This is a genomic window from Akkermansia muciniphila (assembly GCF_030848305.1).
Taxonomy (GTDB): domain Bacteria; phylum Verrucomicrobiota; class Verrucomicrobiia; order Verrucomicrobiales; family Akkermansiaceae; genus Akkermansia; species Akkermansia muciniphila_A.
Window position 1 is genome coordinate 230,686 of record NZ_CP114598.1, and the last position, 115,343, is coordinate 346,028.

102 protein-coding genes, 7 tRNA genes and 3 rRNA genes (2 of these 112 only partly in view) are annotated in these 115,343 nt (G+C 55.2%); 44 read left to right on the forward strand and 68 right to left on the reverse strand.

The annotated features are described in order from the left end of the window. The 3 genes from O4G22_RS00965 to O4G22_RS00975 form a co-directional block, all read left to right on the forward strand. A protein-coding gene (locus O4G22_RS00965; protein ID WP_306701949.1) for an RHS repeat domain-containing protein crosses the window boundary here: on the forward strand, positions 1-2,772 show its 3' portion. The gene continues 2,337 nt to the left of window position 1, outside the view; only the last 2,772 of its 5,109 coding nucleotides appear in the window; its start codon lies beyond the left edge, outside the window; its stop codon occupies positions 2,770-2,772. Between the two features lie 336 nt (positions 2,773-3,108). Next, entirely contained in the window at positions 3,109-3,606 is a 498-nt protein-coding gene (locus O4G22_RS00970) for a hypothetical protein (RefSeq protein ID WP_306701950.1), read from the forward strand. Between the two features lie 236 nt (positions 3,607-3,842). After that, entirely contained in the window at positions 3,843-4,016 is a 174-nt protein-coding gene (locus tag O4G22_RS00975) for a hypothetical protein (protein ID WP_306701951.1), read from the forward strand. 220 nt (positions 4,017-4,236) lie between these two features. Here the strand turns inward: O4G22_RS00975 and bla are convergent, their stop codons facing one another. After that, a complete protein-coding gene (gene bla / locus O4G22_RS00980; RefSeq protein WP_306701952.1) occupies positions 4,237-5,124 on the reverse strand; it encodes a class A beta-lactamase in 888 nt (295 codons plus the stop codon). Positions 5,125-5,289: 165 nt separating this feature from the next. Between bla and O4G22_RS00985 the strand changes: the two genes are divergently transcribed. From O4G22_RS00985 to O4G22_RS01050, 14 genes are all read left to right on the forward strand, one after another. Then, on the forward strand, positions 5,290-5,793 hold the full coding sequence (locus tag O4G22_RS00985; protein WP_306701953.1) for a DUF456 domain-containing protein: 504 nt from the start codon (positions 5,290-5,292) through the stop codon (positions 5,791-5,793). A 159-nt stretch (positions 5,794-5,952) separates the two neighbouring features. Then, a complete protein-coding gene (locus tag O4G22_RS00990; RefSeq protein ID WP_306701954.1) occupies positions 5,953-6,273 on the forward strand; it encodes a DUF3784 domain-containing protein in 321 nt (106 codons plus the stop codon). Between the two features lie 56 nt (positions 6,274-6,329). After that, on the forward strand, positions 6,330-8,696 hold the full coding sequence (locus tag O4G22_RS00995) for a glycosyl hydrolase family 95 catalytic domain-containing protein (RefSeq protein WP_306701955.1): 2,367 nt from the start codon (positions 6,330-6,332) through the stop codon (positions 8,694-8,696). Between the two features lie 14 nt (positions 8,697-8,710). Next, positions 8,711-9,217 (forward strand): hypothetical protein, encoded by a 507-nt coding sequence (locus O4G22_RS01000; RefSeq protein WP_306713900.1) that lies wholly within the window; start codon positions 8,711-8,713, stop codon positions 9,215-9,217. After that, positions 9,136-9,801 (forward strand): M28 family peptidase, encoded by a 666-nt coding sequence (locus O4G22_RS01005; protein WP_306713901.1) that lies wholly within the window; start codon positions 9,136-9,138, stop codon positions 9,799-9,801. Before O4G22_RS01000 ends, O4G22_RS01005 begins: the two co-directional genes overlap by 82 nt. Before the next feature lie 2 nt (positions 9,802-9,803). Continuing rightward, positions 9,804-10,832: an alpha/beta hydrolase gene (locus tag O4G22_RS01010; RefSeq protein ID WP_306701957.1), complete on the forward strand. Its 1,029-nt coding sequence runs from the start codon at positions 9,804-9,806 to the stop codon at positions 10,830-10,832. A gap of 72 nt (positions 10,833-10,904) precedes the next feature. Beyond that, on the forward strand, positions 10,905-13,634 hold the full coding sequence (gene ileS / locus O4G22_RS01015) for an isoleucine--tRNA ligase (RefSeq protein ID WP_306701958.1): 2,730 nt from the start codon (positions 10,905-10,907) through the stop codon (positions 13,632-13,634). Between the two features lie 30 nt (positions 13,635-13,664). Then, entirely contained in the window at positions 13,665-14,438 is a 774-nt protein-coding gene (locus tag O4G22_RS01020) for a signal peptidase II (protein WP_102747305.1), read from the forward strand. Between the two features lie 7 nt (positions 14,439-14,445). Next, positions 14,446-15,108: a DUF1573 domain-containing protein gene (locus tag O4G22_RS01025; protein WP_297407751.1), complete on the forward strand. Its 663-nt coding sequence runs from the start codon at positions 14,446-14,448 to the stop codon at positions 15,106-15,108. A 17-nt stretch (positions 15,109-15,125) separates the two neighbouring features. Then, positions 15,126-15,608 carry a rhodanese-like domain-containing protein gene (locus tag O4G22_RS01030; protein ID WP_102747307.1) on the forward strand — a complete coding sequence of 161 codons (483 nt, stop codon included), beginning with the start codon at positions 15,126-15,128 and terminating at the stop codon, positions 15,606-15,608. A gap of 2 nt (positions 15,609-15,610) precedes the next feature. Next, positions 15,611-16,837, forward strand: a complete 1,227-nt coding sequence (locus O4G22_RS01035) for an aminotransferase class V-fold PLP-dependent enzyme (RefSeq protein WP_306713902.1) — start codon at positions 15,611-15,613, stop codon at positions 16,835-16,837. Between the two features lie 37 nt (positions 16,838-16,874). Continuing rightward, a complete protein-coding gene (locus O4G22_RS01040) occupies positions 16,875-18,608 on the forward strand; it encodes an esterase/lipase family protein (RefSeq protein WP_306701961.1) in 1,734 nt (577 codons plus the stop codon). A gap of 25 nt (positions 18,609-18,633) precedes the next feature. Continuing rightward, a complete protein-coding gene (locus O4G22_RS01045) occupies positions 18,634-19,083 on the forward strand; it encodes a hypothetical protein (protein WP_306701962.1) in 450 nt (149 codons plus the stop codon). Positions 19,084-19,243: 160 nt separating this feature from the next. Then, the gene (locus tag O4G22_RS01050) at positions 19,244-20,887 is read left to right on the forward strand and encodes a protein kinase domain-containing protein (RefSeq protein WP_306701963.1); all 1,644 of its coding nucleotides are present in this window, start codon (positions 19,244-19,246) and stop codon (positions 20,885-20,887) included. A gap of 411 nt (positions 20,888-21,298) precedes the next feature. On the opposite strand, the gene rplS is transcribed toward O4G22_RS01050, so the two are convergent. Continuing rightward, entirely contained in the window at positions 21,299-21,646 is a 348-nt protein-coding gene (gene rplS / locus O4G22_RS01055) for a 50S ribosomal protein L19 (RefSeq protein ID WP_012419257.1), read from the reverse strand. Between the two features lie 109 nt (positions 21,647-21,755). Further along, positions 21,756-23,273 carry a TIGR03790 family protein gene (locus O4G22_RS01060; protein WP_306701964.1) on the reverse strand — a complete coding sequence of 506 codons (1,518 nt, stop codon included), beginning with the start codon at positions 23,271-23,273 and terminating at the stop codon, positions 21,756-21,758. A gap of 187 nt (positions 23,274-23,460) precedes the next feature. On the opposite strand from O4G22_RS01060, the gene mce reads away from it, so the two are divergent. The 8 genes from mce (at position 23,461) to O4G22_RS01100 (ending at position 31,361) form a co-directional block, all read left to right on the forward strand. Then, entirely contained in the window at positions 23,461-23,883 is a 423-nt protein-coding gene (gene mce / locus O4G22_RS01065) for a methylmalonyl-CoA epimerase (protein WP_022197871.1), read from the forward strand. Positions 23,884-23,914: 31 nt separating this feature from the next. Further along, positions 23,915-25,480: an acyl-CoA carboxylase subunit beta gene (locus O4G22_RS01070; RefSeq protein WP_022197872.1), complete on the forward strand. Its 1,566-nt coding sequence runs from the start codon at positions 23,915-23,917 to the stop codon at positions 25,478-25,480. Positions 25,481-25,500: 20 nt separating this feature from the next. Beyond that, a complete protein-coding gene (locus O4G22_RS01075) occupies positions 25,501-25,947 on the forward strand; it encodes an OadG family transporter subunit (RefSeq protein WP_306701965.1) in 447 nt (148 codons plus the stop codon). A gap of 74 nt (positions 25,948-26,021) precedes the next feature. Further along, positions 26,022-26,423, forward strand: coding sequence for a biotin/lipoyl-containing protein (locus O4G22_RS01080; protein WP_306701966.1), 402 nt, complete (start codon positions 26,022-26,024; stop codon positions 26,421-26,423). A gap of 153 nt (positions 26,424-26,576) precedes the next feature. Further along, on the forward strand, positions 26,577-28,166 hold the full coding sequence (locus tag O4G22_RS01085) for a sodium ion-translocating decarboxylase subunit beta (RefSeq protein ID WP_345784527.1): 1,590 nt from the start codon (positions 26,577-26,579) through the stop codon (positions 28,164-28,166). A gap of 36 nt (positions 28,167-28,202) precedes the next feature. Beyond that, positions 28,203-28,982 (forward strand): biotin--[acetyl-CoA-carboxylase] ligase, encoded by a 780-nt coding sequence (locus O4G22_RS01090; protein ID WP_295980517.1) that lies wholly within the window; start codon positions 28,203-28,205, stop codon positions 28,980-28,982. A 60-nt stretch (positions 28,983-29,042) separates the two neighbouring features. Further along, positions 29,043-30,539 (forward strand): acetyl-CoA hydrolase/transferase family protein, encoded by a 1,497-nt coding sequence (locus O4G22_RS01095; protein ID WP_295980515.1) that lies wholly within the window; start codon positions 29,043-29,045, stop codon positions 30,537-30,539. Positions 30,540-30,659: 120 nt separating this feature from the next. Next, positions 30,660-31,361 carry a hypothetical protein gene (locus O4G22_RS01100; RefSeq protein WP_297405569.1) on the forward strand — a complete coding sequence of 234 codons (702 nt, stop codon included), beginning with the start codon at positions 30,660-30,662 and terminating at the stop codon, positions 31,359-31,361. A gap of 244 nt (positions 31,362-31,605) precedes the next feature. On the opposite strand, the gene rfbA is transcribed toward O4G22_RS01100, so the two are convergent. The 3 genes from rfbA to O4G22_RS01115 all read right to left on the reverse strand — a co-directional run bounded on the left by rfbA (position 31,606) and on the right by O4G22_RS01115 (position 34,626). Then, positions 31,606-32,469, reverse strand: coding sequence for a glucose-1-phosphate thymidylyltransferase RfbA (gene rfbA / locus O4G22_RS01105; protein ID WP_102734813.1), 864 nt, complete (start codon positions 32,467-32,469; stop codon positions 31,606-31,608). Between the two features lie 9 nt (positions 32,470-32,478). Then, complete coding sequence (gene rfbB / locus O4G22_RS01110) at positions 32,479-33,531, reverse strand: dTDP-glucose 4,6-dehydratase (RefSeq protein WP_297405568.1); 1,053 nt, start codon at positions 33,529-33,531, stop codon at positions 32,479-32,481. Between the two features lie 132 nt (positions 33,532-33,663). Beyond that, positions 33,664-34,626 carry a 6-phosphofructokinase gene (locus O4G22_RS01115; RefSeq protein WP_046434818.1) on the reverse strand — a complete coding sequence of 321 codons (963 nt, stop codon included), beginning with the start codon at positions 34,624-34,626 and terminating at the stop codon, positions 33,664-33,666. Between the two features lie 109 nt (positions 34,627-34,735). Between O4G22_RS01115 and O4G22_RS01120 the strand changes: the two genes are divergently transcribed. Further along, positions 34,736-35,467 (forward strand): uracil-DNA glycosylase family protein, encoded by a 732-nt coding sequence (locus tag O4G22_RS01120; RefSeq protein WP_102734814.1) that lies wholly within the window; start codon positions 34,736-34,738, stop codon positions 35,465-35,467. A gap of 337 nt (positions 35,468-35,804) precedes the next feature. Next, positions 35,805-37,271: an Asp-tRNA(Asn)/Glu-tRNA(Gln) amidotransferase subunit GatB gene (gene gatB, locus O4G22_RS01125; protein ID WP_297405567.1), complete on the forward strand. Its 1,467-nt coding sequence runs from the start codon at positions 35,805-35,807 to the stop codon at positions 37,269-37,271. A gap of 54 nt (positions 37,272-37,325) precedes the next feature. Here gatB and O4G22_RS01130 read toward each other — a convergent pair whose 3' ends face one another. Then, on the reverse strand, positions 37,326-39,056 hold the full coding sequence (locus tag O4G22_RS01130; RefSeq protein WP_290488239.1) for a thiamine pyrophosphate-dependent enzyme: 1,731 nt from the start codon (positions 39,054-39,056) through the stop codon (positions 37,326-37,328). Positions 39,057-39,228: 172 nt separating this feature from the next. Beyond that, positions 39,229-39,867 carry a PEP-CTERM sorting domain-containing protein gene (locus tag O4G22_RS01135; protein ID WP_290492064.1) on the reverse strand — a complete coding sequence of 213 codons (639 nt, stop codon included), beginning with the start codon at positions 39,865-39,867 and terminating at the stop codon, positions 39,229-39,231. A 564-nt stretch (positions 39,868-40,431) separates the two neighbouring features. On the opposite strand from O4G22_RS01135, the gene O4G22_RS01140 reads away from it, so the two are divergent. Beyond that, on the forward strand, positions 40,432-42,969 hold the full coding sequence (locus tag O4G22_RS01140) for a hypothetical protein (protein WP_290488120.1): 2,538 nt from the start codon (positions 40,432-40,434) through the stop codon (positions 42,967-42,969). A 109-nt stretch (positions 42,970-43,078) separates the two neighbouring features. Here O4G22_RS01140 and O4G22_RS01145 read toward each other — a convergent pair whose 3' ends face one another. After that, positions 43,079-43,732 carry a hypothetical protein gene (locus O4G22_RS01145; RefSeq protein ID WP_290488121.1) on the reverse strand — a complete coding sequence of 218 codons (654 nt, stop codon included), beginning with the start codon at positions 43,730-43,732 and terminating at the stop codon, positions 43,079-43,081. A gap of 167 nt (positions 43,733-43,899) precedes the next feature. On the opposite strand from O4G22_RS01145, the gene O4G22_RS01150 reads away from it, so the two are divergent. The 3 genes from O4G22_RS01150 (at position 43,900) to O4G22_RS01160 (ending at position 51,094) form a co-directional block, all read left to right on the forward strand. Beyond that, positions 43,900-46,656, forward strand: coding sequence for a calcium-translocating P-type ATPase, PMCA-type (locus tag O4G22_RS01150; RefSeq protein WP_297405565.1), 2,757 nt, complete (start codon positions 43,900-43,902; stop codon positions 46,654-46,656). Between the two features lie 97 nt (positions 46,657-46,753). After that, positions 46,754-47,911 (forward strand): efflux RND transporter periplasmic adaptor subunit, encoded by a 1,158-nt coding sequence (locus O4G22_RS01155; RefSeq protein WP_306701968.1) that lies wholly within the window; start codon positions 46,754-46,756, stop codon positions 47,909-47,911. Between the two features lie 12 nt (positions 47,912-47,923). Continuing rightward, a complete protein-coding gene (locus tag O4G22_RS01160; protein ID WP_297405563.1) occupies positions 47,924-51,094 on the forward strand; it encodes an efflux RND transporter permease subunit in 3,171 nt (1,056 codons plus the stop codon). 46 nt (positions 51,095-51,140) lie between these two features. Here the strand turns inward: O4G22_RS01160 and O4G22_RS01165 are convergent, their stop codons facing one another. The 3 genes from O4G22_RS01165 to thiD form a co-directional block, all read right to left on the reverse strand. Next, positions 51,141-52,523, reverse strand: a complete 1,383-nt coding sequence (locus O4G22_RS01165) for an SLC13 family permease (protein ID WP_094136609.1) — start codon at positions 52,521-52,523, stop codon at positions 51,141-51,143. 286 nt (positions 52,524-52,809) lie between these two features. Further along, positions 52,810-53,082 carry a hypothetical protein gene (locus tag O4G22_RS01170; RefSeq protein ID WP_012419280.1) on the reverse strand — a complete coding sequence of 91 codons (273 nt, stop codon included), beginning with the start codon at positions 53,080-53,082 and terminating at the stop codon, positions 52,810-52,812. 185 nt (positions 53,083-53,267) lie between these two features. Beyond that, positions 53,268-54,056, reverse strand: a complete 789-nt coding sequence (thiD, locus tag O4G22_RS01175; protein ID WP_297407786.1) for a bifunctional hydroxymethylpyrimidine kinase/phosphomethylpyrimidine kinase — start codon at positions 54,054-54,056, stop codon at positions 53,268-53,270. Between the two features lie 112 nt (positions 54,057-54,168). On the opposite strand from thiD, the gene O4G22_RS01180 reads away from it, so the two are divergent. Continuing rightward, positions 54,169-54,636 (forward strand): hypothetical protein, encoded by a 468-nt coding sequence (locus O4G22_RS01180; RefSeq protein WP_143245642.1) that lies wholly within the window; start codon positions 54,169-54,171, stop codon positions 54,634-54,636. Here O4G22_RS01180 and O4G22_RS01185 read toward each other — a convergent pair. Beyond that, the gene (locus O4G22_RS01185; RefSeq protein ID WP_306701969.1) at positions 54,633-55,664 is read right to left on the reverse strand and encodes a tetratricopeptide repeat protein; all 1,032 of its coding nucleotides are present in this window, start codon (positions 55,662-55,664) and stop codon (positions 54,633-54,635) included. The genes O4G22_RS01180 and O4G22_RS01185 overlap by 4 nt on opposite strands. Before the next feature lie 160 nt (positions 55,665-55,824). On the opposite strand from O4G22_RS01185, the gene O4G22_RS01190 reads away from it, so the two are divergent. After that, the gene (locus tag O4G22_RS01190) at positions 55,825-56,562 is read left to right on the forward strand and encodes a hypothetical protein (RefSeq protein ID WP_306701970.1); all 738 of its coding nucleotides are present in this window, start codon (positions 55,825-55,827) and stop codon (positions 56,560-56,562) included. Between the two features lie 17 nt (positions 56,563-56,579). On the opposite strand, the gene O4G22_RS01195 is transcribed toward O4G22_RS01190, so the two are convergent. From O4G22_RS01195 to O4G22_RS01215, 5 genes are all read right to left on the reverse strand, one after another. Then, entirely contained in the window at positions 56,580-57,845 is a 1,266-nt protein-coding gene (locus O4G22_RS01195; RefSeq protein WP_306701971.1) for a hypothetical protein, read from the reverse strand. Between the two features lie 320 nt (positions 57,846-58,165). Then, positions 58,166-60,124, reverse strand: coding sequence for an Eco57I restriction-modification methylase domain-containing protein (locus O4G22_RS01200; protein ID WP_306713903.1), 1,959 nt, complete (start codon positions 60,122-60,124; stop codon positions 58,166-58,168). Between the two features lie 378 nt (positions 60,125-60,502). Further along, positions 60,503-60,578 (reverse strand) — tRNA-Lys (locus O4G22_RS01205). 36 nt (positions 60,579-60,614) lie between these two features. Then, a tRNA-Lys gene (locus O4G22_RS01210) sits at positions 60,615-60,690 on the reverse strand. Positions 60,691-60,732: 42 nt separating this feature from the next. After that, positions 60,733-60,807, reverse strand: a tRNA-Thr gene (locus tag O4G22_RS01215). A 194-nt stretch (positions 60,808-61,001) separates the two neighbouring features. On the opposite strand from O4G22_RS01215, the gene O4G22_RS01220 reads away from it, so the two are divergent. Next, positions 61,002-61,499, forward strand: coding sequence for a hypothetical protein (locus O4G22_RS01220; RefSeq protein WP_022197832.1), 498 nt, complete (start codon positions 61,002-61,004; stop codon positions 61,497-61,499). 175 nt (positions 61,500-61,674) lie between these two features. Here O4G22_RS01220 and O4G22_RS01225 read toward each other — a convergent pair whose 3' ends face one another. Both O4G22_RS01225 and O4G22_RS01230 read right to left on the reverse strand, forming a co-directional pair. Further along, positions 61,675-62,460 (reverse strand): SDR family oxidoreductase, encoded by a 786-nt coding sequence (locus O4G22_RS01225; protein WP_306701973.1) that lies wholly within the window; start codon positions 62,458-62,460, stop codon positions 61,675-61,677. Between the two features lie 59 nt (positions 62,461-62,519). Further along, positions 62,520-63,776 carry a hypothetical protein gene (locus O4G22_RS01230; RefSeq protein ID WP_306701974.1) on the reverse strand — a complete coding sequence of 419 codons (1,257 nt, stop codon included), beginning with the start codon at positions 63,774-63,776 and terminating at the stop codon, positions 62,520-62,522. A gap of 177 nt (positions 63,777-63,953) precedes the next feature. On the opposite strand from O4G22_RS01230, the gene def reads away from it, so the two are divergent. Continuing rightward, positions 63,954-64,634, forward strand: a complete 681-nt coding sequence (def, locus tag O4G22_RS01235; RefSeq protein WP_306701975.1) for a peptide deformylase — start codon at positions 63,954-63,956, stop codon at positions 64,632-64,634. Between the two features lie 188 nt (positions 64,635-64,822). Here the strand turns inward: def and tdh are convergent, their stop codons facing one another. After that, a complete protein-coding gene (gene tdh, locus O4G22_RS01240; protein ID WP_094136618.1) occupies positions 64,823-65,860 on the reverse strand; it encodes an L-threonine 3-dehydrogenase in 1,038 nt (345 codons plus the stop codon). A gap of 260 nt (positions 65,861-66,120) precedes the next feature. Between tdh and glgP the strand changes: the two genes are divergently transcribed. Beyond that, positions 66,121-67,785 carry an alpha-glucan family phosphorylase gene (glgP, locus tag O4G22_RS01245; protein ID WP_094136620.1) on the forward strand — a complete coding sequence of 555 codons (1,665 nt, stop codon included), beginning with the start codon at positions 66,121-66,123 and terminating at the stop codon, positions 67,783-67,785. Between the two features lie 102 nt (positions 67,786-67,887). Here glgP and O4G22_RS01250 read toward each other — a convergent pair whose 3' ends face one another. The 12 genes from O4G22_RS01250 to O4G22_RS01305 form a co-directional block, all read right to left on the reverse strand. Then, a complete protein-coding gene (locus O4G22_RS01250; RefSeq protein ID WP_290488333.1) occupies positions 67,888-68,661 on the reverse strand; it encodes an ion transporter in 774 nt (257 codons plus the stop codon). Positions 68,662-68,669: 8 nt separating this feature from the next. Then, the gene (locus O4G22_RS01255; protein ID WP_094136622.1) at positions 68,670-69,029 is read right to left on the reverse strand and encodes an arsenate reductase family protein; all 360 of its coding nucleotides are present in this window, start codon (positions 69,027-69,029) and stop codon (positions 68,670-68,672) included. Between the two features lie 167 nt (positions 69,030-69,196). Beyond that, positions 69,197-70,603: an MBL fold metallo-hydrolase RNA specificity domain-containing protein gene (locus O4G22_RS01260; protein ID WP_290488332.1), complete on the reverse strand. Its 1,407-nt coding sequence runs from the start codon at positions 70,601-70,603 to the stop codon at positions 69,197-69,199. 397 nt (positions 70,604-71,000) lie between these two features. Then, positions 71,001-71,291, reverse strand: coding sequence for a Sec-independent protein translocase subunit TatA/TatB (locus O4G22_RS01265; protein ID WP_300811319.1), 291 nt, complete (start codon positions 71,289-71,291; stop codon positions 71,001-71,003). A 66-nt stretch (positions 71,292-71,357) separates the two neighbouring features. Beyond that, a complete protein-coding gene (locus tag O4G22_RS01270) occupies positions 71,358-72,785 on the reverse strand; it encodes an SEL1-like repeat protein (protein WP_306701976.1) in 1,428 nt (475 codons plus the stop codon). A gap of 18 nt (positions 72,786-72,803) precedes the next feature. Then, entirely contained in the window at positions 72,804-74,231 is a 1,428-nt protein-coding gene (locus O4G22_RS01275) for a pseudouridine synthase (RefSeq protein ID WP_306701977.1), read from the reverse strand. Between the two features lie 203 nt (positions 74,232-74,434). Next, a complete protein-coding gene (locus tag O4G22_RS01280) occupies positions 74,435-74,590 on the reverse strand; it encodes a small basic protein (RefSeq protein WP_012419301.1) in 156 nt (51 codons plus the stop codon). A 121-nt stretch (positions 74,591-74,711) separates the two neighbouring features. Next, the gene (gene trmD / locus O4G22_RS01285) at positions 74,712-75,419 is read right to left on the reverse strand and encodes a tRNA (guanosine(37)-N1)-methyltransferase TrmD (RefSeq protein WP_430538346.1); all 708 of its coding nucleotides are present in this window, start codon (positions 75,417-75,419) and stop codon (positions 74,712-74,714) included. 24 nt (positions 75,420-75,443) lie between these two features. Continuing rightward, positions 75,444-76,563 (reverse strand): peptide chain release factor 2 gene (gene prfB / locus O4G22_RS01290; protein ID WP_197736719.1). Its coding sequence is split into 2 segments (ribosomal slippage): positions 75,444-76,478 and positions 76,480-76,563, totalling 1,119 coding nucleotides; the frame shifts between segments, so codons are not numbered across the junction. A gap of 341 nt (positions 76,564-76,904) precedes the next feature. Continuing rightward, the gene (locus O4G22_RS01295; RefSeq protein WP_012419304.1) at positions 76,905-77,306 is read right to left on the reverse strand and encodes a metal-dependent transcriptional regulator; all 402 of its coding nucleotides are present in this window, start codon (positions 77,304-77,306) and stop codon (positions 76,905-76,907) included. A gap of 136 nt (positions 77,307-77,442) precedes the next feature. After that, positions 77,443-79,131: a 30S ribosomal protein S1 gene (locus tag O4G22_RS01300; protein WP_012419305.1), complete on the reverse strand. Its 1,689-nt coding sequence runs from the start codon at positions 79,129-79,131 to the stop codon at positions 77,443-77,445. Between the two features lie 713 nt (positions 79,132-79,844). Then, positions 79,845-80,321 carry a GNAT family N-acetyltransferase gene (locus tag O4G22_RS01305; protein ID WP_094136629.1) on the reverse strand — a complete coding sequence of 159 codons (477 nt, stop codon included), beginning with the start codon at positions 80,319-80,321 and terminating at the stop codon, positions 79,845-79,847. Positions 80,322-80,416: 95 nt separating this feature from the next. Between O4G22_RS01305 and O4G22_RS01310 the strand changes: the two genes are divergently transcribed. Both O4G22_RS01310 and O4G22_RS01315 read left to right on the forward strand, forming a co-directional pair. Beyond that, a tRNA-Pro gene (locus O4G22_RS01310) sits at positions 80,417-80,493 on the forward strand. 116 nt (positions 80,494-80,609) lie between these two features. Further along, entirely contained in the window at positions 80,610-80,807 is a 198-nt protein-coding gene (locus tag O4G22_RS01315; protein WP_306701978.1) for a hypothetical protein, read from the forward strand. A gap of 81 nt (positions 80,808-80,888) precedes the next feature. Here O4G22_RS01315 and O4G22_RS01320 read toward each other — a convergent pair whose 3' ends face one another. Both O4G22_RS01320 and O4G22_RS01325 read right to left on the reverse strand, forming a co-directional pair. After that, positions 80,889-81,467, reverse strand: a complete 579-nt coding sequence (locus O4G22_RS01320; protein ID WP_297405546.1) for a hypothetical protein — start codon at positions 81,465-81,467, stop codon at positions 80,889-80,891. A gap of 100 nt (positions 81,468-81,567) precedes the next feature. After that, positions 81,568-82,473 carry a T6SS effector amidase Tae4 family protein gene (locus tag O4G22_RS01325; RefSeq protein ID WP_306701979.1) on the reverse strand — a complete coding sequence of 302 codons (906 nt, stop codon included), beginning with the start codon at positions 82,471-82,473 and terminating at the stop codon, positions 81,568-81,570. Positions 82,474-82,933: 460 nt separating this feature from the next. On the opposite strand from O4G22_RS01325, the gene O4G22_RS01330 reads away from it, so the two are divergent. Beyond that, a complete protein-coding gene (locus tag O4G22_RS01330; protein WP_306701980.1) occupies positions 82,934-83,779 on the forward strand; it encodes a GYF domain-containing protein in 846 nt (281 codons plus the stop codon). A 15-nt stretch (positions 83,780-83,794) separates the two neighbouring features. Here O4G22_RS01330 and O4G22_RS01335 read toward each other — a convergent pair whose 3' ends face one another. From O4G22_RS01335 to O4G22_RS01390, 12 genes are all read right to left on the reverse strand, one after another. Continuing rightward, the gene (locus O4G22_RS01335) at positions 83,795-84,664 is read right to left on the reverse strand and encodes a M23 family metallopeptidase (RefSeq protein ID WP_306701981.1); all 870 of its coding nucleotides are present in this window, start codon (positions 84,662-84,664) and stop codon (positions 83,795-83,797) included. 47 nt (positions 84,665-84,711) lie between these two features. Then, positions 84,712-85,647: a sugar phosphate isomerase/epimerase family protein gene (locus O4G22_RS01340; protein ID WP_290488196.1), complete on the reverse strand. Its 936-nt coding sequence runs from the start codon at positions 85,645-85,647 to the stop codon at positions 84,712-84,714. A gap of 13 nt (positions 85,648-85,660) precedes the next feature. Further along, positions 85,661-86,449 (reverse strand): 3-methyl-2-oxobutanoate hydroxymethyltransferase, encoded by a 789-nt coding sequence (gene panB, locus O4G22_RS01345; RefSeq protein WP_094136635.1) that lies wholly within the window; start codon positions 86,447-86,449, stop codon positions 85,661-85,663. A gap of 21 nt (positions 86,450-86,470) precedes the next feature. Next, the gene (folK, locus tag O4G22_RS01350) at positions 86,471-86,980 is read right to left on the reverse strand and encodes a 2-amino-4-hydroxy-6-hydroxymethyldihydropteridine diphosphokinase (protein ID WP_290488197.1); all 510 of its coding nucleotides are present in this window, start codon (positions 86,978-86,980) and stop codon (positions 86,471-86,473) included. Between the two features lie 56 nt (positions 86,981-87,036). Beyond that, positions 87,037-87,777 carry a 4-hydroxy-tetrahydrodipicolinate reductase gene (gene dapB, locus O4G22_RS01355; protein ID WP_094136637.1) on the reverse strand — a complete coding sequence of 247 codons (741 nt, stop codon included), beginning with the start codon at positions 87,775-87,777 and terminating at the stop codon, positions 87,037-87,039. A gap of 12 nt (positions 87,778-87,789) precedes the next feature. Further along, the gene (gene dapA, locus O4G22_RS01360) at positions 87,790-88,671 is read right to left on the reverse strand and encodes a 4-hydroxy-tetrahydrodipicolinate synthase (protein WP_297405538.1); all 882 of its coding nucleotides are present in this window, start codon (positions 88,669-88,671) and stop codon (positions 87,790-87,792) included. Positions 88,672-89,064: 393 nt separating this feature from the next. Then, a 5S ribosomal RNA gene (rrf, locus tag O4G22_RS01365) occupies positions 89,065-89,180 on the reverse strand. A 225-nt stretch (positions 89,181-89,405) separates the two neighbouring features. After that, positions 89,406-92,241 (reverse strand): 23S ribosomal RNA (locus O4G22_RS01370). A 209-nt stretch (positions 92,242-92,450) separates the two neighbouring features. Further along, positions 92,451-92,527 (reverse strand) — tRNA-Ile (locus O4G22_RS01375). A 24-nt stretch (positions 92,528-92,551) separates the two neighbouring features. Beyond that, positions 92,552-92,627, reverse strand: a tRNA-Ala gene (locus O4G22_RS01380). 168 nt (positions 92,628-92,795) lie between these two features. After that, positions 92,796-94,307, reverse strand: a 16S ribosomal RNA gene (locus tag O4G22_RS01385). The 16S, 23S and 5S rRNA genes sit together here with 2 tRNA genes alongside, the layout of an rRNA operon. 563 nt (positions 94,308-94,870) lie before the next feature. Next, entirely contained in the window at positions 94,871-97,042 is a 2,172-nt protein-coding gene (locus O4G22_RS01390) for a redoxin domain-containing protein (RefSeq protein ID WP_306701982.1), read from the reverse strand. Between O4G22_RS01390 and O4G22_RS01395 the strand changes: the two genes are divergently transcribed. From O4G22_RS01395 to O4G22_RS01405, 3 genes are all read left to right on the forward strand, one after another. Then, positions 96,942-97,172, forward strand: coding sequence for a hypothetical protein (locus O4G22_RS01395; protein WP_218824888.1), 231 nt, complete (start codon positions 96,942-96,944; stop codon positions 97,170-97,172). The genes O4G22_RS01390 and O4G22_RS01395 overlap by 101 nt on opposite strands. Positions 97,173-97,253: 81 nt before the next feature. Next, positions 97,254-97,700 carry a hypothetical protein gene (locus O4G22_RS01400; protein WP_094137517.1) on the forward strand — a complete coding sequence of 149 codons (447 nt, stop codon included), beginning with the start codon at positions 97,254-97,256 and terminating at the stop codon, positions 97,698-97,700. Between the two features lie 102 nt (positions 97,701-97,802). Next, the gene (locus O4G22_RS01405) at positions 97,803-98,429 is read left to right on the forward strand and encodes a hypothetical protein (RefSeq protein WP_218823936.1); all 627 of its coding nucleotides are present in this window, start codon (positions 97,803-97,805) and stop codon (positions 98,427-98,429) included. Positions 98,430-98,847: 418 nt separating this feature from the next. On the opposite strand, the gene O4G22_RS01410 is transcribed toward O4G22_RS01405, so the two are convergent. Then, positions 98,848-98,906: transfer RNA gene (locus O4G22_RS01410), tRNA-OTHER, on the reverse strand. Positions 98,907-99,157: 251 nt separating this feature from the next. Between O4G22_RS01410 and O4G22_RS01415 the strand changes: the two genes are divergently transcribed. Further along, positions 99,158-99,652, forward strand: a complete 495-nt coding sequence (locus O4G22_RS01415; RefSeq protein ID WP_155844479.1) for a DUF4339 domain-containing protein — start codon at positions 99,158-99,160, stop codon at positions 99,650-99,652. Between the two features lie 212 nt (positions 99,653-99,864). On the opposite strand, the gene O4G22_RS01420 is transcribed toward O4G22_RS01415, so the two are convergent. From O4G22_RS01420 to O4G22_RS01470, 11 genes are all read right to left on the reverse strand, one after another. Then, positions 99,865-102,360: a hypothetical protein gene (locus O4G22_RS01420; RefSeq protein ID WP_306701983.1), complete on the reverse strand. Its 2,496-nt coding sequence runs from the start codon at positions 102,358-102,360 to the stop codon at positions 99,865-99,867. Then, positions 102,342-103,115 carry a hypothetical protein gene (locus tag O4G22_RS01425; protein WP_306701984.1) on the reverse strand — a complete coding sequence of 258 codons (774 nt, stop codon included), beginning with the start codon at positions 103,113-103,115 and terminating at the stop codon, positions 102,342-102,344. The genes O4G22_RS01420 and O4G22_RS01425 overlap by 19 nt, the downstream gene beginning before the upstream one ends. Then, a complete protein-coding gene (locus tag O4G22_RS01430; RefSeq protein WP_306701985.1) occupies positions 103,112-105,313 on the reverse strand; it encodes a hypothetical protein in 2,202 nt (733 codons plus the stop codon). The genes O4G22_RS01425 and O4G22_RS01430 overlap by 4 nt, the downstream gene beginning before the upstream one ends. Beyond that, positions 105,310-105,717, reverse strand: a complete 408-nt coding sequence (locus O4G22_RS01435) for a hypothetical protein (protein WP_306701986.1) — start codon at positions 105,715-105,717, stop codon at positions 105,310-105,312. Before O4G22_RS01435 ends, O4G22_RS01430 begins: the two co-directional genes overlap by 4 nt. Before the next feature lie 67 nt (positions 105,718-105,784). Next, complete coding sequence (locus O4G22_RS01440) at positions 105,785-106,366, reverse strand: hypothetical protein (RefSeq protein ID WP_087393790.1); 582 nt, start codon at positions 106,364-106,366, stop codon at positions 105,785-105,787. A gap of 5 nt (positions 106,367-106,371) precedes the next feature. Continuing rightward, a complete protein-coding gene (locus O4G22_RS01445; RefSeq protein ID WP_022197306.1) occupies positions 106,372-106,578 on the reverse strand; it encodes a hypothetical protein in 207 nt (68 codons plus the stop codon). Beyond that, on the reverse strand, positions 106,568-107,038 hold the full coding sequence (locus tag O4G22_RS01450; protein WP_087393788.1) for a hypothetical protein: 471 nt from the start codon (positions 107,036-107,038) through the stop codon (positions 106,568-106,570). Before O4G22_RS01450 ends, O4G22_RS01445 begins: the two co-directional genes overlap by 11 nt. Continuing rightward, positions 107,035-107,448 (reverse strand): hypothetical protein, encoded by a 414-nt coding sequence (locus O4G22_RS01455; protein WP_102738834.1) that lies wholly within the window; start codon positions 107,446-107,448, stop codon positions 107,035-107,037. Before O4G22_RS01455 ends, O4G22_RS01450 begins: the two co-directional genes overlap by 4 nt. A 13-nt stretch (positions 107,449-107,461) precedes the next feature. Next, the gene (locus O4G22_RS01460; RefSeq protein WP_087393784.1) at positions 107,462-107,857 is read right to left on the reverse strand and encodes a hypothetical protein; all 396 of its coding nucleotides are present in this window, start codon (positions 107,855-107,857) and stop codon (positions 107,462-107,464) included. Between the two features lie 32 nt (positions 107,858-107,889). Continuing rightward, positions 107,890-108,930 carry a major capsid protein gene (locus O4G22_RS01465; protein WP_087393782.1) on the reverse strand — a complete coding sequence of 347 codons (1,041 nt, stop codon included), beginning with the start codon at positions 108,928-108,930 and terminating at the stop codon, positions 107,890-107,892. Between the two features lies 1 nt (position 108,931). Continuing rightward, on the reverse strand, positions 108,932-109,984 hold the full coding sequence (locus O4G22_RS01470; protein WP_102741340.1) for a phage protease: 1,053 nt from the start codon (positions 109,982-109,984) through the stop codon (positions 108,932-108,934). Between the two features lie 229 nt (positions 109,985-110,213). Between O4G22_RS01470 and O4G22_RS01475 the strand changes: the two genes are divergently transcribed. Next, entirely contained in the window at positions 110,214-110,651 is a 438-nt protein-coding gene (locus tag O4G22_RS01475) for a copper resistance protein NlpE (RefSeq protein ID WP_087393778.1), read from the forward strand. A gap of 93 nt (positions 110,652-110,744) precedes the next feature. Here O4G22_RS01475 and O4G22_RS01480 read toward each other — a convergent pair whose 3' ends face one another. The 9 genes from O4G22_RS01480 to O4G22_RS01520 form a co-directional block, all read right to left on the reverse strand. Further along, a complete protein-coding gene (locus O4G22_RS01480; protein ID WP_087393777.1) occupies positions 110,745-111,449 on the reverse strand; it encodes a hypothetical protein in 705 nt (234 codons plus the stop codon). Next, positions 111,446-111,709, reverse strand: a complete 264-nt coding sequence (locus O4G22_RS01485) for a hypothetical protein (protein WP_087393775.1) — start codon at positions 111,707-111,709, stop codon at positions 111,446-111,448. The genes O4G22_RS01480 and O4G22_RS01485 overlap by 4 nt, the downstream gene beginning before the upstream one ends. Before the next feature lie 23 nt (positions 111,710-111,732). Further along, complete coding sequence (locus O4G22_RS01490; protein ID WP_249852124.1) at positions 111,733-113,070, reverse strand: phage portal protein family protein; 1,338 nt, start codon at positions 113,068-113,070, stop codon at positions 111,733-111,735. 21 nt (positions 113,071-113,091) lie between these two features. Continuing rightward, positions 113,092-113,673, reverse strand: a complete 582-nt coding sequence (locus O4G22_RS01495) for a putative peptidoglycan-binding domain-containing protein (protein ID WP_249852125.1) — start codon at positions 113,671-113,673, stop codon at positions 113,092-113,094. Further along, entirely contained in the window at positions 113,670-113,858 is a 189-nt protein-coding gene (locus tag O4G22_RS01500; protein ID WP_022196876.1) for a hypothetical protein, read from the reverse strand. The genes O4G22_RS01495 and O4G22_RS01500 overlap by 4 nt, the downstream gene beginning before the upstream one ends. A 210-nt stretch (positions 113,859-114,068) precedes the next feature. Next, complete coding sequence (locus O4G22_RS01505; protein WP_022196844.1) at positions 114,069-114,320, reverse strand: hypothetical protein; 252 nt, start codon at positions 114,318-114,320, stop codon at positions 114,069-114,071. A 4-nt stretch (positions 114,321-114,324) separates the two neighbouring features. After that, complete coding sequence (locus tag O4G22_RS01510) at positions 114,325-114,792, reverse strand: hypothetical protein (protein WP_306701987.1); 468 nt, start codon at positions 114,790-114,792, stop codon at positions 114,325-114,327. 13 nt (positions 114,793-114,805) lie between these two features. Continuing rightward, positions 114,806-115,219, reverse strand: coding sequence for a hypothetical protein (locus O4G22_RS01515; RefSeq protein ID WP_306701988.1), 414 nt, complete (start codon positions 115,217-115,219; stop codon positions 114,806-114,808). Then, positions 115,216-115,343 carry the 3' portion of a hypothetical protein gene (locus O4G22_RS01520; RefSeq protein ID WP_306701989.1) on the reverse strand. 2,131 nt of this gene lie beyond the right edge of the window, so 128 of the gene's 2,259 nt are visible here — the last part of the coding sequence; its start codon lies beyond the right edge, outside the window — the gene reads right to left on this strand; its stop codon occupies positions 115,216-115,218. The genes O4G22_RS01515 and O4G22_RS01520 overlap by 4 nt, the downstream gene beginning before the upstream one ends.

A 115,343-nucleotide genomic window follows, 5' to 3' on the forward strand; every position in this document is an offset into this window, starting at 1 on the left:
GGCGTACGCACGGATTACGCTTATAACACCGCCCGGCAGCTCATTGAAACCACGCGCAGCGAAATAAACGACGGGACTGACGTCGTCACTCCGGAAACGATCACGGCGTATGAACGCGATGCGGCAGGGCAGATAATAAGCGCGACGACCCACATCGGGCCGATGCGGACAACCGAGGAAACTGCCTATGACCTGCTGGGCCGCGTGACCCGTAAAACCGATGTGCTGGGCCGTGTCACAACAACCAGTTACAGCGAAGACGGACTGACGGTTACGACAACCACGCCATCAGGGGCGACGCTCGTCAATACATACAACACAGACGGGAGCATCGCGCATGAATCCGGCACAGGGCAAAGGGAGCTCTACCACATTTATGATTTTATCAGAGGCCTGCGCCACACTACCCGGCTGGCGGACAACACAACCATCCTGAAACAGGACATTCGGGACGGCTTCGGACAAACCATTACGCTGACTTCTCCCACCACCCTGGAAAACACCTATCTCTATACCCGCAGTGTTTACAATGCGCTGGGCCAGCTCACCCGCCGCACGGAAGGGACCCAGGCTCCGGTGGAGTATGAGTATGACAGCATGGGAAATCTGGCCAGACAAACCGTTGTGCTCGACTCGGCGTCTCCGGCGGATGCGGCAAAAAACCGCATCCAGACTTTCCAGACAGCCTGGGAAGAACGTGAAGACGGCGTCTATCAAAACGTCGCCGCTGCCCGCAACAATACAGCGGGCAACATGTTAAGCAGCGCTGTCAAACGGCTGGTTACGGAATCCGCCGTTCTGCAAAACAGGCAAATCACCATCGACGAACGCGGCCATGAAAGCATCCGGTGGACCGAATATGGGCAGGGCGCGGTGCGCGTGGAAAAAAGCAGCGTGCCCACCTCCGACATCACAGCTTCCGCTACCGTCGTGGACGGCTTCACAACTTCAGAAACGGATAATCGGGGAATCGTCACCGCCTTCACCCGCCGCTACACGGAAACCGACCTCGTCCGGACGGTCACGGATGGCAGGGGGAACACATCCACCACTCATACGGACATTGCCGGCCGCCCGATTGCCGTAACTGATGCTGCCGGCAATACGACAACCACGACCTATTGCGCGACCAGCGACAATCCCTCTGCCGTCACAAATGCCCTGGGCAACACGGCCAACTATGCCTACGATGTCAGGAACCGTAAAACAGCGGAATACGGCACGGCCATCCAGCCGGCCCTGTTCGCCTGGGATGACGCAGACCGCCTTATCAGCCTCACCACCTTCCGCATAGACGAAGAAACGATCATTTCCGACCCATCCGATCTTTCCGGCGGAGACACTACCGTCTGGACTTACCATGACGCTACCGGGCTGGAATTGGGCAAAACTTACGCCAACGGTCGGGGAACCGTCCGGACCTACGATGCCAACAACCGCCTTGCCACGGAAACGGACGCGCGCGACATCGTCACCACCTGCGTATGGAACGCGGCGCAAGGCCTTCTCACAAGAATCGGCTTTTCCGACGGCACGCCGGAACAGGCCTTCTCCTACAACATCCTCGGCCAGCTCACGCAAGTGACGGACGCCTCAGGCATACGTACCTTCTCTTACAATGAATACAGCGAACCCGTACAGGACAGCGTCACGGTGAATGGCGCCGTCTTCCCTCTCGTGGAAACCCTGGACGGCTACGGTCGCAGCATCGGCTACGTCCTCAAACGCGGCGCCAGCGGCAATGCCCAAATCGCCTCCTGGGGCTACGCGCCGGACGGGCGCATCAACAGCGCGGGCTTCATGCACAGCGGACAGAACCGCATCTTTGAATATAACTATCTGGCAGGAAGCAATCTGCTGGAAACCTTGACGATGCCCAACGGCATGACGCTGGAACAAAGCTATGAAGCCAAACGTGACCTGCTGGCGGACATGGACTATAACCGCGGAACAACCCTCGTCTCCCGCCGCGCCTATGCCTATGACGCTCTGGGGCGGCCAACCGCCCGCACCCTCATCCGCCAGGGAACCACACGCCGCGACGTCTTCTCCTACAACGGGAGAAGCGAGCTTGCCGCGGCCACCCTCGGCACGGACGCTTACGCCTATGACTATGACAACATAGGCAACCGCAAGACAGCGCGGGAAATAGAGGAGGAATTCGCTTACACGGCCAACGAACTCAACCAGTACACAAGTATTGAGCAATCCATTCCCAACTCTTCCCTCTCCCCCCGGGAACAGCCTTTTGTCCCCACCTATGACGCTGACGGCAACCAGACGAAAATCAGAACCGCTACCGGCGTCTGGACGGCGGAATACAACGCGCTCAACCGTCCCGTGCGCTTCACCCGCACGGCGGAGGACGGCACGGTGACCACTGTCACCGGCGACTACGACTACATGGGACGCAGGATCTTCAAAAAAGTGGAAACCACCGTCGCCGACCCTGAAACGGGAGAAAGCACGACATCCGTCATCCTGAACCACCGCTACCTTTACCGGGGCTATCTGCAAATCGCGGCCCTCGATCTCACGCGAACGACGCTCAACGCCTTATGGTACATCCTGTGGGACCCGACGGAACCTGTCGCCACGCGCCCGCTGGCTATCCAGACGGCGGGCAGCTGGTTTGCCTACGGCTGGGACTTGACCAAAAACGTGATGGAACTCTACAAGAGCAACGGAACTATCGCGAATTCCTACTCCTACGTCCCCTTCGGCGAAGTCACGCAAAGGGGCAACATCCCCAATCAATCAAAGGATGTCTAGTTCCTGCTCTTAGAATTCTAGATTATATATCGGAAAATATGCAAAAATTCAATGTGGATCCTACTATATACGGTAATATTACTGTTAAATTGAGTAATATAATCAATCAAATTCGCTTACTGTAAATTCCAGACTGATGGCTTGGTTAGTTCAATCTGAATACAACGATGTCTTTCTATGTACTAAACAGGTTATGAGTCTCTATTCATCGTCATTTTAATTCATAATTGTTTACTCTTGTTTTTTCATCCGAGTAATATTATGAATATCAAAAACCAAAATATTTTGAGAATTTTACAGCGGGACTATCCCACATAATTTTGAATTTATTTAATCATGAAATTAATCATAATCATATTCTTATTTTTTTGCCTTACCTCAAAAAGAGGGACAGCAGATCAAGAATATCAACAAATCGATTTATATGCAGAAACATCTTTTCTTAAAGACGACAAAAAACATCGAGTTAAAAAATTAAATTTGGAACAAAAAAAAGAATTAGCAAGAATTATCAGCAAATACGATTTATTTCGGGATGGAAAAACGGAAACAGACGTTCCTTTTATAGGAACTCTGGGTATATTTCATATCGCAATAAATAAAAAACCTTATTTATTGTTCATGGCATATAACACCAAACACATTCATCTTTTTGACAAGAAAAAAATTGGAGATGAAGAATATACGAAGAAGCTCTTTTGGTTACAAGAAAGGGACAACAAGAGTGGTTTAGAAGTTCGAGTATTTGAATTAGAACCGCTGTATTTGGAATTGGAAAAGTTCTTGGAAAGGATTTCATCTCCTGTTATAGAAAAAGATAAACGACTTATGTAAGATATTCACACTTAGATCTTTACCACCGTTATGAAAAAAAATACCCCAAGGTTATTTCATATTACATAGAACTTTTCAAGGCTAAACGTTTAGACCGCTGGTATAGGAGAACTCTGCAAAAAAGATCATACACTACTTTTATTGAACAATGGGAAAAACAGAATGGAAAAGCAGATTATGATCTTCTGAAAAAATTTGCAAACATAATGGAATTGCCTAATTATTATATTTTCCCGATGGATAGAATGCATATTCTTTTTTGTTCCCCTTATTCCGATCTGAGAGAAGTAGAAGCAATTATTCTTTTAGAAGAAAATGGCATTAAAGATTTAACAGTTGAAACAATAAATACAAAATATAAATATGCTAAATATATTTTTGGCAAATGCCAAATGCAATCATCGCAATAGCAAAACGCTTTATTTTTTGTTATCTCTCCTCAAGCCCATATGAGAAGAAAGCTTCTATTGGCGTGGGACAGAGACACTCATTCTCATCATCATTTTACGGAATTTTTTACTTCAGTATTATTTCATCAATCTCCTCTGTTGCTCATCCAAGCAATGTGCTGAATATCAAAAGCCAGAATCTTTTGAAAATCTGACGCCAAAACTATTCTGCATTATTCCGTTATTCTTTTCCGGCGGCAGGCTTCCACTCCATGCACAGCCAGCGGGCCATGGAGGCGATCATCCGGTCACAAGCGGATTCAGAATCCTTTGAATCCCTGATGAACACGGAAACCGCCATTTTCCGGCCATTGGGAAGAACAATGATTCCGACGTCATTGCGGGCGGTAACGCCACCCCCCGGCAGCGAGAATCCAGATCCCGTTTTATGCGCCACCACGTAATCCCGCGGCAGCTGTCCTTTCAGACGTTCATGGCCTGTAGAGCAACCGGCCATGATGTCCCAAAGAACACGTTGTGTGCCTTTTTTCAGAATTTTACCTTCGTCAAATGCGCGGAGAAGAGAGTTCATGGCCGACGGGCGGCTTGAGTTGGCATACTGCAAGTCGCGGTTCCGGTGTATTTCATCTTCCGTAAACCGGACATTAATGCCGTCAATACCCCATTCCTTCAAATCCTTCTGCACGGCCTGCGGCCCTCCAATAAGGCCAAACAGGAGGTCGCAGGTATTGTTGTCGCTTTCCTGGACAGTCACCCTCAGCAGTTCCTTCAGAGAGAAATCGCCGCCTTGGGGAAAACGCTCCCGGAGGGGGCTCCAGGTATCTTTCACCAGTTGTTCCGGACGGATGCGGATAATCTGTTCCAGATTCATGACGCCCTGGTCCACCCGCTTCAACACGGACAAGGCCAGCACGAATTTGACGACGCTCTGCATGGGATAGTCCGCCTCATCCCCCACCGCGACGGTTTCCCCCGTATCCAGCATTTCCGCAGCCATGCCCACACGGGCTTTCAGGGAATGAGCCAGTTCTTGAACGGCGGAGGAATCCGCTGCGGAAACGGAAGCCGGAGAAGATATTACCCCCTGAGAAAAAACACTAAAGAGCATGATGCAACCGCATAGATAAGCACCGGTGGAAATCATGGACACCATTCCATACCACGCCCACAGCAAACGCAACAACAATCTATCCCCCCTTTTTTCCTTTCCACGTCATCCGCAAGCCGGGCACAAACCTTGCCTCCCGCCCGGCTTCCTGATAAGAAGGAAAGCATGCCCCATCTCCTTTCGGAAACCCTCGTCTGGTGCGTCACCCTGCTGTTATTCGGCATGGGGCTGATCGGCACGCTCATCCCCATGCTTCCCGGAATTATCATCATTGCGGTCGGGTGCGTCTGGCAGGGAGTCATGGGAAAAGAGAATCTGGCGTGGTGGAAATGGACTGTCCTGGCGCTGCTGGTGGCGGGAGGCATGGTCATTGACAAGCTTTCCGGAGGCATGGGCGCCAAAAAATTCGGCAGCACTGCCGCCGGAATCTGGGGAGCCATGATCGGCGCCGTGGCGGGGAGCCTCCTTTTCTCCCCCATCGTAGGCCTTTTGTTCATGCCGTTCCTGGGAGCGCTGCTGGCGGAACTTATCTTTGCCAGAAAGGATATCATGGACGCCTTCAGGGCCGGTTCCGGAGCGGCGCTTGGGATGCTTGCCGGCCTGCTGCTGGAATTTACCTGCGGCCTGCTCATCATCGCCTGGTTCTGTTCCTGCTGTTTCCTGTTTTAATGTCAAAAAGAAACCGTACCCTGCGGAAGCCTTCGGCAGGAACAACGGAGTTTCTCCGTTTCTGAAAGAAACACAGTTTCCCCAACGTATTCCGCAAAACGCCGCCTCTCCCGTCCGGTCGAACGGCCGGGTTCTCTCATTCCCCCATTTTGCCAGCTTATGGATGCACCTGTTCCGATACCCGTCGCCATGATGGCAGGTTTCATGATTCTTGGCGTCATTCTTTCCATGGGGAAATGTTCTTTCCTCATCACAGGCTGCAACATGATGAGCAGAGAGCAAAAAAGACAGTATGATGAACAGGCGCTGTGCCGGTTCATGGGGAAAATCATGTACTGCCTCGCCTTCGCCATGCTGCTCTGGCTCGCCAGCATCCTTCTCCAGAACTCCATGCTCCTGTCCGCATCCCTGTGCTTTCCGGCGGGAAGCATTGCGTTTGCGGTCATTTACGCCGGCACCGGAAGCCGATTAAAAAAATAACGCTTTTTACACCAGCTTTCTTTTACTTTTATCATACGCAATATTTATCTTCTCTCATGAACATCCCTGCAACCTTGAAACATTCCTTCCTCCTCTGCCTTTTCGCCGCAGCCGTCCCCCTCCGGGCCATTCCGGCCCCCATGCAGGTCACCGCCTCCACCTCCGCCCGGGTATGGACGGAAGGATACGGCACGGGCAACGGAAGGCTGGGCATCCTCTCTTTCGGCGTTTTCCCGAAGGAAACCGTCGTCCTTAATGAAGGAAGCATTTTCGCAAAGAAAAATTTCCAAATGAGGGAAGGCGCCGCGGAAGCTCTGGACAAGGCTCGCGAACTTTGCAAGGAAGGAAAATACCGCAGTGCGGACCAGCTATTCCGGAAGAACATCCTTCCCCCCGGCAACATTGCGGGGGATTACCAGCAGGGGGGGCGTCTCCAGGTGGAATTCCAGGGGCTCCCCTCACCTTCCTCCTATCAGCGTACGCTGGATATGCGGCGGGGCAAGGCAACCACCCGCGCCCAATTCGGCACAGGGGAATTGACCACAGAAATCCTGGCGGCTCCGTCCAGCGACTGCGCCGCCTACCACATTGCCTGCACAATGCCGTCCGGATGCCGCGTTTCCCTGAATCTGGAACACCCGGATCCGGCTTCCCGAATTGTTGCGCAGCCGAATGGGTGGACGCTGGAAGGACAGGGAAGCAACGGAGGCACCCGGTTTGAAAACACGGTGACCATCCTGGCTCCCGGAGCCTCCATTACCCGCAAAGGCTCAACAATTATTCTTGATTCCGCCCGGGAAGTGCTGGTGCTTTCATCCATTTCCACAGATTACAATATCCGGAAACCGGAAGCTCCCCTGACGCATTCCCTGGCGGCTAAAAACGCGCGAATCCTGGCAAAAGCGCAAAAGGCGGGGTGGAAAAAACTGGCGGCGGAAACGGAAGATTATTTTTCCCGGCTCATGACGCGCTGCCAGGTGGATCTGGGGGATTCCCCGGCCGGGGTCTCCGCCATGACCACCGCCCAAAGACTGGAGCGGGTCAAACAGGGAAAGAAGGATCCGGATCTTCTGGAACAGCTTTTCCAGTTCGGCCGCTTCTGCACGATTGTCCACACCAGGCCGGGGCAGCTTCCCTGCGGTTTGCAGGGATTATGGAATCCGGAGCTGAGGGCAGCGTGGATGGGCTGCTATTTCCTGAACATCAACAGCCAGATGAACCAGTGGCCCTCCCATGTCACCGGGCTGGGAGAATTCCAGAACTCCTATCTTGATTTTGTCCGCAGCCTGCGCCCCCACGGAGAGGAATTCGCGCGCTTCATCAAACGGGACGGCTTCTGCTTCGGTCACTATACGGATTGCTGGAAACGCACCTATTTTTCAGGCAACAATCCGGAATGGGGGGCCAGCCTCATGAATGGGGCGTGGGCATGCGCCCACCTGGTGGACAGCTACCGTTTCACCGGAGACCGGGAAGACCTTAAAAAATCGCTGCCCATTCTGGAATCCAACGCTCGTTTCATCATGTCCTGGTTTGAAGATGACGGCGAGGGCCGTTACCTTTCCGGTCCCGGGGTGTCTCCGGAGACCGGATTTTACGCGCCGGACGGCACAGGCCCCAACGTGCTTTCCTATGTTTCCAACGGCGCTTCCCATGACCAGCTTCTGGGCAGGGAATCCCTCCGCAATTACATTTACGCCTGCGGGGAGCTGGGCGTACAAACGCCTACTCTGGTTAAAGCCGTTCAATTCCTCAGGAAAATTCCCCAGCCTGCCATCGGCCCCGACGGAAGGATACAGGAATGGAGGAAGCCTTTTGAAGAAATGCAGAAGGGCCACCGGCACATCAGCCACCTTTACGGCCTGTTTCCCGGCACGGAATGGGACGTTCTCAATACGCCGGAATACGCGGAGGCTGTACGCAAGTCCGCCGATTTCCGGCGCAAGTACGCGGATATGGGAAACAATGGCATCAGGACGGGATGGAGCACGGCGTGGCTCATCAATCTTTACGCCGCCCTGGGCGACGGAAACGCCGCAGAGGACAGGATGTACACCATGCTGAGGCACTACATCAACTCCAACCTTTTTGACCTCCATCCCCCGTTTCAGATAGAAGGAAACTTCGGCTTTTCCTCCGGCGTGGCCGAATGCCTGATCCAGAGCCGGGTCATGCAGGACGGGTTCCAGGTTATCCTGCTGGCCCCGGCCCTGGCAGACGACTGGAAGAAGGGTTCCGCCACGGGATTGCGCACGCGGGGCGGGCTTAAGGTGGATTTGTCCTGGCAAGACGGCCGGGTGCAGGCCACGGCTACCGCTACGCGTCCGGGCAAATTCCGGTTCATGCATCAAGGCCGGAAAAAGGATTTGTCCATGAATAAGGGAGAAACGGCGCGTCTTGATTTTCCTCCGCTTTCCCATTAGGATTCTCTTCCTGCATGACTTTTCCAACTTCCGCCATGCATTTCTTTTCCATGACCTTCAGGCTCGGTCTGCTCATGGCGGTGGTCTGCATCGCCCTCAGCTCCTGTTCCAAGCTTTTTTCTCCCCGCGGAAGCGGAGAAATACCGGACACGGACCAAACGGAAACGCTCCTGAAAGCGCATGTATTCCACCTGGCGGATTCCATTGGTGAACGGAACGTCTACCACCCCGGCGCCATGGAGCGTTCCGCCCGCTACATTGAACAAAAACTGGAGGAAATGGGTTATGCCGTCACGCGCCAGGCTGTCCATATCCCACCCTCCGGAGAATTCGGCGCCGTCAAGGACTGGACGGCATATAATCTCATCGCCATCAAGAAAGGGACCTCCCCCGGCCCAAAACGCTCATCGTCGGCGCGCATTACGATACCAAAGTGGGCATGGACAACTGGCACGACCACGGCCCCGCCCGGCCTTCCCGCACCGGAACGCCGGGAGCCAATGACAACGCTTCCGGCGTAGCCGCCCTGCTGGAAACGGCACGCGCCCTTGCAGCAACTTCCACCCTCCACGATGTTTGCCTAGCGGTCTACGCCAATGAAGAGCCTCCCTTTTACCAGACGCCCGCCATGGGCAGCACCGTGCATGCCAAATCCGTCTCCCTTCATCCGGGCAGGGAAAAAATCATCGGCATGATTGCCCTGGAAACGCTGGGCTGCTATTCTCCCCGGGCGAATAAAAAACGCCAATCCGCCGTAGTTGCCGGATTGGCCGGCCTGCCGGACCGCTGCGACTATGTTGCCTTCCTCTCCACCAACACGGGCCGCAAACTGGCACGCTCCTGCGCGGAGGAATTTTCCACTTTAAGCCGTTTTCCGGTGCGTTCCGCCGTGTTCCCGTATTACGCCCGCGGCGTTTCCTGGTCTGACGACTGGGGATACATGAAGGAGGGCATCCCCTCCTTTGCCGTCACGGATACGGCCTTCCTCCGTTGCGACGATTACCATGAAACCAGCGATACGGCTGAAAAGCTGGACTATCCCCAGTTTGCAGAAGTAGTGCAGGGACTTTCCAAACTCATCATTTCACTCGCCAACAAACCATGAACATGAACCCGGTATTCTTCTCCGCTTTTTTTCCGGCATTCGCCTGCGCCGCAGCCGTACCTCCTGAACCATCCGCGCTGGAGGCCATCTGCCCGCCCTCAGAGGGAAAAGCCTTTCACTCCGGATGGATTTCCCTGGGACTGAAAGCGGCGGATCTGAAAGAAAAACAAGTCTCCGCCGGACACATTACGGATGTGGGGGAAGCGCAGGTTCTGCTTCACTTCCCCGCCGGATGGAAGCCGCAAGACAGGCGCACGGCCCTGTGTATCTTTCCGGGAGGGGGGTATTCCATCCAGGCCATTGAAAAGGAAGGGAGCCGCATTGCCGGCTGGGCGGCGGAACACGGCATGGTGGGGGTTGTCGTGAAATACCGCGTTTCAGGAACCAGCAATGCCTTGGGGAAGTTTCCCGGTCCCCTGCTGGACGCCCGCCAGGCCCTGAGGACCGTGCGGGAAAACGCCTCCTCCCTGGGAATTGACCCTCTCCGCATCGGCGTCATGGGCTTTTCCGCAGGCGGCCATCTGGCGGCCATGACCTCTACGCTGTGGAACCGCACCCTGCCGGAAGAAGCGGAAAATCCGCTGAAAAACATTTCCGCCCGTCCGGATTTTTCCATGTTCATTTATCCCGTCATTACCATGGCGCCCCATACAACCCACGGGGGAACGCGCAACAAAATATTGGGCCCCCATCCCTCCCCTGCCCTGGAGGAGATGTGTTCCGCGGAGCGGCAAGTGACGAAACAGACGCCCCCGGTCTTCCTCGTTCACGCTCTGGATGACGGCGTTTCCTGCGCCAACAGCAGGCTGATGGAACAGGCCTGCCGGAATAAGGGGGTTCCCGCCAGTCTGAATCTCTATCCCACGGGGGGCCACGGGTATGGCATGGAAAAACGCGGGCATCCCACGGATCAATGGCCGGATGCCGCCGAACAATGGCTCAGGGAACAGGGGTTTCTTCCTTCCCCGGCTTCTGTCCGCGGGGGTGCTCCTTCCGGCGCCGTCCCCTCCTCCGGAACACGGCGGGAATGAATACGCTAGGAACCCAGGTGTGCCGCACCGCAGGGTTGACCGGAACCGGGTCCAGTGGTACTTTTTCCGGGCATGAGTGCGCCCGAAAAGAATTATAAAGACACCATCCTGTTACCGGAAACCGGCTTCCCCATGAGAGGGGATCTGACGAAAAACGAACCCGTACGCCTGAAAAAGTGGGAAGACACCGGGCTGTACGAACGCATTTTGTCCCGCAGGATGGCCCAGGGCGCACCCCGGTTCCTCCTTCATGACGGCCCCCCCTTCGCCAACGGAGATGTGCACATGGGCACCGCCCTGAACAAAATTCTCAAGGATCTGGTCCTGAAATCCAAAACCATGGCAGGCTACGCCGCCCCCTATGTTCCGGGCTGGGACTGCCACGGCCTTCCCATTGAATTCAAGGTAGTTCAGAAGGCCCGTGACCTGGATGCGGCTGAAATCCGTCGGCGCTGTGCGGAATTCGCCAAAGGATTCATTGACATTCAGCGCACTTCCTTCCGCCGCCTGGGCGTGTTCGGCGACTGGGAGAATCCCTACCTGACCATGAAGCCGGCGTATGAGGCCAACATCCTGCGCGTGTTCGCCAAACTGGTGGAAGACGGAGCGGTGTACCAGAGCCGCAAACCCGTCCAGTGGTCCTATGGGGCCTATACGGCGCTGGCGGAAGCGGAAATAGACTACAAGGAAAAGGTCAGCACCTCCGTTTTCGTGCGCTTCCCGCTTCTGGACAATCCCCTGGGGCTGAAAGCCTCCATGGTCATCTGGACCACTACTCCGTGGACGCTGCCCGCCAACGTAGGGCTCGCCCTTCATCCGCGTTTCACCTACGTGGCAGGCAGGTTCATGAAGAACGGCCAGACGGAAAACCTCGTCATCGTCAAGGAGTTGCTGGATGCCTTCGCTCAGAAAACGGGCTGGGCTCTTGCGGAAACCATCCGTGAATTCAAGGGAGCCGAACTGGAAAACTGCGAAGCCCGGCATCCCTTCCTTTCCCGCACGTCAACAATCATCCTGGCGGATTTCGTCACCACGGACACCGGAACCGGCATCGTCCACATCGCGCCCGGCCACGGCGCGGACGACTATAACGTAGGACGCCAATACGGACTGCCCGTCCTCTCCCCCGTGGACGACGACGGCAAATACACGGAGGAAGTGGGCGTGCCCTCCCTGGTGGGCAAACATGTCTTTGACGCCAACAAGGACATCATTTCCATGCTGGAACAGGGCAACAACCTCTTCGGCGTGGAAGAATACCGCCACCAGTACCCGCACTGCTGGCGTTCCAAGACGCCTATTATTTTCCGGGCCGTGGAACAGTTCTTCATCTCCATGGACAAGCTCCGCCCGCAGGCCCTGGAAGAAATAGACAAGGTGCAGTGGCTGCCCTCCTGGGGCCGCAACCGCATTTACGGCACGGTGGAAGCCAGGCCGGACTGGTGCATCTCCCGCCAGCGCACCTGGGGCGTGCCGCTGCCCGTCTTCTTTGACGAAAACGGCAAAGCCGTCCTGGACGCCGCCCTGGTTCGCAAAATCGCGGATATGGTGGAGAAACACGGTTCCAACATCTGGTTTGAACTCTCCGATGAAGACCTGTGCGAACGCCTCGGCCTGCCGAAGACCTGGAAAAAGGGCAAGGATACGCTGGACGTCTGGATTGATTCCGGCAGTTCCCATATGGCCGTCATGGACAACCGCCCCGGGCTGGACGCGCCGGCGGACCTTTACCTGGAAGCTACGGACCAACACCGAGGCTGGTTCCAGAGTTCCCTGATGCTTTCCGTCGCCTGGCGCGGCAAGGCTCCGTACAAGGCCGTGATGACCCACGGCTTCGTCGTGGACAAGGACACCGGGAAAAAAACCTCCAAATCCGACGCCAAGAGCGGCAAACCCATTGACGCGGCCTATTACTACGACAAATACGGCGCAGACATCGTGCGCCTGTGGGCCGCCTCCGTGGATTGGCAAAATGAAGTCCCCTTCGGGGAAGACCTCTTCAAGCAGGTGACGGAACCCTACCGCCGCCTCCGCAACACCCTGCGCATCCTGCTGGGCAACATCAGCGGATTCGATTTCGCCGCGCAGGCAGTCGCCCCGGAACACATGCCCCTCCTAGACCGCTGGATTCTGGAACGCCTGAACGCCGTCATCAGGGAAACGCTGAAGGCCTATGAAGCCTATGACTTCCGCAAGGCGTTCAGCGCCATCAACCAGTTCTGCACCAGCGACCTGTCCGCCCTGTACGTGGACACCACCAAGGACCGCCTGTACTGCGACTCATCTTCCTCCGTGCGCCGCCGCGCCACACAAACGGCCATGACCATCATCTTCAAGGCTCTGTGCCGTCTGCTGGCTCCCATCCTGGCCTTCACGGCGGATGAAGCCTGGGAATACGCGGGATATGAAGGCAGCGTGCATGAGCAGGACTTCCCCGCCCCCATGCCGGAATACGATACCCAGGAGGCGACCTCCGTCATTTCCCGTCTCCAGGAAATCAAGTCCGTCATTCAGGTAGCCATTGAAGAACAGGTGAAGGCCAAGGTATTTTCCAAAAATAATGAGGCCTCCATCACTCTGACCGTTCCCGTGAATGAGAGCGAAGACGTCGTGGCGCTTCTGGAAGACCGGGCGTTTGCCACGGAGTTCTTCATCATCGCGGACCTTGACGTGAAAACCGGTCCGGAACTGGCAGCCTCCGCCGCAAAAACGGAACATGCCATGTGCCCGCGCTGCCGCCGGTATGAACCGGCGGCGGAAGGCAGGGACGTATGCGAACGCTGCGCGGAAGTTCTTTCCTGAACCGCATCCACTCCATTTCCCGACCTTTATATGGACCCCCAGACGGAAAAAGAACCCGCCCCCCATAAAAAGACGCCCCCCGGCTGGCTCTGGTGGAGCTTGCTGGGCGCAGGGCTGTATGCGCTGGACCAGGCCAGCAAGCTGTGGATTATCCGCCGCTTCCCGCTGAACTACCTGAACGAAAAGCTCCATAAGTACGCCTATCTGCCGGACTTTCCGGGCTTCCAGCACATCAATGCGGACGGCACGCTGGACTTCGCCACAAACGGACGCATGCCGGAGGCGGAACTGGCGCGGCTCCCGGATCTGAATCCAAACACGGTGGACGCCCTGAACAAACTGAGGGAACTGGAACCCATTTCCTTCCTGGACGGAACCATGAACATTACCCGCGTGCACAACACGGGCGTTGCTTTCGGGCTGGGGAACGGCACCGTCTGGTCCAGCTATCTTTTTCTGGCGGTTCCCGTGCTCGCCATCGTGGTCCTGGTCGTGCTTTACCGGAAAAACTTCTTCCACACGGCATGGCTCAAGCTGGCCTATGTTCTGCTGCTGGCGGGAGTAGCCGGCAACCTGACGGACCGCCTGATTCAGGGCTTCCTGATTCCGTATGAGCAGCAGCACGGCTTCTTCACCAAGCTGATGAACGGTTACGTGGTGGACTTCATTGACGTCACCATCCCCCTCTTCAACTACCGCTGGCCCGCCTTCAACGTGGCGGACTCCTGCATCTTCGTAGCGGCAATTATTTTCTTCATCGCCAGTATTTTTTCCGCCAGGAATAAAGAAGAAAAACCATCCTGAAACGCCCATGACCACCCGGCTCGCCATTCTGTCAGGACTGCTTTTCTGCGGGAGCCTCGCCTCCGGCAAAAATGAATTGTCCTTCAAGGAAACGGTGGTTCCGGTAAAGGCGGCTCCGGACCAGGACAGCATCACCGCCTCCTTCCCCTTCACCAACACGTCCGGCACCCCGGTCACTATCAGTAAAATCCATGTTTCCTGCGACTGCACCACCGCCGGAGCGAAGGATAACAAGCTGACGTATGCCCCTGGGGAATCCGGCGTCATCAGCGCCGTGATGAAAACCGGCAATTTTTCCGGTACCGTGGACAAGGACATGACGGTGCATGCCAACGGCTCCGCCTACAAGCTGGTGATACGCGCGCAAATCCCGGACATCATCCGGATGGAGCCCCGCAAGCTGGAATGGGCCAGGGGAGAAGCCGCCGCACCCAAAACCATTAAAATCACCATCTCCAAAGAACTGCCCGTCAACCTGACCACGGTGGATTTGACGGGAGACGCCTTTGACTACGAACCTGTGACCGTGAAAAAAGGCAGGGAATATAAAATCATCGTCACCCCCAAATCCACGGCCAAACCGGCCTTCAACACCATCTGGGTGCGCACGGATTCTACCGTGCCGCGCTACAAGCGCCAAATGGGGTTCCTGGCCATCAAGGAAAACTGACATCCGCCCTTCCTTCCATGAGAGACGCTTTTTCCACCGCTCTGAAACTCCTGCTGGCCGTATTTCTGCTGGCCGTAGGCGTCGCCGCGCTGGACCTGCGCGTCATCCAGCCGTTCCGCACGCCGCCCTGCAACCCGGAGACGCTGGAGGAAGGGCACGTGTGCCTCTCCCAGATATTAAAGGAATGGCCGGGGAAAATCCTCTGGATAGACGCCAGAAAGCAGGACGACTTTGAACGCCATACCGTCACACAGGCTCCCGTTTACCCCATCCGTCCGGCGGACGCCAATTACCAGGAACTCCTGGCGAATGCCATGGAAGCCCTGATGACGGCAGAGGACAGGGGATTCTGCATCGTCATCTTTTGCAGCAGGGACTGCACCTCCAGCGCGGCCGTGGCCAATGAACTGAAAAAGCCGGAATACGGCATCCGAGCGCCCATTTTCATTCTGGAAGGGGGCTGGGATGAATTGCGCAAAGAACCCTCACTCGTACCATAGCCATGCTTGACACAGCAACCATTCGCCCGCAGTTCCCCATTCTGGAAACCAGCGTGCACGGCAAGCCTCTCATTTACCTGGACAATGCGGCCACCACGCAAAAGCCCCTGGCCGTACTGGACGCCATCCGCCATTACTACGATACGGAAAACGCCAATGTGCACCGCGGTTCCCACTACCTGAGCCAGCTCGCGACGGAAGCGCATGAAGAATCGCGGAAAACGGTGGCGCGGTTTATCAACGCGCCGGAAACGGCGGAAGTCCTGTTCACCTCTGGCTGCACGATGGGCATCAACCTGGCGGCGGATACCATCGCCGGGTCCGGCATGGTCAAACCGGGAGACGAAGTCATTGTTACCGCTTCCGAACACCATTCCAACATCGTTCCCTGGCAAATGCTGTGCGAACGCACGGGCGCCGTCCTGAAAGCGGTTCCCCTGACGCCGGGCCAGACCCTGGACATGGAAGCTTACCGGAACATGCTTTCCCCCCGCACCCGTATCGTAGCCGTGGGACACGTTTCCAACACGCTGGGGACAGTCAATCCCGTGCGGGAAATGACCGCGCTCGCCAAAGCGAACAGGCAGGAAACCATCGTGCTGATTGACGGGGCCCAGGCTGTCTCCCATATGAATGTGGATGTTCAGGAACTGGGCTGCGACCTGTATGCCTTTTCCGGCCACAAGCTGTACGCGCCCACCGGCATCGGCGCGCTGTGGGGGAAAAGGGAGCTGCTGGAAAAACTGCCGCCGTGGATGGGCGGCGGGGAGATGATCAAGGAAGTCACCTTTGAAAAAACCATTTACAACGACATTCCTTTCAAATATGAAGCGGGAACGCCCAACATAGGCGGGGCTGTGGGTCTGGCGGCCGCCATCCGCTACGTCTCCGGACTGGGCCTGGACAACATCGCCGCCCATGAACAGAAACTGACGGATATGGCGGTGGAAGGCCTGAAAGCCATGCCGCGCCTGACCGTACTGGCGCCGGACGTGCCGCACAGCGCCGTGGTCTCCGTTCTGGCGAAGGGCATCCACCACTATGACCTGGGTACGCTGCTGGATCAGATGGGGATTGCCGTAAGAACCGGGCACCATTGCTGCCAGCCGCTCATGTGCGCCCTGGGCACCACCGGGACAACCCGCGCCTCCTTTGCCCTGTACAATACGGAAGAGGAAGTGCAGACCTTCCTCAAATCCATGAACCGGGCGCTGGACATGCTCTCCTGAACCACCCTCCCTTCCCTTTTTATTTACACCGCTCATCATGAAAACGGTTTCCATCCTTCTTTTAGGACTGGCCATAGGCCTTTCCGGCTGTTCCCTGCACCAGCGGCAGGAAATGGAGTACGCCCATTACCAGGATGACGCCGCAGCCATCCGGGAAGCCCATGCCGCATGGCTCATTCTTTCCTCTCCCCAACGCAGCCGGGAATGGCCGGAAGCCCGGAAAAAATATAACGCGTGCATTCGGGAGCTGGCCTCCCACTTGAAGGAAGCCAAACGCAAAGGGGGCATGAATGAGGCGAAGCGCCTGAGCCTTCCCTTCGTCATTGAAAAATCCTCCTACGCCAGAGACAGCAATCCGTGGTTCTATGAGGCCATTTTCATGTCCGATGAAGTGGACCCCACCTTCCGTCTGCGGGAAAGCGTAACCGTGGAGGGAATGGGCATACCGCTGGCGGGGCTGGCGCCCCGGGGCGGCTCCCTCCCACATGCCAACGTGCTTAAGGACAACGGCAACGTGCACACGCTGACAGCCATTCTGGACTTTGACCGCATGGTGGACGGCAAACCTACCCTCCGTACCATTCCGCGCCTGATGAATGAACATATTTTCATTGGCAAAAACAAGGTGCGGCAGCCGCTGGCGGCCAATTTTTCCGTCCCTATCGCCCTGTTCTGGAAGCTTTCCGACGCAGACGGGACGGAACTGCTGGGGGCATTCCGCCCGAAAAAGGCCATCAATACGATGGGGCTTTATTTTTCCGAACCCTATGACCCCCGGAAAATACCCGTGGTTTTCACCCACGGCCTGATGTCCGGCCCCGCCACCTTCGCCAACCTGACCAACCGTCTCCTGGTGGATCCGGTCATCCGGGAAAACTACCAATTCTGGTTCTTCGGCTATCCGTCCGGGCTGGCCTGGACCATTCCGGCCAGCAGGCAGCGGCAGGCCCTGAAGGAGCTCATGCAGGAATACAATCCCCGCGGCACATCCAGGGAAATGAACAATATCGTCATGGTGGGGCACTCCATGGGCGGCCTCATCACCCGCTTCAACAATTCCACCAAACCCTGGACGCTGATGAAGGGAGTATTTGAACTTTCTCCGGAAACGTTTGAGGGAATGACGCTGGAAAACTGGAAGAAAGGGCTGGCCCCCCTCCATTATGATGAACAAACGCTTGAACGGCTCCAGAATAATTTCATCTTTTCCCCGCCCCGGGGAGTCACGCGCATCGTGTACATGGCCACCCCGCACCGCGGTTCCACTTTCGCGGACAACTGGATAGGAAGACTGGGCCAGCGCCTGATTGACCTCCCCTCGGACATGCTGGAAGAAGTCACCCGCATCGCTACACTCAGCCGCGGCATGTTCCTACTCAATCCGTTGAAAATGAAAGACGAGCTAACCAGCATCCGCCAGCTTTCCCCGAACTCATCCCTGGTCAAATACATGTCTGAACTGCGCGGTTCTCCCAATGTTCCCGTTCATTCCATCATCGGAGACAGAGGCAGGAATGACACGCCCAATTCCTCCGACGGAGTGGTCAAATACCAGTCCTCCCATCTGGACTGGAGCGCCAGCGAAAAAATTGTTCCGTCCGGGCACAGCGTGCAGGATGACCCGGCATCCGCCGTGGAACTGCGGCGCATCCTCCGGGAACACCTAGTCAAGGTCAAAGGCCGTAAAACGCTGGAAGAAGCGGACGCACGGGCCGCTACCCCGGTATGGCAAACCAATCCCTCGCCTCCCCTCATTCTGAAAAGGCCCTGATGCAGGAAATCAAATGCTCTTGTCCATGCAAGACTTCCTCTCCTCGCTCCTGTCATCCATCATATACGGCGAAATAACGTCCAAAACAAAAAAGGAAGAACGTTTCCTGAATAAAAAGAAGACCCGGGAAACCGTCAAAAAATATCAACTCCCCGCGGGGATCATCGCTTACTCCTTCAGTCTTTTGCTGCTCCTGCTGATAGCAGCAGCGATTTTCCAGTCAAAAGGCCAACCCATAACGGCTCTGTTTCTGGGGTCCCTGTATGTCCTGACGTTAACAGAGGGGACGGCATTATTCATCTGCCTTCTTTGCCGCTGCCGGAAAAGCTGGAACGAACAGGATTTTTACCTCTCCGTGGCCGTCTGCGGCAACATTCCGCCGCGTCGGTTGAAACAACTGAAATTCCTCCTGATCATTACGGCCTCCTCCGGTCTGTCCTGTTCAGCCTTCCTGTTCCTGGCTACCCTGATTTAACCGGCCGGTTGAGGAAAAGGGAATGCCGCGGCCGGACATAATTGGCGCCCGTCCAGCATCAGGACATCCCCTCCGCCAAAATATGCCTGCCTATAGAGTTGCTCCCGGTGGGGAATTTAAGGTAGAGTGGAGACCGATACTATTCCACCTGCCTTTTTCCATGCCTGCCGACGATTCCCTTCCCTTGGACCAGCTTTCCTCTCTCTTTCCCCAATTGGAAAATATCCAGCTTGTCGGAGCCAAAGGCCCCCAGCAAATCTTTACGGCTACCCTGAAATCCAACTTTGCTCCCGTCATGCTGCGGGTAGTTCCCACGGAAGAAGCCGGCATCTTCGGCTGGGATCCTGAATTCATCGTCCGCTCCCTCACCATCGTGGAACAATCCCATCAGGGGCTTCTGCGCGTTTATGAAACAGGACAGGCGGGACCGTTTACTTTCATCATTTCCGAGCACTCCCCCTACCCGCGTCTGGCGGATATGGCCACCCTTCCCAAAATATCTCCCCAGGCGGCGCTCAACCTGGTGCGCAACATGGCGGAAGGACTGCTGACGCTCCACCGGAAAAACATTTTTCACGGGGGCATCACGCCCAAGCTGATTTGCCTGCGCGAAGACGGCGGAGACGCCCTGCTGCTGCCCATCAACATTTATCCCGCCCAATCTCCGGTGGATATGGGGAACTTCGCCTCTCCGGAGTGGGTCACCGGGGCGGAAACCACGTTCACGCCGGGCATGGATATTTACGCGCTGGGGCTGGCGCTCTACATTCTGCTTACCCGCAAAACGCCGATGGAAGCGGGTTTTGCCATGCCCTCCTCACTGATCAAATGCAGCGATGCCGTGGATTCGGTAGTCTCCCGCGCCATCAATCCGGATACCCGGGAACGCTACCGGGACCTGGGGGATTTCATCACGGATCTGGATAAAGCCATTGCCCATCCTTCGGGAAGAAACGCGGCAGCCATCCCTCCGCCGCCATCTTCCCCGGCCATTCCGGTTCTGAACATGCAAAAAGGGCAGTCCAATATCTATTACTATCTCATTCCGGCCCTGATCATAGGTATTGTGCTGACCTATACCTGCATCCTGTATAAGAAGGATGTCGTCAAAATGCGCAATGATTATAATGAGCAGGTGCAGAAGGAAAATAACGCGAAAGCGGAAGCGGCAAGACAGGCGAACAGGGAAGCGCTCCGCCACGCCCCGGCCGCCGCGAAACACGCCGCTGCGGCCATTCCTTCACCTGTTCCGTCCGCGCGTCCGGAGCAGGCGCCGGCAGTTCCCAAAGTTTCCGGGGAACCCGGCAAAGTCAACTGGAGCCTTCAGCCCGGCGTCAAGGTGCGCCAGAGTTCCAACCGCAATATGCTGGCAGCTTACGGTCCGGAAAAGGCCGTTGACGGCAATACCAGCTCCAGGATTTCCGATGTTTCCATCAGCGCCACAGGCGTGGTTGAAGGAAAAACCGCCTGGTTCGGCATTGACTTCGGCAGGGAAACCAACCGCACTATAGAAAAGGTGGTCATTTACACGCCGGCCAATCTGACGCTGCTGGGCACCATGGAAAACTTCAAGGTCATCCTCTACGACAATGACAAAAACGTGCTGGCGGAAAAAACCTTCAGCACTACTCCTTCGGAAAAATCCACCAACGTCACTTCCTGGGAACTGGACGCTCCAGTCAAAGCGCGCGCCTTGCGCGTGGAATCCTCAAATCCGTCCCAGCCGCTGGCGTTGACGGAAGTGGAAGCGTACGGACCGGAAGATGCGGAGGACACACCGGTTCCCGCATCTGCGGAAAAATAATGATCCGGCAGCGCTGTCCCCGGTCGGAAACACCTCCTGGAGCCAAGCAGAAGGCAGTCGCCTCCTTTCCTCCTCCCGAAATGAAGGCTGAGACGGCTCCGGAAGGAAAGTCACGCGCTACGTTCCGGAATTGGCTTCGCGTATGAAACTGTCCGGCTCCTGCTTTCTTTTCTTGAAGACCTTTAGATCCGGCGCGGGAAAATCTGAAAAAAACGCATTCGCTCCGGGCCTGCTCTCTCTCCTCACCCCCCAAAAAAGCGCTTCCACCCCATATGAATTGCGGGGAAATATCTTGAAGCGGCTGTTGCCCCAGCGTCCTTTTCCCCATTCAGAAAGAGCAACACTCCGGAAATAAAAAAACCCGGCGCCGCCTCACGGCGGGCCGGGCCAGCAAAATAGCAATTCTTCCGATTACCGGTTGGCGGACTTCACAATCATGGCATCCTTGCCGATGCGGCCGCGCAGGTAGTGAAGTTTGGCGCGGCGGACTTTGCCGCGGTTCACGACTTCAATCTTGGCAATGCGGGGAGTATGCAGGGGGAATACGCGTTCCACGCCTTCGCCATAGGAAATTTTACGGACGGTGAAAGCTTCATTGATGCCGGAACCGCGCTTGGCGATCACAATGCCCTGGAAAATCTGGATACGTTCCTTGCCGCCTTCAATAACACGAGTGTGAACCTTGATGGTATCACCTACGTTAAATGGGGTCACATCCGCCTTGAGTTGCTCTTGCTCGATTTTGTTGATAATGTTCATCTTGTGTTATCTATTGCTGGTGAATATCAGTAAAAGGAAAACTTACGGGACGCAGAATATGAGCCATAATACCCTAAAAGGCAATCCAAATTTGCCATACGTCCTTAATTTATTTTTTCGGTGGGGCCGGCGGCGGAGCCACTCTGGCGAGCCATTCCTCCAGCGCCGGAAGAAAAGCGGAGGAAGACATGAGGCCCCGGATGCCGTCCGCCCGCTGCAGAAAGGCCTTGTTCCCGCCCCGGGCCCGTTCCGCCAGCAGGATTTCCAGCAACAGGCGCGCGCGGGTGCGGGCATTGGCCGCGCCGTCCAGGGCGGAAGAAAGAAACTCTCCGGCGCGGGCCGGTTCCTTCCGGTACAGGCATTCCAGAGCCAGAGCTTCATAAAGGCAGGAGAAAGGGGCTTTCCGGGCGGACTCCGTCAAACGCGCTGAACGGTCCTTCCAGCGGTCTCCAAACTGCACGGAGGAAGCCCACCACCCCTGGAAATAACGGTCTTCTTCCGTCGGCTCCACGTCCATATCCTTCATGCGGGCGTATGGACGGTACAGGGGGTCTCCGAACACCACCCCCTGCCAGGACAGCACAGGCATGCTCATCCAGGAGGCCTCCGCCACGGTATAGCCGTCCAGGAGGCGGTCCACAAAAATATCAAAGCGGTGGCAGGCGCCCAGGAACGGCTCATACACGTTTCCCACCGTCACAGCAGCCCCCTTTTCCAACAGGGCGGAACTCCACCCCTTGCCGGGAACCTTGAAATCGGCAGCGCTGAAAGAATGCAGGTGCATGGCTATCGCCCCGGGCCGGAAGCGGAACGAAGGGTCTGAAAACGGTCCGTTCGCCTTCCCCGCATACCACCCGCAATAAAGAGCCGTATCCCGGCTCAGGGGGAATTTTTCCGGCAGAGTCTGAGGCCAGTCATCCAGATAAACGGGAATGCCCGCCTCCCTCACGCGCTTGAACACGTCATCCATCCACCGGTCCCCCTGGGCATAGGGGCCGCCCCGGTCCACAACAGCCCACCCCCATAAACCCTGTTTCTCCACCTTCGCCGGCTCCGTCACCAGCCGCATGCAGGTATCGGGCGTCAGGCCGTCCAGGCGGCATACCAGAAACGAAGGAAGACCGGCCCCCACAAAATCCTCCCTCTTATTAAAATAGGGATTCACCTGCCAGGATTTCCTTTCATAACCGCCCACCGCCAGCAGCGCCAGTTCGGAATCCACCGCCGCCCGGTCCGTCTGCATCTGGTTGACCCCTTTCCCGGGCTGGGGAGCGGGCGTTTCATGCCGAATCTTCATCGGAAGGTCCGCCATCAGCGCCAGCACAAAAATCTTCCGGTCCATCAAGGGGGAGGACGCAATGCCGGAAGGCGTCCACCACCGTTGTTTCCGCGCCGTCTCCAGCAGCGGGACGCGAATCGTCTCCTCATACTCCTTCCGCGAAATTTCGCCGGTCATGGGGCAATCCAGAGAAACAAGGTTCCCTTCCGGAACGCCGCGCACCCGCGCATATTCCCTGGCCATGCGGCGGCTCAACTCGGATTTTCCGTTATAAACCACGGCCACATGAGCAGGCAGCAGCTCATAGGCACACGCGGCGGAAAACCACGACGCCAGCAGAAATAACACGGCTAATCCACTCCTGTACATGCCCCTACCATACCTCATCTCCCGGGGCAATCAAGCAGGTGAAAAGGACGGCCGCGAATTCGCCATTTTTCCGCTTTTCGCTTCACATCCTAAAAAAATCCGCTTTAATAACTCTTGATGTATTGCAGGCCTCCCCCCTGCATTCCCCTATAACCATCACACGCATATGATTCAGCAAATTGACCATATCGGCATCGCCGTCAAGAGTCTTGACGCCACCGTTCCCTATTACCGCGATGCGCTCGGGCTCGGCGAGCCCCACATTGAGGAAGTCCCCACTCAAAAGGTCCGCGTCGCCATGTTTGACGTTGCCGGCGTCCACATCGAACTGCTCGAACCCACCTCTCCGGAAAGCGCCATCGCCAAGGCTATTGAGAAAAAAGGGGAAGGCATCCACCACATCGCTTTCAAGACCAATGACATCGCCGGAAATATCTCCCAGGCCAAGGAAGCGGGCCTTACCGTGCTGAACGATCCGCCCGTCCCCGGCGCCCACAACACGCAGGTCACCTTCCTGCATCCCAAGTGCACCTTCGGCGTCCTGACCGAATTCTGCCAGCACCCCGGCGGCTGCGAATGCGGCAAGTAACATTCTCCCTATTCACCATACCACTATACCAATGGCTATTGATCCCAAATTGATTGACGATCTGAACAGCCGCCGCAAGAAGGTGATCCTCAGCGGCGGTCAGGAAAAGATCGACAAGAGACACGAAAAGGGCGAAATGACGGCCCGCGACCGCATGGGGTACCTCTTTGAGGAAGGCACCTTCTCGGAAATCGGCATGCATGTGCGCCACAACTGCCACAACTTCGGCATGGGCAAGAAGGAAATCCCCGGCGACGGCGTCGTTTCCGGCTTCGGCCTGGTGGACGGCCGTCCGGTGGCCTGCGCGGCCTCCGACTTCCTGGCCCAGGGCGGCTCCCTCGGCTACATGCACGCCATGAAAATTGCGGATGCCCAGAAGTACGCCCTGAAGGCCGGCATCCCGATGGTGACCGTGAACGACTCCGGCGGCGCGCGCCTCCAGGAAGGCGTGGCGGCCCTTTCCGGTTATGCCCAGGTGTTCTACAACAATGTGCTTGCCTCCGGCGTAGTTCCGCAAATCTCCATGATTCTGGGCCCCTGCGCGGGCGGCGCGGCCTACTCCCCCGCCCTGACGGACTTCATCATCATGCGCAATTCCGGCAACGCCGGCATGTACATCACCGGCCCCAAGGTGATTGAACAGGTCACGTATGAAAAATGCACGATGGACGACATCGGCTCCGCCGCCATTCACGCCACCGTGTCCGGCAACGTCCATTTCGTAGCGGACAGCGACGCGCACGCCATGGACATCCTGAAGAGGCTGCTTTCTTTCCTTCCTTCCAACAACACGGAAGAACCGCCTCACAAACTGGACACCCCGCTTGACCTGAGCGCAGACGAAGGCATGAGCGACCTGATTCCCGGCGACAACCGCACGCCGCTGGACGTCCAGCCCATCATCAGCCGCCTGGTGGACAACGGGGACTTCCTGGAAGTGCATAAGGACTTCGCCAAAAACGTCGTCGTCGGCTTCGGCCGCATCTGCGGCGTAGTAGTCGGCATCATCGCCAACCAGCCCAACGTGAAAGCCGGCTGCCTGGATATCGACTCCTCCGACAAGGCCGCACGCTTCATCCGCTTCTGCAACGCATTCAATATTCCGTTGGTGAACCTGGTGGACGTGCCCGGCTTCCTGCCCGGCAAGAACCAGGAACGGGGCGGCATTATCCGCCACGGCGCCAAACTCATCTTCGCCTATTCCCAGGCCACGGTGCCCAAAGTCACCCTGATCATGCGGAAAGCCTACGGCGGCGCCTACATCGCCATGTGCTGCAAGGATCTGGGTGCTGACGCCGTCTTCGCCTGGCCCGGCGCGGAAATCGCCGTCATGGGCGCGGAAGGCGCCGTTCCGGTGCTCTACGGCCGTGAATTGAAGGCTGTGGAAGACCCGGCGGAAAAAGCCAAGCGTCAGGGAGAACTCCTTGAAGAATACCGGGAAGCCTTCTACAACCCGTATGTGGCGGCCGGCATGGGGCAGATCACGGAAGTCATCAATCCGGAAGAAACCCGCGCCAAAATCGCCTTCGCCCTGCGCACCCTGCTGAACAAGAAGGAAGTGCGCCCGGCCAAGAAACACGGCAACATTCCGCTCTAACATCCATCTCAACGGATCATATGTTACTCACAACACTCGCCTTTGCACAGGGCATCGCCAACGTCATGAACAATCTGAACTATCAGATTGTCGGCATTATGGTGGTCATGATGTGCCTGGGTGGCCTGGCCGTCATTCTGACCATCAGCGGCTCCATCGCCGCCGCCATTCAGAACAGGGCCAAAGCCAAAACCGCCGCTCCCGTGGCCGCGCCTGCCGCCGCCCCCGCTGCGGCGGCCAAACCGGGCATGACTCCGGAAATGCTCGCCATCCTCTCCGCAGCGGTGGACTCCGCCATGACGGAGCTCACGCCGGAAATGGTGGCCGTCATCTCCGCCGCCGTGGACGCGGGCCTGGACGGCATGAGCCACCGCATTGTGGAAATCAAGCAATCCCCGGGCTCCGGCTATGCGGCCGCAGGCAGGGCGGAAATCTTCGCCTCCCACCGCATTCGGCCTTCCCGTTGAATTACAGCATTATTCACCCTTACCCCCGCCCCGGCGGGAACCATTTAACTTAATACTCCATACCATACATTATCATGAAGAAACTTCGCATCACCGTAGACGGCAAGGTATTTGACGTATCCGTAGAACTCCTGGACCAGGTATCCTCCACTACCGCAGCCCCGGCCCCGGCTCCCGCGGCCGTTCCCGCTCCTGCCGCATCCGCCCCCGTAGCCGCCCCGGCCCCGGCTCCCGCACCTGCGCCCGCTCCGGCCGCCGCCGGCGCCGGAGACGTGCCCAGCCCGCTTGCCGGCAAGGTTGTTTCCCTGGACGTGGCCGCTGGCGCCTCCGTGAAGGCCGGCGACCAGATTCTGACGCTGGAAGCCATGAAGATGAACACCATCATCTACGCTCCCGCCTCCGGCACGCTCACCGCTTTCTGCGTAAACCCGGGTGATACGGTTCAGGAAGGACAGGCTCTGGCCAAGATCGGTTAATCCCGGCGGCAACTGCCCGGGACCTCCAACAGTTCCGGGCTCCGACTCAGATAACAAACCGCTACAATAACATTCCGTATGAGTCTTTTTGATTCATTAATCACCTTTTTACAGGGGATGGGCGTCTTCTCCCTATCATGGCAAATGGTAGGGATGTGGGGCATTGCCATCCTGCTCCTGTATCTGGGTGTAGCCAAGCAATATGAACCTCTCCTGATGGTTCCCATTGCTTTCGGCGCCCTCATCGCCAACATTCCGGACAACGGAATGCTCATCACCCAGCTGAACCAGCAGGTCATTTCCTCCAATGAACAGGGGGAAGTAACCTCCACGTCCCTGAACAACGTGGGCTACCTGCGCGTTCATGTGGCTCCTCTGCAGCAGACGCCCGCCAAGGTGCCGGCCAATCTGACCACGCCGGAAGCCCGCGCCCAGTATCTGGAAACCATGCAGCAGCCCATGCAGGTTTATCCCGGCAGCCAGCTGACCGTTTCCAAAATCAAGTCCGTGCGGGAATCCCAGGAAAAAGCCAAAGCTGACGCCGCCCGTCTGGGAGACGACAGTCTGACGGTGGACCCCAACCTGAAAGACTTCCTGAACGTGACGGAAGACAACGGCAATGAGCCGGTCTTCCTGCTCACGAACGGAGAAGGAACCACCGTCGTCCGCCAGCAGGGAGTCAATTACTTTGACACCACCGGCAACCGTGTTCCCGTGGACCTGAAAACGCAGAAGCTGGAGCCCCTGGTGGTTTCCGCCGCAGGCAAATACGTGGCCGTAGGACAGCATACCCAGGAACTTCTGGTCACCTCCATCCACGGGGGCCTGTATGACTGGATCGGGCTGGGCATCAAGGCTGAAATTTTCCCGCCCATCATCTTCCTGGGCGTAGGAGCCCTGACGGACTTCGGCCCGCTGCTCGCCGCACCGCGCACCCTGCTTCTGGGCGCGGCGGCCCAGGTGGGCGTAGCCGCCACATTCTTCATGGCCCTGTTCATGGGCTTCAACCCGAATGAAGCCGCCTCCATCGGCATCATCGGCGGAGCTGACGGCCCCACCTCCATCTTCCTGACGATGAAGCTGGCTCCGCACCTGCTGGGCGCCGTGGCCGTGGCCGCATACACGTACATGTCCCTGGTTCCGCTGATACAGCCGCCCATCATGGCGTTGCTGACGACCAAGAAGGAGCGCCTCATCCGCATGAAATCCCTGCGGACGGTCAGCAAGAGCGAAAAACTGTTCTTCGCCGTGCTGGTAACCATTGTCACCATTCTGCTGATTCCGGACGCATCCCCGCTCATCGGCATGCTGATGCTCGGCAACTTCCTGCGCGAATGCAAGGTGACGGAACGCCTGGTTCAGGCCTCCCAGAATGAAATCATCAACATCGTCACCATCTTCCTGGGAACCTCCGTGGGTCTCACGATGCAGGGAGACCGCTTCCTGCAGGCGGAAACGCTGCTGATCATTCTGCTGGGCATTGTCGCCTTCGGCGTAGCCACTGCGGGCGGCGTCATCGCCGCCAAGCTCATGAACCTCATCTGGCGCAAGAATCCGGTCAACCCCCTCATCGGGTCCGCAGGCGTCTCCGCCGTCCCGATGGCGGCCCGCGTCTCCCACAATGTGGGCCAGAAGTACGATCCCTCCAACTATCTGCTCATGCACGCCATGGGTCCGAACGTTGCAGGCGTGATCGGCACCGCGGTCATCGCGGGCTACTACATCGCCACGCTGGCGAAATAACCAGAATTAAAATTATTACCGGCCTCGGCCCGTCCCATGAATTCGGCAGCCCCATTTTCCAGCCCTCCGGCGGAGGAAGGACCATGCGGCGACTGGACTTATCATGAATGGGCCGAGGCTTTTTCCACCAATGACCTGGCCCGCTCCCTACCCCCGGGGCATATTGCCGTCTGCCGCGTCCAGACAGGAGGCCGGGGCAGATTCAACCGCAAATGGATAGGGGATAAAGGCGGCCTGTGGGCATCCTTCACCGTTCCCCTGACCGCTCCCGCGGATGCAGCGGCCGGCGTGCACTGGGGCCATTTGCCCCTGGTTGCGGGACTGGCCCTGTTCAACATGCTCCGCGGCATGGGGCTGGATTCCGTACGCCTGCGCTGGCCGAACGACCTGCTGGCGGGCAAATCCAAACTGGCGGGAATACTGGTGGAACGCCCGGCGGAGCACATGGCCGTCATCGGCATCGGCATCAATGTTTTCAATGATGTAGCCTCCATCGCCGGGGAAATCAAGGACCCTCCGGCAAGGCTGTCGGATCTTGTTCGGAACTGCCCTTCGCTTCATGCCGTCATGGCTTCCCTGGGCAGTCATTTGAACCAGGTTCTCTCCGTCTTTTCCCGCGGCGGCATCCCCGCTCTCCAGGAGGGTCTGGCCCGGGCATGGGCCGGAGAAAGGCCAGTTTCCATTCTTACGGATGATGAAACCGTCCGGGGCATTTTTACAGGGATTGACGATCAGGGCAATCCTGTGCTATCCCTGCCGTCCGGCGCCGTCCGCACCGTGCCGGCGCACCTGATCAACAGGCTTCTCGAAGAATGAGCCTGCCGCTCCGTTTTTACACGGGGTTTCTTTCTTTTTCATCCAACAAAAATCACTGACATGAGTTACAAGGTACTGACACCAGAAGAAGCAGCAAGCCTGATCAAGCATGGCCACCATATTGGGCTGAGCGGATTCACCCCCGCCGGAACGGCCAAGGCCGTTACGGCCGCGCTGGCAAAAATTGCAGAAGCGGAACACGAAAAGGGGAACCCCTTCCAGGTGAGCGTTTTCACCGGCGCTTCCACCGGCGATTCCTGCGACGGGATCCTTTCCCGGGCCAAGGCGATCCGCTACCGCGCTCCCTACACCACCAACGTTGACTTCCGCAAGGCGGTGAACAACGGGGAAATCGCCTATAATGACATCCATCTGTCCCAGATGGCCCAGGAAGTGCGCTACGGGTTCATGGGCAACGTGGACATCGCCATTATTGAAGCCTGTGAAGTCACGGCTGACGGCAAAATTTATCTGACGGCCGCGGGCGGGATCGCTCCCACCATCTGCCGCCTGGCAGACAAAATTATCGTGGAATTAAACGCCGCCCACAGCAAGAGCGCCATGGGCCTGCATGACGTTTACGAACCCCTGGATCCTCCCTACCGCCGTGAAATTTCCATCTTCAAACCCAGCGACCGCATCGGCAAGCCGTACATCCAGGTTGACCCGAAGAAGATTGTGGGCGTGGTGGAAACCAACTGGCCGGACGAAGCCCGCTCCTTCGCCGCAGCGGATCCCCTGACTGATAAAATCGGGCAGAACGTGGCCGACTTCCTGGCCGCCGACATGAAACGGGGCATCATTCCCTCCACATTCCTGCCTCTCCAGTCCGGCGTAGGCAACATCGCAAACGCGGTGCTGGGCGCCCTGGGCCGCGACAAGACGATTCCCGCGTTCGAGATGTACACGGAAGTCATCCAGAACTCCGTCATCGGCCTGATCCGGGAAGGCCGCGTAAAGTTCGGCAGCGCCTGCTCCCTGACCGTAACGAACGACTGCCTGGAAGGCATTTACAGGGATATGGACTTTTTCCGCGACAAACTGGTGCTCCGCCCCTCGGAAATATCCAACAGCCCGGAAGTTATCCGCCGTCTCGGCGTCATCTCCATCAACACCGCCATTGAAGCCGACATTTACGGGAACGTCAACTCCACGCACATCGGCGGCACGAAGATGATGAACGGCATCGGCGGCTCCGGCGACTTCACGCGCAACGCCTACATCTCCATTTTCACCTGCCCGTCCGTTGCCAAGGACGGCAAGATCAGCGCCATCGTCCCCATGGTTTCCCACCATGACCATACGGAACATGACGTCAATATCATTATTACCGAGCAGGGGGTCGCGGACCTGCGCGGCAAGAGCCCGAAAGAACGCGCCCAGACCATTATTGAAAACTGCGTCCACCCGGATTACAAAAACATCCTCTGGGATTACCTGAAGCTGTCCGACGGCAAAGCCCAGACGCCGCAATCCATCAAGGCCGCTTTGGGCATGCATGCCGAACTGGCCAGGAGCGGAGACATGAAGAATGTCGACTGGGCCCAGTATAAGTAATTCCCGCATGCCGTCATTCGCATTGGCATCCATGAATTCACGCTGACTACTCAGGACCGCTTCCGCAAAGGGAGCGGTCCTTTTCCTTTTTTCCGTTCCCCACTCCCCCGTCTCTTCACCATGAACTGGATGATTTACCCCGCCGCCAGGGCTTTCATCAAAGTCTGCGCCGTCCTTTTCGGCTCGGGCGTCGCAACGGCTGTCCTTATCCATCTGTTCATGCCCTGGTTCCTCCGCTCTCCCCGGACAGCCGCGCCCTTCCTGCTTTTGGGGACAGGGGCGGAATTGCTCTCCATCCTTTCCCTGTCCCTCCTCCTATTCTGGGGCGCCAGAGTTCTGCTGGCCTCCCGGGGAAGCAGGATAACAAGAAATCTGAGCGTGCTGGCCTTGCTGCCCGCCCTGTACGCGCTCCTTATTCCCTTTGCGGGCATGCCCGCCCCATCGCAATACACGGAAATGGACAGGGTTTGGGAGATCCTCCTCCTTCTGGCGGCCGTCACTTCTTTTTTTTCCTTCCCTTATACGGCGGGATATGGCGCCGCAGGCAGGAAATTATTCCTGTCCTGGGGAATTGCGGCGGCGGGCTGCGGGTTGCAGAGCGCCCTGTTCTTTCTCGCCGTCCTGCTGCGGCAGTTCCTGTCCACCGCGGTTCCCTCCCTGGCAGCGCCAACTGCATGGCTGGCCGTTCTCCTGTCCTGCGGCCTGGAAATCATGCTGGCGGCTCTTTCCATCATTCTGGCGCGGCGCCTGTTCAAAAATGTCATGTCCATAGCGTCCATGCCGGAGCCAATGGATCCCGCCATGCCGGGCAACCGTCCCTGACTTCCTCCCTGCCTTCATGTTTACAGCCAGTTGGAAGGGGTTATCCCCCAGTCCGCGGCATGAATACGTGAACCGCTCACGGCATGAAAGGCTTTTACGGCCTTGAGCAGACAACGTCCGGAAATTTCCGCCGGCACGGCCACCGCATGGAAAACATCGCCGGGAAGCAAACCGCCCCCTTCCCCGAAAACCAAGGGATTTGCAGGGTCGCCCCTTCCATTTCCCTTGCTGACCTCAGACAGCCCTATTTCACCAATTCATCCAAATACCGGCCATAACCGTTATTGTTCATGGCTCCGGCCTGGGAACGCAGCGTCTCCGGGGAAATCCAGCCGTTATTAAAGGCTATCTCCTCCAGGCACGCCACCTTGAACCCCTGGTGATGCTCCAACGTGCGAACGAACATGGAAGCCTCCAAAAGGGTATCGTGCGTGCCCGTATCCAGCCACGTATAGCCGCGCGCCAGCTTTTCCACGCGCAACAGGCCCTGCTTCAGGTATTCCTGATTCACGGAGGTAATTTCCAACTCGCCCCGGGAGGACTTGGGAATCCTTTTGGCTATCTCCACCACCCGGTTGTCGTAAAAATAGAGGCCCGTCACCGCCATGTCCGATTTGGGCCTGAGCGGTTTTTCCTCAATAGATACCGCCTTCCCCTCCTCATTGAATTCCACTACCCCGAAACGCTGCGGGTCATGCACCTGGTACCCGAAAATGGTCGCTCCGCTCGTCAGTTTGGCGGCCCGCCTCAGCTTCTCCGTCAGGCCGCGTCCGTAAAAAATATTGTCCCCCAGCACCAGGGCTACGGAATCCTTTCCGATGAACTCCTCTCCAATAATAAAGGCCTGCGCCAGCCCCTCCGGCCTGGGTTGTTCCCTGTATTCAAAGGAGACGCCGAACCTGCTGCCGTCCCCCAGCAAATCCCGGTACAGGGGCAGGTCCCGGGGCGTGGAAATGATGAGGATTTCCCGTATTCCGGCCAGCATCAGCACGGAGATGGGATAATAAACCATCGGCTTATCGTAAACGGGCAGCAGTTGCTTGCTGACGGAAAGCGTAACGGGATGCAGCCGCGTGCCGCTTCCCCCGGCCAGAACAATACCTTTCATATCAACCTCCTAGCCATTGGTTCCAAGACGTTCCAGGCGGTATTCCCCGGACAGGATGCCCCGCCACCATTCCTCATGGTCCAGATACCACTGAATGGTTTTTCTGAATCCGGAAGAATGGTCCTGGCGCGGAGCCCATCCCAATTCCCTCCGTATTTTGGAAGCGTCAATCGCATAGCGCAGGTCATGGCCCGGCCTGTCCTGAACAAAGGTGATTTGCTCCCGGTAGCTCCGGCCGTCCGTTCGCGGCCGCAATTCATCCAGATGGGAACACAGCAGCTCCACCAGTTCCAGATTGGTCTTCTCGTTATTGCCGCCGATGTTGTACGTCTCTCCGGGTTTTCCGCAGGAAACGACCGTCAGCAGCGCCTCGCAGTGATCCCCCACATACAGCCAATCCCTCACGTTTTCCCCTTTGCCGTATACAGGGATGGGGTCCCCGCCCAGCGCTTTCAGGATAACGACGGGGATCAGCTTTTCCGGGAACTGGTAAGGGCCGTAATTGTTGGAACAGTTGGTGATCAGCACGGGCAGCCCGTACGTATCGTGCCAGGCGCGCACCAGGTGGTCGCTGGAAGCCTTGCTGGCGGAATACGGGGAATGGGGGCGATACGGCGTGGATTCCGTGAACAGGCCTTCCTTTCCCAGGGAGCCGTACACCTCATCCGTGGAAATGTGGTGGAAGCGGAAGCGCTCCTTTTTCTCCCCTTCCAGGGAGCGGTAATATTCCAGGGCGGCCTGAAGCAAGGAAAAAGTGCCCATGACGTTGGTGGTCATAAAGTTTCCCGGATCGTCAATGGAACGGTCCACATGGGACTCCGCCGCCAGGTGCATTACCCAGTCCGGCCCGTACTCCCACAGGGTGCGGCTCATCAGGGAAGCGTCCCGGACGTCGGCGTGCAGAAAGCGGTATGCCGGGGAATCCGCCAAACCGTCCAGGGAATGGATGTTGCCGGCATAGGTCAGGGCGTCAATATTCAGGACTTCATGGCCGCGCTCCAGCAGCAGCCTCACCAGATTGGAGCCAATGAATCCGGCGCCGCCCGTAACGATAACTTTCATAGCACTATTTTCAGGGAAAGATGCGGCGTCATCATACAACAGCGGCGTTTTTTTTCAAAACAAATCCGCCCATGCCGCGGGAACGCAGCGGCATGGGCGCGGAAAAGCGGGGGTCCGTAACCGCAGAGACGGCTAGCAGCTCAGCTCCCGGCAAAGGTTGATGATATCCTGGTTCACGGAGTACTGCTGCCCGGCCACGGAATCCAGGGAGGCATAGCCGTACTGGCCGTCATGATACACCATGATCTGGTTGATGTCCCCGTTGTTAAGAGCTTCCACGGCGCGGGTGGCAAAACGGGTGCCCATCAGGCGGTCACGGGCGGTGGGGGAACCGCCGCGCTGCACATGGCCCAGCACGGTCAGGCGGGTATCCATGCCGGCGCGTTCCGTCAGCCAGCGGGTCAGGTACTGCGCCACGCGGGTGCCTTCCGCCACCACGGCAATGATGCAGCTTCCCTCCTCATTGATGACAGGCTGGAGGCGCTTGTAAATGGATTCCAGGTCATACGGAATTTCAGGGACAATGCAGATGTCCGCCGCGCTGCAAAGAGCGGTGGTCATCGCCAGATAGCCGCAGTCCCGGCCCATCGTTTCAATCACGAAAGCGCGGTGATGGGAACGGGCCGTATCACGGACGGAATCAATGCAGTCCAGAATCACGTTCTGGGCCGTGTCCACGCCCAGGCAGTAGTCCGTACCGGCAATGTCGTTGTCAATCGTGGCCGGAATACCGGCAAAAGGCACTTCAAAATCATTGAAAAAGTCGTTCAGGGCGCGGAAAGAGCCGTCTCCGCCCATAATGATGAGCTTGTCGATGTTGCGTTCCTTCAGATGCTCGTAGGCCTGCCTGCGGAATTCGTAGTCGAAAAAGCGCTTGGACCGTGAGGAACGGAGGAGAGTTCCGCCCCTGTAGATCATGTCGCTGGTCAGCTCCCGGGTAGCTTCCTTGATTTTTCCATCAATCAGTCCTTCCAAACCGTCATAAACAACGTACGGATTCATTCCAAGCTGGCGGGCATGGTCCACTGCCGCCTTGATCGCCGGGTTCATTCCGGCGGCGTCGCCGCCAGATGTCATAATGGCTATTCCACTCATAAGTAATAAGGTTAACTTGTCCGGGGGAAATGTTACCGGGCGGAACAAATAATGCAAGCGCGGAGTTTTTACTGGCGCAATAAACGGCAACGCTTCATGATGCGGAGGCATGAACGACACTGCAGCAGCCATTCTGAAAGCCACGGCCGCCCTCCGGGACGGCACGGAACGGCTCCGGTTCGGAGCTCCGGTCCATGTTACCTACAATCCTCTTGCTTATGCATGGAACCCGCATGAACAGTATGTGCGCACCTATGGAAACGGGGAAAAGGGCCATTTGTTCCTGGGCATGAATCCCGGCCCCTTCGGCATGGCCCAGACGGGCGTCCCCTTCGGGGAAGTGGATGCCGTCGTCAACTGGCTGCACATCCGCGGAGAGGTGGGGCGGCCGGAACATACCCATCCCAAACGTCCCGTGGAAGGCTTCGGCTGCCCCAGGTCGGAAGTCAGCGGCCGCCGCCTGTGGGGACTTTTCGCGGAAGCTTTCGGCACCGCGGAAAACTTCTTCCGGCACAATTACGTGGCCAATTACTGCCCGCTGATCTGGATGGGCGCCACCGGGGCCAACATCACGCCGGACAAACTGCCGGCGGAACAGCGCGCCGCCGTGGACGCGGTATGCATGGAGCACCTGCTTTCCCTCATCACCATCCTGAATCCCCATACGCTGGTAGGGGTGGGAGCCTACGCCACGCAGAAACTGCGGGACGCCGCCTCCCGGCTCCCCGGCAAGAACTTCACCATCGGCACGTTGCTCCACCCAAGCCCCGCCAGCCCCATCGCCAACAAACTCTGGCCGGAACGCCCCATCCAGCAGCTTAAGGAACTGGGCATTTTATAAAGAATGGGGAGGTTAGAGCGGAGAGTTCCGTGACATGAAAGGAATCACCGGAGCAACAAGCCGGAAATTTGCGGTTCATGCTGTTCACCTGCGGCAATTCCCGCGCCACGGCGGGAGCGGGCCCGTGTTTTCAAACAATGATTGAGACGCGGCGCCGGCGTCACCGGGGCGGAGAAGGACATAAACGCCTCCCCGCCTCCATTGCAAAAACAGCCTTCCGCCAGACCAATCATCATCTTTAGCCGGAAAACCCTCCGCTCTCCCCCGCAGGCCTTTTTACTGGACAGGGAGAAAAGGGTTCCGTACAGTTTCCGCGATCTTCAAGCGTTCCGAATTTATGGCAATTTCAGATTACATCGTGACCATTGGCCTGGAAGTCCACTGCCAGATCAAGACAAAGAGCAAAATGTTCTGCTCCTGCGAAACCGGCTTTGGCTTTGAACCCAATACGCGTGTGTGCCCCACCTGCCTGGGGCTGCCGGGCGCCCTGCCCGTCCTGAATGAATTCGCCATTGAACGCACGCTGCTGACCGGCCTGATGCTGGGATGTTCCAGCCCGGAGATTTCCCAGTGGGACCGCAAGAATTATTTCTATCCGGACATGGCTAAAAATTACCAGACCTCCCAGCTGGATCTTCCGCTGTGCCTGGGCGGGGAAGTGCCCCTGTACCCCTGGTCCTATCCTAATGACGTAATCAAAGCCGGCGTCCCCCCTTTCCGCACCGTGAAGCTGACCCGCATCCACCTGGAAGAAGACGCGGCGAAGATTACCCATCACGCCAATTATTCCCTGATCGACTACAACCGCGCGGGGTCCGCCCTGATGGAAATCGTTTCCGAGCCGGACATCGACACCCCGGAAGAAGCCTACGCCTATCTCAAGTCCCTCCAGCAGATTCTGAATTACGGGGATATTTCCGACGCGGACATGGAAAAGGGCCAGATGCGGTGCGATGTGAATATTTCCCTGCGTCCCCACGGACAGAAGGAACTGGGAGCCAAGGTGGAAATGAAGAACATCAATTCCATGTCCGCCGTCCGCAGAGCCCTTCATGATGAAATCCGGCGCCAGGCGGAAGAACTGGACATGGGCATTCCTCAAGTCCAGTCCACCCGCCGCTGGGACGACGAACGCGGAGAAAGCGTCGTCATGCGCACCAAGGAAGACGCGCACGATTACCGTTATTTCCCCTGCCCGGATCTGGTTCCCGTACGCACGGCCCCCCTGGTGGAGAAGGTGCGCGGACAGATTCCCGAGCTGCCCCAGGAACGGCAGAAACGCTTCATGGAGGAATATGGCCTGAGCGAGTATGACGCCAACGTGCTGGTGGGGGATCTGGAGCTGGCGCGCTTTTTTGAAGAGGCGGCGCGGGGAACCGCCAGCGGCAAAAAAATCGCCAACTGGGTTATCAACAACATTTCCGCCGTGCTGAACGAAAAAGGCATGCGGCCGTCTGAATGCCCGGTAAAACCCGGCGCCATCCGGGAGCTGATCGCCATTATTGACGACGGCACCGTTTCCAACAACCAGGCCAAGGATGTATTCGCCAAGATGTGGGATGAACCGGCCCTCGCCGCAGCGCAGGCCGCCAAGCTGCTGGGCTTTGAAAAGGCGGATTCCTCTTTTCTGGACGGCATCGTGCGGGAAGTTATTTCCGCCAATCCGGACAAGGTGGCGGAAATACAGGGAGGCAACGAGAAGCTCCTGAACTGGCTCACCGGCCAGGTCATGAAGGCCGCCAAAGGCAAGGCCAACCCGAAAATCGTGACGGAAGCGCTGAAACAGGCCCTTTCCCTGAAGTGACCCCAAACAAAGAGCCGCTTTCCTTCCCGGTTTCCGGCTCCAGCCCGCAGGGCATCACGGTTTGAACAGCTTCCTGTTTCCGGCCAGGGTATTCCATACCTGCTTCACTTCCCCGGCCAGCGTCTGCTTCATCATGGCAAGGGAAAAGTCCGCGGCCTGGCCCATGCTGATGTAAGGAGGCAGGGCAATGGCGTCCCTGTCCACATGCGCGTCCAGCAGAGCGGCGCCGGGATAATTCAAGAACATGTCCACCATCTGATCCACCTGGCTGGATTTGTCCAATAAAAATCCCTTGATGCCGACGGCATCCGCCACGGCGGCAAAAGAGGGATTGTTCAGATTGATCTGCCATGGGATCAGCCCGGCCGCCTGCATTTCCAACTGGATGAAATCCAGACAGTCATTGTTATACACCACGATTTTCACCGGCAGCCTGTACTGCACAATCGTGATGAGATCCCCCAGCAGCATGGACAGGCCGCCATCTCCGCACAGGGCAATTACCTGACGTCCGGGGTATTCCATCTGCGCCCCGATGGCCATCGGCATGGCATTGGCCATGGAGCCATGATTGAAGGAAGCCAGCGTCCTCCTGCCCGGCGTAGCGCACAGGAACCTTGCGCTCCAGATGCAGGGGGTGCCGGTATCTACCGTAAATACGGCGTCGGATGCCGCATGCCTGTTCAAGGCGGTCGTGAGCTGTTCCGGACGGATGGGAGACTCCTTGTCATTTCCTTCCATATAGGCGTTCATATCCCTCACGTCCCTGGCGTGGCGTTTCAGGGAGGCGTCCAAATGCCCGGAATCCGTTTTTTCCTGCACCATGTTCAGCAACGCCTCCGCCGTGACGGAAACATCCCCGCAAATGCCCAGGTCCAGGCGGCAGCGGCGGCCCATCACTTCCCCGCGCCTGTCAATCTGCACGATTTCAGGTTTGGTGGGGATGAAATTGAAATAGGGAAAGTCTGTTCCCCACAACACGATCATGTCGCTTTCATGCATGGCCTTGTAGGCGTCTCCCCACCCCAGCAGCCCCGTCATGCCGATGCCCAGGGGATTGTCATGCTCAAAATAATCCTTGCCCCGCCAGGTGTAGGCAATCGGGGCTTTCAAACGGTACGCGAGCTTGACGACCTTGTCTTCCGCGCCCGCGCACCCGGCGCCGCAGAAGAAAGTGATGCGGCGGTGGTCATCAAGCATCCGCGCCAGAAGGGATACGGATTCATGCTCAGGAACAACACTCTCCCGGGTATAAGAAGGAGGATGAACCATGTGCTTCATCTCCGCGGGGGCATCCGCAATGTCTCCGGGCAGGACGACGACGCCTACGTCGCGCCTGGCCCACGCGTGCTGAATGGCGGACATCAGTATGCCCGGAGCCTGGGAAGCTTCCGAAACCAGTTCCGCATATGCGCTGCATTCCTTGAAAAGCTGTTCCGGATGCGTGGCCTGGAAATATTCCATGCCCACCTGGCTCTGCGGGATGTGGGAGGCGATGGCCAGCACCGGAGCATGGTTCCGGTGGGCGTCAAACAGGCCGTTGATCAAATGGAGGTTGCCGGGGCCGCTGCTACCGCAGCATACAGCCAGGTTCCCGCTCAGCTGGGCTTCCGCGCTCGCGGCAAATGCCGCCGCTTCCTCATGCCGCACATGAATCCATTCAATGGTCTTCCTCCTTCTCAAAGCGTCCGTAACGGGGTTCAGGCTATCCCCCACAATTCCGTAAATTCGCTTAATTCCCGCCTTTTCCAAAATTTCAACGATCTGATCGGCTACCCTGTGCATGCAGCTTAGACACCGTCCAATCTCCCACGGATTCATTCTTATGTGTCATCCTCCCGCCTTTTCCGCACCGGAGAAAATACCTGCGGTTACCCTCCCGATATAAGAAACAATAAGGCCGCCGCCTTTGTCAGGCAGCGGCCCATGAATTGACGGGTTTTCCAGTGGGAAACCGTCAGGAACGGCGGCGGCGCATCATCAGGGCGGCCAGGCCCAGGATTCCCAGAGAAGCGGAGGCCGGCTCCGGAACCTGAAGCCCGGCAAAACCGGCAATCTGTTCCGCGCCAAGTTTTTCATTCGTCCATTTAACTTCACCCCATGTAAGGTTGGGATTAATCCAGCTGCTAATGGGGTTGGCGTTGCCGTTCATGTTGCCGTTGTAGGACAACGTGTCAAGCAGAGAACCATTCACATAGACATCCACAGACTGACTCTGGTCTGCGCCCGTGACGGACAAAGTAACGTTAAGAAGACCTCCACCCAAAACAACGGAAGTTTCAGAAACGTCCCCACGGTCTTGAGTAAAAAACCCGTTAGAAGTATTCAGGTTTCCATCTCCCATGCCAAGCCTGGCATCTGAAGTCAGATACAGGGCATTTGCCCCATAGCTTTGATTTGCGTTGCGTCCATAATAACCGAACAGAGCGGTTTGGGCTCCTTGCGTTAAGGAAGAGGTGTCCAGCCAGAGGGAGATCGTGTAACTGGAAGCATAAAAATTAGCACCATAAGGAATGGAACCAGCAGGGATAGCGCTGCTTGAAAGACTTCCGAACGTCATCTCTTTTCCCAGCGCAACACCTTCAGTTGTTGTCATCGTACCGGAATTGTAAAGCGTTCCGGCCTCTGGAGCAACAGAGCCGGGGTCCGCCAATGCCGGCACGGAGCAACAAGCAGCAATAACCATTAATGCTAAAGTCTTTTTCATTTTTATGTATGATGGACTGAGTTGTTAGAGGAATATTCTCTGCCCTTCATATATCGGATTCCTAATCCGCCCTTTTTTCTCTCAACTGGGAAAGATGGAAAGAACTCTTTTTTATTCTCTAAACAAATTTTCAATATGCTTATTTTCTGCAACTTATGAAAAAATATAAATGAAGCGCAGAATAATTTTTTTTTGCAGCCGCTTTGAAATTGCTGTTTAGAAACAGAAATCCTTTTTCTCAGAAGAGAAAAATCGTGATAATATCTTCATATCTGAAATGTTAGGTTGACCTCGGATTAGGAATTCGGTTGTCTTTCTCCAGCCCTCAAAAAACAACATAATATTTTCATATTCAATAAGAATTATTCTTCTTCCCCTCCACTTCCAAGACCTTTTTCTTGAAAAAGAACCTGCCCCAAATTATGCTCCCGCTAGCTGTAATATCATTTCATCATGAAATTTTTCAAAACAACCATTGCCATGGCAACCCTGCTGGGCTGTCTGCCCACGTCTCCGGCAGAAGTTGCCTTTCCGGGGCCTGCTCCCGGAACAGCCAACGCGGAACAATCCGCTTCCGGCTATACTCTTTCCAATAATATCCTGACGGCCAAATTTATCCTTCGGAACGGCAGTCTTTCCTTCGGGGGAATGACTTCCAAACTGGGGCCCGTCGCCAAGGCCGGGGGAGACTTATTTATCATCAATCTTCAGGATGGACGGAGCATTAAATCCTCCGATCTGAAAGCGGGAAACGTCAAGTTCACCGCCCTCCAGCCCAATCCCAAAGCGTTCAGACTGGCTGACCGCTTCCCGGGAAAAGCCGTCAGCGCCACGTTTCAGGCTCTGAACGGCGCCCTTCGCATCTCCTGGCGCGCCGTGCTCAGGGATCATTCCCATTACCTGCGGCAGGAACTCCGCCTGACATGTACGAAGCCCATCCAGATGAAAAACATCATAGCGATGCAATATGACCTGGTAGAAGGGAAAGCCGGAGCGCCCTCCGTCTCCGGCAACGCCAGAGGCGCGCTCATCGTCAATGACCTGGCGTTCACTGCCCTGGAAACTCCCATGGGCATCAATACTGTGGGGGGCGCCGGAAATACGGCAGGGGGAGAAACCGCCAGCTGGAGAGCGGACAAGTGGTCCACAGCTTCATGGACAGGAAATTTCAATGTTCCCCAGGAACTGAAAAAGCAGTACGGAGAACAGGTTTCCAGTGCGGAAGGCCCGGTTTCCATTGACGGCAAAGGCGCATGCGCCGTCACCTTCCAGTATAAGGGAGGGGACAAGGGCAACAACAAGCTGAACCTCGCCGGCGTGCAGCTCCTTTCCTCCAAGGGGGCCGTCCTTGATTCCGATTTCCACAACGGCAGCACCGGAGATTCCAATGCCGGCAACACTTACACGGTGCAAGTTCCCTCCAGGGGAAATTACATTCTGCGCTACTGGGCTCAGACCAAGAGCGAACCGATTGCCAGCAAGGGGGAAATCACCTTTTCCCTGCCCGTGCGCACGCTGGAGGAAAAGCAGGAAGCCCAGGCGGGCGAATCCCGGCTGGCCCAGGGTCTCTGGAGCCGTAAAACCACCATGCAGCCCGGGGAAATATGGGACGTATCCTCCGTTCTCGGAATCTTTGCCCCCGGCCAGCAACGCCGCTCCTTCCTGGCCTATATGGAACGGGAACGCGTGATGCCCTACCGCCCCTTCATCCATTATAATTCCTGGTATGAACTGAACATCAACCGCAACAATGATTCGGACCCCGCCAAGCGCATGACGGAAGAACAATGCCTGGCCGTCCTGAAAGACTGGCAGGAACAGTTTTTCCAGAAACGCGGCATGTCCATTGACGCCTTCGTCTGGGACGACGGCTGGGATGAATTCAACAGCCTGTGGGATTTCCACAAGATGTTCCCGCAGGGCTTCAAGCGCATTGACGCCGCCGCCGGAAAACAAAAGGCCGGCATCGGCACGTGGCTGGGCCCGGTGGGGGGCTACGGAGCCTCCAAGGGCAAGCGGCTCGCCCACTGGAACGTGAAGCATCCGGACAACAAAATCGGCAACTTCCAGCTCTCCAACAAGGAATATTTTGACGCCTTTGTGGGCCGCTGCTCCCAGATGGTGAAGGACTACCATATGAAGTACTTCAAATTCGACGGCATCAGCACCCACTTCCATGCCAAGGGACCCGGCAACGAGGAGGATGCGGAAGGCATCATCCGCGTGCTGAACGCCCTGCGCAAGAAAAAGGGGGATCTTTACATCAACTGTACCGTAGGGACCTGGGCATCCCCCTTCTGGTTCCGTTACGCGGATTCCGTATGGAGGCAGGAGAATGACTTCGGCACCATCGGAACGGGCGACAACCGCGACAAATGGATTACCTACCGCGACCGCCTGGTGCATGAAGTCTTTGTGCAGGGCTCCCCGCTGATGCCCATCAATTCCATGATGACTCACGGCCTGATGGTCACTAAATTCGGCCCTCCGGCATGCATGCCCCGCGACCCGGAAAACGTCAAGAAAGAACTCCGCTGCGCCACCGCCTGCGGCACTTCCCTCCAGGAGCTTTACGTGGATCGGGACCTGATGAACGCCAACGGAGGAGTCCTGTGGGACGAACTGGCCAAGGGGATCAAATGGATCCGCCGCAATGCGGACGTTTTGGACGATGTGCACTGGGTAGGCGGCAATCCGTGGAACAGGGAAACTAACGAAGGGTCCGTATACGGCTGGGCCGCATGGAATAAAAACAAGGCCACCCTGGCCCTCCGCAATTCCTCCGACCAGGAAAAGAGCCTGACCGGCACCCTGCGCAGCATCCTGGATATTCCCGCGAACGTCAAGGGCTCCATCACCTTCAAGGATTCCTATGACGACCAGCGGACGCTGGACGGCTTCTCCGGCAGTTCCGTAAATATTGACAAGGAACTCTCCTTCACGCTGAAGCCCTTTGAAGTGCTGGTGTACGAAGGAGGCAAGGTCAAATAAAACCGGCCGGTCCGCACGCCCGGCCAAGCCGGAACGGCGCTGGAAAAACATGTTGAGGGAGGCGGGATACCCGCCTCCCTTCTTTTTTCCCGCCCGCACAGAGCCCGGGTCAGAATGTTTTTTCAAACGTCACCGCTTCCAGCGGATTGGCAGGGTTGACCGGCATCACCAGGCATTCCGCACCTTCCCCGCCCGGGTACAGCGTCAGGCTGCCACCGGAGGAATAGACGATGGAGATGCCGTAATATCCCCCTTTTTTCACCAGAGACCAGGTGCCGCGGCAGGAAGAAACGAGGTCCTCCTCCAGCACGGAAAGGTTCTCCCTCTCCTCCGGGCGGGAAATCCACCTGCCCCATGCCTCCGGACGGGGAAAGGAAGAAATCTCGCACGTCCCGTCTTCATTCAGGAGGAGCGTGGAAGAACTGACCTGGAAAAAACGCTTCAGCTCCGGAGGGCGGAAAAACCACCGCTCCCTGGGGGAGGATTCCACCTCATACTTTCCGGACAAGTCCCGCAGGTCCGGCTTCTGAATCCACAGGAAAGTTTGTTGACACGCCGCCTGGCGGCACGCCAACCCCACCACGGCCAGCAGGGAAAGGAACGCCAGAACAAACGCCCACAGAGCCAGCCGCTTCCTCCACCACGCATAAACGGCGGCCAGCCCAGCCACGCTGCCCGCGCAAACCCAGAACCCCCAGGAACAGGAAAGGAAGGCCAGGGCATCCGCCAGCACGGAAAATCCATGAGAAAGATCATTCCACATAGGCGCTCCAGAATCTCCGGAACATGGTCAAAGTCAAGACAACAATGCCGCCTTTCAAAGCACGGCCCGCGGGCCGCGCCCCGCTGAAAAACTCCCGTCATGACCCCGGAAAATATTCCTCCGCACTTTTCTCACGGACTCCAATCAGGTAAAGAAGCATCTGAACCATGAAAAGCGCAGCACATCATCAGGGGCTTTCGGAACAGCAGGTTCTGGAAAACCGGACCAGATACGGAGTCAACATCCTGACTCCCCCGGAAAAGGAGCCCCTGTGGAAGCAATTTCTGGAGAAATTTTCAGACCCCATCATTAAAATTCTGCTGGTGGCTCTGTTCCTGTCCGTAGGCGTAGCCTGCTATCAGTTCCTTACCGGAGCGGAACCGGCCAGCGTTTTTCTGGAGCCCGCGGGCATCCTGGCGGCCATCCTGCTGGCCACCTGCGTGGGCTTCGCCTTCGAGGTAAGCGCCAACAAAAAGTTTGAAATCCTGAACCAGGTCAATGACGACACCATGGTCCAGGTCATCCGCGGCGGCAATATCTGCGAATTGCCCCGCCGGGACGTGGTGGTGGGCGATATCGTCATCCTGAACACAGGGGAGGAGGTTCCGGCGGACGGCGTCCTGCTGGAAGCCGTTTCCCTCCAGGTCAACGAATCCACGCTGACGGGGGAACCCCTCATCGGCAAAACCACGAATGAGGCGGAATTCAAGAAGGACGCCACCTACCCCTCCAACCACGTTCTGAAAGGAACAACCGTGGCGGACGGCCACGGCGTCATGGAAGTGACGTCCGTGGGGGACAGGACGGAATACGGCAAGGTTTATGAAGGCTCCCAGATCGACAACAAGGTGCAGACGCCCCTCAACCGCCAGCTTTCCAGGCTGGGCGACCTCATCACCTGGGCCAGCTACGCCATCTCCGCCCTCATCATCATCGGGCGGCTTACCCTGTACTTCTCCCACCTGCCCGGCCCCGTGGAATGGCTGGGCGCGGGAACCTATATTCTGAATACCGTCATGATCGCCGTAACCGTCATCGTCGTCACGGTGCCGGAGGGGCTGCCCATGAGCGTCACCCTGAGCCTGGCGTTGAGCATGAAGAGCATGCTCGCCAACAACAACCTGGTGCGCAAGATGCACGCCTGCGAAACCATGGGGGCCGCCACCGTCATCTGCACGGACAAGACGGGCACCCTGACGCGCAACCAGATGAACGTGTACAAGGCTGATTTTTACGGGTTGGGGGACGCCGCCCCGGCGGAAAACGAGCTGGGGAACCTGATCCGGGAGGGAATCGCCGTCAACTCCACCGCCTTTCTGGATTACGCGGACCCGGAACATATCAGGGCCCTGGGCAATCCCACGGAAGGAGCGCTCCTCCTGTGGCTGCACGGGTTGGGCGTGAATTACCTGGACCTGCGGGAAAACGCCCGCGTGCAGGAACAGCTTACTTTCTCCACGGAACGCAAGTACATGGCCACCGTGGCGGAATCCCCCCTGCTGGGCAAAAAAGTCCTTTACGTGAAAGGCGCGCCGGAAATCGTGCTGGGCCTCTGCTCCACCGTCCTGACTCCGGAAGGCCAGGTTCCCGCCGCGGACATGCGCCCCGCCATTGAGAAACAGCTCCTGGCCTATCAGAACCAGGCCATGCGCACGCTGGGCTTCGCGTACCGCGTTCTGGAGGATGACGCCCCGGTATTCAAGGACGGCCGCATCATCCGCAAGGATCTGGTTTATCTGGGCATCGCCGCCATTTCCGACCCCGTCCGGGACGATGTGCCCCAAGCCGTGAAGGATTGCATGGACGCGGGCATCCGCATCAAGATCGTCACGGGGGACACCCCCGGCACCGCACGGGAAATAGGGCGCCAGATCGGCCTGTGGACGGAAGAGGACACGCCGGACCGCCTGATGACGGGAGTGGAGTTTGAGCAGACCCCGGATGCGGAACTGCTGGACCGCGTGATGGACCTGAAAATCATGTGCCGCGCCAGGCCCATGGATAAGGAACGGCTGGTCAAGCTGCTCCAGAAGAAGGACCAGGTAGTGGCCGTCACCGGGGACGGCACCAACGACGCCCCCGCGCTGAACGCCGCGCAGGTGGGGCTTTCCATGGGGGACGGCACCACCGTAGCCAAGGAAGCCAGCGCCATCACCATTCTGGACAATTCCTTCATGAGCATTTCCCGCGCCGTCATGTGGGGGCGTTCCCTGTACAGGAATATCCAGCGCTTCATCGTCTTCCAGATGACCATTAACGTGGCGGCCTGCCTCATTGTGCTCATCGGCGCGTTCCTGGGCACGGAATCCCCCCTCACCGTCACGCAGATGCTCTGGGTGAACCTCATCATGGACACCTTCGCCGCGCTGGCGCTGGCCTCCCTGCCGCCGGACGAACGCGTGATGCGGGACCCGCCGCGCAAGACGACGGACCACATCATCACCCGCCCCATGGGGCGGAACATTCTGGGCGTGGGCATCCTGTTCGTCGCTTTCCTGTTCGGCCTGCTGCAATATTTCAAGCATGCGGACATTACCAGCCTCACGCAGTTCAGCCTCAGCGGCTACTTCCGCAGCTACCTGGACTTCTCCACCCCGGAACATGAACTGACAGGTTATGAACTGTCCCTGTTTTTCACCATTTTCGTCCTGCTCCAATTCTGGAACATGTTTAACGCCAAAGCATTCAACACGCACCGGAGCGCCTTTGCACGCATGGGCGCCAGCATCGGGGGCTTCGGGGTGGTGGCTTTGCTCATCCTGGCCGGGCAATACCTCATCGTCACCTTCGGCGGCAAGATGTTCAACGTGGTGCCCCTGAGCTGGACGGACTGGGGCCTCATCTTCGCAGGCACCTCCCTTGTCCTGTGGTTCGGAGAACTGGCGCGGGCATTCACGCCGGACAAATCCGCAGGCCGCCCGTAAACCGTCCGGAAGCAGCCTCCCGCGCATGACACGGACGGTGACGCCGCCCGGAAAACCTTCTTTCAACAAAGAAGCCCGCGGGCGTGTCACTCCCTGCATGGACCTGACACGCCTGACGGGCTCTATCTCCGGCCCCGCCGTTTTCCTCTGCCTGCTTTCCCTCTTTTTTGCCGGGTGTAAAAAGACGGAACAGGCGCCGCATGAAACGCCCACGATTATTTACGAACACCCCGTTACCATGGATATTCCGGTGACGGGCAGCTGGGTGGGCCACCTGGACGGCGTGGACAACGCCTCCATCGTCCCCCAGATTACGGGCTACCTGCAAACGCAGAATTACGCCAATGGCGCTATTGTGAAGAAAGGGGAAGTTCTCTTCCGCATTGACGATTCCACATTCAGGGACCAGGTATCCAAGGCCAAAGCCACCCTGGCGCAGGCGCAGGCCCAGCTCCAGCAGTTGAATTACGACGCGGAGATTTACAGGCCCCTGGCCGCGGAGAACGCCATTTCCAAACAGAAATACGAGGATACGCGCCTCTCCGCCCTGGCCGCGGAAGCGCAGGTGCAGCAGGCTGCGGCGGCCCTGGCCCTGGCTGAAAAAAATCTTTCCTATACGGTGCTGTACGCGCCTTTTGACGGAATAGCCGGCATTTCCAGGACAAACATCGGCGACCTGGTCAGCCCGGAAAGCGGCCCCCTTGCCGTCGTCTCCTCCGTCAATCCCATCCGCGTCAATTTCGCCGTCACCCAGCAGGAATGGATTCAGCAGGCGGGCAAGAACGGGAATGAGGGCGTCCAGACGGGCAGCAAGCTGGACATCACGCTGAAAGACGGGACCAAATACCCGGAACAGGCCACGGTAGTGGCCATTGACCGGGCGTTCAATCCCCAGACAGGCACCATCCGCGTGCAAGCCAACCTTCCCAATGCGGACTACCTGCTGCGCCCCGGCATGTTCATCATCGCCACGGCCCGGCTGGCCACCGTCAAGAACGCGCTGACCGTTCCGGCGAAATCCCTTCTTTCCACGCAGGGGCGCTTTTTCGTCATTGTTCTGGATGAGGGCAGCCACCCTTCCATCATTCCCGTACAGGCCGGGACGCAGCTTGGAGACAGGCAGCAGGTTATTCCCCTGAAACCGGATTCCCTCACCCCTCAAAGCAAAGTGGTCGTGGACGGCCTTCTCCAGGCGGAAGCGGCCTCCAGAAATCCGGCCGCCCGCCTGAAAGCGGTACCCTCCAGCAACCAATAAGCTCCTCCCGCCATGGCTGATTTCTTCATCAAGCGCCCCATTCTTTCCATCTGCCTCTCCGTCATCATTGTCCTGCTGGGGGCCTTTTCCATTCTGCGCCTGCCCATCTCCGAGTACCCGGACATCATTCCCCCCTCCATCCAGGTGACGGCCACTTATCCCGGGGCGGACTGTGAAACGGTGGTCAAATCCATCGCATCCCCCATCGAACAGCAAATGTCCGGCGTGGACGGCATGTCCTACATGACTTCCGTCAACACCAACAACGGGCAGATGAGCATGATGATCCTTTTTGAAATCGGCACGGAAGCCAACATGGACCAGGTGCTTTCCTACCTGCGCTACGGGCAGGCCACCTCCCAGCTGCCGTCGGAAGTCAGCGCGCTGGGAGTCTCCCTCCGCAAAACAAGCGGGCTGCCCGCCCTGGTCGTCAGCCTCTATTCCCCCCAGGGAACTTATGACGGCCTCTGGCTGGCCAATTACGCCTATATCAATATGGTGGACGCCATCAAGCGCGTGCCCGGAGTAGGAGACGTGCAGGTGTTCGGAGCCGGCCGCTACGCCATGCGCATCTGGCTGAACCCGGAAAAGATGGCCGCACTGAATATTACGGCCCGTGACGTGATGCTGGCCGTTCAGGCCCAGAACGCCGTGAATCCCGCGGGCAAGATAGGCGCGCAGCCCGCCCCGCCGGACCAGCAGCTTTCCTTCACCGTAAAAGCGCCCGGACGCCTGACCAGCGTGAAGGAATTCGAAAATATCGTGGTGCGCGGGCAGGACAGTTCCATCGTAAGAGTGGGAGATATCGCCCGCGTGGAACTGGGTTCGGAAACTTACAGCCTCAGTTCTTCCGTAAACGGCATGCCCGCCGCTTCCATCGGCATTTACGAGGCGCCCGGCGGAAACGCCATCCAGCTGGTGGACAACATCAAAGCCCTGCTGAAAAATACGGATATGCCGCCCGGCATGGATTACCTCGTTTCCCTGGACTCTACGCTGGCCGTCCGCGCCGGGATTGAAGACATCGTCAGCACGCTGGTGATTGCCCTGGGACTGGTGGTGCTGGTCGTCTTCATTTTCCTCCAGGGCTGGCGCGGCACGCTGATTCCGGCCTTTGCCGTTCCGGTATCTATCGTGGGCGCCTTCATCGCCTTTCCATTGTTCGGCTTTTCCATCAATACCATCTGCCTGATGGGGCTGGTGCTGGCCATCGGCCTGGTCGTGGACGATGCCATTGTGGTGGTGGAAGCAGTAAAGAACCATATTTCCAACGGGGAAAAGCCCCTCCAGGCCACCATTGCGGCCATGAAGGAAGTATCTGGCCCCATCGTCAGCACGGCGCTGGTGATTTCCTGCGTCTTTATCCCCACGCTGCTGCTGCCCGGCGTCACAGGCAAATTGTTTGAACAGTTCGCCGTGACCATCGGCATGTCCATCATCATTTCCGCCTTCTGCGCCCTGTCCCTCAGCCCCACCCTGTCCGCCGGGCTGCTGAAAGGGGGAAAAGCGGACTCCATTCCCCTGCTGGGGCCCTTTTTCAAATTGTTCAACAAGGGGTTCAACAAGGCGCGCGACTGGTACGTGGAAATCTGCGCCGGGCTTATCCGGCACATGTGGCTGTCCATCCTGCTGCTGGCCGTCATGACCGCCCTTCTCTTTCCGCTGGCCAGGCTTATTCCCAGCGGATTCCTACCCAATGAAGACCAGGGTTACCTGTTCGGCGGCGTGGAACTGCCGGACAATACATCCCTGAACGTCACGGCGGACACCGCCGCGCGGATTGAGCAAATCATCAGGGAGGATCCGGGCGTGGACGTGGTCACCACCGTAAACGGCTTCAACCTCATCAGCTCCGTCCAGAGTTCCTCCAACTCCTTCTTCTTCATTTCCCTGAAACCCTGGTCCGAACGGACAGCTCCGGGCATGACGGCGGACGGCATCGCCGCGCGCCTGAAAAGCAGGCTGAACGCGGAAATTTCCTCCGGCGTAGCGTATGTGGTCCCGCCTCCGCCCCTGCCTGGCGTAGGAACGTCCGGGGATGTCACGTTCCTGCTGGAAGACCGCCAGGGCATCGGGGAAAAATTCCTGGCCGCCAATACGTCCAAATTCATCGAGGCGGCGGAAAAGAGGCCGGAAATAGCGGACATCAGCAATTTCATGTCTCCCTCCAACCTTCAGTACAACCTGAATGTAAACACGGAGCAGGCCACCCTCCAGAATATGGACGTGGATGAAATTTACGCCACCATCCAGGCCTACATGGGAAGCGCCTTCCTGAACAATTTCAATATTTACGGGCAGGAATGGCAGGTGTACATGCAGGCGGACGCGCCGTACCGGGACAGCATCGACAAGCTTTCCATGTTCTACGTGCGCAACAATGAAGGAGATCCGGTTCCCCTGGATTCCGTAATCAACGTCACGCACGGCTGGGCCCCGGAATTCCTGATCCGCCAGAATATGTTCAACAGTTCCCAGCTCAACGTCACCCCGGCTCCGGGCTATTCCTCCGGCCAGGTCATGAACGCCCTGGAAGAAGTTTTCGCCCAGACCATGCCTTCCGGCATGGGATACGACTATTCCGGAATGAGCTACCAGGAAAAACAGGCGCAGAAAGGCATCACCATCGGCATGATTTTCGCGGCATCAGCCGTGTTTGTCTTTCTGATTCTGGCCTCCCTGTATGAGAGCTGGTCCCTGCCCGTAGCCGTCTTCATGACTGCCCCCATTGCCATCCTGGGAGCATTTCTGGCCCTGTGGATTACCGGGCTGGACCTCAACATTTATTCGGAAATCGGCCTCATCGTCCTGATTGCCCTGGCGGCCAAAAACGCCATCCTCATCGTGGAATTCGCCGTGCTGGAGCTCCGGCAGGGAACGGACCTGCTCACAGCCACCCTGGACGCGGCCAGAATCCGCCTGCGCCCCATCCTGATGACCAGCATCGCCTTTATCATGGGCTGCCTTCCCCTGGCCGTCGCCACGGGAGCGGGCGCCGCTGCGCGGCAGGTGGTGGGCGTCGGGGTCATCGGAGGCATGTTGACGGCCGTCTTCATCGGGGTATTTTTCATTCCTTCCTTCTTCTACCTGATTGCCAAGCTCGCCGGGCTGGATAAAAAAGCGGCGCGGAAACTTCAGGAAAAGGAGCAGGGAGCCCCCGCCCCTGCGAAGCTGGCCGAATGACGCTCCCGAAACGGGCAAACCGGCTCCCGCACAGCTTCCCGTCCCCTTACATCCAGAATATCCAGGCCCAGAACGCCTTCACGAACACGAGCACCACGTTAATCAGCAGCCCCACTTTTACCATGGTCATCTGTGGGAATCTCCCCGTAGCGAAGGCCAGGGCGTTGGGAGGAGTGGAAACGGGGAGCATGAAGGCGCAGGAAGCTCCTATGCCCACCAGAAGCACCAGCGGCGTAGCAGACATGCCCATGGCGGAGGCCACCGTGACCATCAGCGGGGCCACCAGGGCCGCGCTGGCCGTATTGGAACAGAATTCCGTCAGCGACGTGATGAAGAGGCTGATGATGAGCAGGATGATGATGGGGCTCTGCCCCATGGCGAGAGAAGATACCTGATCCGCCAGGAATCCTGCCGCCCCCGTCTGGACGAGGATGCTGCTGAGCGTGATGCCGCCTCCGAATAAAAGCAGGACGCCCCAGTCCGTATTTTTGGCGATGCCGCCCCAGTTGATCACCCCGCACAGCGGCAGCAGCACCGCAGCGCTCAGCGCGATGAGCGTGTCCATGGACGGAATGCCGCCCAGAGCAGAGGAAAGGAAACTGCTGCACATCCAGCTCCCGGCCACCAGCACGAAGAGAATAAGAACACGCACCTGCCTGGCATTCAACCGGGCCTCCGCGTTTTCCCCTTCCGCCGGCTCCATATCCACATGCATCCCCAGATTCGGGCGGAGGAACAGATACATCAGGAAGAAAACAATCACCCCGAACACCAGGACAATGGGCATGGCAATCCGGAACCATTCTGCAAACCCCATGCCGAGTTCATGCGCCGCAATGGCGTTGGGAGGAGACCCTACCAGCGTTCCCATGCCGCCGATGGAGGCGCTGTACGCCACCCCCAGGATGGCAAAAGGAGCCGTCGTTTTCAGTCTTTCCGCCGGAATGCGGTCCAGAAGGCCGATCACCAGAGGGAGCATCATCGCCGCCGTGGCCGTATTGGACATCCACATGGAAAGAAACGCCGTAGCCAGGAAAATCAGAATCAGAGCCATCCCCAGACTCCCGCGGGCCATCCGGAGGATTTTTCCCGCCAGCCAGGCATCAATTTTCTGTTCGTGGAGAGCGCCGGCCAGGGCAAAGCCCCCGAAAAACAGGAAAATGGTGGGATCCGCAAAACCGGACAGCGCCTTTGCCCCCGGCAGAATCCCCATGAACATGGCAAGCACCGGCACCAGCAGGGAAGTTACGGTTACGTGCAGGGCTTCCGTCAGCCACAGGATGCCGATAAAGGTGAGAACAGCCAGCCCCCTGGCTACCTCCGGTTCCACGGGAAGCCACTTGAGCATGGCCAGGAAAAGAAGCACGTCACACGCAATGATGATGTAATTGCGGTGCCCTTTGGGAGTGTCTGTAGTACGATGGCGCATAAAGTAAAGATAAACGACGCTATTTTCTTTGTACGCATCAGAAAAACAGTGTCAATCCTTTTCCATAAAACCCCGGAAAAAGCCTTCCCCGGAAACAGGGAAACACGAATCAACCGCCGGCTTGAGAATACGCACGGCGCGCATCACCGGGAAAGCCGCGCCACCTCTTCCCGCTCCTGAAAAATGCAGGAAATCCAGATATGCAAAAAAACCGCCGTGCCATTGCACGGCGGCTTGTAAAAAACTGTTTGATTGACGCGCGAAGGGACCACCTCCGCCCGGGCAATTATTCGGCGGCGGGTTCAGCAGCCTTCTTGGCAGCCGGCTTTTTGGCGGGAGCCTTCTTGGCGGCGGCAGCCTTGGTTTCAGTCTTTTTGGCCGGGGCCTTGGCCGCAGTCTTTTTGGCGGGAGCTTCCTTGGCGGCAGGCTTGGCATCCTTGGCAACGGGAACGGCCAGACGGATAGGCGCATTGGAATTCAACTTGGACTGTTCCTTCTTACGCTTGAGGTATTCAATACGTCTGCGGCGCTTGGTGACTTTGCGGATTTGCTGTCCCATAGTGATGATTGCTATGATATTTACTAATTCTTACGAGCTCCATGTGGCACATGGGCGTGGATACAACTACCAACCCCACCTCCCTTACGCAAGCACAAAGCGTTATTAAGGCACAGAAAGGCGGAGGCAGTCCCCGGGTTCCCCAATCCGTGCGGGAGAGGAAGACAACCGGGGCGAAGGAGGTTTTACCACAATTTCAGCGCATCCACCCGGACCGGCTGTTCCCAGCGCAGATGGTTCCGGATGGCGGAAGCGATGAATTCCAGGCCGCGCTCCACCGCCGCAACCAGTCCATCCCCGGCAGCCAGCCGCGCCGCGACGGCGGCGGACAGGGAACAACCCGTTCCGTGAGTGCTCACATCCTGTACGCGCGGGCGCTCCCATTGCCCCAGCAGACAGCCGTCCGGGCCGACCAGCACGTCCCGGCAGTCCCCCTCCAGATGGCCGCCCTTCAGAAGGACGGGGCATCCGTACCTGACGGCGAGGCGCGCGGCGGCCTCCGGCAGTTCATCCCTTCCCGGATTCACGGAAGAGCGGAGCAGGACGGCAGCCTCATCCAGATTGGGAGTAAGCAACGCCGCTCCCGGCAGCAGAAGCTCTTCATAAACAGCCACCGCCTCTTCCCGCATCAGGCGGTCGCCCGCCGTAGCGATCATAACCGGGTCCACCACAACGGGAACATCCGCCCCGGCCAGCACCTCATGCACCGCACGAACGATAGCCGGGGAATACAGCATGCCCGTCTTCACGGCGCGCACGGGAAAATGTTCCAGATTGATGCGCACCTGGTCAGCCACCAGCGCAGGGTCCACCTCCTGAATGCCGCGCACTGTCCCGGGCGCCTCGGACACGACGCAGGTAACGGCCGTAAGCGCAAACGCCCCCATGGCATGGGCCGCTTTCAGGTCAGCCTGGAGACCGGCCCCCGCGGAGCAGTCGGAACCGGCAATCGTCATCATTACGGGAATACTCATGGCCCTGTTTTTAATCGGGAAGAAAGCTCTTGAACATCCAAAAATCCGCACGCACCGCCTCAATGTCACAAATCCGGGTGGGAAAACAAGGAGAGAATGCCACAATCATCTCATGACGCACGCCTCCCCCGCCCCGGATGAACAGGAATTCTGGCTTTTCATTCAGGATGCCCCTCTGCCGGCCGCAGAGGAATTGCAGGAGAGCATGTTCCGCCTGGACGGCTGTTTCCGGCTGAACCTTTCCGGTGCGCCGGAAAACGCTCCGGACCATGTGCTGGAAGGAGAATATCTGGATGAAGAGGGAGAATCCCAGCTGGACGTATTCTGGGTCATGGAAACGGACGACGCGCGCCAGGCGTTCAAAAGGGACAACGCGGCCCTCCGGCAGATAGGGAACCGCACCAAAATGCTGCGCTTCATTCTGGAGGACGAATATGCCCTGGGCCATGTATTCGCCATGATTCACGCCATACTGGAACAACGGGACGGCCTGCTGGTCATTCCGGACTCCCGGGGGAACGTTATTCTGGAACGGAAGAAAGCTTTGGATTTCCTGAACAGGGAAATCCGGGAAAGTTAACGTTTCTGCGTCTGCGGAGCAGAACCGCCCTCACGCTCCGCATTCAGTTGAAGCGCCTTCTTTTTCCAGACTTCCGCCATATCCGCATCCTGAGAGGTTCCCTTTCCGGTGCTGTAGCAGACGGAAAGCATCAGCATGGCGTTGACGTGATTCTGCCCGGCGGCCAGCCGGAGCCAGCTGAACGCCTTTCCCTCATCCACAGGCACGCCGGAACCTTCCAGATAAGCCAGTCCCACGATATACTGGGAATGGGCGTCTCCGGCCGCAGCCGCCTGTTCATACCACTTCATGGCTCGCTCCATATCCCGCTCCACTCCCTGCCCCTTTGCATAAATGTTCCCCAGATAGACGGACGAAGGCGTATTCCCTCCGTTGGCGGCCTTCTCCAGCAGCGCCAGGCCGGAAGCGGCATCCTTCTCAAAACCCATCTTCCCCTCCATGTAAGCCCGGCCCAGCAGCCCCATGGCAGCCGGATGTTCCTCATCCGCCGCCTTGCGCCACAGCCCCAGCGCCTTGTTCAGATCCTGATCCGCACCATCCCCCTTGAAATACATCATTCCCAACATGTACAGGGCGTTCCCCCGCTGGGTACCCGGGCGGGCAAGCCCGTACTCAAACCACTCCCTGGCCGCTACGGCATCACGCTTGATTCCCGTTCCATACAGGAACATGGCGCCGATAACCGTTTCCCCGGAGTACCCGGAACCGGTCTCCGCCACGGAATCACACCAGGAACGCACGTCCAGCGGATGAACCCAGCCATTCTGCAACCCCTCCGCATACAGAGCGGCCACATCATTGAGGGCTTTTACATGCTCGCTGCCATTTTCCTTCTCGCGGCCGGCGCCGGCCACAGCAGCGTCCAGGCGCTCTCTCCATATTTCCGCCTCTTTCCGCACCGCAGACGGCTTTTCCCGTTCCGCTGAAGGAGCAGCCTGCTTTTCCCCGGAAGAAGGGGCGCGGTCACATCCGCTCAAAAAAAAGAAAGCGAAGGAAGCCGCCCATAAAGAGACAATTTTTTTCATCATGGCCATTACCATAAGACAGCCTCATCAGGCTGCCAAGAAGAGAAATGACGGAAACGCCGCCTCCGCACGCCGCGGAAGGGAGAAGCCGGAGAGCCGGATTTCCTCTTTTTGCATTGAATATTTTCCTCTTTTTGCTCTACTGAAACCAGTTCAACCTCTGATGAAATTCGTTCTGCCCCTGTATCTCTTGACATGCCTGGGCCTGGCGTTCCTGGTAAGTTTTTCCTGCCGGGGTTCCGCGACGGAACTTCCCGTAAAATACGTCTTCGAGCTGTCGGATGAGCCGGTGAAAGTGCATCCCGGCAAAATAGATACCAAAAGCGTTTTCTTCCCCAAATACGCGCGCGGCACGTCTCCGGAAACCCTGAAGCGGCAGGCCGCCCTCTTCCAGTCCAAGGCCTCTCACGAGGCCTCCAAAAGCAAACCGGCCATCAGCATCCACATGAATGACGACAAAATGGAAAGGGACGTCCATGAGCGGTCAGGCTATGAATTTCACCATGCGGAAAACCAGGAAGACATTGTCATCACAACCGAGACGCCGGACGAGGAAGTCTGGCTGAACGCCGGGGATCCGGACAGTCCCTTTTTCCATACGCCCCGTTCCGCCGCCAATACGGGAACTCGCGGAACCGCCACGCTTTCCGATTCCTGGCCCGCCTGGAATGAAGAAGAAGTCAACCTGCACATGAACCTTCCGGAATCGGCGCCGCGCCCCCTGGTAGTGCAGCCGGCTCCGTCCGGAGCCATCCGCACCATCATCAAATCCTTTAACGGAACCGTTTTTGAAGCGGATGCGCAGCCCATGCATCCCGTCTGGGATCAGCTCCCGCCCGGATACGTTCCTATTCCGGCTCTTCCGGCCTATCAGCCCGCTATATTGAAGAAATTACAATAGGAGGGGGGCAGAAAGCCTCAGAACTTGAAGCGGACAGCCCCGAAAACAGACCATCCGTTAAAGGCTTTGGCCGTTGCCGAATCCACATGGCTGGTGACATACTCTACAGCCAGCATCAGCTTGACCGCATTGACGGCCTCCGGACACAGATAGCAATTCAGCCCCAGGTAAAAGGAATGCATGCTGTCCACCCATGCGGGGTAATGGGTGACGCTGGGCACATAACGGGTATTCAGCTTCACAGAACGGTTCCCAAAAGAGCACTGGTATTGAAAGACGCCCTCAAGATGCGGGGAAATCCGGTAAATGGGCTGCAACACCAGTCCGTACACATTCTTTGCGCCAGGCTGGCCTACAATTCCCACGCCTGCCAGCAAATTCCCCATGATGGAGAAAGCGCCGCGGCTGGCGTCCCAGCTCAGGGAAATCACGTCCTGCGCCCCCGTTCCGCAGTAATCGGACGAGGAAGGGATTTTCCTTCCCCGCCAATCCGTAAAATTATGGGCATACTGGTACCCCAGAAACTGGCTGTCCCACATGGGAGAAGCCACCTTCCACTTCATGGCGTTCAGGAGAAACAGGTTGTCCGCGGAATGAAACTGGATTTCATCCTTCAAATCCGTACCGTTCGCATTCAGGTAAACGCCGTAGGAATGGTACAGGCTCTTGGCATCCTTCTGAAAATTGGCCTCCAGCCCCCAGTTGGAAATAGGGATTAATTCATTGCACAGGGCGGACCTTTCCACTGTTTTAATCCGTGAGGAAGCCAGGCAATATTCCGACGTCAGGTGAGGCGTCAGCTTGCCGGCCCTGAGCTTGACGCCGGACATGGTCTTTTCCAGATAAAGTTCATACAGGGACCACTCCGTGTGGCTGCCGATCCATTCTCCCCGCACTTCGCGGTGCCGGCCTTCCAAATCCCCTACATTCGTCAGATTGGACAGACGCCAGGAACCGTCCCCCATCAGGATGTCGCCGCCCAAGTAAGCGCGCCTCCACCCGTTGTTATGGCCGCCGGAAGAAGCGCAGAATTTATTGGCTCCATTGGGGCTGACGGCTGCTGCCTGATACTGGCCGATCAGCGTCAGCTTCACCTTCCTGATCCATGAGGAATCATTCCGGTACAGCACGGGACCGCGGTCCAGCACCCGGCACAGGGACGGCAGAGATTCCCCGGAAACCGGCTGGAACTGAGTTGCTCCCACACCGGCTTCCGCCGAAGGAAAGGCGGCACACCAGCAAGCGGCCAACAGGGACATCCCCGGAAAAACAAGCTTCATCATAGGCTAAACAAACAAATTGGGCGCACATCTTAAGGAGCCGCCTTTGAAAATCAAGCCCGGATGTTCCTTTCGACATCACAGGTTTCTGAAAGGGTTGTTACAAAGAACGGTAATGGTGAACGCAGCGGTACGCCCTTACGGAGCGCCACTATCAAAAGGCTTAGGGATGCAGGTTTCGGCACGGACTGGAGTTATGGCGACATCAGCCTGCGTATTATCGGCCTGACGAATGGGGGCCATTCCTCATCATTCCCGACGCGATGGCGAAACCATAATGAAGTTCCCTGGCATCATCGCTAACGTTTACCGGCTCCAGCGCATCATTCCGGCAAGCTTTCCCTCCCGGCCCGCATGGAGGAACATGCCTGAATAACAACCTCCCGCTCCTGCGGGGAAAGGCCGTAAATGTCTTCCATCAGCACATTCATCCGCTCATCCCCTTCCGGACAATAGCGGACCGCGAGCGCGTCCGCCAGCCTTTCCGCCTCCCGCAACAGGGGAAGGCCGGGCACGCGGATGGGGGCCCGGAGGATAGGGGCGGTATCCATCTGGAAAAAATCCCCCTGCATTTTTCCCCGGCGGAGAAACCAAAACTGCATCAGGCGCGAATTGAACAGAGCCGCCAGATATTTCATGCTCACGCGTTCCGAGCGAATCACGTTGAATGCCATCATCACATAAGCCTCCTTTTCCGTATAGGAGAAGGTTGGACGGGCACACTTCCTGACGGCCAGGATTTTGGGGCCGGGACGGAAAAAACGCTCCTGCCGGGGCCAGTGCACATGGTAGTATTTCATGCGGCCCATGCGTGTTTCCCGCCGGGCCTCCATCAGGGGACGGAACTTTTCCAAATGGCGCAAAAGCGTAACGGCCTGCTCCGCTCCGTTGGACGGGGTCAGATATAACAACACCTTTTCAGGAGCGTTCAGCGCATGCCGCCCTGCCTGAACAGGTTCATACAGAGGCTTGAGAAAACGCCGCTCCCGTTCCGGCAGCAGGTCAACATACCCCTTAGGCACGACGAATACCCCATCCCCCCTCCGGATTCCGAACCGCCGCACTGTTTCAGGCCCCAGATTCTCCAGAGCGCGGGAGGAAACGACGTCAGGATTCGGCACAATCCCCTGCGTCATTTCCTTTGCGGCATCCAGCCTGAAATTCCGGCACGCTTCCATCTTTTCCAGAAGACGCCGCTCTGCTGAAGAGCAGAAGGACAATCCTTCCCTGACGCACGTTCCGACATCTTCCGGCAGGGGAAACCGACGGTACGGCTCATGTTCCAGAAATGATTCCACTTCATTCACGGAGCCGCCAAAACGGCGGTATTCCGGAACCAGACGCTTGCCTTCCTCTCCCTTTTTCTCCGCCAGAACAGTCATGGTATGGACGCGGGCGGATTCAAACACCCGGCAGGCTCCGAAATCCGACAAGCGCAGCAAACCGCAATCTTCCAGCAGCTTGCGGCGGAGAAAGGCGGCTCCGGCATTAGCCATCCACTTGTTGGGAACGACCAGATGCATCACGCCCCCCCGCTTCAGGACATCCAGCCCCACACAGGCAAACACGTACCAGTAATCCATGCGGGAAGAACAGTAGGAAGCAAGAGAAGAACATTTCAAGCGGTCAAATAATTCCTTGTTCCCTTTTTCCCCGACAAAAGGGGGATTGCCTATCACCAGGTCAAAGCCTCCTTCCTCCATGACCGTTGAAAGGCCCTGCCGCCAGACGCCGGACGCAGACATATCCAGACTGTCCCCGCACAGCAGGCGATCCCGTAACTCCCCCTTTCCTCCGGCGGCGAGCCATGCGCAACGAAAACGGAAACGGGCCACTTCCAACGCCTCCGCACAGACATCCACTCCATAAATATTCTCTTCCAAAACGGAGCGGATTAAATCGGACTCCGGACACCCCGGTTCCAGACGCTTTCTGCGGGAGACAAGCTCCCGGAGCATTCCCATGGTGAATGCTCCGGCCCCGGCGGATAAATCCAGCACACGGACACTTCCCAGCAACCCGGCTTCTTCATCACCGCTCCTGGGAGCAGGCAATCTGGATTCCAGCCAGGAAGATACCGCTTCCCGGGCCATCCAGCGAACAAGAAAGCCGGGGGTATACACCGTCCCGGAACGGCGGGCATCCGTCAGGAAACGCCCCAGCAATCCTTCCAGCACGGAAGGAGTAACAGCCCGGCGGGCCTCCTCTTCCCTCAAGGAAAAAGCGAATCCCCCCGGCAGCCGGCCCTCACGGCCAGCCTGCCGTTTCAGCAAATTATTCATCACCGCCTCTTTCAACCGCCCCCAGGTTTCAGGACGGCCCCCGCCGCCCTTCTCCACGGCGAAACACTGAGCTATAAAACAATCCTGAACGTTCCGCTCCTTCACTGCGGCATTCGTACACTACTGGAACGGGCCGCGCAATCAAAAGGAGAAATTGTCCGGGAAGCCAGCTTCAGAACATTCATGCCCGGAATGCCCTTTCCTCGACAATCCCGGCGCGCTTACACCGGCAATGCCTGTTTCCATGGAGGCAACACCCCATTTCATAAATCCGGTTTCCCTATCAGGTTTCAGGTTTCTCAATTCGTTTCTCTATTCCCTTATTTTGGAATAAATAAAATCCGGCTTTGCCATCAGCAAGCCGGACTAAAAAAGAGATGGTACCCCGTCACGGGCTCGAACCGTGGACAAACTGATTAAGAGTCAGCTGCTCTACCAACTGAGCTAACGAGGCACTGGAATAAGGGCATCCCTTGCAGGAACGACCGGATGGTACCCCGTCACGGGCTCGAACCGTGGACAAACTGATTAAGAGTCAGCTGCTCTACCAACTGAGCTAACGAGGCATGTATCCGGTGATTCCCCGCGACAAGCACCACCCATGAAGATGGAGCCACTGGTCGGAATTGAACCGACGACCCACGCATTACGAATGCGTTGCTCTACCCCTGAGCTACAGTGGCATCGCGAGAAGCGCACGAGCAAGTAATCATAAGAGTCCCCTTTTAGCAAGTCTTTTTTGCAATAAGACCGTTTTTTTACTCCTTGAATGCGGAATAGAAGCCAAGAGCGGCAGGTGACAGTAGAAGAGCTTGCATAGGCGCGGGAAACATGGTGGAGTTCATGTCCTCAAAGAGCTTTTCTTTCCCTACTTATCATGAAGGCATATTACATTTTCCAGCAGGCGGACGAAGAAACAATCAGCAACATTCTGGACTGGATGCGCAACCAGGAACGCGCCATTTACCGCGCCGCCGTGCGTGAACTTGGAGCCCTGAAAAAACTGCGCCCCGAATTTATCCAGCGCAAACCTCTTCAGGAACAATTTTCCTTCATCAAGAAAATGCTGTCATGGAAACCCAGCAATGAAATCGGTGATCATCTGCTTCAGGTCTGGCTGTTGCGCAAACACCAGGACATGCTGATTACGTTCCTGAATACCCTGGGCATCCCCCATGACGGCAACGGCATTGTCAATGAACTGCCGGAAACGCTGGACAAGGACAAACTCGCCAAAGCTGTGGACGAACTGTTTGAAAAATACCCTGCCGGCGTAGCGTCCGTATACCTCCAGATGTTCCAGCTCCAGACGGAAGACGGCTGGGATGAACTGGCCGAAGTTCTGGCGAACGACCCCCGCGTCACGATTCGCTGACGTTATTCTCCTCCGAGGCATAACAGGGCCGCTCCGTCCCGGAGACGGCCCTTTTTTATGGAGGCAGACGGCCTGCCTGCCGCTGTTCTCCGGGCTCCTGGAGAAATAAGCGTAGGAACGCGCGGAACCTGTTTGAAACAGCTGTAATGGAAAGCATGCCGGAAGCGCAAGCCCATCAGGAGGAGGCGCTGTCTGCCTGTTCCGGATGAAATGACCACCCCTCATCCCCATGGTACACCATCATACGGGACATGCCGCCGTCAATGACCAGATTCTCCGCATTGACAAAGCCGGAGCTGCAGAGAAAGAAAACGGCCTTCACGATATCTTCCGGCGAACCGACACGTCCGGAAGGGTGCTGAAAACCGTCTTCCGGAGACAGGACGCCGAAAGCCCCCGTGTCAATCCAGCCAGGACTGATGCTGTTCACACGAACGCCGAAAGGGGCGAGGCTCATGGCGAGAGCATGAGTTAAAGAAGTGAGGGCGCCCTTGGCCGCGCTATAGCTTTCCGTATCCTTCTGGGACATGGATGCGCGGGTGGAAGCAATATTCACGATGGAAGCGCCGCGGGAAAAATGGTCGCGAAATAAAAGGCTTAGCAGATAGGGAGCGGAAACTCCCACGCGCAAAACTTCATTGAATTCCTCAAAGGAACAGCCGGACAGAATGCCGCGACGCGTGATGCACGCATTATTTACCAGCACATCCACATGCCCAAAGCATTCCAACACCTTTTCCGCAAAAGACCGCACGTCCTCTTCCACGCCAGCATTGCCCGTCACGCAAAGATGCCCCTCTCCCGGCAGTTCCTCCAGCAGGGAGGCCGTTTCCTCATGCTTCACATCCAAAACCGCCACCCGGGCTCCCGCCGCAGCGCAGGCTTCCGCAATGGCGCGGCCAATGCCGCAGGCTCCTCCCGTCACCACCACGGTACTGCCGGAAAAATCAACATCCTTCATAGGCTGATTGTCATATCCCGCCCAAGAAAGTCAATCATCGCTTTCCGCGCATACGGCGCTCAATGCGCGTACATTACATCGCGGTAAAGTCCCATGGCCCTGAAAAGAAGAGGAGAACGGGTTACTACGTCCGTCTCCGCAATAAGACGGGCTATGGTGCTGGAAACGGCCATTTCCGCTTCCTCCGCACGGCGGCTGATACGCTCCATTTCCCTGGTTTTCACCAGATTCATACGTCCAGATTTCTGAAAATCATCAACAACATAGCGCAGCCTTTTCAACTTGGCCACCACTTCCACCAACTCCATGGCGCACCGGTCAGCCGTTCCGGCATCCTTGATGCCGCGAAGAAGAAAGTCAACTCTCTCCAGGCACAGGCAGAACTCCTCCATGGTCACGACAGGGTCGGACCAGAACTCCTGAAAATCGATCAGCCTGGGCTGCTCTATTTTAAGCCCCGCCACAGCCTTTTGCATGGAAGGGGAACCATACATCCTGGCCGTCGTCAGCTTCAGGAGCGCCCGGAAAGCGCGTTTACGCTCATCCTCCGCCTGCTTTCTCATCTTTTCCAGCCCCTCATGGAAATGCCGTTCAAAACCGGGAATCCAGTCACCATACTTCTTCTCCATTCTGGCAATGTTGTTCATCTGTTCCCTGACCATTCGGCCCTGAAGGGCTACAGATACGGCATAGGCTTCCGCGGCAACTTTATTGTCAATCCCCTCCAGCATGTCCACCATGGTGGAATACTGTTCCAGATAAGCTTTCAGAAACGGCTTTATCTTGTTATTCAAATACAGGGCCACCCGTTCGTCCGTCAGACTGAGACCGCACTTTTCCAGATCATTCCTGATGACATCGGAATCATAATACCTGAATTCATGGAGCTTCAGTATTCCCGACATCATCCGGTCGCGGGCCTTGTCCACGCGTTCCCGGAGAATGGAATGAAAGGCGGGATGCATTTTACGCGATTCTTCATGCACGCGCAGATTCAGAGCCATCAGGCGCCCGCAATTCATATCGTAAAATTTAAATTTCTCCGTCAGGCGTCCAAGTTCATCCATCAGGGCCTCTCCTGCGGCACGGTCCTGGATGGAAATAACCAGATCCGTCATCTGTTCCACTTCCTTCAGTCGCAGGGAAAGCAGCTCTTCATAAGATTCCACCGGGGAAAGCTCTTCAGAAGCCCCTGCTTCCGCAGACCTGGCATCTTTTCCCTTATCTCCGCAGGAACACAAACACAGCGCCAGCGGGAGCGCGCCTCCCATCAACGGCAAATTCAGGAACAGAGAAAAACAGGAGCTAAACTTCATAAGAAAGCAGCATTGAAGAAGAAGAATGAAACTCCGGCCCGCACCGCGGCGCCGAAGCTACCGTAAAAAAGCGTCATCAAAGTTCAAGGTCTTTTCATTTCATCCGGGAAAAACATTCCCGTTCCTTCGACAGGAAGAAATATTTATTTAATATGGTGAACACTTTTCTGATTCGGGATGTCACACTTTTTTATCCATATCATCCTGTCAGCCGTGATTCTTGATATTCTTCAATACGGACATCCTCTTTTGAGAGAGGAATGCGGGCCCGTAGTTCATATCAACAGAGATATCCTTTCCTTCCTGGACGATATGCAGGAAACCCTGGCCCAGGGAGGCATAGGCCTGGCCGCGCCGCAGGTAGGCCGGCCCATTCAGATGGTCACCATCAACATCCCCTCCACAGATGCAACCACTACCTGGCTGGAAGTGGACGGACGCCCCGCTACTTTGTCCCAAATCATGCCCTTGAATTTCATCAATCCCATCCTGCATCCCTTCGGCAAAAAAGTGCCGTACCGGGAAGGCTGCCTGAGCATCACCAAAGTATATGCGGACGTAATGCGCCGTTCCTGCGTACGGGCAATTCTAACCATGATGGACGGACGGACTGTGACTGTGAAATGCAACGGACTGCTGGCGCGCTGCCTGCAGCACGAGGTAGACCACCTTCACGGAGGCCTGTTTACGGACCTGGTTTCCCCCGGCGACCATGACAAGGTAATACGAAGGCTCAGATTGACTCATCCGGACGCTTTTGAAGAAGACGACGACAGCTATGCACGTCGCATGAAAGAAGAACGCCGCGCCCATGCCCGGGAAGCCCGGATGCCGCATCCTCCCGGAAAAACAGCCTGACGTTTCAACAACACCCCTATCCCCCTTTATCCCTATCCCCCTTTATCCCTATCCCCCTTTATCCCTATCCCCCTTTATCCCTGTCCCCCTTTATCCCTGTCCCCCTTTATCCCTGTCCCCTAAAAAATGCCCCGGTTTCCTGAAGGAAAACCGGGGCATCCACAATCACATGGAAAGAAAAAAGGGAATCAAACAATCCAGTCCAGAACAACCTTGCCGGATTTTCCCGAATTCATGGCTTCAAACCCTTCCCGGAATTCCGTATAGGGCAGACGGTGCGTGATGATGGGCGCTATATCCAGGCCGCTGCGGATCATGGAATCCATCTTATGCCACGTTTCAAAGATTTCACGGCCATAAATTCCTTTCATCTTCAGCCCTTTCCAAATGAATTTATTCCATTCGATGCTGGAACCGTCGGGTTGAATTCCCAGCAGGGAAATATTGGCTCCGTTGCGGGAATTGTCGATGATGTCCTTCAGGCAAGACGGAGCTCCGCTCATTTCCAGGCACACGTCAAAACCCTCCGTCATTTCCAGTTCCTTCATCACGTCTTCCAGCTTTTCACGGGTCACGTTCACGGTCCGGTCCGCACCCAGCGTTTTGGCAAGGCCCAGGCGGAAATCATTGATATCCGTAATGACCACCGTCTTGGCTCCGGCCTTCTTGCAAACGGCGGCGGCCATGCAGCCGATCACTCCGGCCCCGGTAATCAGGACGTCCTCGCCTACCAGGTCCCAGGACAAAGCCGTATGGACGGCGTTGCCCAGCGGGTCGAAGATAGAGGCGATTTCCATCGGAATACTCTTGTGGATGCGCACCACGTTATCCTGCGGAATGGAAAGGTACTCCGCAAAACAGCCGGGCCTGTTGACCCCCACTCCCTTTGTGTTGGGACACAAGTGCTTCTGCCCTGAACGGCAGCTGCGGCAATGGCCGCAGACAATGTGCCCCTCACCGGAAACAATCTCCCCGGGCTTGTATTCCGTCACGGAAGAGCCTACGGACTCAATCACGCCGCAGAACTCATGGCCCACATGCATCCCCACCGGAATAGTCTGCTGGGCCCATTTATCCCAATTCCAAATATGAAGGTCCGTGCCGCAAATGGCTGTTTTATGAATTTTAATCAGAACATCATTCGGGCCGACTTCCGGCATAGGAACATCCATCAATTCCAAACCGGGGCCAGCCTGCGTTTTTACAAGAGCTTTCATGCCCCCCATTCATGCTCTTTTTCCCCTGCGGCGGCAAGCTCAAAATTCATTTCGGAACGCCGAAAAGCCCAGGGAACGGAGGCTCCCGCCTCTCCTTCCCTTCTCAGGAAAACGCCTCGGAACAACTGCGGACGGCAAACGCCGGAAAGACGTTCCTGTTCAATCGACAATTCAAAAACACACGCAATTTGCCCTTTCCAACGGGAAAGAATCATGATACCAAGGCGTGCGAGTTCTCCTTTTGAACACTTTACTCTATTTACAGAACCATGGCGAAATCATTTTTACCCACCATTTTCGAGCACCCGTATGAAATAGACCCCAAATATGGGAAAAGCGTTGCGTACTTCTCCATGGAATACGCCATTGATAATTCATTTAAAATCTATTCCGGCGGTCTGGGCTACCTGTCCGGCTCCCATATGCGCAGCGCGCATGACCTGCGCCAGAACCTCGTAGGCGTCGGTATTCTGTGGAGCTACGGCTACTATAACCAGATCCGTGCGGAAGACGGGTCCATGGCTACGCAATACATGCGTAAAAACTACCCGTTCCTGGAAGATCACAACATCAAATTCCTCATTCATGTCTGCGGAGCGCCCGTCTGGGTAAAAGCCTACTTCCTGAATCCGGAAACATTCGGCACCGCGCCCATGTTCTTCCTTTCCACGGACCTGGAGGAAAATGACGAGGAAAGCCGCAACATCTCCCGCCGCCTGTACGACGCCAACGGATTCACTCGCATCGCCCAGTACGTGCTGCTGGGCAAGGGAGGCGCCCGCCTTTTTGACGAACTGGGCGTTGAACCGGAAATCTACCATTTAAACGAAGCCCACGGCCTGGCTGCAGCCTTCCACGTGCTTGCCAAGACCGGCAGCGTGGAAGAAGTGCGCAAGCGTTTCGTTTTCACCACCCATACCCCGGAAGAAGCCGGCAACGAAAAGATGGACGTAAACACCATGAATACGTTCTCCTTCTTCGACGGGCTCTCCATGGAACAGGTGCGCGCCGCCGTAGGCATGACGGACAATACGTTCAACTACACGCTGGCCGCCTTACGCCTCTCCCACATCGCCAACGGCGTCTCCAAACTCCATGGAGAAGTGTCCCGCCAGATGTGGAAGGACTATGAGGGCATATGCCCCATCATCCATATCACGAATGCCCAGAACCAAAAATACTGGCAGGACCCGGAACTGGCGGAAGCCTTCCAGGCCCGCAACAAGGAAGCGTTCATCCGCCGCAAGCGGGCCCTGAAAAAAGCCCTCTTCCGCATGGTGGGTGAACAAACGGGCCGCGTTTTTGACCCGAACTGCCTCACTATCGTATGGGCGCGCCGTTTTGCGGCCTACAAGCGTCCGGACCTGGTCACCGGCAATCCCACGATGTTCGAACGCATGCTCCAGCGCACCAATTATCCGGTGCAGTTCATCTGGGCCGGCAAACCCTACCCGATGGATCATGGCGCTATTGAAATCTTTAACCGCCTGAACGACATGACGGCCAAATACCCCCGTTCCGCCGTGCTCACCGGCTATGAACTGGGCTTGAGCCGCTACCTGAAAAACGGTTCCGACGTATGGCTCAACAACCCCGTGGTAACCCGGGAAGCCTCCGGAACCTCCGGCATGTCCGCCGCCATGAACGGCTCCATCTCCGTCTCCACCAATGACGGCTGGATCTGCGAATTCGCCAAGGATGGGAAAAACTGCTTCGTCATTCCGGAAGCTCCCGCCCATCTCTCCCCGGAAGCCCGCGACCGCTCCGACCGCGATAACTTCTACAACATTCTGGACGACAAGATTCTTCCCCTCTACTACGATCACAACGACAAGTGGATGGACATCGTTTTCAATGCGATGACAGACATCTATCCCGAATTCGACTCCGACCGCATGGCGGATCAGTACTACACGGAAATGTACAACAGCTAGGATACAACCTTGCTTTCCCTTATGCAACGGCCGCCTTTCTTCAAGAAAGGCGGCCGTTCTTTTTGAAACCGTTGTCAACAATCCACGGGAAGCGGAACAAGCCTATTTGGGAACTTCTTCCTCCCCTCCGGCCTCAGACGCCACCTTGTCTGCGTCCCTTTTATGGCGGTGCGCAAAAACATTCTCCTGTTGCCATACGCGGGAAAAAGCAGACGTGATCAGCCCTGTGGAAATAGCAATGATGGACACGGCAATAAACATAATTACCCCGGTAAAAATACGCCCCATGGGAGTAATAGGCACCAGGTCTCCATATCCAACCGTGCTTAAAGTTTCCACGGCAAACCAGAGAGCGTCAAAAAAGGAACGGAATTTCTCGGGCTGGGCATCGTGTTCCGCAATATAGATTCCCAGGGAAGTGACGTACAGCATGAACAGGATAACGGAGAAGAACAGAAAAAATTCATCCCGGATCAGGTAAAAAGCTTTTTTGAAACTGGCGGCGGTTTCATTAAACCGGGCCAACTTGAAAATAGCCAGTATGCGGACAATCCGCAGGGAATAAAGAATCTGCCAGTCCGTCCCGAAAAACATGGCCAGAAACGGCACGCAGACAATAAAATCCAGAATCCCCATGCCGCTGAAAATATAAGCCTTCCGGGGCTTGGCGCACAGCACCCTCAGGATATACTCAAACATGAAGAAATAACTGATCCAGTAATTCACCTTGACCGCAATACGGCCAACCAGAGGATGAATATCCGGGATGGCATTCAACGTGTACAGCATGAACCATACCAGAATCAGAACCCTGACGATGTTCTCCCAGGGGCCGAAATTGGCAGAGCCCGGCTTGGTGCGGGTAATCAGCGGCATGGCGGGAATCAGGAATGATGAACGGCCTTCCACTCGTCAGCCTTGAAACCGACGCATATCTTTCCGTTGGCAATAAAAATGGGGCGTTTAACCAGCATGCCGTTGGAAGCCAACAGGGCTATCTGCTCATCCAGGCTCATGCCGGCAAGCTTGTCTTTCAGCTTCATGCTCTTGTAAAGCAGTCCACTGGTATTAAAAAATTTCCTGGCTGGCAACCCGCTCTCTTCAATCCACCTCCGCAGTTCTTCTGCCGTGGGGTTCTGTTCCACAATGTGGCGATCCTCATAAGAAATTCCCTGGTCATCAAGCCACTTTTTTGCTTTCTGGCAGGTCGTGCATTTGGGATATTCAATAAATAATGAAGACATACCTGCACGCTAGCCCCGTAAACACACCGGGTCAAGCGGCCAGAGCAGCCATCCCGGCGTCATGACTTGATTGGAATACTAGGACCGTATCCGCCGTTGAACACAAAACCAGGGAAAGAGAGCCCGGACCACGTGCGGATACTGCAACAATTCTGTATTCCGGCACATTAAAGCACCATGGCGCTTCCCAACTGTGCGATAGAAACGGGATTGCTCTGACGCCCCCTGAGCGCCTCCGCCAAAGCCTGGGTAGCCTTCTTCTCCCCATGCACCAGAATGATATTTTTCTTGGGCCCCCCGGTCCTGTCAAAATACTCCAGCAGTTCTCCATGGTCCGCATGGCCGGAAAAGGAATCCATCTCCCGTATTCTGGCCCGGACAGGATATTGTTTACCCAGGATGGGAACCTCTTTCCACCCATCCATAATCTTGCGGCCCAGCGTATGTTCAGCACAATAGCCTACAAAAAGAACCGTATTTTTCGGATCGCCGATGTTATTCGCCAAGTGGTGAAGAATGCGCCCAGCCTCACACATTCCTGAAGCGGAAATAATGATAGCCTGCCCGTTCATTTTATTCAACTCCTGGGACTCGCCCACGGAACGGATCAAACGCAACTGTTCGAAACAAAACGGATCCTTCTCCCGGAACAGGAAATCGTACACCTCCTTATTGAAACACTCCGGATGAATGCGGAAAATCTCCGTCGCGCCTACTGCCATGGGGCTGTCCACATATACAGGCAGCAAGGGCAGAGTGCCTTCATGGTAGGCCCTGTTCAGCAGATAAAGCAGCTGCTGGGTGCGCTCCACCGCAAAAGCCGGAATATAAACGCGGCCGCCCAGTTCCAGAGCCTCCTTGATATCCCGGCAGAACGTCTCGTCATCACGGGAGGGAGCCTCATGGAAACGGCCGCCGTAAGTGCTCTCCATCAGCAAAATATCCACATCCGGAACCGGAACGGGATCGCGCAGTAATTCGTTATCTCCCCTCCCCACATCCCCGGAAAACAGGAAACGCTTTTTCCGCCCGTCTTCCCTGTCCTCAATATCCAGACACACCTGTGCAGCGCCCAGAATATGGCCCGCATCATAAAACGTGAGCGTCACCCCCGGAACAACGGGAATGGGCCGGTCATATCCGATATTCACGAACTGGCGCATGCACCGCTCCGCATCCTGTTCGGAATAAGTAGGATAAACGTCTGGCTGATGAACACCGCGGCGCTTGTTCATCTTATTGATGAATGCGCAGTCATGCTCCTGAATGCGGGCGGCGTCCGCCAGCATGAGCTGGCAGAGATCTCTGGTTGCAAATGTACTGTAGATATTTCCCTGAAAACCTTGCTTCACTAAATTGGGAAGATTGCCGGAATGATCAATATGAGCGTGGGAAAGAACCACTGCGTCCACCTCCGCCGGAGAAAAATAGGGGAAATCCTTATTGATATGCCATGCCTCCTCACGCCGACCCTGGTACATGCCGCAATCCAGAAGAATCCGGCATCCGTTCACCTCCAGCAAATGCTGGGATCCCGTCGTCGTTCCCGCCGCTCCGCAAAAATGAATCTTCATTAGTACATGTGTACAACAAGCCAACGGACAACGCAAGAAATCAATACTTGAAGCCCTGCATTCAATATACCCTTTGAAAAACGAAAAACATCCGCCGTAAAAAAATCCATGCCTTTTCTTTTTTCCAGGCCCTGAAAAAAGGACCGCGATAAACTGAACAGCTCCCCACTCTGCACAGTATTCCTGTGAACATTCAATTTCTCTTCTTTCCCGCCCGTATCCTGCCGGAAAATAAAACCTGCAGGCTATTAAAAAACTTCCGTTCTAATTGCTCCCGCCTTCTGAACAAAGCGGTTGGCAAAAAAGGCCCGCTCCATTTTAATAAAACCTTTCAACCAAAATAAACAGGACAGGAGATTCCCGCCCTGTTCTTATATTGCCGTCAAACTGCAACAACTTACTTACCTTCCGGTTTGGAGTCCGTCGTCTTCTCCACCTCCACATCAATGGGCCGGGAAAGCTCGGGAGAAGGCCGGACCTCCATTTTGGAGGCGGAGACATCACTCATCGTTTCCTTCTCCGTCTTTAACAGTTCTTCCTCAAATTCAGATTTGGCTTTCTTGAATTCTCCCAGGCTCTTGCCCAGTCCGCGGGCAAATTCCGGAAGTTTCTTAGCGCCGAACAGAAGGAAGACAATCACCAGAATGGCGATAATTTCCGGTGTTCCCAGTCCAAAAATAGCTAACATGTTCATCATGGAGTACTACAGTATTTTTAACAGATTTTTTTCATGCCGGATACCTCATAATACGCTTCATGCGTCATCAGAGGCCCGCTGTTCCTGTTTCTGCTGTTCCGCAAGCCTTCTGGAGGCGAAACGCTGGAAACGCCAAACAATAATCAATACCGCCAATAAAAAGATGCCTGAGCCGCCCCACAACAGCCAAAAAGCGGCGGAAGCCGCCTTTTCATCCCCCATTTCGCCAGCCTGGTTCCAATAATAATAGGATAAAAGAGGATTCCAGGGCAGTGAACTGTCCGGCAGAAGATGGAGCCGCGCCATGCGGTTCATGGCCGGCAGATAGGCCGCTTGGGCGGATGCTTTCATCAGGGAATCACCCTGAACCTCGTCCCCCCGTGTATAATATACCTGAGCCAGCATATACATGGCCTTGGGATCCCCTGTAGCGTCAGCCACACGCCGCAGCAGCCTGTAGGCTTCGTCCGCATCCAGTTCCCCACCCTTTCCGTTCTGGAGCAGCTCCGCGGCCTTTAGGGCCGCAGGGAAATACCCGGTGGCGGCAGCTTCACGATACAGAGCCAGGGCCCGGGCCGCCTGTTCTGCGGAAGGAGCTCCCTCCAGCAGCATATCCGCCAGGGCAGCCATGCTGTACGGATCCTTCCATTCCGCCCCTTTTTCAAACCAGTAAAGGGCCTTTTCCCGGTCAGGGGGCAAATACTTGCCGTCCCGGAACATCATGCCCAGTTCCATCACGGCTCCCAAATCTTTACGGGAGGCCGCCTTTTCAAACCATTCCACAGCCCTGGACGCATCCTGCGGCACTCCCAGCCCATCCCGGTACTTAAATGCCAGAAGTCCTTGTGCCGTCAGATTGCCGCTTTCCGCTGCCTGAAGAAGATATGGGACTGATTTTTCCGGAGAACTATCCGGAACCAGCTTTCGTTCATAAACAAGAGCTACCCATAACGCTGCCTTGGAGTCGCCGTCATCAGCCTCCTTCTTCCACGTCTGGAGAGATTTTTTATAATAACGGGCTGCCGTTGCCTCATCCTTCGGCCCTCCTGCTCCCTGGAAAGCCATTACAGCCGCCTGGTACTGTGCCGCGGCATTACCGTTGTCAGCTGCGCGGGTAAACCAGTACCGGGCCTTTTCCAGATTTTTTGGGTACAGGCGGCTGCCTGCATAAAACAGCTTGCCCAAGGCCAGCATGGAATCCACATCTCCGTTATTGGCCTCTTTCTCCGCCAGGGAAACATACTCGGACATCCATTTGGATGTTTCCGACGCATTACCCTCCACGTCATAATGCACAGCCAGCTCCCGGGCGGCAGCTGGATCCCCATGCAGAGCTTTTTCGCGGAGACCGGACAGGTAAACCTCAAAATTTTCCTCCCCGGCAGGCGTCGGAGAGGAAATATCCTGAGAAGCAAGAAGTGGACACTGAACAAGAGACAGTCCCCACAATCCGGCAAAAAGCCACCTTTTGCAATGTTTCTTCATACCGGAACAAGTCATTCATTAATGGCCTCTGTTTCCGCGGGAAAAACTGCCGGAAGACCTGCCTCCAAAGCCCGGTTTACGAAAACCGCCTTCACGGCGCTGAAAACCTCCTTCGCGGCGGTCTCTACCAAAACCGCTTTCACGGCGTTGGAATCCTCCTTCACGACGGTTTTCCCTGAAACCGCCCTCCTGACGCTGAAACCCTCCCTCGCGGCGGTCTCTACCAAAACTGCTTTCACGACGTTGGAACCCTCCTTCACGACGGTTTTCCCTGAAGCCGCCCTCTCGACGCTGGAAACCTCCTTCGCGGCGGTCTCTACCAAAACCGCTTTCACGGCGTTGGAATCCTCCTTCTCGACGGTTTTCCCTGAAACCGCCCTCCTGACGCTGGGAACCTCCTTCGCGGCGGTCTCTACCAAAACCGCTTTCACGGCGTTGGAACCCACCTTCACGACGATGAAAATCTCCGCGGCGGTCACGGGAACGGAAGCCGGAATCTCCCCGGAAATATCCATCTTCCTTGACTTCACGTTCATCCTCCGTCTCTACAAAACGAGTCTTCATTTCCGGAGTAGGTTCATAAGAATCCCCTGCTTCAAAATCTTCCGGATTAAACACATAATCTTCATCGGAATCAACACCTCTTCCTGCCTGCTCACCCTTGGCGCCACCTCCGGCGACAAGCTGGGAAGCACCCAGGTATTTACGCTGGCGGGGAGGATTCTTCAGCGTCAGAGCCACATCCGCGTCATCCAGAAATTTCCAGCTCCCGGGTTCCAAATCCCCCCCCCACAGGGAGCCGATGCGCACGCGCACCAACTTGCGGACGCGAAGGCCCAGACACTGGAACATTTGACGCACCTGACGCTTCAACCCCTGTTCCAGAACAATGCAGGCACGGCGCGCGGAAGCGCGGCAAACATATTTGGCCCTGGCATTTCCTTCCGGAATGCGTACGCCGCGCAAAAACTGCATCAGTACGGAATTATCAAAATTCTGATCTACCGTCACCCAATATTCCTTTTCAATGCCGCCGGTAGGATGGGAAAGGACCTGGGTCAATTCCCCCTTATTCGTCATAATCAGAAGACCTTCGGAATCAGCATCCAGCCGTCCAACGTAATTCAGATGGCGCAGGCGCGGCGGCAGCAGGTCATAAACAGTGCCTATGGCTCCCTGCGCTTCTCGGCTGCATACATACCCGCGGGGCTTGTTCAACAGCACTACAACCTCCTCCATAGGGGTCATATGGCGACCGTCCACCTTCACGAAATCCTTCTCCGTCACCCTCATCCCAGGCGTATCGATAACCTTCCCGTTCACTTCCACGCGCCCTTCTCCAATCAGCCTGTCGGCCACCCGGCGGGAATCAATGCCGCAGGAGGCCAGGAATTTATTAATGCGGATACCTCCGTTTTCTTCGGAGCCATGTTGTTCTTCACTCATATTGGTATAATGTCCGCTATCTCAGCGGATGATTTTGTATTGTTTATATTACGGCAATTCACGTCCTCAAAAGGAGGAGGCTTTCTTTTGCCGGAAGAAAAAAGCCTCTCGGTTCATAGACATCCGAGAGGCTTCCTGTATTAGGAAAATGACTTGCCGTGCAAACTCCGCCGGGAAACTCTCCGGAGAGGATAAAGGCAGACTTAAGCTTCATGCTTGGTCTTCGGCAGGCCGAGAGGGCTTTGGCCCTTCTTCCATTCGCCGCGTTCCTTCAGAAGCTTGACACGTTCAAAACGCTTCAGGACGGAACGCTTGCCGCCTACGGTACCGGTTGCTTTGAGGCTGGAATGCTTGGACATGATCTTGTGTTTGTAAAAGGTTCAAAAAAATACTTTACACCACCCTCGCGGTGGCAGGCGGGACCTTATAACGGAAGGTTCCGAACTTGGCAAGACAAATTTGACGCAATGTTCAAATATATCACTCGATGGCATCCTCCGGATGCGATTCCAGCCACTTCCTCCACAAATCCGGACGGTTCAGGCGCGTACGTTCCAGAGACTTCCCGTGCTTCCATTTTTCAATGGCGGGATGGTTGCCGCCCAGCAAAATCTCCGGAACAGCCAGGCCCCGGAACACGTTCGGCTTGGTATAAGCGGGAGCCTCCAGCAACCCGTTGGAAAAAGATTCCTCCACGGAAGAACGCTCATCCCCCAGCACGCCGGGAATCAGGCGCGCTACGGCGTCAATGACCACCACGGAAGCAATGGCCCCATTCGTGAGAATATAATCCCCGATGGACAATTCCATATCCACCAGCTCTTCTACTACACGATGGTCCACCCCCTCGTAATGGCCGCAGAGGATAATGAGATGGCCTCCGGAGGCTGCCAATTCCGCAGCCAATGACTGGTTGAACGTACGCCCCTGGGGAGTCATCAGCACAACGCGCGTTTCCCGTCGGCGGAGTTCCTCCACGGCGGCAAAGATAGGTTCCGGCTTCAGCAGCATGCCTTGGCCTCCTCCGCAAAGGTAATCGTCCGTTTTGCGGTGCTTGTCCGTCGTCCAGTCACGGATATTATGGCAACGTATCTCCAACAATCCCCTGTCACGGGCCTTTCCCAGAATGCTGCCGCCCAGAGGGGCTTCCACCATATCCGGGAACAGGGACAAAACGTCAATCGTCAACTTGGCGGCCATAAGAAAAAAACATCAGCGTTCGCGCTTATGGCCGCGCAGCATGGCCTCAATGAACGGATCCAGGTTCCCGTCCATCACGTCCTGAATATTGCCGGACTCTACGCCTGTACGCAAATCCTTAACCATTTGATAAGGCTGGAAAACATAGGAACGGATCTGGTTGCCCCACCCGATGTCTCCCTTCTCACTGTACTGGCGGTCGGCTTCCGCCTGCTTTTTGTCTTCCTCAATCTGGTATAGCTTGGCGCGCAGCATGTTCATAGCCTCTTCCTTGTTACGAAGCTGGCTACGCTCATTCTGGCAGGCCACAATGACGCCGGAAGGAATATGCGTGATACGCACGGCAGTTTCCACCTTGTTCACGTTCTGACCGCCCTTGCCGCCGGAACGGTAGGTATCCACCTTCAAATCCTTGTCCAGGATCTCAATATTGATGGAATCAGAAACCTCCGGCGTCGCGTCCAGGGAAGCGAAAGAAGTATGTCTCTTCCCGGCGGAATCAAAGGGGGAAATGCGCACCAACCGGTGGATGCCGCGTTCATTCTTCAAATACCCGTAGGCATACTCTCCATCCACCTTCAATGTCACGGAACGAATGCCGGCGTCATCCCCGTCCGTACTCTCCAAATACGTCACGGAAAACCCCCGGCGCTCACACCAGCGGATGTACATGCGCAACAGCATGGATGCCCAGTCACAGGCTTCCGTGCCGCCGGCACCGGCGTGAATGGTTACATAACAGGAAGCCTGGTCCTGCGGTCCGTTCAGCAAAGTCAGCAGTTCAAAATCCGCCAGAGACTTCTGCCATCTGGCAAACTCTTCCACGGCTTCCCGGCCCAGGTCATCGTCATCCGCCTCCTGGGCCAGTTCAATAGCAGCGTCAATATCCTCCAGGCGGGACTTCAGCGCGGAAAACGCCTCCATCCTGTGCTTCAGGGGATTCACCTCCGCCATCAGCGCCCGTGCGGCATTCTGGTCATCCCAAAAATCCGGAGCACTCATGCGTTCATCCAATTCGGCCACTCGTTGTTGAATGCCGTCCAGGTCAAAGATAGCTCCCGAGCTCGGAAAGACGGCTATGCAAGACAGCCGTGTCGAGCGCCGAGAGATCTGCAGCGATATGGGGATCCATGCGCGGGAACCTATCACGAAATACCTGAACGGGAAAGGGCAAAATGCCGTTTCTCCCAGTCATCCCCTTTCACCCCGACTTGCGGCGAGCCATTTCCATGAATAAAATTCGCATGCTGGACAAAACCGCTCTTCCGAAAGGAGAACATCTAACAGAAGATGAACATTCCCGAAATCAACACCTCAACCCCATTTCAATGCACTACGGAAAAATAAACAGCAGACAAAAATCTTATTTCATTCCCTTACCTTACATCACCGTTTTCTGCCCTTCCCCCTCTTTCCGGAATGTGGTTCGGCCATCCATATCTCCGGCTTCCCATAAGAGAGCCCGGAGCCATGCTACTTGGCGGAATTTTCCTCTCCACCCTCAAAAGGGCGGATCCGGCAGGACCTGAGTTTTTCAATCTCCTCAAAAGTCATGATGTGCTCTATCTGGCAAGCCACTTCATTGGCGCGTTCTTCCGGAAGAGCCAGTTCCTCCCGCAGGAAATCAAACAGAATGCCGTGGCTGACAATAATTTTCCCGGCAATTCTGCGGCCTTGGGGAGTCAGCTTGACGGGGGCATACTGCGTATACTCCACCAACCCCATATCCGCCAGCTGTTTGACGGCAGACGTAACGGAAGGCATCTTTACCTTAAGCATCTCTGCAATATCCCGCACCTGGGCCGTCCCGTTTTTTTCAGACAGCAACCCAATGGCCTCCAGATAATCCTCATTGCTCTTGGTCAGCTCCAACATGGTATAAAATGGAAGCTAATACTTTAGTGGGAACTAACTCAAGGTTTTTTCCAGCCTTCTTTGGAATGAGAAAAAAACCGCCGCGAATATGACCATTCGCGGCGGTTAAATTAATCAGCGTAATACGAAAATGGGCTTACTTCTCTTCAGAAGGGCTCCACTCTTCGTTTTCACGGGTCGCCAGATTGAAAGCGTGTTCCAGGCCAACCATATCGCTGCTCGGGCGGAGGGCTTCAAAGGAAGCGGTTTCGCGGCGGAGCTGTTCGGTGTCGTAATTGACGGCCTTGATGGAAAGGCCGATACGGCGTTCGATGCTGTCCACCTTGATCACGCGGGCGGTGATTTCATCACCCACCTTGATCACGTCCTTCACGCGTTCCACATGGTCTTCGCTCAACTGGGAAATATGAATCAGGCCGTCAATATCGCCGTCCAGATTCACGAAGGCGCCGAAGCTGGCGATCTTGGCCACCTGGCCAGTCACCATGTCGCCCACCTTGAAACGGTCATTGATGGATTCCCACGGATCGGATTCAAGCTGCTTGATACCAAGGGAGACGCGCTGATCTTCCTTCTTGATTTCCAAAACGATGGCTTCCACTTCGTCGCCCTTCTTGAGAACTTCGGAAGGATGGTTGATCTTGCGGGTCCAGCTCATATCGGACACGTGGATCATGCCGTCGATGCCTTCTTCCAGCCCCACAAAAGCGCCGTAGGGAGTAAGGTTGCGGACCTGGCCCTTGATGACGGTACCAATCGGGAAACGGGATTCGATATCCGCCCAGGGATTGTCTTCCAACTGGCGGACGCCAAGGGAAATCTTCTGTTCCTTCACAGAAATGGAAAGAACCACGGCTTCGATTTCCTGGTCCAGCTTCAATACATCGCTCGGACGGGTAATTCTCTTGACCCAGGACAATTCGGAAACGTGCACCAGGCCTTCCACACCCTTTTCCAATTCCACAAAGGCGCCGTAGGGCAGGAGCTTGGTCACGCGGCCCTTGACATGGGAATTGATCGGGTATTTGCGTTCGATATCCGCCCAGGGATTGTCTGTCATTTGCTTCAGGCCCAGGGAAACGCGTTCCTTTTCGCGATCCACTTCCAGAATCACGACTTCCAGGGACTGACCGATATGGAGCATTTCGCTCGGATGGTTCACGCGGCCCCAGCTCATATCCGTGATATGGAGCAGACCGTCCATGCCGCGGAGGTCGACAAAAGCGCCGAAGTCCGTGATATTCTTCACGATACCTTCCACCTTGTCGCCTTCCTTGACGGTTTCAAGGAAGCGCTGGCGCTGGTCAGCGCGTTCAGCTTCAATCACTTCACGGCGGGAAAGGACGATATTCTTACGGTCGTCATTCACCTTGACGATCTTAAATTCGTAAACCTTTCCTACATACTCGTTCAGATCGCGCGGAGGAATAATATCCACCTGGGAACCGGGCAGGAAGGCTTCCACGCCAACGTTAACCATAAGACCGCCCTTGACGACGCTCTTCACTTTACCCTTAACCAGGCCGCCATCGCGGTACACGCCCACGATCTTATCCCAGTTCTGCTTATGGGCGGCCTTTTCCTTGGAAAGGACGACGATGCCTTCGTCGTTTTCGAGGCGTTCCAAAAGGACTTCAATTTGGTCCCCTACTTCGATTTCCTCGTCTTCAAACTCGGAAATGGAAATAGCGCCTTCGGACTTGTAGCCGATGTCCACCAAAACAACTTGGGGACGGATTTCCTGGATGGTTCCGGTAACAATGGAACCTTCACGCAATTCGCGGAACTTGCTGTCAATCAGTTCCGCCAGTTCAGTTGTGCTCATTTAAATGGTTGATGAGTTAGTATTAACGATCTTTCTCATGGCCCCTTGTTGACCGGCGGGCAATCGGGGCGCCTTCCCCCGCCGGGCGAAAAATCGGTTGCTTTCAATATCAATTCCACGCAAGAACTCAAGGCTTTTCTTGAAAAACTCCCCCTATTTTTTCCCGAGTTTGCGGCCCTCCGGTGGACGGCGGTAAAAAACGAGCGCATAAAAACCTTCCGCCCCTTCCTTCCCATGTTAAAAATCCGGCTAATGAGAATATGCGGGAAATCTGCATCTATCAGTCACTCCTGATGCAAATTTATGAAAAAAAACTCCTTCTTGCTCCTTCACAGCGGTGTTGTGGAACAGCCTTTTTTACGCCGCAGATTTCGTCAAACTGGACGATCAGGCCTGGAACGGGGAGCTTCGGTCATGAATGCCCTGCCCGCACGTTCAATCCATTCGGAGTTTCTCTGAAAAACGTTCTCCCAAAAAGATTTGTCAGACCTGCTCTGGGCTGCCAATGGCCTCAACCGCCATAAACCGCCAGGACGTCAAAATTACATATGCACTAAAGACGGGACGACTACCTACCCGCGAGCCAGCATGAACAAGGATGCCCCGGCAAAGGCTCTGAAGCTAACCTCTTCCCAAATACCCATGCTCTGCCATCCGGTAAAATATAAAAAATAAAAGCTTCCTGTTCCATTCTCCAGACACAACAGGCAGTATCAGGGCTCCGGCAGAATATCCACGTAAATACCGGGAGAACTGCCTTCGATGGGCGTCGCGCCCACAGCCCGGGCATAAAAATCAGCCGGACCTACCCCGCCGATGATACCGTATGCATAACCCAGCTCCCGCAGTCCTTTCAGGGCGGAAATCAATAGCACAGTGCCCAATCCGCTTCTGCGAGCCTCTTCCGCCACTCCCATGGGGCCCAAAAAACCGCGAGCCGTCACATCGTAACAGGCAAAACCAAGAATCTTCTTCTCCCGTGTGGCAATATAACAGGAAATGGGCTGGCGGCCGAAGGCAGCTTTCGCCTCACTTACCCACTTGGGAGAAAAATTCCGGCCAACCCAGTCAGCTACCAAATGACGTTCGTAAGCACCCGGACGGCGGATCAAAAAACCTTCCTTCTCCAGCCTCCTCAGGTCTTCTTCAATATCGGGCAAATCATACAGCCGCACCAGCATATCCATCATAACCCCGGCACCGTATCACAACTAAGTGCCGTGGCGAATAAAAAAAACTGGACAAACCCATCTTTCAATCTTAGACTTCGCCGCACCACAAACAACGAGCTGTAGCGCAGGCTGGTAGCGCGCTTCGTTCGGGACGAAGAGGTCGCAGGTTCGAATCCTGTCAGCTCGACCAATTTTCAAGCCGCCTCCGGGCGGCTTTTTGATTACTTATTTACTGATATAAAATAATTTTGCCTATCAGTAACTCCACACTTCTCTTATTTTGCGCCACGGTAAATAAACAGCGTCATGCTGATTGAATTTACCCTCTTCACAGGAACAAAATCAAACGGGCAAATCTTCTCAATTAAGCCTGGAGGATGTCAGGGTTATTTGCCGATGCAGAGGAAAAATTATCTATGCCCAATTCTCACTCCTGTGCCAGACAGCATCACAGCCGCTGCGGAAACATTCTATTACATTCAAAATCCTCAAACAGGAAAATGAACCTCCCCCACAAAAATCCCCGCTCATATTTCATGAACGGGGATAATTCAAATAAAGTCGAATCAGGGAGAGAAGACCGGGTTACTTGCCGGATTCCGGTTTGAAACGAGCTGCTTCTGATTCGGCGGTTATTTTTGCAGGCTCGATGTGCAGGAGCTTTTTCATGGCGCGACCCGGGTCACTCTCCGTCATCGGAAAATATCTGACGTGGTCGCCCAATCTGTAGGAATCCAGTCCATAAATGCTGTCAGCCGGAATAAAATCTTCCGGCGTATTCAGCAGTTTTTCTACCTCCTTTGAAGACGCAAGGACATAACTCAGATTACAACTGGAATACAATTCCGTTTTAGGAGCGCTTCCCTTGGGAAGCTTATTGGCGTGCCCGTTCCACTTGACCAGAGCTTCTACAGGAATATCTCCCCGCAGCGACTGAACGACGCGGGCATAGTGCGTCGTTCCCTGGTCAGTGGAGACTATTTTGTAAATGATAACAGACAGGATCACATCGCTTTTTTCTAAATTTCGGGCTGTACCCCTGAGAAAACTATCTTGTTCTACTTCGGCCTGCGTAGCAACATGGGAAGAACGGTCTGGCTCTCCAAAGGCTACGGTTGAAAGTAACCCTGAAAACAGAACGCAAAGAAAAGAAACATACTTCATATGTATATATTAGATACTGATTTTTTGGTTTATATTCAATAAAAATAGGGCTAACACAGAAAAATGTCCACCCTATGAATATATTATTTAATATCAGTTATTAATCATCCAGTGTCGATCTTTGGAGCAGCCACACGGGGCCGGAAATAAAACTGCCCATGCCAATGTTATTTCCCGGACACATTCCCACATGCAGACTATCGCCAAATACGATAATATCTCCAGCCTGGGGAGTGTTGTACCCATTTTCTCCATCATCCGGATAATCAGGAGTTCCCAGCAGGGTACGGAGATAAACCGCCATTTGAGCTGCGCTGATGATAACATGCTTTTTACCCCCCAACGCCTGGGAATTACCTTTTGCCCCAATATTATTGGTTCCCGGAGCTCCATTAAGGTCAATACCATAACTACTAAGAGCAATGCTCAGACGCAAGGCGCAACTGTTAATGTAATTGGTATCTCCCGAAACGTGGCTATCGTTCAGCCATCCTCCAATATAGATCCACACATCATCTGTAGTCATGGTGGGATAATCCACTACATTGTAGCATCCCAATAGACGTTGTACATTGGCAATATTCCAAAGATTTTTTGGAGCATCAATTTCCCAAAGTTCCATTTCGGAATCTCCCATCTTGGGAACAAACTCCTCCGCATTGGGGTAAGGAGCAATTTCTTCCGGTACGGCAAGGTTCTCATGATGCAGTTTCGCATAGTGAAAGCCCTTTTTAAGTTCCTTGCTTCCAGAAACGGATGTGGACGAATGCGATCCAGTCAGTTCCGCTACCTTTTCACCATTGATTTCCAGATAGCCGTTGTCGTCAATCTGAATCGTGAAATTATAGGTTCCATCTTCCGGAACGCGGATATATCCTTCCCAGTCATGTACCCCGGTTTCTTCCGTCTTATGCCATCCAATCTTGGGGGGCTCTTTCTTCGTTACCTTGTAACGGCGGTTGTTTTCTGCATCCAACGGGTGGAATGGTTTTGTTGATATAGCCATAATGTTATGTTTCGTATCGTTTACTACTGAATGAACTGAATATTCAGTTCATAAACACCTTGAAAAATTTCTCGCTCCCCATCAACACGTTTAACGCGTAATCTAACCCTCATTCGGAACGTGAAGGAAAAGGTTAAAACGGCACGATAACCAAGCCGGAAATAAAAGATTTGAAAAGGGCACCAGAAAAACAATCATTGATTATCAATAGTTACATTTCAAATTTTCTTCATTCGGACCAAAGAGACCGCTGGTTCGAATCCTGTCCTTTCGATTATTTTCTAACAGCCTCTTCCGGACGGGTATTTTTTCCGGCAAAACACTACCCTTGCAAAAGCCTGCAAAAAGACCACTGGCAGCTGATTCTTTTATCTGGGAAAGGCCCCTGCTGGGATACTTTATCAGTCATCCTTCAAATTCCCATTGCTCCATACATGTTTCTTTCTCTAAAATACAGGTAATGAGTGAATACTTCCTGAAACTTCCCGGCGATTCCCAGCCGAGAGCCTATTCCGAATACGAAGTCCGTGAATTTCTGGGACAGGGCGTAATCGACTCAAAAACGCTTACCTGGAAACAGGGTATGGAAGGATGGCAGCCTGTAGACCAAGTTCTTCCGCCAATGTCACCAGTATGGGAGGAAACACAGAATCAAGAAAGCAAAGACCAGCCAGAGGAGCAGCAGTACCGTTTGCGTTATTCTTTAAACGGGCTGGCCAAATTATCCATTTTGGCATGTTTCGTATTGCTGCCCTTCATGCTCTGGAGCAGCTGGCTTGTTTTTTCCAATCATGTCGTTAATTATGAAGAGATCCAGACACTCATTCAGCAGAATATGGTTCACCTGCCATCTTTTGCGGCGCCGTTGGTCTTCCTCCTCAGCATCCTGTTCATTCCATCCCTGCTCATCCAGCTGATCTGGCTGTACCGGGCATCTGCCAATATTCAGGAATTTCAAGTTCCGGGAATCCGGTTCACTCCCTTTCTTAGCGTTCTTCTAAGCTGCATGCCGGTAGTTGGCATGGTTCTCAATGCCCTGGTTCTCCAGGAAATATATAAGGCATCCAAAAACCCGGCAGAATGGATGCAGCAAACACCCTCCCGCTCCCTGCGCCTGTATCTGCTGGTAACTACGGCTCTAACTCTGTGCACTCTTTTCCCTTTCGGGGCGGAACATTACGTAACGGCCTTTCTGCTCACCGGTGCACTGATGACGGCAGCGAGCATCCTGTGGCTGATCTGTGTCCTGCAAATCACCAGAAAACAGGAAGAACTGGTATCCAAAAATCAAAACTCCCGTTCTTAACTGGAAAAAACGTAATCAGCGCCTTTCCTTTTCTTCCTTGGGCGACTGACTGCTTGGGAGGATTTTATCCAAAGCTTCCATACTGTTATCCTTATACAGGTTCTCCAGCAGTTTTTCCCACCCCGCCGCCATCTGAACCTGTTTCAAGGCAATAATGGGATCAGGCATCATCATTTCAGGGTCGGGAGCATATTGCTTCATCACCTCATCCGGATTGATTCTGTTAAACGTCGTCTTCCCATAGCCCGGCATTCCCGCCTCATGGGCTATGGATTCAATCATCTCAAAATGCAAATGCGCCAAATAGTTGCCATGCGCAGTTCCGACTGAGCCAATTTGCTCTCCGCGTCCCACCAAAGTCCCCAACGGAATATCGCTGACGGTCTTCAAATGGGCATACAAACTCTGCACAAAACGCCCGTCCGGCAAACGGTGCAGCAGCACGACAACATTGCCCCAATCAGGAGAAGGTTCTCCTGCATAAATCAGCAATCCGCGGCCGGCGGCCCTCACGGGCAGTCCCTCATCCGTGTTTTCTCCTCCTATTCCATTTAAATCCTGTCCTGCATGCCTTCCCTTACGGACAACATTCATATCCCCCACCCCTTGGGCAACATAGGTAAACGCGCCATTTTCATCTCCGAGGGGCGACGTGAACACATCGGCCAGAGGCGCCTTCGCCAGATCCTGGAGCGTCAACAAAACCATCCGGTAATCTACAGGAACCGGAGCAGACTGCGGAATGTCTTCATCATAAATATTATGGTGCATCCCAGCCTCCGGAACGGCGGCATATTTCGCCTTGTACCAGGCAAATGCCGTAATCAAGACACAGGCCGTTCCCAAAAGCCCCATAATGACGCGGGATGTCGTCTTATCTATCATCGTACCGACTCTATACCCACGGAACCGGATTTACAACCACAAGATAGTCAGTCCAGCGTCTGCGGAAATTGTTCCATCCATAATTTGCGCGCCGCGCGGATATCTTCTGAGGGAACACGACTGGAGAGTTCCCATACGAGCGGAACTCCATGCGGGAAAAAAGGAAGAAGACGTTCAAAGGGAACCACTCCCCCCAACAGAGGAACCTGATGATCCCGCGCCGGCCATTTGACATCGTTCACATGCCCCCCAATCAAATGGGAAGACATTCGGCGAAGAAATTGTTCATGATTTAATATCAGTAAATTATGCTTTCTTTGAATATGCCCGAAATCATGCCAGTAACCGATAAAGGGATTTTCTTCAAACTCCTTCATCAACAAATTCATTTCATCCTCACTCGGCACCTGCTCATAATGGCTGCGACCTTCAATGCCCAGCTTGACGCCAAATTGTCCGGCTTGCGGAAGGAGTTGCCGGAGAGCTTCTCGCGCCCGTTCCAGATAAACGGGAGCCAGGCGGTTGCGGCGGCGTACAAATTCGCCCTTGGTGCCGGCAAACGATTCCGTTCCCACCATTCCCTGACGCGCCAGGTTTTGCAAATGAGCCGTATCCGTGCGTTTCGCCAAGGGTTCCACCGTTCCCATATGCAACACAATATATCCGGCCCCCAGCGCTGCGCCCTGCTCAATAGACTTTTTCGTCAATTCAATAGCCTTGGAACGCACCTGCGGCAAATCTGCCGTAAAAGGCCTGCTGTCTGGAGAATCCCCCACCTCGTCAATCGGTGCGGGGAAAAAATTATGTACCCCAGCCACCTGCACCTTTCCGGCTTCTACCGCCCTCATGATACCGGGCAAAAGGGATAACTTGATGCCGTGGGAAAGTTCCACATGGTCAAAACCCAAAGAAAGAATTTCATCAATCATTTCTTCCCCGTCCTGATGACGGTGGGAATTCCAGCACGTAGAAAATACCAGCATAAAAAATCAATTGTTATGAGCTGATGGAACCGGGCTCCGTATAGCAATCTTCCATCCACTCCTTGACGGCGGCAATCATGCTTCCGGCTACGTCCGCGCGAGGTTTGACGAAAGCCGGAACAAACCACGGAAACGCTCCCACCAGATCATGAATCACCACGACATCGCCGTCACACGTATGAGCGCCGGAACCAATACCCAACGTGGGAATGGAAGAATGTACGGTAATTTGACGGGCAGCATGAGGCGTTACGCCCTCCACAACCACGGCACAAGCCCCCGCCTCCGCCACGGCCGCCACATCCCTTACCAGGGCTTCCTCCTCTGAGGAGGATTTTCCTTTAATCTTGTATCCTCCCTCCTCCAGCACTTTTTGCGGCAGAAGACCGATATGACCCACTACGGGAATACCGGCCTCCACAATAGCACGGATATTTTCCGCTTGGGCTGCCCCCCCTTCCAGCTTGACTGCATCCGCCCCAGCCAAAAACAATTTCTTTGCGGATTGCACGGCCTGTTCCACCGTATCATAAGAATGTATGGGCATATCTCCCACCAGCAGGGCGTTCTTCACTCCGCGCGCAGTAGCTTCCACATGATGAAGCATATGATCCAGCGTCACATGAGTGGTATCCGGAAAACCCAAAACCACCATCCCCAGGGAATCACCCACCAGCACAATATCTACGCCGGCTTCATCCAAAAGGCGGCCTGTAGGATAGTCATAAGCAGTTACCAGAGTCACATGCCGCCTGTTCTTGCAGGCGCGGATGCGTTCCGCTTTCTCAAAAGATTGATTCATGACATTCAATAAACATGCGATTTACCAGCGTTCCGATACCAGAAGCGGATCAGCTTCATCCGTATCCAATCCCGCCAACAGGCAGGCAACCGTTTTATGCTGGCGCGGCAGGATAAGTTCCGGCCTGATATCGGAAAGAGGTTTTAAAACAAATTTCCTCAAATGGGCTCTGGGATGGGGGAGAATCAGACGAGGAGGATCATTGACCACCATGTCCCCCACATAAATAATATCCACATCCGCCGTCCTGGGTTCACAGCGGATCCCGGAACGAACGCGTCCCAAGGCCCGTTCTATACCCTGGCAATGCACAAGCAATTCCTCCACCGTACCGGGCCAGGTAAATTCCACCACGGCATTCAAATAATCATCCGCACCGGACGGACACCCCTGGGGACTGGTAGCATACAGGGAGGATTGCAGAAAAGGGTCATCAGACAGACTCATCTGCAACAAATGATCCCTGGCCTGAATCATCAGGCTGTTTTTATCCCCAAGGTTGGACCCCAGTGCAATGCCGGCTCTCTTCATCAGTAAAAAATATCGTGGCCGATCTAAAAAAGGAGAACGGCCACGATACCAAAAAGTTATAATTGGGAAAGCCCCAGAACATCTTCCATGGTATACAGCCCCGGCTCCCGATTCTGGAGCCAAAGAGCCGCGCGAACAGCACCGGAGGCAAATGTCATACGGCTGGACGCCTTATGGGTAAGCTCCAGCCGTTCTCCATCAGAAGCAAATATCACGGTATGATCCCCCACCACATCTCCCCCCCGCAGGGAATGCATACCTATTTCCTTGGCGGGTCGAGGCCCTACCAGTCCTTCACGGCCAAAAACCACGCTATCTTCATAATTCCTGTCAATAGCGCCGGACAGAATTTCCGCCAGTGTCCGGGCAGTACCGGAAGGAGCGTCAATCTTATGACGGTGATGCATCTCCATCACCTCTATATCGCAACTGCCTCCCAGAATCTGGGCCGCCTTGCGCGTCAGCCAGAACAGGGCGTTCACCCCCACGGAATAATTGGAAGCAAACACAATCGGAATGGATGCAGCGGCATCCACAATCTCCTGGCGTTCCAGATCCGTATGTCCTGTAGTGCCTATGACCAGAGGCTTGTTATTGGCGACAGCTTCCGCCAGCAAAGTGCTGGTGAAAGCATGATGGGAAAAATCAATGGCTACGTCGCATTTGGCAAGGGCCGGATACAGCTCCTGCCCCTGGTCATGAGTGGCCCCCACGCAAGTATCCGGATTCAGCGTCACCGCCTCTTGGATAGCCTGGCCCATGCGGCCCGAAATGCCTGTAACAAGAATGGAAATCATATCACTAAAATATTAAAGAATGTTGAAACGTCGAAGAAGTGCGGAAAGCTGAGCTTCCTTTTCTTCCGGCAATGGAACCAGCGGAAGGCGTACTCCGGGCTGTATATCTCCTTTCATCGCCAAAGCCGCCTTGATCGGCACAGGATTGGAATCCAGAGTCATTAGCCCTTTCATCAACGGATAAAAAGTCTTCTGGAGAGAAAGCATTTCTCCCATATCCTGATTCAGGCCAGCTTTTACAATGGAATTCATGATGCCCGGAACCAGATTGGATGTTACGGAAACCAATCCGCTGGCGCCACAGGCCATAAAAGGCACCGTCAGGCCATCATCGCCGCACAGAACAGTGAAATTTTCCGGAACCACCTGCATCAGCTGGTTCACGCGGTCCACATTGCCACCGGCCTCTTTCACACAAACAATATGCGGGCAGTCCTTCGCCAGACGGCTGATTGTCTCCACACTGATTTCAATACCGCAACGGCCCGGAATGCTGTACAGCATAATCGGCAGACGGGTAGCGTCCGCAATGGCCTTGAAATGGGCATAAACTCCATCCTGGGAAGGTTTATTGTAATAGGGGCACACCTGGAGCGTTCCATCTACTCCCATCTTTTCCGCTTCCTGGGTCATATGGATAGCTTCTGCAGTAGAATTAGCTCCCGTTCCCGCAATAACCTGAATGCGGCCAGCCGCGCTCTCCACGGCCAGTTCTATCACCCTCAAGTGTTCTTTTACAGTCAAGGTGGGGGATTCTCCTGTGGTGCCGACAGCCACAATACCGGCCACACCGGCGGCTATCTGGGCTTCTACAAGCATTCTAAAAGCCTCTTCATCGACCCGATTGCCGGCAAACGGAGTCACAATTGCTGTATAAAGACCTTGAAACTTCATAACCTTACTTGGAAATATACTATCTCAACAGACACTTTTTGTCACGACAGAATACAGTAATATGGCATGCCTGTCAGGCATTCAGAAATATCATTCGTGAACAAATGGCACAAAACTCCAAGCATGAATTAAGCAGGGCCAGGAATGCTTCCGGCCGTCTGTCGGGCCGCCAACCGGTTTTTCTTCATTGTCCACGATATTTCAGGTCAGCAAAAGAAACCAAATCGGAATAATGGTTCAAGAGAACTGACGTGACCACAGTGACATGGCAAAAACACTTTGGCAGCCCACTATCGTCTATAGCCAGTGTTTATCAAGAAGACAGCATAAGAGAGAGCAAGAAGCGAACAGGCCCCGCGAGTCTGGAGACTGGCGGGGCCTGATGGGAAAAAATCCCGGCGGCGACCTACTCTTGCGGGACCTATCGTCCGACTACCATTGGCGCGGCAGCGTTTCACTTCCGGGTTCGGAACGGGACCGGGTGGGACCACTGCGCTCTGGCCACCGGGCTTCAGGGGGAAGGGACTTTCATCGATCTTCATCCTGCCTGCCCGGGAGCCCAGCATTGGGGCTTTCGAGTGTGGGATTTTTTTAATGGGTTAGTATGAGTCTAAGAAGATTTTTGGGAAGGGGGCATTCAGCGTAAACTGACATCTGCGTGGCTGGTGGTTGAGATCATGCATAGGAGAATGAGACAAGAGCAAGTGTTCATTCACGACGGGGAGTGATGTAATATGATGAAGTCAATTGGTAATTAGTATCGCTTGGCTCAATACATTGCTGCACTTACACCTGCGACCTATCAACGTGGTGGTCTTCCACGAACCTGTAGGGAAAACTCATCTTGGGAAGGGCTTGGCGCTTAGATGCTTTCAGCGCTTATCCCGTCCGCACTTAGCTACTCGGCCATGCACTTGACAGTACAACCGATGCACCAGTGGTGCGTCAGACCCGGTCCTCTCGTACTAAGGTCTGAACCCCTCAATTTTCCAACGCCCACAGAGGATAGAGGACCGAACTGTCTCGCGACGTTCTGAACCCAGCTCGCGTGCCGCTTTAACCGGCGAACAGCCGGACCCTTGGGACCTTCTCCAGCCCCAGGATGCGACGAGCCGACATCGAGGTGCCAAACCACGCCGTCGATATGAACTCTTGGGCGTGATCAGCCTGTTATCCCTAAGGTACCTTTTATCCGTTGAGCGACGGCAATTCCACTTTCTACCGCCGGATCACTTGGGCCTGCTTTCGCATCTGCTCGACTTGTTGGTCTCACAGTTAGGCGGGCTTATGCCCATGCACTCGACACCCGGTTGCCAACCGGGCTGAGCCCACCTTCGCGCTCCTCCGTTACTCTTTGGGAGGATACCGCCCCAGTAAAACTGACCGGCTGACACGGTCCTCTGGCCGGATTCACGGCTCAGGGTTAGATCCTCCAGTTTCAAAGGGTGGTGTCTCATTGATGACTCGGACGCCCCCTAAAGGGCGTCTTCAGCGTCTCCCACTTACTCTGAGCATTAAAACCGAAGAAACAATGACAGCTTACAGTTAAGGTCTATAGGGTCTTTCCGTCCTTCTGCGGGTAGGCGGCATCTTCACCGCCACTACAATTTCACTGAGCGCCTGGTTGAGACAGTGCCCAACTCGTTTCACGATTCGTGCAGGTCGGAACTTACCCGACAAGGAATTTCGCTACCTTAGGACCGTTATAGTTACGGCCGACATTCACCGGGACTTGGGTTCAGAGCTTCGCCTTGCGGCTAACCCCTTGCCTTAATCTTTCGGCATTGGTCACGTGTCACACCCTATACTTCGACTTGCGTCTTTGCAGAGTGCTGTGTTTTTGATAAACAGTCGGTTGGGCCATTTCTCTGCGGCCTGCATCGCTGCAGGCACCCCTTCTTCCGAAGTTACGGGGCTAATTTGCCGAGTTCCTTAACCAGGTTTCACTCTTACGCCTTGGTATATTCTACCCACCCACCTGTGTCGGTTTGCGGTACGGGTCGCTTAGCATACGCTGGGGCTTTTCTTGGCACTCGATCCAATGATGCGCTGAGTCCGTAGACTCAACTCGGAATTCAATAACCTAGTCATCTTTTCTCATGCGTCCCCCCAGTTTAAGGGTCGCGAGCTCAGGATTATTAACCTGATGTCCATCGCCTACGCCTCTCGGCCTCGGCTTAGGTCCCGGCTAACCCAGGGACGAAACACGTTGCCCTGGAAACCTCGGGTTTACGGCGGCCGGGGATTTCACCCGGCTTAACGTTACTCATGTCTGCATACTCACTTGCATGTGCTCCAGGGTCAGTCGCCATCACCCTTCGACGCGCATGCAACGCTCTTCTACCACTCTGCCTTGCGGCAAAGTCCAGAGCTTCGGTATAACGCTTGATCGCCAATCATTTTCGGCGCAGGATCACTCGATGAGTAAGCTATTACGCATTTTTTAAATGGTGGCTGCTTCTAAGCCAACATCCTCACTGTCTGTGTAATCCCACATCCTTTCCACTGAGCGTTATTTAGGCACCTTAGCTGCTGGTCTGGGTTGTTTCCCTCTCGACAATGAAGCTTATCCCCCACTGTCTCACTGCCACGTTCCATTGCACGGTATTCGGAGTTTGATAAGGTTTGGTAAGCGGGTGTGCCCCCTAGCCTTGTCAGTGCTCTACCCCCGCGCATCAGCACGTGACGCTGCACCTAAATGCATTTCGAAGAGAACCAGCTATCACGGGGTTTGATTAGCCTTTCACTCCTACCCTCAGCTCATCAGAGAACTTTTCAACGTTCACCTGTTCGGTCCTCCACATGGTTTTACCCATGCTTCAACCTGGCCAAGGGTAGGTCACCTCCGCTTCGGGTCCAGTACCTGCGACTTATTGCGCCCTGTTCGGACTTGCTTTCGCTGCGACTCCGGGCCGGAAGCCCTTAGTCTTGCCACAAACACTGACTCGCAGACTCATTAAACAAAAGGCACGCCATCGCAGATTGCTCTGCTCTGACACTTTGTAGACATACGGTTTCAGGTTCTATTTCACTCCGCTCACAGCGGTTCTTTTCACCTTTCCCTCGCGGTACTTGTTCACTATCGGTCGCCAACTAGTATTTAGCCTTGCGCGGTGGTCCGCGCGGTTTCATACATCGTTCCACGTGTGATGTATTACTCAGGATACCACTAATTCCCACTCTGGATTTCGTCTACAGGGCTTTCACCTTCTACGGCCAGCCTTTCCAGGCTGTTCTACTATCCAGTATGGTCGAATAGGTCGTGGTCCTACAACCCCGAAGGAATACCTTCGGTTTGGGCTCCATCCGCTTTCGCTCGCCACTACTTACGGAATCGATTTCTCTTTCTTTTCCTCCGCTTACTGAGATGTTTCACTTCAGCGGGTTTCGCGTTTCATACCCTATGTATTCAGGTATGAACGATCGAGTATTGCCTCGATCAGGTTACCCCATTCGGATATCCCCGGATCATCGCTTGCTTGCAGCTTCCCGAGGCTTTTCGCAGCTTGCCGCGTCCTTCTTCGCCTGTTGGCACCAAGGCATTCACCGTACGCCCTTACTTACTTCATCATATTGCAAAAGCTTGTTACCACTTCCACAATACCACAAAGCCCTTTCGTGACTTACTGTATTGTCTCATTGCTTGGTATGCATGTTTTTGTGTTTTGTAGTTGTTGTTGTTCAACTACCCACTTTGTTGGAAAGCGATTGCTTCTCAGCAACCGTTTTCTTTGCCACGCAGATGTCAATTTTCGCTTTCCCTCAATAATCGATTTTGCTGGTGGGCCTGACAGGACTTGAACCTGTGACCCCGCGCTTATCAAGCGCGTGCTCTAACCAACTGAGCTACAGGCCCGGCTTTGGGTCTCTTTTCCGAAACTGGTGGAGGCACGGGGACTCGAACCCCGGACATCCAGCTTGCAAAGCTGGCGCTCTACCAACTGAGCTATACCCCCAGTTGCGGTTCTCGGTGAAAAAAGGTCGTCACGCACGTCGTGCCCGGTTTTGCTCCAGGCGACCGGCTGTTTACACATCTTTGGTTCGTTGCGGGCCCTCGCGGGTTCCGCTTTCTCTTCCCTCGGGAAGAGATCCGACCTGCGCACTTGTGTGCGCTTACTCCATAGAAAGGAGGTGATCCAGCCGCAGGTTCCCCTACGGCTACCTTGTTACGACTTCATCCCAGTTACCAGTCTCACCTTAGGACCCTGCCTCCTTGCGGTTGGCTTCAGATACTTCGGGTGCGACCGGCTTCCATGATGTGACGGGCGGTGTGTACAAGACCCGGGAACGTATTCACGGCGCCGTAGCTGATGCGCCATTACTAGCGATTCCGGCTTCGTGTAGGCGGGTTGCAGCCTACAGTCCGAACTGGGCCCAGTTTTTAGGATTTCCTCCGCCTCGCGGCTTCGGCCCCCTCTGTACTGGGCATTGTAGTACGTGTGCAGCCCTGGGCATAAGGGCCATACTGACCTGACGTCGTCCCCACCTTCCTCCCAGTTGATCTGGGCAGTCTCGCCAGAGTCCCCACCTTCACGTGCTGGTAACTGGCAACAGGGGTTGCGCTCGTTGCTGGACTTAACCAAACATCTCACGACACGAGCTGACGACGGCCATGCAGCACCTGTGTAACGCCTCCGAAGAGTCGCATGCTTTCACATGTTGTTCATTACATGTCAAGCCCAGGTAAGGTTCTTCGCGTTGCATCGAATTAAGCCACATACTCCACCGCTTGTGCGGGTCCCCGTCAATTTCTTTGAGTTTTAATCTTGCGACCGTACTCCCCAGGCGGCACGCTTAACGCGTTAGCTCCGGCACGCAGGGGGTCGATTCCCCGCACACCAAGCGTGCACCGTTTACTGCCAGGACTACAGGGGTATCTAATCCCTTTCGCTCCCCTGGCCTTCGTGCCTCAGCGTCAGTTAATGTCCAGGAACCCGCCTTCGCCACGAGTGTTCCTCTCGATATCTACGCATTTCACTGCTACACCGAGAATTCCGGTTCCCCCTCCATTACTCTAGTCTCGCAGTATCATGTGCCGTCCGCGGGTTGAGCCCGCGCCTTTCACACACGACTTACGAAACAGCCTACGCACGCTTTACGCCCAGTGATTCCGAACAACGCTTGAGACCTCTGTATTACCGCGGCTGCTGGCACAGAGTTAGCCGTCTCTTCCTCTTGTGGTACTATCTTTTTAATTTGCTCCCACATGACAGGGGTTTACAATCCGAAGACCTTCATTCCCCCACGCGGCGTCGCACCATCAGGGTTTCCCCCATTGTGAATGATTCTCGACTGCTGCCACCCGTAGGTGTCTGGACCGTGTCTCAGTTCCAGTGTGGCCGGACATCCTCTCAGACCGGCTACCCGTCATCGCCTTGGTGAGCCGTTACCTCACCAACTAACTAATAGGCCGCGAGCCCATCCCCAAGCGCATTGCTGCTTTAATCTTGCGATTCTATGCGGTATTAATCCCAGTTTCCCAGGGCTATCCCACTCTCGGAGGCAGGTTACTCACGTGTTACTCACCCGTGCGCCACTAGAGAATTATTAGCAAGCTAGCAATTCTCTCGTTCGACTTGCATGTCTTATCCACGCCGCCAGCGTTCGTTCTGAGCCAGAATCAAACTCTCCATCAAATTAATTTTTGAAATTGCTGGACCAAATGGAATCTTGCGATTTCATTTGCGCCATGCTTCAGCCGGCTCTTCCTTCAAGTTGTGTCTCTTGAAGGCCTCTTCGCTCTGCCTTGCACGGCGCGCGTCACGACCTTTTTTCTTTCCCCTCGCTTCTACCAAACCACCCCTCTCAGAGCCAGGTCGCTCCTTCGGGCTTTTTCCTCCTCCGGCACCTCTCGGCGCCCTCGGAAAACCCTCGGCGGTTTTCGGTAGTCATTCCCTTGAAATCTTCTTATCGCCCCTGCTTCCAGGGAGCTCTCCGGGTGGCCGGCTCCAGCCGCTTCCGTTACTCTTCCGAGTCCGTCTGCCGCCGGGCTTTTCATCCCGTCGCCGTGTTGGCGTGCCGAGAACTTTATCAACTTCCCCCTTTTTGTCAATTTTTTTCGAGATGTTTTTTCGAGAAAAATTTCAAACTCATAAAAAATATTTCATTATCAACATATTACGTTTTCATTTTTTTCTAATAAAAAAGCCTCTTTCATCACGAAAGAGGCCTAAATGCTTCAGAAATCCTAAGTTTCTCTCTATTTTTTCTTCATGGCTGCGTATTGATGGACCAAAGGCAATTCCCGAAGGGCGTTTACAGCATCTTTCCTCGCCTGGGCGTAATCTTTTTCCTCCATTGCCATATTCATCATCACCTCATAGCAGGCGGCATTGTATCCGCCATCATCCCTCGTATTAAAATCCCTCATAATCTGGAGAGCATGGCGAGCCGCCTTATAACTGTATTTGCGCATTTCCTCCGAACCATTAAGGATCTTCAGGATATAGGAGGCAAGCGAATCTTCCCGAGGAAAGCGCTCCAAGACGTTGTCAAAAATCTCAACCATTTTCTGGTAATTCTTCTCCTTCCAAGCCTTTCCTGCCTGAACCTCCGCTACTGTAGACGCAAACCATCCATCATCGGAAAACTGTTCGGCATTTTCCTCAATCAACTTTTGGTATTCATCAAATTTCTTTTCCCGCCTCAATTCAAAGGATTTTTTTATGACAGCATACATGGCCTGCTGGCGGGCCTTCCGCTTCGCAACCTCATCCGCAAATCTGTTTTTATCAAAAGAGTCCAATCTGGCAGTTTCCGCCACCCATTCGGGCATCCTTTTAATTTCTCCGGACCACAACAATGTTCCGTCACGAACGACGGCAGCGGCGGGGAATGAATCAAGTTTGAGCAAATCACAGAATTCAATAACCGAACGATCCGATGGAATACCGACAGGATAAGGAGTCCATCCTTCCGGCCCGGACAAATAATCCTGCATCTGTTTCTCCGCTGACGGATTGACGCCCAACACCACGGCCTTTACTCCCGGATGATCTAAAAGCCCGTGTTTTTTAAGAACAACATCAAGTGTTCTTCCTGGAGCTGTTTCTCCAAGTATATTGTGACCTCTCCAGAAGCTGATGAATACGGTCTTGCCGGCAGGAAGTCCTGTCAGACCGGGATGATTGAACCATTTCAACTTACTGAAAAGAGGAGTGTACTGTTTGTCTTCCTGCACAACGCCCATTTCCTGCATCTTCCTCGGAGGCTCTGGCCTTATTTCAGCAATCGCCTGATTCACAATATTCTGAAAGGCTTCCTTATTGCCCGAAAGCTGCTGCAGTTTCGTCCAGGCTTTGCTGATGGACGTTAAGGACAGCGCCTTTTCCATATCCAGCAACGCCTCACCCATGTTTCCCTGCCTTTCCCTAAGTTCCGCCATCAGTTTCCAAGGCAAGGAAGCTTCCTTGTTATTCTTTCTGGAGATTTCAATACAACGGTTCAGGCATCTTTCCACCAGGGTGGCATCCATTTTCCCGGCAGGCACGGATTTTCCATTTAGAAGCGTTTCCGCCACATTAATCTGTACACGGTAATTGTCCGGATACTCTTTGCACAGTTCATCCAGTACGGCCTGTGCTTCCTGGAATTTTTCCAATTCCGCCAAGACGCTGAATGGCACCATTTTCAGTTGAATAATCTGATCCTGCTGGAACTGTCCCGAATCCTGAATTTGCCTTAAAAAGGCCTGTGCTTCCGCCTTCCCCGCCTTCCGGGCAAGTTCTCCCGCTCTCTCAGAAACCTGACGGTAGAGCTTCCATGCACGGGCGTTCGCTCTGGGGTTATCCTCTGGAAGAGATGTTGCAGAAAAATCAGGTTTCAACATGGCCCGCATCATTTCTTCAGAAAGTCTTCCGGGATGTCCTCTCCAAATAAGCTTGCCGTTTTTAACGGCAAAAGCATGGGGGATGCCGTTCACCCCCATTGGGGACAGCCATTTCTCCCTGGTCTTTTTCCCATCCACATCCACGGCCATGGCATAAGTCAGGGGGGATGGACGGTTTTTTAAAAATTCTTTCAGAGATTCCGGAGATTTCCTGTCCATGACATTAACTCCGATAATCTGCATATGAGGATTATTTTTAAAGGCCTGATGCAATTGTTCCATATGGGGCATAGCAGCCAAGCATGGTCCACACCAGGTAGCCCAAAATTCAAAAATATACACTTTGTCCTTTTCCCATTCCTTTACCGGAGTTCCCTGTATCCATACATCCGGCAAACCATCCAGAGCAAGTGATGGGAGGGCGCCCTCCGAAGCAACCGTTTTGTTTTCCTTTTTTTCAGAAGAAGCTGCCAGCAATGGCATTCCGGCAGCCGCCGCAAGAAACACGGAACATCCCAAAACCAATAAAGAGGAATTTAACATGGTGACACGGTACTATCGTAACCTTCTTCGTCAAGCCAATAGAAAAAAGAAAGAAAAGAAGGAAGGCCCGTTACCGTGTTCTTTCCACCAGGACAGAAGTCAAAATGCCCCGAAAAAGAAGAAATATTAATCATGATTTTTTTCATATGGAAGAAGAAAACAAACATGATCAACATCCACACTTTTTTGAATTTCATTGGATTTAGGAAAAATGATTTACCTTTTTGGATACGCAAAGACAATATTATTTTCTAAAATAGAAAATATGCCAGAAATGGCTTGCCAGATTTTTCTGAATGCGAAAAATGCGCGCATGGATGAAATGAAGTCCAGTATCAGAAAGTTTTTAGCTCTTACGAAAATGACCCGGGACGAATTTGCCGACCTTTGCGGCGTCAGCAAGAGTCAGGTCGATAAATGGCTTTCCACTGTTCCAATTCCCCGTGCCAGACAACGCCTGATTATCAGAATTATGAAAGAAGAGTACGCCAAACAGGCACGCCTGGTTCAAACAAAAAATCCGAACAGCATCCACGTTCCCGTTACTCCTCAAAAGTATGAAAAATTCAGGAATGAAGCTGAACGCCGTGGTCTGACCGTTCCGGAATGGGCGAGTGAAGCACTGGATGCTCTTTCCAGCATCAAAAGCAGAAGCTGAAAAAGAGAATCACATATCCCGGATCAATTCCAGAGAAAGAGAACATAGTGTCGTTACCGCCTCCTCCCTATCTTTTCTTTCGTTACAAATCTGCACAAATTCATGTCTGACGACGATATACGCATTCAGGTGAAAGAGTGGCTGCAAAGCCAAAACCGCAAGTCCTACCAATTGGCGGAGGAGATAGGTATCCGGCCACAAACTTTTTATGCACAAATGAGCGTTCGTAAAATATCAGCTCATACCAAAAAAGCGCTTTCCCGCATCATTCCAGGCCTGATTTCCGATTCAGAGCAGAATCCACTTTCCCATACGGAAGAATGTGACCCCAAAAAAATCAGAATCAAGGAATGGCTCCGTGCTCACGGCAAAACCCGCCAATGGCTTGCGGGACAATGCCGCGTTTCCGTCCGCACCGTACACACCTGGTTTACCGCACGCGGCAACATTCCTGTTACCCAATATCTTTTTATTGATAAGCTGATAAACGAAGGCGAATCGTGGAAAATTCAACTTCCCAATACCATTCCCGTGAATTTTCCGGAAACGGAAATGGAAATTGTTCACAAGTTCCAGAAACTGCATCCGGACATCGATCTTCCCATGTACGGCATGCATAAAATCCTGGAGTTATGCGTCAATGTACTCACTCAGGATGAATATGCAAAGATGCATCCATACTCCCGTATTACCAATACCGGAGAGATTCCCCACCGCCGGATAAAATAAAAATATTCAAAATTCCAAATTTTCTCGGTATCATTCATAAAAATACACTGTTTGCATGTCCATGCCAGTGCTCTTCAAAAGCATTGAAGACTCTCTACCCATCCGCCCCATTATTTTTCATTCAACCCTTTCATCTTCTGCCATTTTCGTCACAACAGCCACAGACTATTCCACTTCTCTCAATACAGAGAAAAAATCTTCAGCCACATTCCTCCATTCTCCCGGTTTCGCAAACCAACCGCTATTACTATTGATAAAAAACAGGCCGAACCATGCGTAATAATGCCTCTATCCAGCTTGTTTACCAAATCATGCTTGCCTTGCCTCTCTATTTTTAAGATAGCCCGCTTTTGATGGAAAAAGCCTTGATCACATGAAAAACCCCGTATTCCTGAGAAGAATACGGGGTTTGAAAAAATGGCACGTCCAACTGGATTCGAACCAGTGACCCACTGCTTAGAAGGCACTTACGGACGTTAAACTTATTTTAACTTTTCTAGCATTTTCAATGGGTTATTTAATCCTCCCCCCTTTCATAATTGTCCGCACTTATCCGTATTTGACCCTATTTAACCCCTTATACGGACAACCTACGGACAACTTGCAGTGCGTCACAGCTTCTTGCTCGTGTTCTCGGTAATTCTTTCCAGAAGGAAGAGTGCCAGAAAAAATCAGCCTTGTCTATTTTGGACTTGCAGAAAAATACTATCTGGAAATGATAAAAAGCAATGGAACAGTATTACATTGCAACGGAGGAAGGACAGACGGAAGGGCCGTATTCCTTTGCATCACTAGAAACTTTCTACGCCGAAGGCAAGATAACACAAAAAAGCCTTGTTTGCATTGCTGGCGGTCAAGAGTGGGTGCAGTTCGGAACGGTTTTAGAACAGAAGTGGAAAGAGAAATCTGAAAAAAACAGTTTGCAAAAAAAACAAGAGCGAACGGAAGCAACATCAACAGACGTAGAGCTTATACCAACTGTTGAGGGATTATTCCAGATCATGGGTATTCTTGCTCTACTCGCTGGGGTGATACTAGCTTTATGCAACACGGGGCCAGGATATGCCGCTATTGGTATTATTTACCTACTTTCCGGAGCCTTCTCCTGCCTTGGGTGCTTCTGGTGTGCCAAAGTCATTAAATTACTTTCCTGCACCGTTGACTTGCTTTCCGTCATAGCCAAGAGAGTATATAACTCCGGAAACTCCACGGATAAGCAATAACCGTTTCTCCTGAATCCACTGAACACAGAAACGCCCCGGACGAGCAAAACGTTGCGGGGCGTTTTCTTTTGGGCGAAGGATTAGGGAGCACCGGCATTATTCCAAGCGTCAAAGGTGGCATCATCTACTGTGAGAGTGATTGCATTGTCCGCTGCGCTGGGGGGGGGAGTGTGCCCCTGAGGTCAGGGGCGCGGGTGCCAGGGGCTTGTTCATCATCTTTTACGGTAAGGAAGATTAACAATTCCCCCGGGGCGTTTCTGCCTTTGGGTAGTATTGGCCCATTTACCTATTGCGTCAATTTGAGCATTGATTCCTCTCAACCCCTGGGTTAATTCCTCTTTCAATCCATTGATGGCACGTTTTGTTGCCAGTCCTAATTCCTGAAGCTTGGCAACGTAGAGCTTGCCTAATTCCCTCATCTCAGCTTCATCAATGTTTCCATCCGCGGCTGCGGCTTCAATATTTTTACGTATGGCATCAAGTGCCTTGTTGGCCAGGTCTGACTGCTGGGGGCTAGAACTTTCGCCCGTTTTCATGAGCAATCCCTGTACAAAAGTTTTAAACGCCTCTTTAGTATCTTTCTGCTGTTCCCGCTGAAGCTTCTTCAGTTCCCGGTCCCGCTCTTTTTCAAGCTTTTCCTGGGCCTTCTTGGCTTCCTGGGCTTCCTTTTTGTCAGCCCGTTTGTTGAACAGGTCAATATTGGCGGAATTGAGCCGGTCTTGCGTCCTGATGCTCCGCTCCTGATCAACAATGTTGCGTTCATAGGCCCCCATAATATCCCCTATCCTCCCGGCTTCTTCTCTGGCATCGGCAAGTTTGTCCGCAAGTTCTTTTGCCTTGCTGTTCTGGTCTTCCAGGGCTTTTTGATATTCTCCGGTTCGGCTGGTTACATCTGTTCCTTTCTGATAGGAGGGTTCAAAGTTCACGCCGGATTGGCGGAACAAGTCCCGGAGTTCATCTATTCTGACAGTGGCGGCATTTCCCTCGTTTTGGGCTGCATCACGGGCAGATAGAAGACGTTCCTTTTTCTCCTTCTGGCGGAGTAGCTCATTGTACGCTTCCCCCGGTTCAACTCCTTTACTCAGTGCAGTATTTACAACCTTTTCGAGATCAGCTATTCTCTTCTCTGTCTCTGGAAGCTTCCTGTTACTCGCATCAATCCGTTCCTGGGCTTTGAACTGTTGCTGGAACAGTCTTTCAACCTCCTGAAGGGAGGGCATCTGCCCTTGAATGAACTTCATATCGAATTCCTTGTCTTGCAAACGGTCACGGTTTTGAACGGCCGTATCCAACTGCTTTCCGTAGTCCATGAATTCCTTCTGCGCTACTTCCAGATCCCGGCGGCGTATTTTGTCGTCAAGATTCTGGTTAATCATCATCATGCCGTAGTCCCGTTGCCTCTCGGTGATTTTTCCGTCTTCAAAGTCATTGTCCAACTTCACGCGGGCAAGTTCGGCTTCCTGCGTGTCAATCCCCTTCTGGCGGGCGGCTTCCTCCCTCCGTAGCTGGATTTGCCGTTCAATCTCCTGCGTTTGCAAACGGTATTGCGTCGTAATGCCCTTCACAAAGTCTTCAAACCCTTTGTTGATTTCCTGTGTTCGGTCGGCTTTGTTATAGTCCTGGATAGCTTCATAACTCTTTTTGATAGATTCGGCAGTATCCCTGGCACGTTTTTTCATCCTTTCGGTTGCCTGTTCCGCCTGCCGCTCCAATTCGTCGCTTTTGGCCTTGAAGTGGTCAATCAAAGCGGTAATGCCGGCGGTCAGCCCCTGGATCAGCAGCATGGCCCAGCCCAGCGGCCCCATCGCCGTTTTGATGGTGGTTCCGAATAAATGAATGAACGGGATAGCTCCCCGGAGCGAGCTGGACATGCCCAGGATGCGCGTTGCCGCTATGGTAATCTGCCCCGCCAGCCCCTTGACCTGCGTCGAGGTGAGTTGCCCGGCATCTCCGGCCGTCTTGATGCGCCGTCCCAGGTCCTGGATATTCTTCAGGGCGTCCGCCTGGGCCACGTTGTCCCCGGCCTTCCGGGCTTCTTCCAACTTGGCAATGTAGGATTCCAGTTCGGCCTGTAGTTCCTCATAGGTGGCGGAGGCGCGGCGGTTGTTGGCTTCCAGCCGTTCCACCGTGGCGGCGGCGGCCTGCTGCTTCCGGGCCTCCGCGGCTTCCGCCTTTTCCGCGGCCTTGTCGGCCGCGTCCATTTCCTTGTTGTAGCCGTCGATGATTTGTTGAAGGTTTTCGTCAAGGTCATCTCCCCATTTCGCTCCGAGATCCAAATCAGACATTTTGTTGTTGAGGACTTCAAAGACGTCATCCACCTGTTCCAGCTTCTTCCTGAATTCCTCGGAGGTCAGCACGGCGTTGGTGACTTCGTCAATAAACCCGGTCAATCCCGGGTTGTCGTTGAAGGCGGCTTTCATCCGGGAGCCGGCGGCGGTCAGGGCGTCGGCGTATTGGTCAAGTTTGGAATTGGCGTTTTCCAGGGCTTTTTCATATTCCGCGCCCATGCCGTCCTTCATGGCGTCGCCGGTTTCCCCGGCAGCCGTTTTGACACGGGAAAGAGAATCTGCGATCCGGTCCATCACGCCGGAAGTCTGCGACATGGATTCGCCGGATTCCCGTATCCTGTCCAGGGATGCGGCGGCTTGAGTGGCGCCGGAGGTGTCGGCGGTCGTTCTGATATTGATGTTCAGGTTTCTGTCTGACATGGTTCTATTGATTGGCTGTTGAGATTCAAACGGGCGTCGCACAGAGCGCGCATGACTTCCCGGCGGGCGTTTTTGGGAACGTGGGGAGGCCGGGGATTGCCGACACTCACCACGTCATAGCTGCGGGCATAATCCTCCGGATTCGCCGTCCGGCTGTCCCAGTTCCACCAGGACCACCGCCCGGCCCGGTTCAGGGGCGTCCACGGCTCGTCAAGCCGGACACGCTCCCGGCCGCAGACATCCATGACGGCCCGGCAGATGGTGAGGTCTTCCGGGGCGAGCGGGGGGATGGCGGCGCATTCCAGCGCTTCGGCGGCCATCATGGCCGCCCGGCCGCTCAGGGCGTAGCAATTTCCGTAGGCGGACCGTTCGGACGGGTTCCGGGGAACCCGGTATCCGGCGGCGTGCAGCGCAAGCCCGTTGTGTTTCATTTCCCTGACCCAGCCGCCCGACAGAAGCGCCGTGTCGGAGTCAATCTTGACGACGGTGTCGCCATCCGCCGCCCCCCCGGCCAGCGTGGCAATAATTCCCCGGACGCACTCCGGGCCGCGCAGGTTGCCGCAGCGGGGGAAAGAACTCCGGCGATACCGCGCCCCATGCGCTACAAGAGCCCTCCTGGCCTCCGGGGGCACCGGGGCGGCGCTGTCGTCCACCACCGTAACTACCGCCTCCGGAAGAGCCGTCCTGGCGCACCGGACGCAGGCCACGGCTTCCTGCGCGTCTCCGGCATAGGTGAAGGTGTATATCCTGATCATGACATTCCGGAGGGGCCGAAGGTTCCCGGGTGGATTTGGAGATAAACCGTGCCCGCCTGGTGCTGCACCACCTTGTTGCCGTCGATGGTGGCCAGATGGAAATAATATTCATAAGGGGTTTTCCGGTCTTCCTCCGCGAGCCTGACGGGGTCGGAGACGCCGCCCGCGGCGGACAGAGAGGATCCGAGGTATTTCGTGTCCTTGTCCAACTGGATCTTGAGCCAGATTTCCCCGGAAGTGACGGGGCTTTTCACCCATCCCCCGGAGCCGTCCCCTTCCGGAAGCAGCCCCCCGATGTAGCTGCCGGCATAAACGGCCTTCCCCTGGCGGATGTAGGCATCGGACACCTTGCCGTCGCTCCCGTAAGACAGGCGGCATTGGAATCCCACCTCAACGGCGCTTGTTCCCCACGCGGGAGGCTCCTGGGCCTGCAGCAGTTTTACGGACGGCCCGACGCTGGGAAGCTCCGGGACTTCATCGTCCGCTCCAGAAGAGCCTCCGCTGCCGGATCCTCCGCCCGAAGAACCTCCCCCGGAAGACGTGGACGAGTCCGCCCAGGCCGTCCGGCGCAACGCCTCGGCAAGCTGCCGGCTCCGGTCGATGGAGTCCTGCAGGGAGATCTGTTCCGGGGCCCCCACCGTCACGTCGGAAACTCCCGTTTTAAGGTCGAGGGATATTTCCTGGATGACGGACCGCATGGTTTCCCATTCTTTCAATCCTCCCGTGATGGAGAGGCGCCCCCCGCAGACCTGGTCAAAGTCGTCGTGGACGGTCGCGGATCCGTCATAGGGCAGCGCGCGGGTGGCTTCGTAGTAGGATTTCAGGAAATTTTTATACAACACGGAGGTGTCGTAGCTGCCCGATGTTTCGTCGCCTCCGGGGCTTCCGCCGTCGTCGGATACGCTTTCCACCGTCCCTGCCCTGTCCACCCGGTAGGACGCGTAGCCGACATTCGTCGTAGTCACTTCAAACGTCAATGTTCCGATCCAGCGGTCCCCGGTTCCGGATTTTCCGCCGTATTCCGGAAAATATTGCTTCACCGTGTCGGGGGGCTCCGTCGCCCGCACCCGCAAATCCACCCGGACCTTGCCCCATTTGATTCTTGCGCTCCTGCCGTTTATCTGGCCGGAGGTCAGTTCGTGGGTGATGGCCGCGCTGCTGTATCCCCGGTGTTCCGCGTCAGCCGGCGTGATGGACGTAATTTTCGGACTGGCCGCCACTTCCAGGCCGGCGCAATCCTCCAGGGCCGGAGCCCAGCGTTTGACGCGGGCCGCCCACTGGGCCGTGCCGGTCGGGAATTTGTCTCCCCGGACAATCATCCGCGGGGCGTCGTAACCCAGCGAGTCCGTTTCCGCGGGGCTGTATTGCCCGGCAGTGTCGGAGACCTTGACGCCGCCCGGAACGTCCACTTCCGCCGTCACCACATAGGGCTGGGACAGGGAGGCGCCTGAGGGATAGACGGCCAGTGCGCGCTGAATCCGGGAGACAACGGAGGCGTTGCAGGTCAGCCCCACGGCCGGAGGCACCAGATCGGGACGCGCCTTGAGGGACAGGGCGCTTACGTCCACGGCGGACAGGTCGAGCACGACATCCGGCAGGGCGGCATGGTCGGCAATGACCAGCGTGGCGGAGTCGTCCGCGCCGTATTCAAACCACGCGGCCATATTGGGGCGCCATTTCTGGATCTGGGAAAGCAGGGAGGCATACGTTTCCGACGAGTAGGCAAACGGAATGATTTCGGCTTCCTTGTCTATCCGGAGGTCGTATTTGATGGGAACCAGAGCCGTGCTGACGGCGTGGTCCAGAATTCCGGAGAGGGCGTCCCGGATGTTCGCGGTCGCCTGTTTTTCCTGACCGCTCCCGCCTGTGCCCCGGCGGTATTCGGCAAAGATGCCGTTGGCGCGGCCATTCGCGAAGTACTGGATGTTGCTCAGGTTCCACCAGTAATCGTAAATCCTGATGTCCCAGCTCTCGGAGGTTCCTTCAAGGGAATGTTCCAGGTCGATGACCGGGCCGATGAGCAGGGTTTTCCCGCGCCAGACGATTTTGACGGGTTCCCCTTCTTCAAACGGGCAGGAGGCAAACCGGGAGACAGGCACGCGGAAGGAGACGGAGGCTCCCCCGAAGGACAGCCGGTTGTAGGACGGGCTTTCGGCCATGTCCAGGAAGTCGGAGGAAGATACGTCAAGGGTTTTCATAGGGGGCGGCCCAGGGTGAAGTTGTAGGAGACAATAAGGCGCAGGCCCTGAACCTTCGGCTCGGCGTCGGCGATGACGGCTTCAAAGCGCTGTTCACGGCCGCAGGCGTCGGTCCAGGCCCATTCCCCTTTCCCCGCCGTTTTCCATTCGTTGAGCCATTCGTAAAAGGCGTTCCACGCGTCCATGTGGGAGGCGCATTCCCGCACGGTGGAGATGGTGAAGGACAGGGACAGGTTGCCGAATGCGTCCAGCCTGGGGAACGGGCTGTTGATGATCGGCGTGGCGGACGTGCCGAACTGCACCGGGAAAGCGTGTTCCGGCAGGGAGTCGAGCAGGAATTCCCCGGCGCGCACGACGGGGCGCCCGTCAAAGGTAATGGAAAAGGGAGAGACGGTCGTGTCCATGCCTCAATAATGGTGGGGGAAACAGGGGCCGCCCCTCCCCATGCAAACAGAGGGGCGGCCCCGTCTGTCATGCTCCGGCGGAGGCCGGGAAGGCGATTTCTTCCGTGGGCGTCAGGGAATTCAGGGAGGACGGTATCACTTCAAGCGTCAATTTCGGCGTGATCAGCTTGTTATTTTCCGTGGGGATTTCCACCTTGAGCAGCGCCGCGACTTCCAGGACCATCATTTCTTTTTTGTCTTCCTGGTATTTGGTGAGGCGCGCCCATACCTTTTGCCCGTAGATGTTCCGGGAAAAGGGCTGCACTTCCTTCCCGGCTTCCAGCCTGTCGCACTGGTAAATCACCTGCCAGCAGACCGGATTAACCTCCGTGGAGTTAATCTCGATGGTGTTGCCCGTCACTTTGGTGTTCTTCCGCGTCACATAGGAGGTCGTGTCGCGGGAAAATACCGTGCGGGCGTCGTCTTCCGTGGTCGGCGTGATTTTGTAGTCGATGACTTCGTTGGCAATCATCCAGGCGTCGGAGTCCTTCGCCGGCTTGAAATGCTCGTCCACCGTGTCCGTGCCGCTTTCGGCCGTGACTGTCGTTCCGAACGGGCACAGGTCGAGAAAGGTGCCGACCAGCATTTCCTTGTTGTAGAGTTCTGACATGGTTGTTAGCTTCTTACGTAGTCAATAAAGGTCACTTTCCCGGCGTCGGCGTGGACTTTGTACACGTCTTCCGGGATGTGGACGATTTTTCCCCGCGCGGCGATGCCGTGAGGGAGTTCCAGCTTGTTGACGGCCACCCGGCATTTGACGATGCGGGGCGCCGGGGCAGTAGCGGCCTCCTGGGCCGCGGCGGTGGTGGGTTTAGTTGCCATGTTTGATAATCAGGGTTGTTTCCATCGTCAGGACGATGGACTTTTTCAGGATTTTGGCGAGAGCCGGCTTGGAGCTGGTAACGATTACCTCCGTCATCATCAGCCGGGCATGGTTGCGGCGCCACTTGTGAAAGCCCTCCTGGATGATGTCGGCAAGGTCGTCGGCGTCCCAGCCGTCACCGTCCAGAAGCGGGTTGCTCTCCACGGTGACGTGCCATCTGGCCGTGCTTTTGCCGCTCCTGCTCAACTTGTCCGGAACAATTTCCGGACGCTCCATGACGATGACGGTTTCCAGGGAACCGGTCACCCTCTTGATTTCTTCCTCAAAGGAACCGTCCCATGCCTTAATAATGATTTCCGGGTCTTCCCCGTTGTTGGCCGCGGAGCAAATTTCCACGGCCCGCTGACAGAGGACTTCCGCAAATGCAATGACAGGCGACTTCTTCAGGGTTTTCTTCATATCGGATTGCTCCAATCCTGGTGTTTCGGCCCTCCGTAAATGACGTCGCTGGGCTGGTGCCCATCGTAGGGGGCAAACTCGACTTCACAGGCAGCCACGGCGCGGAGTTTCGCGCGGGCATCCTGATATTGAGCCGCCCGCGCCGTCCCCTGCAGGGATTCGCTTGAACCTGGCACGGAGCTGGTGACGGCATCCCGCACCAGAATGCAGGTGGTGAATACCAACTCCGCGGGAACGGAACTGGAATCCATCGCAATCCTGGCATTTCTGGGGCAGGAGTTGACTGCAGCCGCCACCTCGTTGCAGACCTCGCGGATGATGTCGCTGATTTTGTCCCGGGCAATGGAAGTAATTTCCTTGTCCTGGCAATAGCGGGCAACCGCTTCCGGAGTAATCCTTACGAGGGCCATTGTTTCAATAAGGTTATACCTTGACGGCAAGGACGGCTTCCTGTGCCGTGCTGTCGCCTGCGGACGTTTCAGCTGCGATTTTCAGGCGCAGCCAGGGGCCGGCCTCCAACGGAACGCGCATGAACACTTCTCCGGAGCCGGAACCATTGCTCTCACCCCCCGTCGCAACCAGCTTCGGGGAATCCAGTTCCGTCCAGGCATCACCGTCCTCGGACGATTCGACGGTGAGGGTCATCGTCTTGCCGGCGGCCAGCGCGGGAAGCTCTTCGTGCTTCAATGAAATGACAGCGCTGTCGATGCCTCCTTTCTGTCCGATATGAATCGGGGCAGACGTTACCGTCTTTCCGGTTCCCGGCATCTTCAGACGGATCGTAAGCGCTTCGTCATTGCGGTACATATTCTTCATCATGTGGTGTGTTTCTCCTTTCTGCGGATAAAAGGTTAATTTTTGAGGGCAAGGGAGTTGCGACGGGCGCGGAAAAAGTCTTCCGCAAATGCGGCGCGGACACTGGACAGTGATTCGTCATCAAGCAGGGAATCCACTTCCAGAATCTTGATTCCCATCACGGAATCGGGTTCAGGGGCGATCATGCCCGTTCCGCCGTTTCCGGTGGCAGGCGTAAGGGTTCTGGATTCCTGCAACAGCAATTTCACATTGCCGTTCATAACCACATAGGAAATCATGCCGCGCAAGGCCGCAGGAAACAGGCTCTTCGCCTTGGCGACAAGTTTGTCCGTCAAGGGATGCTGGGCGCTGATGTTCTTGATGCGGGCCACGGAAAACGGAGATTCCACGGCAATGCCCGTCCAGCCTTCCAAACGGGAAGTATAGGCCCTCATTGTTCCTGATTCCCCGTCTTCCGTATTCCTGGCCACGGTCTCTTCCTGCACCGGAGACATGGAAAGCGTCTTCTTGTTCCCCCATATGGAGTGCAGGAAGTCGTCACCCAAAATGACCAGGTAAGCGGAAGCTCCGGAGTTGTCGGCGCGGTTGGCTTCCGAGTCTTCCTGCTTGGAAGGATCTGCGGAAATGGTCATATAATCCCCCATCTGTTCAGAAATAGCCGGGAACACATTTTCCTGTTCCGGAAGCCTGTACCACATCTGCAGGGCAATGGAGGCCATGGCACCCAACGTAACGCTTCGGGTTTCCTTGGTGAGCAGCTGCGCCCCCCTGGCGGAGCTGGTGACAACGGCCTTGTCCACCGCAATAGGTCCGTCAATGTAGTAGCACTTAACGGTTTTATTGGTGTATTCGGTCGTCAGGTTCTTGGCTCCGGCATTGGCCGGACGAAACCCGAAACGGGGAATGCCGGTGGGCATATTGATTTCGTACTGCGTTCCGTCAATAACGGTAACGGGAAACGCGGTTACTTCCGGGGATGCAAGTCCAACAGAACGGACTGCGTCAAGGGCCTTGATAGATCCTGTTCCTTCCTGCTGAAGCACGTCCAGCAGGGTCATAAATTCTTTCGCGGGCATATTACTTGTTCAGGTTATTGAGTTCGGTTTCAAAGGAGCTGCGAAGAGCCGCGGTTCCCGTGACGGGTTCTTTTGGAGAGCCTTCCGGCTTGCCGGCATTCACGTCATCGAATGCGGGATTTTTCGGCAGGGCGTTCAACTGCTTGCTGGCGGCAATATAGTCTTCCGTCAGGGCTCGTTCCCAAAAGGTCTTGGATGCTTCATCCTTCGGGGCGATTTTGCCCGCAGCAATGGCATCGGCAACGTCCTGGACGGCGCGTTCCTTCACCTGCTTCCTGGATGCGGCAATTTCTTCCTGGCATTTCGCCAGCTCCTTCTTGCTTGCTTCCAATTCGTCGGAGCTGGCCTTGCCTTTGTCCTGCAGGGCCTTGATGCGCTCCAACACGATAGCCTCGGCATTTTCAGCCTTGGCTTCTTCCTCGGTCAAAATGCCGAGGGCAACGAGTTTAGTGATGTCCATGTCTCGGTTGGTTGTATGGTTGTCTTGCTGGTCGAGGCCCTCCTTGGGCTTCTCAAGGTCTCTATTGTCGCCCGGTTTCCCGGGGTCTTCAACGTCGTCAAAATGGGCTACGTCGCCCTCCATTCGGCTGGCGGCAATGCGTTCGATGTCGTCAAATGCGGGGTCATTGACCAAGGAACCTACTTCTATGGATTCCGGCAACAGGCCGAGGATTTCCCCGGTTCCCTTGTCGCGCCGGAAGCGGGGGCTGTGATAGCCGTAATTGCCGCCTTCCACGTCCGTTCTTCCCTTCTCCGTCCATCCTTCCAGTTCCAACACAACGCCTTTTTCCTCGTTCCACACAAACCGTCCCGGCTTGTAAGAGGCGGGCCCCATCTCATGATCATAGAGCCCGACCGGTTTGACGTTGCTGGATAGCTTGGCTTCCAGGTCGGCATTGAGCCGGGGAACGCAGTCGGACGTTACCCGCACCACACACGTTCCCGGCTGGCCGTTGAGCGAGCATTTAATAGTATGTTCTCCTTTGGGGGCCCACAGGATAGCCATGGGAGCCTTGCCGTGGTTGCCGGCTACCGTCGTTATCAGCGTACTCATGCCCCCATGATGAGGCACAGTGGAGGTATGGGGCAATAGACGCAAAATGGGCTACAAAATATTCAAGCCGTAACGATCAGGAATAAAATCCCGGCTGGCCGAGAATAATATCTTGCCACCTCCCAAAGTTTTACGTAATATTATAATGGTATTGGGAGAGAATTGATTTCTCAGTCCCTGCTCTATTGAATTAAGAAAAAACACTAATTAAAAAAGAAAGGTACTTACCATGAAAATGATTTTTTTATGGGCCACATGTTTAGTTGTCATAACCGGTTGCAATGCTCCTCAAGAGAATCATGATCAAATTGAAAACGGTGGAACAAAAATAGAAAACAAGTCGGAAAATTCTAATTTTTACGGCACTTATGAAGGAACTCTTCCCGCTGCCGATTGTGAAGGTATAAAGACGACACTGACATTAAATAAGGATAAAACTTATATACTGAGGAGCGAATATATAGGAGAAGGAGAAAAAAGCGCAACTTTCGAATCAAAAGGTCATTATAATTTGATAAATGGAAACTTGATTGAATTATCTCTAACCTCTTCTAATGAAAAATCTTATTATAAAATACTTGATGGTAGTAAATTAATGTTGTCAGACAAAGAAGGATCAATTAATCAAGGAATCTTATCCGAACATTATATTTTAAAAAAGAAATAAAACTATTTCTATAACAAATCTTTTTTCTACTCCGCCGCAGTTTCCCCTCTGCGGCGGTTTATTTTACACCGTCTTTCAGCTTAGCTCTCCTAGTCAATTTATCCAGTCTTCGGAACCTCCCCCGTCATCAAGCATGGCATCCATGAAGTGTTTGAATGCTATGCCCGTAAGTTCTTCCATATCCGGAAAAGCCTCCGGCCATGGCGCAAAGATCTGCGACTTCTTGAGCTTATAGACGGCCCTGACTCCGCCATGCCCGTCCGATTCAAAAAGGCAGCCCGGCTCCAATCCGGAGCCGGTCATGCTGTTGCGAAGGTTGAGGATGCTTTTACGAAGAGTGAAAAGTTTGCGGCCCGTCATAGAGGCGTAAGCGCCAGCGCGAACGCCGTGCGCCTCCGGAATGACAGGAATGGTCAGCGCCTGGGCCCGCTTGGCCGTCACCGTGCCGCCGTAGATTTTCAATAACAGGGATTGTGCAAGGTCTAGAGGTTCCCCCCCGTTCCCCTCCCCTGCCTGCCCGGTGAGGTAGATGCGGGCACCGTCCGCCGTCGTCTCGGCAAACCAGTTTCGGGCAATGTCGTTGGCCCACCCGGTTTTCTTCCTTCCAGGCCCGTGGGTCGGCAGGGACGTGTTTTCAAAGTGTCCGGATTCCGCCTTGTTCCTGTACCAGGACGAAAGCCAGCTTTTCACTCCCTCCCCCATGCGTTCATTGGCTTTCGCCAAACTTTCCGGAGCTGCTATTTTTTTCACTTCTGCAATTACCGGGTCAACACCGTTCAAGTCGATCGTCAGGTTCATATCTCGTCTTCAATCCGATTGATTTCCCACCCCTTCCGGTAAGCTTCCGCGCTGGCGTCCCACAGGGCTTCCTGCAGCAAATCATCATTGGTGAGGTCCATTTCCGGAAGGCGGGCAAGCACAGCGGCCAGTTCCGCCCGAAATTCATGATCAGAAAGCCCGGAACGGGCTTTGCCGATCAATTCCCGGACAAAATCAGCGCATGGCTCGGCCCACGCCTGTAAAATTTCTTCTGCGGCCTTTTCCGCGTCCTGCTCCAACTCGACGGCCAGGGCGAGCGGAGCTAGTTTTTTCCCTCGGAGGCAGCGGCTTCAACGGCATCCCCGTATTGGCCCGGAGCGGAACCGATAGACGGGGCTTTTCTCAAGACAGGCTCGCCGGAACGCGGCTTGGGTATCTTGACGATGGTGCGGGCGAATTCTTCTCCTACATCCATGATTTCCGCCGCTTTGGCAACCGTTTCCAGGGCTTCTGCGTCAATGCCGCGGATAGAGGGAACAAATTGAGGGAGACGGGAAGGAATATGCCCGTAATTCAAGTGGATGATGGCAGGAATGAGTTGGGAATTGAGAATATTCGCCACGGCCTGCCCCGCGTCTTCAATGACCTCTTTGCGGATACCGGCATGCACTTTGCCAAGGGCATACGCCCCTCCGTCCCCCTTGGAACTGGTCAACGTTTGTCCCAGGATCAGGTTGTCGCATTGTTCGTCCGCCAGTTTGATCAAATCCGCCTGGGGCAGCCCGTTGGCTCCCTTTACGGCGTCATGAAGCTGAAACTCCATATTCTGCGTTGTGATGGCCCATCCCCCGGAACCAAGGTTTTGCAGCATTTCCGCCGCCTCCGTTTTTGCTTTTTCGTCACCCCTGACTTTAGCCGTCCGGAAAGGGATGCCGAAAAGCTCGCAAAACGTCATCAGCCAGGGCAACCCGTAACAGGCGGCTCCGAACCATCCCACAAGACACCGGAGCTTGGCGCCAAAAATAGGGTGGAACACGTCGGCCTTATTCAGCCCAATCAGGAACTTGTCCGGGGGAAATTCTTCTCCTTCCAGGTCGTTTTCCAGGCCGTTGCGGAAAAGGAGCAAACGATCCTTCCTGCCGTAGTTATATTCCCATGCGTAAAATTGAGCGGAAAGAGGCTCGTAACAGCGGGGGTAGATGATATCATCCGACGCCCATTTGATTTGATGAACGGTGTTGCCGCAAGTAAGCATATAGGTCAGGGATTTGAGCAAATCGTCTGCTCCCTGCTCTACCGTGTCCGGTTCCGGTTCTGACCGCCAGAAGGCGGATTCGACAAGCTCCGCCATTTCCTGCGCTTCCGGGGTCGGTTGCTGTCCTTTTTCCGTCCAGGGCATGACTGTCCATTCCATGCGGGCAACGGCGTTTGCTATTTCCCCAAGATTCTTCCGGAGACGCGGCCATTTTTCCAGCATAGCCATAAAGAGCTGTTCCTGCCGGTCCAGCCGCCCGGAAGCAATGGACTCTTTCAGAGATTTCAGGGATTCCGGGTCAAGTTCGGAGGCTGGCCAGTGCTTGAATTTATGATCAGCAAACGGAGAAACCAATATCTGGACCGCCTCTTTCACCTTGCCGCGAAGCCTGGGAAATAATGCCATGAACGAATAGAGATTTAAGGATTAAACAAGCTCCTGCGCCATGCTGAACGCATCGTCGCAGCGGTTCAGCCAGCCCTTCCCGAACACAGGAAACTGCTTGCAAGAGCGGTAAAACGCCTGACGCTTCTCCTGCAGGGCGATAAGGAACACCGCTTCACCCGTGGCGGCCAGCTGGTCCTGTAGTTCCTGCCGGGTCTTGGGGCCGACAATCCCGTCCACCACAAGCCCGGCGCCGTGAATGTTCAGCGCGCGCTGCAAAATCTTCCCGGTATTCCTGCTCCCGGAATTGAAATAATGATCCCGCAGGATGAATTCAACGCCAGGAAAAGCGTCGGAACCCAGCCAGGAGCGCACGGCGGCGGTATTATCCAGGACATACTGGAGACAACCTTCCCAGGCCTCTTCACGTCTTCCGGCATCCAACAGGGCCTTCAATCTGTTAAACACGGCCGGTTCAATGCCGTCGCAAATGCCGCAAATCTCCCACTTGCCGCCCTTGTCGGCGGCAGGAAGGCGGGAAACGCGCAGGGAATCCGGCCCGGTAACGCGGCTGTCTTCAAACCGGAGGATAGCCGCGGCCATCTTTCTTTCTATAGTATTCATTCGTTCAGATTGTCGATAAGTTGCACAAGCCGCTTGCCTTCCACGGTGTAGCAATGGCACTTGGCATGCAAATGCCACTCATTAAATTGAGCCAGGAAAAAAGCGGCGTCTCTTTCGGTAAGAAAAATTTTCATCCATTGCTCCTTTCCGGGTTCGTCCACAATGAGTATGTACAGGGTAGGCATACGGAAACTATTGATTATTAACTAAAGGGAACTTGTAAGAAAAACTTTACAGTTGGTGTTATCGTCCGCACCGAAAAAAGTACAAGAGAATGGCCAGTGCAGTGAGCCATACCCCGATACCATATCCAGGTTCCCCTATACACATGAGGGTAAATCCCAAAACTGTTGCTGATAAAATGGCCATTAACGACAGAAAGAATTGTTCTTCATTCACTTTTCCAGCTTCCTTTCTATGTTTTCGATTCTGACGGCAAGTAGTTGGATCGCCTTGGCCGTCTCCACCTGGGCCTGCGTCTGCATGGTCATCAGATCACAAAGGCGGTCATTGTGGTGGCTGACCACCTCCCCGATGTACCAGCATGCCCCGCCGCATATCGTCAGCGACATCAGGACGCAGGCAAACACGGGGGAAGCCTTGGCAAAATCCAGGAAACGCGCCGGTACTTCGGAGAGCTTACACATGGCCTTATTTCTTGGAAGGTACGATCTGAACAACGGGCGGAACGTCCGTTTCCGGCTGGGCCTGGGAATAGGAAATATGCCCCTGCTCAATGACGAGGCAGGAGCCGTCCTTGCATACCTCCGTGCGGCCCGGCGTCACGTCCACGGAATGGCCGCAGCCGGAGAGGGACATTCCCAGGCCGCCAAGGACAGCACCGACAATGCCCACCCCGGCCAAGTAGAGCCACTTCCGCAAGCCGGTGGAGGTCTTGGCCTGCCCGGAGAGGTAGTTTTTAACATCTTCCATAGCATGCTTGCCGATGATGGGGAGGGCCTGTTCTGCTACGTTCAGCCAGCCGGCTTTATCGTCGTCCGGCAGGTCGGCGTATTTCACCATCGGCTGGTGCTTGTAGCGGTCCTTGCCGTCGGCATAGGCGTTATACATATCCTCGGCAATTTCCAAGGCGTGATTGCATTTATTACTAGTAGTCATATGATTATGGTTGTTATTGATTGTGGGTAGTGAAGTATTTGAAAAAGTCCACGGCGGCGGGATCCTTGATTGTGAACTCCTGGTATTGGGCCGGGGTGAAAATTCGGTGTCCCCCTTGCTCATTAACCGCCTCAACAGTCAATGATATGGCCTCCGCCATTTCAAATGGCCCATCCTCCGAAATAGGCCAACTGGCAAGAACATGATCCAGCCGCGCCCAAACCTGGGAGGCCTGCCATGGCTCGGACAATCCCACCAGCGCGGCAACGACGGCCTGCATGGCCAGGGCCTGCTCCGCTGGTATATCGTCCTGCGTATAGCGGTCTATGCGGGTGTACCCTTCCTCGTCCGGGTAAATGGCCATCAAAATGAATTCATCCCACTGTCCCGGCCGGGGAAACTGTATTTGTATCTCGGAATTATTCATGATTCTAAGGGGGTATTTACATCCACAAAATCCGCCGTCTCTTCTGATTCAATGACATTGACGGCCATTGCTTCCAGTCCGTAAAAAACCGGGTTAATACCTCCGGGCTGGTAATAAGTGTACT

Bases quoted from the DNA above. Each gene is read 5' to 3' on its own strand.
- O4G22_RS00970 (WP_306701950.1), top strand. From the start codon at position 3,109: ATGAAATTAATCATAATCATATTCTTATTTTTTTGCCTTACCTCAAAA.
- O4G22_RS01455 (WP_102738834.1), bottom strand. From the start codon at position 107,448: ATGGCCCTCGTAAGGATTACTCCGGAAGCGGTTGCCCGCTATTGCCAG.
- O4G22_RS01010 (WP_306701957.1), top strand. From the start codon at position 9,804: ATGAACCCGGTATTCTTCTCCGCTTTTTTTCCGGCATTCGCCTGCGCC.
- O4G22_RS01200 (WP_306713903.1), bottom strand. From the start codon at position 60,124: ATGAATAATTTGCTGAAACGGCAGGCTGGCCGTGAGGGCCGGCTGCCG.
- O4G22_RS01305 (WP_094136629.1), bottom strand. From the start codon at position 80,321: ATGATGGATATGCTGGTGCGGCTGTATGATTTGCCCGATATTGAAGAA.
- O4G22_RS01025 (WP_297407751.1), top strand. From the start codon at position 14,446: ATGACCACCCGGCTCGCCATTCTGTCAGGACTGCTTTTCTGCGGGAGC.
- O4G22_RS01150 (WP_297405565.1), top strand. From the start codon at position 43,900: ATGAAAAGCGCAGCACATCATCAGGGGCTTTCGGAACAGCAGGTTCTG.
- O4G22_RS01270 (WP_306701976.1), bottom strand. From the start codon at position 72,785: ATGAAGAAACATTGCAAAAGGTGGCTTTTTGCCGGATTGTGGGGACTG.
- O4G22_RS01050 (WP_306701963.1), top strand. From the start codon at position 19,244: ATGCCTGCCGACGATTCCCTTCCCTTGGACCAGCTTTCCTCTCTCTTT.
- O4G22_RS01045 (WP_306701962.1), top strand. From the start codon at position 18,634: ATGCAAGACTTCCTCTCCTCGCTCCTGTCATCCATCATATACGGCGAA.
- panB (WP_094136635.1), bottom strand. From the start codon at position 86,449: ATGAATCAATCTTTTGAGAAAGCGGAACGCATCCGCGCCTGCAAGAAC.
- O4G22_RS01180 (WP_143245642.1), top strand. From the start codon at position 54,169: ATGACGCACGCCTCCCCCGCCCCGGATGAACAGGAATTCTGGCTTTTC.
- O4G22_RS00990 (WP_306701954.1), top strand. From the start codon at position 5,953: ATGGATGCACCTGTTCCGATACCCGTCGCCATGATGGCAGGTTTCATG.
- O4G22_RS01450 (WP_087393788.1), bottom strand. From the start codon at position 107,038: ATGAAGAAAACCCTGAAGAAGTCGCCTGTCATTGCATTTGCGGAAGTC.
- O4G22_RS01335 (WP_306701981.1), bottom strand. From the start codon at position 84,664: ATGATAGATAAGACGACATCCCGCGTCATTATGGGGCTTTTGGGAACG.
- O4G22_RS01130 (WP_290488239.1), bottom strand. From the start codon at position 39,056: ATGCACAGGGTAGCCGATCAGATCGTTGAAATTTTGGAAAAGGCGGGA.
- O4G22_RS01325 (WP_306701979.1), bottom strand. From the start codon at position 82,473: ATGGCTATATCAACAAAACCATTCCACCCGTTGGATGCAGAAAACAAC.
- O4G22_RS01165 (WP_094136609.1), bottom strand. From the start codon at position 52,523: ATGCGCCATCGTACTACAGACACTCCCAAAGGGCACCGCAATTACATC.
- O4G22_RS01430 (WP_306701985.1), bottom strand. From the start codon at position 105,313: ATGAAAACCCTTGACGTATCTTCCTCCGACTTCCTGGACATGGCCGAA.
- O4G22_RS01440 (WP_087393790.1), bottom strand. From the start codon at position 106,366: ATGTCAGAACTCTACAACAAGGAAATGCTGGTCGGCACCTTTCTCGAC.
- O4G22_RS01475 (WP_087393778.1), top strand. From the start codon at position 110,214: ATGAAAATGATTTTTTTATGGGCCACATGTTTAGTTGTCATAACCGGT.
- O4G22_RS01505 (WP_022196844.1), bottom strand. From the start codon at position 114,320: ATGTGTAAGCTCTCCGAAGTACCGGCGCGTTTCCTGGATTTTGCCAAG.
- O4G22_RS01145 (WP_290488121.1), bottom strand. From the start codon at position 43,732: ATGTGGAATGATCTTTCTCATGGATTTTCCGTGCTGGCGGATGCCCTG.
- rplS (WP_012419257.1), bottom strand. From the start codon at position 21,646: ATGAACATTATCAACAAAATCGAGCAAGAGCAACTCAAGGCGGATGTG.
- O4G22_RS01080 (WP_306701966.1), top strand. From the start codon at position 26,022: ATGAAGAAACTTCGCATCACCGTAGACGGCAAGGTATTTGACGTATCC.
- O4G22_RS01465 (WP_087393782.1), bottom strand. From the start codon at position 108,930: ATGCCCGCGAAAGAATTTATGACCCTGCTGGACGTGCTTCAGCAGGAA.
- O4G22_RS01300 (WP_012419305.1), bottom strand. From the start codon at position 79,131: ATGAGCACAACTGAACTGGCGGAACTGATTGACAGCAAGTTCCGCGAA.
- O4G22_RS01225 (WP_306701973.1), bottom strand. From the start codon at position 62,460: ATGAAGGATGTTGATTTTTCCGGCAGTACCGTGGTGGTGACGGGAGGA.
- O4G22_RS01400 (WP_094137517.1), top strand. From the start codon at position 97,254: ATGATTTACCTTTTTGGATACGCAAAGACAATATTATTTTCTAAAATA.
- O4G22_RS01100 (WP_297405569.1), top strand. From the start codon at position 30,660: ATGAACTGGATGATTTACCCCGCCGCCAGGGCTTTCATCAAAGTCTGC.
- O4G22_RS01435 (WP_306701986.1), bottom strand. From the start codon at position 105,717: ATGGACACGACCGTCTCTCCCTTTTCCATTACCTTTGACGGGCGCCCC.
- O4G22_RS01250 (WP_290488333.1), bottom strand. From the start codon at position 68,661: ATGCCGCTGATTACCCGCACCAAGCCGGGCTCTGCCAATTTCGGCCCC.
- O4G22_RS01260 (WP_290488332.1), bottom strand. From the start codon at position 70,603: ATGAAGATTCATTTTTGCGGAGCGGCGGGAACGACGACGGGATCCCAG.
- folK (WP_290488197.1), bottom strand. From the start codon at position 86,980: ATGAAGAGAGCCGGCATTGCACTGGGGTCCAACCTTGGGGATAAAAAC.
- O4G22_RS01280 (WP_012419301.1), bottom strand. From the start codon at position 74,590: ATGTCCAAGCATTCCAGCCTCAAAGCAACCGGTACCGTAGGCGGCAAG.
- O4G22_RS01170 (WP_012419280.1), bottom strand. From the start codon at position 53,082: ATGGGACAGCAAATCCGCAAAGTCACCAAGCGCCGCAGACGTATTGAA.
- O4G22_RS01230 (WP_306701974.1), bottom strand. From the start codon at position 63,776: ATGAAGTTTAGCTCCTGTTTTTCTCTGTTCCTGAATTTGCCGTTGATG.
- O4G22_RS01095 (WP_295980515.1), top strand. From the start codon at position 29,043: ATGAGTTACAAGGTACTGACACCAGAAGAAGCAGCAAGCCTGATCAAG.
- O4G22_RS01330 (WP_306701980.1), top strand. From the start codon at position 82,934: ATGAGTGAATACTTCCTGAAACTTCCCGGCGATTCCCAGCCGAGAGCC.
- O4G22_RS01445 (WP_022197306.1), bottom strand. From the start codon at position 106,578: ATGGCAACTAAACCCACCACCGCCGCGGCCCAGGAGGCCGCTACTGCC.
- O4G22_RS01340 (WP_290488196.1), bottom strand. From the start codon at position 85,647: ATGCTGGTATTTTCTACGTGCTGGAATTCCCACCGTCATCAGGACGGG.
- O4G22_RS01275 (WP_306701977.1), bottom strand. From the start codon at position 74,231: ATGAGTGAAGAACAACATGGCTCCGAAGAAAACGGAGGTATCCGCATT.
- O4G22_RS01115 (WP_046434818.1), bottom strand. From the start codon at position 34,626: ATGAGTGGAATAGCCATTATGACATCTGGCGGCGACGCCGCCGGAATG.
- def (WP_306701975.1), top strand. From the start codon at position 63,954: ATGTCACACTTTTTTATCCATATCATCCTGTCAGCCGTGATTCTTGAT.
- O4G22_RS01405 (WP_218823936.1), top strand. From the start codon at position 97,803: ATGTCTGACGACGATATACGCATTCAGGTGAAAGAGTGGCTGCAAAGC.
- O4G22_RS01185 (WP_306701969.1), bottom strand. From the start codon at position 55,664: ATGATGAAAAAAATTGTCTCTTTATGGGCGGCTTCCTTCGCTTTCTTT.
- rfbA (WP_102734813.1), bottom strand. From the start codon at position 32,469: ATGAAAGGTATTGTTCTGGCCGGGGGAAGCGGCACGCGGCTGCATCCC.
- O4G22_RS01190 (WP_306701970.1), top strand. From the start codon at position 55,825: ATGAAATTCGTTCTGCCCCTGTATCTCTTGACATGCCTGGGCCTGGCG.
- O4G22_RS01030 (WP_102747307.1), top strand. From the start codon at position 15,126: ATGAGAGACGCTTTTTCCACCGCTCTGAAACTCCTGCTGGCCGTATTT.
- O4G22_RS01425 (WP_306701984.1), bottom strand. From the start codon at position 103,115: ATGATCAGGATATACACCTTCACCTATGCCGGAGACGCGCAGGAAGCC.
- O4G22_RS01470 (WP_102741340.1), bottom strand. From the start codon at position 109,984: ATGAGTACGCTGATAACGACGGTAGCCGGCAACCACGGCAAGGCTCCC.
- O4G22_RS00985 (WP_306701953.1), top strand. From the start codon at position 5,290: ATGCCCCATCTCCTTTCGGAAACCCTCGTCTGGTGCGTCACCCTGCTG.
- O4G22_RS01460 (WP_087393784.1), bottom strand. From the start codon at position 107,857: ATGATGAAGAATATGTACCGCAATGACGAAGCGCTTACGATCCGTCTG.
- O4G22_RS01265 (WP_300811319.1), bottom strand. From the start codon at position 71,291: ATGTTAGCTATTTTTGGACTGGGAACACCGGAAATTATCGCCATTCTG.
- O4G22_RS01495 (WP_249852125.1), bottom strand. From the start codon at position 113,673: ATGAATACTATAGAAAGAAAGATGGCCGCGGCTATCCTCCGGTTTGAA.
- O4G22_RS01070 (WP_022197872.1), top strand. From the start codon at position 23,915: ATGGCTATTGATCCCAAATTGATTGACGATCTGAACAGCCGCCGCAAG.
- O4G22_RS01255 (WP_094136622.1), bottom strand. From the start codon at position 69,029: ATGTCTTCATTATTTATTGAATATCCCAAATGCACGACCTGCCAGAAA.
- O4G22_RS00995 (WP_306701955.1), top strand. From the start codon at position 6,330: ATGAACATCCCTGCAACCTTGAAACATTCCTTCCTCCTCTGCCTTTTC.
- O4G22_RS01480 (WP_087393777.1), bottom strand. From the start codon at position 111,449: ATGAACCTGACGATCGACTTGAACGGTGTTGACCCGGTAATTGCAGAA.
- O4G22_RS01090 (WP_295980517.1), top strand. From the start codon at position 28,203: ATGAATTCGGCAGCCCCATTTTCCAGCCCTCCGGCGGAGGAAGGACCA.
- thiD (WP_297407786.1), bottom strand. From the start codon at position 54,056: ATGAGTATTCCCGTAATGATGACGATTGCCGGTTCCGACTGCTCCGCG.
- O4G22_RS01195 (WP_306701971.1), bottom strand. From the start codon at position 57,845: ATGATGAAGCTTGTTTTTCCGGGGATGTCCCTGTTGGCCGCTTGCTGG.
- ileS (WP_306701958.1), top strand. From the start codon at position 10,905: ATGAGTGCGCCCGAAAAGAATTATAAAGACACCATCCTGTTACCGGAA.
- O4G22_RS01135 (WP_290492064.1), bottom strand. From the start codon at position 39,867: ATGACAACAACTGAAGGTGTTGCGCTGGGAAAAGAGATGACGTTCGGA.
- glgP (WP_094136620.1), top strand. From the start codon at position 66,121: ATGGCGAAATCATTTTTACCCACCATTTTCGAGCACCCGTATGAAATA.
- O4G22_RS01415 (WP_155844479.1), top strand. From the start codon at position 99,158: ATGGAACAGTATTACATTGCAACGGAGGAAGGACAGACGGAAGGGCCG.
- O4G22_RS01420 (WP_306701983.1), bottom strand. From the start codon at position 102,360: ATGTCAGACAGAAACCTGAACATCAATATCAGAACGACCGCCGACACC.
- O4G22_RS00975 (WP_306701951.1), top strand. From the start codon at position 3,843: ATGGATAGAATGCATATTCTTTTTTGTTCCCCTTATTCCGATCTGAGA.
- O4G22_RS01320 (WP_297405546.1), bottom strand. From the start codon at position 81,467: ATGAAGTATGTTTCTTTTCTTTGCGTTCTGTTTTCAGGGTTACTTTCA.
- mce (WP_022197871.1), top strand. From the start codon at position 23,461: ATGATTCAGCAAATTGACCATATCGGCATCGCCGTCAAGAGTCTTGAC.
- O4G22_RS01490 (WP_249852124.1), bottom strand. From the start codon at position 113,070: ATGGCATTATTTCCCAGGCTTCGCGGCAAGGTGAAAGAGGCGGTCCAG.
- O4G22_RS01220 (WP_022197832.1), top strand. From the start codon at position 61,002: ATGAAGGCATATTACATTTTCCAGCAGGCGGACGAAGAAACAATCAGC.
- O4G22_RS01155 (WP_306701968.1), top strand. From the start codon at position 46,754: ATGGACCTGACACGCCTGACGGGCTCTATCTCCGGCCCCGCCGTTTTC.
- gatB (WP_297405567.1), top strand. From the start codon at position 35,805: ATGGCAATTTCAGATTACATCGTGACCATTGGCCTGGAAGTCCACTGC.
- O4G22_RS01040 (WP_306701961.1), top strand. From the start codon at position 16,875: ATGAAAACGGTTTCCATCCTTCTTTTAGGACTGGCCATAGGCCTTTCC.
- dapA (WP_297405538.1), bottom strand. From the start codon at position 88,671: ATGAAGTTTCAAGGTCTTTATACAGCAATTGTGACTCCGTTTGCCGGC.
- O4G22_RS01140 (WP_290488120.1), top strand. From the start codon at position 40,432: ATGAAATTTTTCAAAACAACCATTGCCATGGCAACCCTGCTGGGCTGT.
- O4G22_RS01085 (WP_345784527.1), top strand. From the start codon at position 26,577: ATGTGGGGCATTGCCATCCTGCTCCTGTATCTGGGTGTAGCCAAGCAA.
- O4G22_RS01035 (WP_306713902.1), top strand. From the start codon at position 15,611: ATGCTTGACACAGCAACCATTCGCCCGCAGTTCCCCATTCTGGAAACC.
- O4G22_RS01160 (WP_297405563.1), top strand. From the start codon at position 47,924: ATGGCTGATTTCTTCATCAAGCGCCCCATTCTTTCCATCTGCCTCTCC.
- O4G22_RS01510 (WP_306701987.1), bottom strand. From the start codon at position 114,792: ATGACTACTAGTAATAAATGCAATCACGCCTTGGAAATTGCCGAGGAT.
- O4G22_RS01390 (WP_306701982.1), bottom strand. From the start codon at position 97,042: ATGTTAAATTCCTCTTTATTGGTTTTGGGATGTTCCGTGTTTCTTGCG.
- O4G22_RS01515 (WP_306701988.1), bottom strand. From the start codon at position 115,219: ATGAATAATTCCGAGATACAAATACAGTTTCCCCGGCCGGGACAGTGG.
- tdh (WP_094136618.1), bottom strand. From the start codon at position 65,860: ATGGGGGGCATGAAAGCTCTTGTAAAAACGCAGGCTGGCCCCGGTTTG.
- O4G22_RS01075 (WP_306701965.1), top strand. From the start codon at position 25,501: ATGTTACTCACAACACTCGCCTTTGCACAGGGCATCGCCAACGTCATG.
- rfbB (WP_297405568.1), bottom strand. From the start codon at position 33,531: ATGAAAGTTATCGTTACGGGCGGCGCCGGATTCATTGGCTCCAATCTG.
- O4G22_RS01000 (WP_306713900.1), top strand. From the start codon at position 8,711: ATGACTTTTCCAACTTCCGCCATGCATTTCTTTTCCATGACCTTCAGG.
- O4G22_RS01020 (WP_102747305.1), top strand. From the start codon at position 13,665: ATGGACCCCCAGACGGAAAAAGAACCCGCCCCCCATAAAAAGACGCCC.
- O4G22_RS01005 (WP_306713901.1), top strand. From the start codon at position 9,136: ATGGACAACTGGCACGACCACGGCCCCGCCCGGCCTTCCCGCACCGGA.
- O4G22_RS01315 (WP_306701978.1), top strand. From the start codon at position 80,610: ATGCTGATTGAATTTACCCTCTTCACAGGAACAAAATCAAACGGGCAA.
- O4G22_RS01295 (WP_012419304.1), bottom strand. From the start codon at position 77,306: ATGTTGGAGCTGACCAAGAGCAATGAGGATTATCTGGAGGCCATTGGG.
- dapB (WP_094136637.1), bottom strand. From the start codon at position 87,777: ATGATTTCCATTCTTGTTACAGGCATTTCGGGCCGCATGGGCCAGGCT.
- O4G22_RS01500 (WP_022196876.1), bottom strand. From the start codon at position 113,858: ATGCCTACCCTGTACATACTCATTGTGGACGAACCCGGAAAGGAGCAA.
- bla (WP_306701952.1), bottom strand. From the start codon at position 5,124: ATGCTCTTTAGTGTTTTTTCTCAGGGGGTAATATCTTCTCCGGCTTCC.
- O4G22_RS01120 (WP_102734814.1), top strand. From the start codon at position 34,736: ATGAACGACACTGCAGCAGCCATTCTGAAAGCCACGGCCGCCCTCCGG.